This is a genomic window from Agromyces kandeliae (assembly GCF_009674665.1).
Taxonomy (GTDB): domain Bacteria; phylum Actinomycetota; class Actinomycetes; order Actinomycetales; family Microbacteriaceae; genus Agromyces; species Agromyces kandeliae.
In genome coordinates, this window is record NZ_WKJD01000012.1 from 225,204 (window position 1) to 338,194 (window position 112,991).

The window sequence follows — 112,991 nt, forward strand, 5'->3', positions numbered from 1 at the left end:
CGTGAAGCTGCTCATCCACGCCCTGCACAAGAACGAGCTGCCGTTCATCAACGGCGGCGAGCCGATCACGGTGATCCCCGAGATCCCGATCTGGCTGTCACTGCTGTTCATCGCGGGCACGATCGCCGTGGCGACCGTCGCGAGCCTCGTCAAGACTCGCCGCGTCCGCGCGTCCGACCTTCCACCCGCCCCTTGATTCGCCGTCGCGACAGGCGCACAGTGGAACCAGCGAGGGAGGTTCCCATGCGAGGCGCAGAATTCCGTCCGGACGTCGTGCCGATCCTCTCACCGGGCCGGCACCGCTCACCGCGTCGCGGCGCATGCTTCATGGAGTTCGCGTCCTTCCTCGCCGGCGAACCCTGGAGCGACCATCCCGCGTGCACGCACGGCACCCTCGCGCACCTCGCCCGGCTGGTCAACGACCGGACGAGCGAGGCCGGCCGCGCACGCCTCGCCGCGCTCATCCCGTCGGTCGTCGGCCTGACGAGCGACGACCCGATGCTCGACGTGCTCCTCGCCGTGCGGGCGGCGCATGCGGCCCTTCCGGTCGCCGCCGAGGAACGCCAGCGGTCGCAGGCGGTCGGTCTCCGCGCAGCGATGGTCGCGCTCGCCGGCCGCGACGACGACGTCTCCGCGGCGGCCCGAGAACTCGCGGAGTCGGCCCTGCGCTCCGCCCCGGGCGCCGACGCGTGGGCCATGCGGTTCATCGACGAGGTCGGTCGGGGCCGCCCGCGCACGTCGGTGAAGCAGTGCCGGCATGTCATCACCGGGGCGGTCGACGGAATCGCGACGGCCGCCGTCGGGGATCGCGACGATCGGCTCGTCGCGCTGCTCGCCGCGGCGGTGTCGGACACCGAACGCTTCGTCGGCGGGCGCGCCGAGCCGACGGACGACGTCCGCGAGCCGGCCGCAGCGCACGTCGCAACCTAGTCGCCTCGGCGCTCGATCGGTTGCGCACCGCGATGGGACCCGTCACGATGGACGGGACCGGCCACTGGAGACGCGATGACCGACTCGACCGAGCACGCCTCGCCTCAGCCGGTCGAGCCCGTGTCGGGTCGTGCGGTCCCTCCGGGCCCGACGGCGGAGCCGGCGCGGCGGTTCGCCTCGCTCGGCGTCCGACCGGTCAGCCCGGTCCGCACGGGCTTCGCGGTCACGATCGGGGTGGTCCTGGCGGTCGGCCTGTCGGTCGCGCTCGCGTCGATGTCCTCGGTCCTGATGTCGATCACCCTCGCCCTGTTCCTCGCATTGGGCATGGATCCCGCCGTCCGCGCGCTGGCGCGCCGCGGTCTCTCGCGGGCGTGGGCCATCACGATCGTCGCCGTCGGGTTCCTCGTGCTGGTCGTCCTGGCCGTCCTGGTCGTGGTGCCCACCGTGATCGGGCAGGTCGTCGAGCTCGTCGAGTCCGCTCCGGCAGCCATCGCCGCCATCCAGGACAGCGCCTGGTTCCGATCGCTCGACGAGCGCACCGTCATCGACCTGGCCCGCGCACTCGAGGCCGCATGGGACTCGCTGCTGAGCGTGTCCACGTTCGTGGCCATCGCCGGCGGCGTCGCCCAGGCCGGAGCCGGCGTGATCGGCGCGATCTCGAACAGCGTCATCGTGGTCGTGCTCACCCTCTACTTCGTCGCAGCGCTGCCCGCGATGAAGCACGCCGCGGCCGAACTGCTCCCGGCGTACCGGCGGGCGCGGTTCACGACCCTCACGGACGAGATCACCGCGTCCGTCGGCGGCGTGGTCTCCGGCGGCATCCTGCTCGCCGCGATCAACGCGGCCGTCGTCCTGGCCCTGCAACTCGCCGTCGGGTCGCCGATCGCCGTGCTGCTCGCGATCGGCGCGTTCTTGCTCACCCTCGTCCCCCTCATCGGATCCCTGCTCTTCCTGGTCGTCGGCACCATCGCGGCACTGTTCATCAGCCCGACCGCCGCGCTCGTGTTCGGGATCGGCTACCTCCTCTACATCCAGTTCGAGGCGTACTGGGTCACCCCCCGCGTGATGGGACGCGCGGTCGCCGTCCCCGGCGTCCTCGTCATCATCGGCGCGATGGTCGGCGCGACCCTGTTCGGGCTCCTCGGCGCACTGGTCGCGATCCCGGTCACCGCATCCATCCTGATCGTGCTCCGCCGCGTCGTGATCCCCGCACAGAACGTCCGGGTCGCACCCGAGGAGGGCGATCCGGACGACGGACGCGCATGACGACCGAGACCGGAACGATGACGGCCGAGGCGCCCGATGACCGCTGATCCCGGCGGGCCGCGCCGACTCGTGACCGGGACCGACGTCGGCCGGGTCGCGGCCGTGGGCCGCTACGAGCTCCGGATGCTCGCACTGGCAGCGCCGTTCGTCGGACGCACGGCCGACCGCTTCCGGGCGCACCGCTCGATCCAGCCGACGTCGATGGTCCTGCTCGTCCTCTCGGCGGTGAGCCTCGCCTTCGCGCGGCCAACCGCGAGCGAACCGGAATGCAGCGTGCACGCCCCGCCTCGTGGCTCCCGGACGGCGCGGCCCGCCCGTGCCATGATCCCCGCATGGCGAAGCCGCGGAGCGAGCTGAAGAGCACCGGGTACGAGATCTTCGTCGGTGCGCTGTCGGTGCTCTCGATCGTCAACCTCGTCCTCATGTACGCGCTCGTCGACGACGCGGCGCTCGACACCGTGCTCGCCGTCATGAACGCGGTCTTCAGTGCCGTCTTCCTCGTCGACTTCGCCTATCGGCTCGCGACCGCCCCCCAGCGCGTGGCCTACTTCTTCCGCCACTACGGGTGGGCGGACCTCCTGGCGAGCCTGCCGTTCGCCCAGCTCAAGATCCTGCGCCTGTTCCGGATCATCCGGGTCGTCCGCCTGTTCCGAGAACTCGGGGCGCGCAGGATCTGGCGGACCCTCGTGAGGGACCGGGCCGGCAGCGCCCTGTACGCGCTGCTCCTGATGGGCGTGCTGGTGCTGCAGTTCGGGAGCCTGACGATGCTCTCCCTGGAGCAGCACGCTCCGGGCGCGAACATCACGACGGCGTCGGATGCGCTCTGGTACACGGTCGTCACCATCTCGACCGTCGGGTACGGCGACGAGTACCCGGTCACGAATGCGGGCCGGTTCGCGGGAGCCATCATGATCGTGGTCGGCGTCGGCATCTTCGGCACGTTCACCGGCTACCTCGCGAACCTCTTCCTCTCACCGCGGAGGGGCGACCGCGACGAGGCCGGCGCCGAGGAACCGCCGGCGGCCTGAGGGCGTCCCCGCTGCCTCGCGGTGAGGCGACGGGCACCGATCGGGCGACCTGCGCCCCCGGACGGAGAGCCGGGAGCGCGTCCTCGAGTCCCCCCGGACTCTCGACACCCCCGACCCACCGGAGAATGGCGGCGGCGGATCCGTCCCCAGACCGTCCGCCTCGCCGCTTCGAGTCTGATCGACACGTTGCAGGACGCCGAATCCTCGGCCGAGGCTTGACTCAGGGCGCAGAAGGTGGGATGGTGCCGTCGCCGTCCTCGGTCCCGCCGTTCAGGCCCGGGAACTGCCGACGATGCCGCGGCAGCTTCGTGGGCACCGACTCCCCCGCGGTCGAGTCGATCGGCGTGTGCGTGTCGTACCACCGGTGGTAGACCTCGACGAGCGGCGCCGAGGTGAGGCCGTGCAGGGTGATGCTGAGTGCCACGGTGACGACCACCGTGGTGAGCACCGTCTCGCCCTCCGGCACCCCGCTCTCGGCCGCGAGCAGGGCGAACACCAGCGAGGCGAGGCCGCGCGGTCCGAACCATCCGATGAAGGCCACCGTCGGGCGCCTCGCGCCGCTGCCCGCGAGCGCGATCGCGACCGGCACCATCCGCACGACGGTGAGGCTGAGCACCGCGTAGACGACGACCTGCCAGGTCACGTACGGCAGGGCGAGCGTGAGCGCGAGCGCCCCGAACGCGATCCAGGTCACCGCCGCGAGCAGGTCGCCCGCGGCCTCGGAGAGCACGGTGACCTTCGATCGGCTGGGCCCCGCGAGCCGGCCGAACGCGATGCCGCCGACGAACGCCGCGATGAATCCGCTGCCGCCGAGGTCCTGGGCGATGGCGTAGGCGAGCAGTGCGACGGCGAGCGGCAGGATCTGACGCCATTCGCGTGCGATCCAGCCACGGCGATCGGCCGCCCGGAAGAGCAGGCCGCCCGGAACGCCGGCGGCGAGGCCGGCCGTCAGTCCCCAGCCGATCTGGGCGGCCATGCTGCCGGCCACCATGCCCGTGACCCCGGCCTCGAACTCGGCGTTCGCGATCGAGAGCGCCACGAGGAAGAGCGGGACGGCCAGTCCGTCGTTGAGCCCGCTCTCGACGTCGAGCGCCTGGCGCACGCGCGCGGGCACGCGCCGGTCCGCGACCACCTTCTGGCCGAGCGCCGCGTCGGTCGGGGCGAGCATGATCGCGAGGAGGAATGCGGACGCCAGCGCCATGCTGGGGAACACGAGCGCCGCGATCCCGGTCCCGGCGAGGATCGTCAGCGGCAGGCCGACGAGCAGCAGCCGGCTGGGCCATCCGAGCTGGTGGCGCAGCACGCGGAGGTCGATGCGCGTCGCGTCGCTGAACAGCAGCAGCACGAGGGCGATCTCGGCGATGCGCTCGGCGACGACCGACTCGAGCGACACGTCGAGGATGCCCGGCGAGATCGCGCTCAGCCCGAAGCCGACGACCATGAGGAAGAGCGCCGGCGTGACGCCACGGCGGTCCAGCGGGCCCGACAGTGCGCTCCAGAGGATGATGACCGCCATCACCACCGTCACCGCCAGCATGCCGACCCCGTCCCCGATCGCCCACGCGACCGCCCGAGGCGGCCCACGGACATCGTACGGATGCCGCGGCGGCGCCCACCAGCCGCCGCGCCCGATCGCCCACGCCGCGGTGACACCCCCAACGGGGGACTTCCGGCCACCGCTCCGCCCTCATTAGCGTGAGCTCACCTCGCCGAGCTTCGCGGCGAGGCGCGGCATTCTCCGGGGGGGATGGCGGCACACGACGCGGGCGGGGTTCGGCCGGGGAGGTCGGGCCCCGCTCGTCATGCGGGACCCCAGTCGGGTCGGTTCAGGATGCCGCGACCGCGGCCAGCGCGTCGAGCCCGCCCGCTCGGTAGCTCTCCCAGTCGCGGCTGCCGCCGCCGGGCGCGGTGCGGCCACGCCACTGCTCGGCGAGCGACGCGGCCAGCGCGACGATCGTCGACCCCGGGGCATCCGCCGGGCAGGCTCGGAGCAGCTCGCCGAGCGCGGCGGTGCGACCCTCGTGGAACTTCCCGGCGGGGTGCGACCGCCCGTCCTTGGCGAGCGCGCACGACGTGGCATCCCCCATCGCGGAGGCCCATGCCTCGGCGGCCCGGGCACGCAGCTCGCGGACGTCCTCGCGAACGAGGACGGGCCGAACGGGAGGAAGTTCCCGCGCCGGGGCGGCGTGTCGGGGGGTGACACGCCGGCCCGCGGTCGGGAACTCCTCCCGTTCGGCCCGTGGGGCTCGGCGGAACCGGCTCAGCGGCCATCGGCTCAGCGGCATCGGCTCAGGGTCGGCTCGGCGGAACGCCCGCGGCTCAGCGGCCGAAGAGCTTCGCGAAGAAGCCGGTCGACGGCTCGTCCTCGTGGCCCGCGCAGCGCTGGGTGCGCGGCACGCCGCGCATGACCTGGTCGACGTGCTGGCCGCATCCGGCCCAGGTGGTCTTGCCGCACTTGCGGCAGGTGACGGCTCGGCACATGGTGGTTCTCCTCGGAGGGTGGGGGACCCGGTCGCGGTCGGCGACCGGGTCCGGGTCGGGGTCGGGTGGTGGGGCGGATGCCGCGGCTCAGCGGGCGCCGTGGTCGCCGTCGCACCAGCGGTCGGCCGGGACGACGTCCTTCACCGAGTCGATGTGCTGGCCGCAGCCCGACCAGGTGGTCTTGCCGCAGGAACAGGTGACGGGGCTGCACATGGTGGTCTCCTCAGGTTCGAATGTGCGTGGGTGGTCTGGTGGACGGGCCGCGTCAGGCGGCGACCGCGGTCTCGCGGGTCTCGGCGTGGGCGCGGGCGGACTCGCCGGCCTGCCACGTGAGGTACCCGCCGTCGAGGTTCACGGCGTCCCGGCCGAGCTGTGCGAGCAGGCGCACCGCGGTGTGGCCGCGCTGGCCGACCTTGCAGTGCACGACGAGGCGCCCGGCGGGCAGTTCGTCGACGCGCGACCGGATCTCGTCGAGCGGGAGGTTGATCGAGCCCGGGATCGCCCCGGCCGCGACCTCGCCCGGCGTGCGGACGTCGACGAGCACGGCGCCCGCCTCCATCGCTGCATCGAGCTCGTGCCACTGGATCGACGGGGTGAGCCCCTCGGCGGCGTTCAGCGCGACGTAGCCGAGCATGTTCACCGGGTCCTTCGCGGACGAGAACTGCGGCGCATACGCCAGCTCGAGGTCAGCGAGGTCGGAGGCGGTGAGGCCGCCGGACATCGCGGTCGCGATGACGTCGATGCGCTTGTCGACCCCGTCGCCGCCGATGCCCTGTGCGCCGAGGATCTCGTCGGTCTCGGCGTCGACGACCAGCTTCAGCGCCATCTGCTCGGCGCCGGGGTAGTACCCGGTGTGCGAGGCGGGGTGGGTGTGGATGACGCGCACCTCGCGCCCGACGCGGCGGAGCAGCTTCTCGGGCCATCCGGTCGTGGCGATCGTGAGGCCCATGAGCCCGACGACCGCGGTGCCGAGGGCGTCGCGCACCCGGATGTCGCGGCCCGCGATCGCGTCGGCGGCGAGCCGTCCGTGGCGGTTGGCCAGGCCCGCGAGGGCGACGAGTCGCTGCTCGCCGCTGATCGCGTCGACCTTCTCGACGGCGTCGCCGATCGCCCAGATGTGCGGGTCGCTCGTGCGCAGGTCGTCGCCGACGCGGATGCCTCCGCGCTCGCCGACCTCGAGCCCGGCCGCGGCGGCCAGCCTCGTGTCGGGGCGGACGCCGATCGAGCCGAGCACGAACTCGGCCGGCACGGTCGTGCCGTCGCTGAGCTGTGCGGTGGTGGCATGGAGCTCGGTCACCTGGGTGCCGAGGCGCACGTCGACGCCGGCGTCGCGGAGGCGGTCGGCGACCGGCGCGGCCATCTCGGGGTCGAGCGGCGGGAGGACCTGGTCGCCCAGCTCGACGAGCGTGACGTCGAGGCCGCGGTGCACCAGGTTCTCGACCATCTCGAGGCCGATGAAGCCGGCGCCGATGACGAGCGCAGTACGCGGGGCGACCTCGAGCTCGGACATGGCGCGGTCGACGTCGTCGATGTCGCGGAGGGTGAGCATGCGGTCGCCGCCCGGCATGGGCGGGCGCACCGGGGTCGCGCCGGGCGAGAGCACGAGGGCGTCGTACGCCTCGATGGCCTCCTCCCCCGTGACGAGGTCGCGCACGAGCACGGTCTTCGCGTCGCGGTCGATGGCGACGGCCTCGGTGCGCACGCGCACGTCGAGGCCGAACCGGCTGCCGAGCGAGGCGGGGGTCTGCAGGAGGAGGCTGGAGCGCTCCTCGATGACGCCGCCGAGGTAGTACGGCAGGCCGCAGTTGGCGAACGAGACGTGGCCGCCGCGCTCGAGCACGATGATGTCGGCGTGCTCGTCGAGGCGACGGAGGCGGGTGGCTGCGGACATTCCGCCCGCGACGCCGCCGATGATGAGGTACCGCTTCGAGGTCATGGCACGAGCGTAACAATACCCCTGGGGTATTGTCAAAATACCCTTCAGGTATCGCTCAGGCAGGTCGGCGGACGCCCGCGCGGACGACGACGGGCCCCCGCCGAGATCGGCGAGGGCCCGTCGAGGACCGGTCGGAGGGGGTCGGTCAGTCACCGGCGCCGTCTGGCCCGGGGCGATCGCCGGCCTGCGAGCCCGCGTCGTCCGCCTGGGAGCCCGCGTCCTCCGGCTGGGAGCCGGGATCGTCGGCTGCATCGCCCGCGCCCTCCGGCGCGGCGCCGTCGGACGCCTCCTCGCCGGTGCCGATCCCGGAGCCCGCGTTCTCCTCGGCGGTCTCGAGGCCGAACTCGGCGTTCTCGTCGGCGTGCTCCACCGCGATCTCGAGGCCCGAACCGGCCTGCTCCTCGGCGTGCTCGAGCCCGGCGCCGTCGACGCCCGCGTCCTCGGCCTCCGTCGCACCATCGAGCCCGGCCGAGTCGCCCGCGCGATCGATGCCGTGCTCCGTGCCGGCCATCTCGTCGAACACGACCTGCGCGGGCTCGGGCAGCATGCCGACGGCCCCGGCCGCTCCGGCACCTGTCGCGCCGACGGCCACCGCGGCGACCGCGCCCATCGAGATCTTCGCCGCGAGCCCCAGGCCCGCGAACCACTCCATCACCACTCGTCTCCTCGCCGACGGCGCGCGCGCAGGTGCGGGCGCCGCCACGCCCGGGTCTGCATCGGGGACGAACTCGACCTCGGACCGATGGCCGAGGTCGAGTCGGGAGGCCACCGCGGCGCTCGGCCGCGGCGGCCTCCCGGATGACGATGCCCGGAAGCCGGCGATCGCATCGGCGAGGGGGGAGAGCTCGTCACGGCCGCGGGGGGAACGGCCGTGCAGCAGCGCCTCTGCGTCGTGGTCGGTGATCCGGTGCCTCGTCATCTCACTCCCTGCCATCGCCGAATGCCCGTGCAGGGGTACGGCCGGTCGCGATCTTCTTCCGCATCGATTCCAGGGCCCGCCGCTGGAGCGCCTTCACGGCACCCGGGCGCTTGCCCAGCACGACCGCGACCTGGTCGACGGTGAGGTCGCCCAGGATCCGGAGCACCATGACGTCGCGCTGGTCCGGTACGAGCGCGTCGATGAGCTCGCGGGCGGATCGATCGCCCAACCGGCCGAGAGCCTCGTCCTCGGCGCTCGGGGCCCGCCGCGAGTCCAGCTCCTGCTGCCACTCCTCGTGCTCTCCGCGACGCCGGCGACGGCGCAGCTCGTCGGTGAGCCGGCGGTACGCGATCGTGAACACGAAGGCGCGGAAGTCGGCCTCGCCGCCCCGGAACGCGCCCAGCCGGTCGAACACCGCGAGGAACACCTCGCTCGTGAGGTCGTCGGGCTCGCGCGAGCCGCGCGCCCTGAGGAAGGCGGCCACGGCCGGCGCGTACTCGTTCCAGAGCTCGGAGTTCGCCCAGCGGGCCCCCGCCTGCGCGGCGAGGAGGACGGCCTGGAACGGCTCCGCGCCGATCGACGGCCGAGCGCGCGATACACGCTCGGCTCGCATCGGGGGGTGCGCGAGTGCGCCGTCGGGGTCGGCCACCCGCCGAGCATAGGGCACCCCGCACGGGGGACGACAGTCCCCGTTTCCACAGCCCTCAGCGCCGGCGCCGCGACCCCGTCCGGCGCATCGTCCACGCGAGGTAGCCGCCCAGCGACCCGATCACGCCGAGCCCCGTGCCGAGCATCACGCCCTCCCACGAACGCCACCGCCGCTCGCTCGCGACCAGGCTGCCGACGCCGGTGATGAACGCGGCGCTGATCATCCCGGCGACCAGGCGGTTGCCGATGCGCTCGGCCCGGCCGACCAACGGCTCGAGCTCGGCGGCCCGCAGGTGGACCTGGATCCCGCCCTCATCGGCGTGCTCGAGCAGTCGACGCAGGGTCCCCGGCATGTCGAGCGCGAGCTCGCCGAGGTCGGCGGTCGCCCGCGCGATGCGCTTGGCGAGCACGGTCGCGCTGAGCCGTTCGCGCGCCAGCCTCTGCGCGTACGGACGCAGCGTCTCGCCCAGGCGGAACTCCGGATCGAGCCGAAGTGCGAGGCCCTCGATGACGAGGAGCGCCTTGAACAGGAGCGCCATCTCCCGCGGCAGCCGCAGCCGGTGCCGGCGCAGGATGCCGAACAGCTCGGCGATCATGCGCGCGAACGGCGTCTCGCGGAGCGAGTCGAGCCGGTATCGCGAGAGGAAGTCGGCGAGGTCGTCCTGCAGCAGTTCGCGATCCGCCCCTGCGGAGGTCGGCGACAGGTCGATGAGAGCCGAGGCGAGCCGCTCGGGGTCGCCGCGCACCAGCGCGACGAAGAGTGCGCCCAACTGGTCGCGCAGCGACTCGTCGATCTCGCCCACCATGCCGAAGTCGATGAGGGCGATCGTGCCGTCGGGCTGGACGAACAGGTTGCCCGGATGCGGGTCGGCGTGGAAGAACCGGTCCTCGAACGTCATCTTGAGGACGATCTCGGCGCCGCGACGGGCCACCCGCTTGCGATCGACGCCGGCCGCGTCGAGCGCGGCCGCATCGCCGACGTTGAGTCCCGTCATGCGCTCGAGGGTCAGCACGCGCGAGGTCGTGTAGTCCCAGAAGACGCGCGGGATCGCGACATCCGCCTCGAACTCGAAGTCCTCGGCGAAGCGCTCGGCGTTGCGCCCCTCCTGCAGGTAGTCGAGTTCGGCGAGCAGGGTCTGCGCGAACTCCTCCGCGAGCCCGCGGGCGTCGTGGTCGCGCGCGAGGTTCCACGTCCGGCTCGCCCGGTCGGCGAGGTTGCGCATGATCTCGAGGTCCTGCTGCACCTGCGCGACGGCGCCCGGGCGACGGACCTTCACGACGACCTCCGTGCCGTCGTCGAGCACCGCCGCGTGCGCCTGTCCGATCGAGGCGGATGCCAGCGGCTCGTCCTCGAACTCCGCGAACAGCTCGTCGGCGTCGGCGCCGAGTTCGCTGCGGATCACGGCGCGGACCTGCTCGACCGGGACGGGCGGAGCGGCGTCCTGCAGCTTCGCGAGCTCGTCCGAGTAGGCGGGCGGCACGAGGTCGGAGCGCGTGGAGAGGAGCTGCCCGAACTTGATGAAGGTCGGTCCCAGCTCCTCGAGGGCGAGGCGGAGGTGCTCCGGTCCGATCGCGGCCAGCGCGTCCGCGGTTCCGTCGTCCGGCGCGCCGCGCCGGAACGGGACGCGTCGGCCCGCGCCGACCAGACCGGCGAGGAAACCGAAGCTGTGACGGCGCAGCACCGCCGCGATCTCGCGGTACCGCGCCCGGTGCCGCGCGTCGGTCGACCCGCTGCTCAGAACTTCGACCCCAGCGCCTTCGCCTTGATCGCCTCGAACTCGCCGTCGCTGATGACGCCCTGGTCACGCAGCGCCTGCGCCTTGGCGATCTCCTCGGACGGGCTCGCGAACGAGATCTGGCGGTACTCCTCGGCCGTGTGCGTCTCGTACTCGACCTGCTTCCTCGCCGAGCGCTCGGCCATTCCGCGGCCGCGCGCGATGAGGTAGACGAGACCCGTGAGCCACGGCAGGAACACCAGGAAGACGATCCAGACCGCCTTGAGCCAGCCGTTCAGCGACTGGTCGCGGAAGATGTCGATCACGATGTAGATGAGCGCCATCAGGTACGCGACGTAGGCGAAGATCCAGAAGACGAACCAGAACCACTGCCACAGATCCACGGGGAGTTCCTTTCGACGGCTGCGCTGACGAGTCACACGGTACTCGTGAGCAACCCGGACGGGCGGCCTTTGGTCCCGGTGCTGCGTGTCGCACCCGCCGCCGCCGTCGGGCGTCCCGGGCCCTCAGGCGACGCGGATCGCGCCCATCATCCCGAGGTCCTCGTGATCGAGGATGTGGCAGTGGTACACCGTTCGACCCGTGATGCCCTCGAACGCGATGCGTACGACCACCCGGCCGCCGGCCGGCACCGGCACGACGTCGCGCCGGTCCACCTCCGAGACCGGCGCACCGTCGACCTCGACCAGCTGCATCGGCCAGACGTGCAGGTGGAACGGATGGTCCATGGTGCTGGTGTTCTCGATCGTCCACTCCTCGATCGCCCCTGCCCGGGGTTCGAGGTCCGTCCGTCCCTCGGCGAACGTCCGTCCGTCGATCGTGAACGCCATGCCCTGGCCCATGCCGCCGCCCATGCCTCCCATCGCGAGGGTGAGGGTCCGGCGTCCGGTCACCTCCTCGTCGCGGAGGTCGCGAGGTGCGGCGGATGCCGCGCGCAGTGGTGCGACGGATGCCGCGGCATCCCCCTGGACGACGAACCGCGCCAGGTCGGCACCGGTCGTCGCGCTCCGCGGCGCGCCCATCGCGCCCATGCTGCCGCGATCGAACGGCAGGGTCTGCAGCACGGCCTCGCCCGCCGCCGCGTCCACGAGGACGTCGGCGCGATTGCCCGGCAGCAGGACGATCTCGTCGACGTCGCGAGGCTCGGCGAAGCGACCGGCATCGATGCCGAGCAGCCGCATCCGCTGCCCGTCGAGGCGCAGCCGGAGGTACCGCGACGTGCAGGCGTTCACGATCCGCCACCGCTCGCGCTCCCCCGGCGCCGCGGCCATCGTCGGCAGGAGCAGTCCGTTCACGAGCACGAGGTCGCCCTCGCGACCGAGCATCCGCTCGAACCTGGTCGCGGTCGCGACGTCGCCGCTCGCGTCGAACGAGATGTCGGCGATCACGAGCACCCGCTCGCGGTCGACCTCGAGCGGATCCGGCTCCTCGACGATGATCGCGCCGTACAGGCCCGCGAACAGCTGCTCGGCGGTCGTGCCGTGGTGGTGCGGGTGGTACCAGAACACCCCCGGCGGGTGGTCGTCGCCGAGCTCGTAGGCGTAGTCGAAGGTGCCGCCGGCCGGGATCATGACGAAGACGTTGTCCGAGTTCCCCTCCGGGGAGACCTCCAGGCCGTGCGTGTGCAGGTTGGTCGTCGCGCCGAGCTCGTTCCGGAACCGGAGGGAGATCCGGTCGCCGGCGCGGACCCGCAGCGTGGGTCCGGGTATCCCGCCCTCGAACCCGAGGACGCGCACCTGCCGCCCGTCGATCGACACGGTCGTCGCGGCCGCGGCGAGCTCGAGGTCGAGCCGGCCGCCGGAGCTCGAGCGCACCTCCGGTTCGCGGAACGTCTCCCCCGCGGAGCCGTCGGCCGGGGACCCGGACGCGTCCGTCCCGTCGGTCGCCCCGGGTGCGACCGGGTCCGTCCCGGTGACCTGCGATGCGGTCCACCAGGCGAGTCCGCTCGCGCCGACCGCGATGGCGCCGACGGCGGCCGCGCCGATCGCGAGGACGCTGCGGCGGCTGGGTCCGGGAGTGGGCTCGCTCAATCGCCGAGGGCCGCGAAGAGCTCGTAGACCATGAACGCCGGCCAGAAGAGGCCTTGGAAGATCGCCCAGACGTACTCCCAGAACGCGTCGGCCTGCTGCCAGAAGTACACCCATGCCCCGAAGATCCCGAGACCGTAGATCGCGCCGCCTCCGGCGAGACCCGCGTTCGACCCGTTGCTCATCCCGCACCTCCCGACTCCGAGGCTAGGCGGCGGCCCGGATGACCCGTGGGTCGAACGACCCGCGCGGGCCGCGGGCCGCCGGGGAGGCTCGAAGCGGGGCCGGATCCCGGACCCGCGCGCCGGAGGACGGCGCGACATCCGCAACGAAGCTGGAGCAGCCATGCCACGCACGTACGTCGTCACCGGATCCGCGAGCGGCATCGGCCGTGCGACCGCCGACCTCCTGACCGAACGCGGCCACCGCGTCATCGGGGTCGACCTGCGCGACGCCGACGTGAACGTCGACCTGACGACCGCGCAGGGCCGGACCGACCTCGTCACCGGCGTCGCCGACGCCGCCGACGGGCGCATCGACGCGATCATCGCCAACGCCGGCCTCGCCACCCCGATCGCGAAGGCCGCCGCGGTCAACTACTTCGGCACGATCGCGACGCTCGAGGGCCTTCGGCCGCTGCTCGCGGGGTCGGACGCCCCCCGTGCGGTCGCGACCGCCTCGATGGCGTCCCTGTATCCGCCGGACGACGCCCTGCTCGACGCGTTCCTCGCGGGCGACGAGCCGGCGGCGCTCGCTCGGGCTGCGGAGCTCGAGGCGGGTGCGCCCGAGGAGGCGAACCTGATCTACGGCACGAGCAAGCGCGCGCTCGCGCGGTGGATCCGGCGCAACGCGGCCGGGCCGGACTGGGCGGGCGCCGGCATCCCGCTGAACGCGATCGCGCCCGGCGTCGTCGTCACGCCCATGACCGAGGCGTACACGAGCACCGAGGAGGCCCGGGCGTCGATCCTCGAGATGGTGCCCATGCCGCTGAACGGCATCTTCCAGCCGCGCGACGTGGCGTACCTGCTCGCGTGGCTCACCGGCGAGGAGAACGCGCACCTGTGCGGCCAGGTCGTGTTCATCGACGGAGGCTCCGACGCGGTGATCCGCGGCGACTCGACCTGGTGAGCGTCACCGGTCGGGCTGCGGGGGGCGGCCAGGATGCTCCGGCCCGTCGGGGCCCGACGGGCCCTCCCGGTCGTCGGGACGGTCCGCGTCCCACTTCGTGCCCTCGAGGTCGCCCCGCAGCGTGCCGGTGATCTCGTCGACGGCGGCGCCGACCGTCGGCGCGAACCGGTCCGGCGTGAAGCGGTCCGCGAGCCCGTACCGGCGCAGCACGTCGACGACCGGGTCCTTCATCTCGGCGATGACGAGGCGGATGCCGCGGTTCGCGAGCCAGTCGTCGAGCTCGACGAACTCGTCCACCGCGGTCGTGTCGATGTCGGTGATGGGCTCCGCGGCGAGGATCACGGTGCGGACGTCCGCCCCGGCCGCCTCGACGCGCGAGCGCACGAAGTCGTCGAACAGGCCGCCGTTGGCGAAGAACAACGGCGCGTCGAACCGCACGATCACGACGCCCGGGATCCGCTCGCCCTCGGGGTTGCGCGACAGGTCGTGGTAACCGCGGAGTCCGGTGACCCTGCCGAGCTCGGCCCGGTACGGTCGCCATGAGTGGTACACGAACGCCAGCAGCGACAGCCCGATCGTGACGGCGATGCCCTCGATGACGCCGAACACGAACACCCCGACGAACGCGGCCGCCGAGAGCGCGGCATCCACCCGGTCCATGCCGACCAGCCGGACGAAGCCGCGCACGTCGATGAGTCGCGCCGCCGCCGTCACCACGACCGCCGCGAGCGTCGCCGACGGCAGGAACTCCGTGACGCCCGGCGCGAGGACGATGAACAGGACCAGGAGCACCGCGCCCACGACGCCCGTGAGCTGGGACTTCGAGCCCGCCTGCTCGGCGACGGGCGTCCGCGACGACGACGCCGAGATCGGGAAGCCGCCGAACAGGCCCGAGGCCACGTTGGCCGAGCCGATCGCCGCCATCTCGGCGCTCCCGCTCACCGTCTCACCGCGGCGCGCTGCGAGCGAACGCGAGAACACCGCCGTGTCGGTGAAGGCGACGAGGGCGATGCCCGCAGCGGGGAGCGCGAGGCCGGCGACATCCGCCCATTCGAGCCCGCCGAGCGCGGGAGCGGGCAGGCCGGCCGGCAGCGCGCCCACCACGGGCAGCCGTTCCCCGAGACCGAGGATCCAGGTGAGGAGCGTCGCCGCGACGACCGCGACGAGCACGCCCGGCACGGGCGACCGGAGCAGCGTCAGGCCGACGATCACCACGAGCGAGCCGAGCCCGAACGCGACCGCGATCGGATCGGCCTCGCCGCCGACGAGGGCCGACCAGATCGCGACGACCTCGGCGACGGGCGAGTCCCCGTCGACCGAGAAGCCGAGCAGCGCCGGGACCTGCGAGATGAGCACGAGCAGGGCGATCGCGTTCAGGTACCCGACGCGGATCGGCTTGGAGAGCAGGTCGGTGACGAAGCCGAGACGCAGCACGCCGCCGAGGAGCAGGATCGCGCCGACCATGATCGCGAGCAACCCGGCGAGCGCGACCGCCCGCTCGTCGTCGCCGACCGCGAGCGGCAGGATCGCCGCCGCGATGATCGGCGCGAGCGCCGAGTCCGGCCCGAGGACGAGGATGCGGCTCGGCCCGAAGAGGGCGTAGGCGAGGAGCGGCACGATCGTCGCGTAGAGGCCGGTCTCGGGCGGCAGCCCGGCGACGCGCGCATACCCCATGCCGGCCGGGATGAGCAGGGCCGTGACGACGATCCCCGCGCGAAGGTCGGGCACGAGCCAGTCGCGGCGGTAGTGACGCGCGACCTCGACGCCGGGCGGCACCCAGCGCGGCATCCGTCGCCGCCCCTGCTCGTCGCTCGCTGCCATTCGGCCCCCGTTCCGATACTGGCGGATGCCCCGGCGGCGCGTCAGGCGTTCGCCGACGTGTCGGCCGACCGCCACACCGGTCGATGCGGCAATCGGTTCTCGCGGTACAGGCGGTACGCGAACGGCGCCCACACGACCAGCGCCGAGCCGAGCCCGACGAGCGCGCCGCCGATCGTGTCGCTCAACCAGTGCGCGCCGAGGTACATGCGGCTGAGCATCATGAGCACGGTCCACGCGATGCCCGCGACCCACACCCACGTGCGCATGAAGATCAGTCCGAGCGCGGTCGCGATGAGCGCCGCCGCCGAGCTGTGCCCCGACGGGAAGGAGCCGAAGTCGGGGTGGACGAGGATGTCCTCGGGGCGGACCCGGCCGACCAGCACCTTCACGAGCCGCGTCACGCCCGCGCTCGCCAGCGCGGCGAGGCCGAAGTAGAGCGCCGCCCACGGCCGGCGCCAGACGAGCAGGCCGGCCACGATGAGGATCGGGAAGACGACGTTCGAGAGCGCGCCGCCGCCGAGCACGTCGAGCACGAGGGCGCCGGAGGTGACGGCCGGGGTGCGGGCGGCGGAGAGCCCGGTCATCAGGTCGACCTCGAAGCCGAAGGGCCGGCGCTCGGAGTACACGATCACGGTGCCGACGAGCGCGACGGCGATCAGGGCGATGATCCCCGCCGCGAGCCACGGGCGGCGGCTGACCCGGAGCGGCGCCGGAGCGTGGGCGCGACGTCCCGTGGGCGCAGTCCCTGGGGGCGACGCGTCCGGACCGGTGCCGGTGCCGTCAGCTCCGCTCATCGCGCCCCCATGCCTCCGGTCGCCGGTCGGACTCCTCGATCTGCTCGGCCGTGCCCACGCGGACCGTGCGCCAGGTGTCGACGGCGATCACGAGGCCGAGGACGACGAGCGAGAGGAAGATCGAGCCGAGCGCGTCGGTCGCCCAGTGGTACCCGAGGTAGATCCGGCACGCCGCCGTGAGGAGCACCACGGCCGCGGCCGCGACGAACGCCAACGCCGTCACGACGGGCCGACGGTGCCGCGAGAACACGAGGTAGGTTCCGATGAAGAGGAAGTCGGCGACGCCCATGACATGCCCGGAGGGGAACGAGGAGGTCGGGTCGTAGCCGAAGAGCATCTCGTCGGCGGGCGGCCGGTCGCGCGCGATGAGCGGTGCGAGCAGCTGCACGACGATCACGCCGAGGATCATCCCGCCCGCGAGGAGCAGCGGCCGCCATGCGTGCTTCGCGAACACGCCCCAGGCCACCGTCGTGACGAGGATGATGATCGGCATCGCGACGGGGCCGAACCCCACGGCGAGCACGATCATGAACGTCGTCAGCCATGCGGTGCGTCCCGAGTCGAACCACGCCTCGATCGGCGCGTCGATGTAGGAGAGGTCGTCGGACTCGAGGATCGAGTCGAGCACCACGAAGAAGCCGACGAGCCCCACGGCCACGAGCGCCGCGGCCACGACGTACAGGTTGCGGCGCGCCCTGGCCGACAGGTACCGCTCCTCGACGATGAACCGCTCGTGGAACCGCTGCCATCGGCCGCGGTCGTCGCGCTGCGATCGGGCGTCCCCCGACCCCGTGCTCGTCGGCGCGCCCTCCCGCGCTTCGCCGTCCTGCGTGCCGGCCCCGGGTTCGGCCACGGCGTACCTCCTCTCGGCCTCCGCGCCGGCGGAGGTTCCCACAGTATGCCGCGAGCCGCCGCGACGGCTCAGGGGGTTGCGCCCCCGCCGACTACGTGTCCCGCTCGACCGGGCCGATGTCCTCGCGGTGGTCGTCCACCCCGCCCGGCGGGAAGTCGTGCCGATCCGGCTTCCGGCTCAGCGCGAGCACGCTCACCGTGAATCCGCCCCACACGAGCACGATCGCGAGGACGAGGAAGAAGATCGCGGTCCCGGTCATGAGCGGCCACCCTCCGTCGACGTGGCGGCATCGACGCGCTGCGTCGGCTCGGGCAACGGCGGCCACGGCCGGAACGCGTCAGGACTGCGTCGCCATCGGATGCCGGTCAGCACGAGCGCCGCCACGACGAAGAACGCGACCGTGCCCCACCCCATGAGGGCGAGGTACCAGTCCGGGTATCCGGCGTAGCCCTCCACGACGAGCGAGACGATGCGCTGGATGAGCATGTAGCCGAGGATGATCGGGGCGAGCACGCCCGCCAGCAGCGTCCACACCCCGCCGACCCGGAAGGTCGAGACCGCGTTCAGGTGGTAGCGGAGCTCGGGGCCCTTGCGGAGCACCCAGAACGCGAAGATCCCGGCGAGCACCGCGGAGAGGACGATCCCGATGTTGTTCGCCCAGTTGTCGACCGTGTCGAGCGCGATGAGTCCCGTCGTCGTCGAGAAGAGGAGCACCGAGAGGACCATCGAGACGACGCCGACCCGCGTGGCCGCCTGGCGGGGCGTGAGCCCGAACTTCTCCTGGAACCCCGCCGACACGACCTGGAGCACCGAGAGCAGCGACGTGAACCCCGCCATCGCGAGCGAGCCGAAGAAGAGGATGCCGAAGATCGGCCCGCCCGGCATCTGCGAGACGATCGCGGGGAAGGTGATGAACGAGAGCCCGACGCCCGTGAGGCCCTCGAGCTCGGCGACGTCGACCCCCTGCTCGAACGCGAAGAAGCCGAGCGTTGCGAACACCCCGATGCCGGCGAGGATCTCGAACGACGAGTTGGCGAACGCGACCACGAGGCCGGGCGTCGTCAGGTTCGAGCGGCGCCGACGGTACGACGCGTAGGTGATCATGATGCCGAATGCGATCGAGAGCGAGAAGAAGATCTGGCTGTACGCGGCGATCCAGACGTTCGGGTCGGCCAGGGCCGAGAAGTCGGGCGTGAACAGCGCGTTGAGCCCGTCGCCGGCGCCGTCCAGGAACAGCGACCGCACCACGAGCGCGGCGAAGGCCACGACCAGCAGCGGCAGGAAGATCACGTTGATGCGCTGGACGCCGCGCGCGACGCCGAACGCCAGGACCACGATCGCGGCGACCCAGATGATCACGAGCGGGATGAGGACCGCGGGCACGAAGGTGAACGAGAAGCCCGGGTCGCCGACCTGCAGGTAGTCGCCGACCAGGAACCCGGCCGTGTCGTCGCCCCAGCGGAGGTCGAACGAGAACACGAAGTAGCTCGCCGCCCACGCGATCACGACCGTGTAGTACAGCGCGATCACGAAGCAGATCATCACCTGGAACCAGCCGAGGCTCTCGAGCCACTTCAGGCGTCCGCCGCCGAGTCGTCGGAACGCGGTCGGCGCCGCACCGCGGAAGCGGTGCCCGAGCGCGTAGTCGAGGAACAGGATCGGGATGCCCGCGGTGACGAGCGCCACGAGGTACGGGATGAGGAACGCACCGCCGCCGTTCTCGTAGGCCACCCCCGGGAACCGCCAGATGTTGCCGAGCCCGACGGCCGATCCGATCGCCGAGAGGATGAAGCCGACCTGGCCCGTCCACATCTCGCGCGGCTGCGCCGCCCCGTGCTCGCCTGCGGTTGCCGACATTCGCGCCTCCCCTGGCCGTCGCCGCGTGGCCGCCGCATCCTCGCGCGCAGCCGAACCCTTGCACGCTACCAAGGCGGGGGCGGATGCCGCAGCCCCTCGCCGGCCGAGCTCACTCCGTGTCGGCGGCCACCAACCGGCCGGACGCGACGGCGCGCGCGAACGCGTCGTAGTCGCGCTCGTTCTGGTCCGCGTAGTCGGCGGCGAACGCGGCGATCGCGACGTCGAAGCGGTCGGACCCGCCGAGGTACGCCGCGATCGCGACCCGGTCGCCCGCGCGGGCGTGGGCCCGGGCCAACGTGGCACCGCACATCTGCGCGTACAGGAGGCCCGCCTTCGGCGTCATGAGCTCGACGTCCGCCGCGCCCTTGCCGTCGGCGAGCTGACGGAGGTAGAAGTCCCGTCGCACCCCGTCGATGCCCGTGACGCGCTGCCACCCCAGGAAGAGGTCGCTCGCGGCCTGCATCAGGCGCTGGCCCCGCACCACTCGCTCGCCGTGGTTCTCGTACGGACTCGGCGGCAGGAAGCGCTCGAGCACCGACGGCTGCGCCTCCTTCGCCTGCAGCATGAGCGGGTCGCGGTCGTCGCGACCGCGCATCAGGATGACCCAGGCCCGCGTGCCGACGCTGCCGACGCCGACGACCTTGCGCGCCATGTGCACGTAGTCGAACTCGGCGATGGGGTGGCGCTCGAGCGGCAGGGTCGTCCGGTAGTCCTGCAGCAGGCTCCGCATGATGCGCTCCTCGTCGGCGCGCGACATCTCGTCCGCCACGAGCTCCTCGATCGGCACGATGAGCGGCGGATCGGCGGCGATGCGCATCACGCCGCCCTCGCTCCGGACGAGCTTGGTGAACGCACGGACGCTGTCCCGGCGACGCGCCTTGGCGAGCGTCGCCTCGCTCCGCTTCAGCTGCTTCCGGCCGATCCGGCTCGCCGCTCGCTCGCGCTCGAACCACTCGCGCAGCGCAGCGGCGTCGAGGTGGTCGTACCACGCGTCCAGCACGCGGGCCTTCGCCGCCAGGCGCATCTGCTCGCGATAGGCCGCCACGCAGGTCAGGACGATCCGCCGCCGGTCGTGGTCGTCGAAGCCGCGGTAGCGTGCCGCGATCTCGAAGCTCGCCGCGAGGCGCTTGACGTCCCATTCCCACGGGCCCGGCAGCGTCTCGTCGAAGTCGTTCACGTCGAAGACCTGGTCCCGTTCGGGCGACGAGAACAGCCCGAAGTTCGACAGGTGGGCGTCGCCGCAGATCTGCGCGACGATCCCCGAGGCCGGAGTGCCCGAGAGGTCGGACGCCATGATGAGCGCCGCCCCGCGGTAGAAGGTGAACGGCGACACGAGCATGCGCGCGTAGCGGATGGGCACGAGCTCCGGGACGCGCGTCGTCGCCTGTTCCTCGAGCAGCGACACCGGGTCGGGCCGGTCCGCGGGCGGCGACCAGCCGGCGTGCGATCGGCGCGGGGCGTTCACGCGGGCTGCGCGCCCCGCTGCGGCGCGCCCCGCGAAGTCGTGTCGCGGCGCCGGGTCGGGGATGCCGGACGAGGCGGGCCGCGGCGCGGCCTCCGATGCGGTGGGGCGGGCGTCGAACGCGGGTGCGGTCATGGTCGTTCCTCGATCTCCTCGGGCACCTTCGCGTTCCGTCCGCCGCGCGATGGCGGCGCGCGCCCCTCGACCTCGTCGGGGATGCCGCGCGAGAGCAGCAGGGCCAGCAGCGCGATGGCGATCAGCCCGACGAACGCCACCTGGAGCGCCTGCAGCTGCGCGTCGCCGTACACGCGCGTCAGCTCGGCGGCGTCGTCGTCGGACAGGCCGGCGTCGGTGCCGATCTCGGCGACGGTCGACGCGGGCACGAGTTCGACGCCGTCGTCCGTGGCCTCGGCGACGGCGGTGCGCACGTCGCCGGGCAGGTCGCTCGAGGCGACCCCGCCCGCGAACGACGTCGCGAGCGCGCTGATCAGCATCGAGCCGATGAGCGCCGTCCCGAGCGACGAGCCGAGGTTCTGGAACACGCCCTGCATGCCGCCGACCTCGCTCGACTTCTCCGGGCCGACGCTCGACATGTTCACGTTGCCGAGCTGCGACGCCAGGAGGCCGAGTGCGGCACCCGCGATGAACATCCCGACGCTGAACGCCACCTGCCTGAGCTCCTGGTCGACCGACGCCAGCAGCAGCAGTCCGGCCGCCGCGAGCACGACCTGCCCGACGACGACGATGCGCTTGGGCGACCAGCGGGTGGACAGGCGCGTGCCCGCGAAGGAGAACAGGATCAGCGAGATCGACAGCGGGAAGATGCGCAACCCGGTCTGCAGCGCGTCGAGCCCGAGCGTCATCTGCAGGTACACGGGGACCATGAAGAACAGGCCGGCGGTCACGGCGTACTGCGCGCCGAGCGACGACAGCCCGCTCCGCAGGCGGGCGATGCGCAGGAGCGAGACGTCGAGGAACGGCTCCCGGCCCGAGTCGATGAGACGGCGCTGGCGCAGTGCGAACCAGGCGAGCAGCCCGACGCCGACCATGATCAGCCAGGCCGTGAGCGAGACCCCGAGCGGGGCGATCTCGACGCCGCCGATCTCCGGCGACTGCAGCGGGATGATCCAGCCCCAGGTCTTGCTCTGCAGCATCCCGAGCACGACGGCGATGAGCCCGGCGGAGGAGAGCAGCACGCTGAGCACGTCGATGCGGAGCCGCACCGGCTCGTGCCGGTCCGCGATCCGCCGCGCGAAGAGCACCACGACCGCCATGACGACGACCTCGCCGATGAAGACGTACCGCCACGAGGCGTAAGTCGTCAGGAATCCGCCGATGAGCGGTCCGGCGGCGACGGCCGCGCCCGATGCGGCGCCGATCATCGCGTACGCCGTCACGCGCCGTCGCCCCTCGTAGTTGTCCGCGATGAGCGCCGCGATCGCCGGGATGACGAGCACCGCGCCGACGCCCTCGACGACCGACCAGCCCGTGAAGAGGACGGCGATGTTCGGGCTCAGCGCGGTCGTGAGCGATCCGAGCGCGTAGATGATCGCGCCGATCACGAACGCGCGCAGCCGCCCCCACAGGTCGCCGAGCTTCGCGCCCACGAGCATGAGCGCGGCCATCGTCAGCGTGTAGAAGGTGATCGCGGCCTGCATCGCGGAGACGGTCGTGTCGAGGTCCTCGACGACCTGGGAGATCGACACGTTCATGACCGTGCTGTCGAGGACCATCACGAACTGCGCGGCGGAGAGCGCCGCGACGACGACCCACGAGGTCGGGGCCGGTGCACCCTCCGACGTCGCGCCCGCCGAAGCCGCAGTCGAGGCCGGAGGCTCAGGCTGCGCTTCGGAAGGGCTCATGGTGGTATCCCTCTCGGTCGAGGATGGCGATGGTGGACTCCGGAACCTCGGTGAAGAGCCCCGGCAGGTCGTTGAGCGGCTCGGACACGACGACGTGGGCGTGCTCGCCGAACTGGCTCAGCCGCTCGGCATCCGGGTACATGCTTCGGATGGTCGGGATGTCGGCCGAGTGGAAGAGCGTGCGCGACCGGCCCTGCGTGGAGTAGCGCAGCGCCCAGATCGTCGCGCCGTCGGCGACCGCGACCGTGCCCTGCATCGGGAACATGACGCCGTGGTCGCGGCCGACGCGTTCGACGAGGTCGACGGTGGCGCGCAGTGCCGCCACCGGATCGTCGGCGAGCCCGTTCGTGATCGCCAGGTGGAACAGCACCTCGGAGTCCGTGGTGCCCATCACGTGCGGGTACAGGGAGGGGTCGACGGCGAAGGTGAGCTCCCGCTTCACCTCCGCGAACTCCGAGAGGGACCCGTTGTGCATGAACAGCCAGTTCTCCCACTTGAACGGATGGCAGTTGGTGCGCTGGATCGGCGGCCCGGCCGCCGCGCGCACGTGGCTGAAGAACAGCGGGCTCTCGACGGCTCGCGCGAGCTCCCGGACGTTGTCGTCGTTCCACGCCGGCTCGATGCTGTGGAACGCCGCCGGGATGCTCCCCGCGACGGACCCGATCGGATACCACCCGATGCCGAAGCCGTCGCCGTTCACCGTCTCCGCGCCGAGCGGGGAGTCGAGCGACTGCGCGACGAGCGAGTGCGTGGCATCGAGCAGGACCGTCGAGGTCCTGAGCGGCTCACCCGAGTACGCCAGCCATCGGCACATGCGAACGCCTCCCCCCTGCCGGAGCCCGCTGCCCGTCGGCGCCATTCTGGACCCGCGATCGTCCCGCCGCAGGGTCCAAGGTCTCATCCCTCGGCGTCGGCCGGGAGGGGGCAGGGCGCGGCATCCGTCATGCGCTGCGTCGCCTGCTCGAGGGACCATGGCAGCTCGACGAGCGGCCGGTCGCGCCCCTCGGCGGGCGACGCCTTGGAGGCGATCGAGGCGAGCGCGAACGCCGCCTCGCGGACGAGCGTCTCGCCGCCGGTCGAGTTGTTCAGCGCGAGCACGACCGTGAGGCCGGTCTCGGGATCCGTGAACATCGCGGAGAGCGCTCCGATGGACTCGCCGGCGACCCCGCGCAGCGGCCCGAACTGCTGCGCGCCGATGCCCTGCGCCTGCCAGCCGGGCGCGTCGCCGCCGAACGGCGTGAGCGTCCAGACGTCGCGCGCGGTCGCCTCCTGGAACATCGCGCCGGTCGCGAACGACTCGCTGATGGCCTTCGCGTCCGTGAGCGTCGTGCGCGCGCCGGAGGCGGTGCCGCCGATCGAGCTGGATCGCTTCGAGACGTCGACGATCGCGTCGCACGCCGGCTTGCCGTCGGCGTACGTCGCCGCGTAGCCGCCGAGTGCGTCGGCGTACGACGTGTCGGAGGCCGCGGGGAGGTCGGTCCCCTCGAGCTCCAGCGGGTCGAGCACGTACTGCTCCGCGAGGTCCGACCAGGACCGTCCGGTGCGTTCCTCGAGCGCCGCGGTGAGGAGCAGGATGCCGGTGCGGGACTCGACCCAGGTCGTCCCCGGGTCACCCTTCCGACCGGCCGCGAGCCCGCTCGCGAGCAGCTCGTTCGCGGGCCAGATCCGCTCGGGGTTCTTGACGAAGTGCGCGCGGAGCGGCCCGTAGTAGTCGGCGATGCCCGAGCGATTGCGGCAGAGCTGCTCCAGGGTGATGCCCTCGAGGCCGGGGATGCCGTTCACCATCTCGGACACCCGGTCGTCGAGTTCGACGACGCCCGCGTCCACGAGTCGCAGCATCACCGCGCAGGTCAGCTCGCCCGTCCCGTCGGCGAGTTGGAACCGCGTCGCCGACGTCACCCGATCGGCACCGTCCGTGAGGTCGACCGTGCCCGTTCCCACGGTCCAGCTGCCCGCCCAGGGCGCCCAGACCCCGGCGACCGCACCGCTCGACCCGCTCAACCTGACGGCCTCGGCGAGGGTCGCGTCGAGCTGCTCGACCACCTCTGGCGCGAAGGCGCCCTCGACCTGGTCGAAGTCGGCAGCCGGTCGGTCGGGCGAGGTGCACGCGGCGAACATCGCGACGACGACGGCAGACGCCATCGTCGCTGCGACCAACCGACGCAACCGCCCTGTCCGTGCAGCCACCGTGCCCCCCGCCGTGTGTCCGCTGCGATTGTAACCCGATCGGCGCGGCCGACCGCACCCGGCTCCGCCGCGACCCCGGGGTGGCTGCCGCGCTCCCGGGGGCCGTGTCCCCCGATCGGAGGACCGCCCGATCCAATCCGGTCCCCACGGCGCGTCGAACCCCTACCAGCACGGCGCCCGCCGCGCGACGACAAGGAGGCATCGCCATGAAGAACTCACCCAACCGCATCGCCGCGACCGTGTTCGGCGCGGTCTACGTCCTCGTCGGCCTGCTCGGCTTCGCCGTGACGGGCGGAGTGGACTTCATCGCCACCGAGGGCGGCCTGCTCCTCGGCGTGTTCGCCGTGAACCCGCTCCACAACATCGCCCACCTCGCGATCGGCGCCGCGCTCCTCATCGCGGGCCTGTCGAACGTCGCCGCAGCGAAGACCGTCAACACGATCATCGGCGCGGCCTACCTGCTGCTCGGCGTGGTCGGCTTCTTCATCGCCGGCACGCCGGCCAACATCCTCGCGCTCAACACGCCCGACCACTTCCTGCACCTGGCCAGCGCGATCGTGCTGCTCGGCGTGGGACTCGGCGCCGAGCGCACCGCACGCGTGGCGACGGCCTAGGGAGCCCGCCATGCACGCACCGGCGACGATGACCCGGGCCTGGCCGATGCTCGCCGGACTCGGCGGCGGCCTGGTCCTCACGGCACTCGCCGCCGGTGCGGGGGGAGCACCGCAGGTCGCCCTGGCCGGGCTCGGCGTCGCCGCGCTCGGCTGGGGCGTCCTGTCCCTCCGCGCGAGCCGCCCGCTCGCCCCGCGAGCGGTGCTCGCGACATCGGTCGCGGCGCTCCTCACGGCGGGAACCGCCGTCGCATCAGGTGCGCTGGCGGATGTCCCCGGCCTCCCGCTCGCGGCGGCCGGCGTGTTCCTCGCCGTCGTGGCGCTGTCGGTCGCCCGCGCCGCGCGCGGTCGGCGTGCCGATCACCGTGGGCCGGACGCATCCGCACGCAGGTCGCCCGCGACGCGGACCGCGACCGGGTCGGAGGCCCGCCGCTCGCTCGTCGGCCTCGCGATCGGGGCCGTGCTGGTCTCGGCGCTCGCGACGCCGGCCCTCGCCGCCACCGAAGCCGGTCGCTCCGCCGTGCCGCACGGAGAGCACGGCACGCGTTCCGGCGACGCGCCCTCGGATCGGGCGCACCACCACTGACCTCCCAGACCGCGGCCGGGGGCGCGTGGCGATGACGCCCCCGGTCGCACCTTCGTCCGCGACACGAGAACCGGGCGCCCGCCCGACGCGCCGGATCAGCCGTGCGCGGCGGACTCCGCGGCGAACAGGTTGAGCACGAGCACGCCGGCCACGATGAGCCCGATCCCGACGAGCTTCGGCACCGAGATCGACTCGCCGAGGAACAGGACGCCGATCGCGACGATCGCAGCGGTGCCGACGCCCGACCAGATCGCGTAGACGATGCCGATCTCCAGCTCGCGGACCGTGAGCGCGAGCATCCAGAACGAGAACCCGTACCCTGCGAGCACGACGACGGTCCACCACAGCCGGGTGAAGCCCGCCGTGAACCCGATCAGGCTCGTCGCGGCGACCTCGGCCGCGATCGCCAGTGCGAGGAACACCCATGCCATGAGGGCGAGTCTCCCAGATCGGCGGGCGCGTTCGGGACGGCGCTCAGGCGGGCGGCTCGCCGGCCGACCCGAGCTCGCGGGTCGCGCCCGACATGAACCGCTCGACGTCGCGGTCGACGATGATGTCGCGCGGCACGAGCGGACGCGCGAGGTAGAGCCCGTCGAGGCTCGTCAGTCGCGAGAGGGCGACGTAGGTCTGTCCGGGGCTGAAGACGCGCGAGCCGAGGTCGACGATCGCGGCGTCGTAGCTCGCGCCCTGCGACTTGTGGATGGTGACCGCCCACGCCAGGCGGAGCGGGAACTGCGTGAACTCGGCCACGATCTCGCGCTCGAGCTTCTTGGCGACCGGGTCCCACGAGTACCGGTACTTCTCCCACGTCGCCGGCTCGACCTCGTGCTCCTCGCCGTCGATCTCGACGCGCACCTCGCGCTCGAGCGACGTGACCGTGCCGATCGTGCCGTTCACCCAGCGCGGAGCCTCGCCCCAGCCCGCGGTGTCGTTGCGCAGGAACATGACCTGCGCGCCGACCTTGAGCTCCAGCCGCTCGTCGGCGGGATACCCGCGGCCGCCGAACTCGCCGTTCACGTCGGCCTCGTTCGCGATCGAGTGCCCGGGGAGCCGGTGGAGCGCCGCCCGGTTGATCCGGTTCACGGTCTCGTTCGTCGTCGCGAGCGTGATCGCGCCCTGCTCGGGAAGCGGCCGCCGCGCGCCCGTGTCGTTCAGGACCTCGGCGATCTCGGCCGTGACCATCCCGTGGCGGACCGCGTTCAGCATGTGCTTGAAGGCGTCGTCGTGCTGCCGGTGGATCTCGCCGAGCTCGTAGATGCGCAGGTCGGCCTCATCCCAGACCTTGGCGTCGAAGAACCACATCGAGCGGTACGTGTCGGCGAAGTACCGGCGCTCGTCGCCCGACCCCGGCACCGGTGCGAGTTGGTAGGGGTCGCCGAACAGCACGACCTGCACTCCCCCGAACGGCTCGTGCGGGCGCTGGCGCGCCTGCCGGAGCGAGCGGTCCATCGCGTCCATCAGGTCGGCGTTGACCATCGAGACCTCGTCGATCACGAGCGTGTCCATGGCGTTCAGGATCTTGCGGACCGCGTCGTTCTGGTCGATGTCGTGGTCGGCGACCACGCCGATCGGCAGGCGGAACAGCGAGTGGATGGTCTGGCCGCCGACGTTGAGCGCCGCGACCCCCGTTGGCGCGCAGATGACGATCTGCTTCGAGGTGTTCCAGTTCAGGTGGTTCAGCAGCGTCGACTTGCCCGTGCCCGCCCGACCGGTGACGAACACGTGCTCGCGCGTGTGCTCGATCGCCCGGAACACCGCCTGCTGCTCGGCGGTCAGGGTCACGTGCTGCAACGGTCGGCCTTCGGTCTCGCTGGGTTCGACGGGGTTCTGGTGCGCCGCTGCGCGCTCCCGGGTCGTGGGGCGGATGCCGCGGGCGGGCGTCTTCACTGTAGACCGAGCTCGTCGCCCCGAGGCCCCGGCCGGGGCATCCGTCGACCCGTCACGCGACGTTGTGGAGAAACAGGTCCGTCACACGGCCCTGTCTAGACTTGCCGGGTGGGGAGCTCGGGCCGACGTGAGGGACGCCTGTCGCCGGTCGCGATCGTCGGGTGGACAGGCCTCGCCGTCATGCTCGTCGCCGGGTTCCTCGCCGCCCTCGGCGGGCTGAACCAGAGCCTCTACGGCGCGCCCGCCTTCGTCGAACGCTACCTCGACGCCATCGCGCGCGACGACATCGTGAACGCCGCCGCGACGCCGGGCGTCCGGCTCGATGAGGGCGACCTGGCCGGCGCGGGGCTCCCCGCCGACATCTCCACCGCGATGCTGCGCTCGAACGTCGTGGAGTCCGGTCCCGAGGACGTCCGCGTCGTCTCCGACGAGGCCCATGACGACGGGCGGCACACGGTGACCGTGAGCTATCGGCTCGACGCGTCGATCGTGCAGACGGCGTTCGTCGTGAGCCCGATCGAACCGCTCTACGGCCTGCTGCACCGCTGGGAGTTCGCGACGAGCCCGCTCGCGGTGATCGAGGTCACGGCGGCCCAGAGCCCGCTGTTCACGGTCGGGTCGCTGACGCTCGACGCACGCGCTGCGAAGACGGGCGACGATCTCGCCGCGTTCACGCAGACCACGCAGTACCTCGCGATCGCTCCCGCCGTGTACGAGTTCGGATACCAGTCGACGCTCCTCGAGGCCGCCCCGGTCCAGGTCATCGCCGAGCCGGGGGCGAGGGCCGCCGTCACGGTCGACTCCCTCCCCACGGCGGCGTTCCTGGAACGCGTCCAGGTCAAGGTCGACGAGTACCTCGTGGACCAGTGCGCGAGCCAGCCCGTGCTCCAGCCGGCCGGATGCCCGTTCGGCGTCGTGATCGACGACCGCGTGGTGGGCGATCCCGTGTGGAGCATCGTCGAGTCCCCGGCCGTCACGCTCGTGCCGAGCGAGTCGAGGTTCGAGATGCCGCCCACCCCGGGGCTCGCGCACATCTCGGTCGACGTGCAGTCGCTGTTCGACGGCGCGTTCTCGACGCTCGAACAGGACGAGTCCTTCACGCTCGCGCTCGAGGCGACCGTGCGGCCCGACGGGTCGATCTCGATCCAGTTGCGCTGATCCGCTCAGTCCGCTCAGCGCGACCGGACGAGCTCAGCGCACCCCGTCGCGCTCGGCGAGGGCCGCGAGCCTCGCGTTGTACTCCTCGAGCTCGGCATCGCCCGTGCGGTCGGCGTGCCGGTCGCGACGCTTCGACTCCTTCGCGTCGGTGCGCGACCACTGCACGGCCACGGTGATGGCGAGCGCCACCGTCGGGATCTCGCCGATCGACCAGGCGATGCCGCCTCCCAGCTGCTGGTCGGCGAGCGCATCGGTGCCCCACCCCATCGCGCCGTACCAGTCGGCGAGCAGCAGCCCCGTGCCCATCATGATCGCCAGGCCGAAGAACGCGTGGAACGCCATCGTGCCGAGCAGCAGGAGCAGCCGGAACGCGTACGGAAGGCGGTACGGCACCGGGTCGATCCCGATGAGCGACTGGACGAAGAGGTACCCGGTGATGAGGAAGTGGGTGATCATCCACTCGTGCCCGATGTGGTCCTCCATCGACCACCGGAACAGCGGCGAGTAGTAGAAGACCCAGAGCGAGCCCGCGAAGAGCACCGCCGCGACGATGGGGTTCGCGATGATCGACGCGAACCTCGAGTGCACGGCGAGCAGGATCCACTCGCGCCCACCCCGGCTGCCGTCCTTCCGCGGGCGGATGGCTCGAGCCGCGAGCGTCACCGGCGCGCCGGGCACCAGCAGCACCGGCACCGCCATCGTCAGCATCATGTGCCCGAGCATGTGGGCGGAGAAGAGGTAGTTCTCGTACGCCGCGACGCCGCCGCTCGTGACCCACGCGAGGAGCAGCAGGCCCGCGACCCAGAGCACGGTGCGGTAGATCGGCCAGCGGTCGCCGCGACGTCGCAGCCGGAGCACGCCCGCGACGTAGAAGAAGATGCCGAACCCGCACGCGATGAGCCAGAGCAGGTCGGGGCTCCACTGGGTGAAGTAGGCCGTCGCGTCGGGAGCGGGAGGCAGGGGCTCGCCCGTGAGGATCTCGGCAGGCGTTCGCGCGAGCCCACCCGAGACGTCCTCGTCGATGGGCGTCGCCGTCCGGGCGAGTGCTGCGGCCACGCCCGAGGCGATGCCCATGAAGGCGAGCTCGATGACGACGAGCAGCCAGAAGGTCCGGTTCGCGGATCCGCCGGCTGCGCCGCGATCGGTGCGCGCGGCGTCGGCCCGCAGCATCCGGTCGATCAGCACGCGCCGCTGCGTGGCGCCGAACAGGCCGAGGGCCACGAGCGCGGCCACCTTCATCACGACCAGCACGCCGTACTGCGTGGCGAGCTGGTCCCAGGTCCCGATCCGGAGGGCGGCGCTCGCGTAGCCGGACACGGCGACGACGATGAACGCGATGAGCGCGACCGTCGAGTAGCGCGTGAGCACGACCCCGAGCCGATCGCCGTCGAGCGCGGGCTTCAGCAGCACGATCGTGAGGAGTCCGCCGAGCCAGGCCGCCGCGAAGGCGAGGTGCAGCCCGAGCGCCGTGACCGCCTCGTCGTGGCCGGACGCACCGGCCGCGTGGCCCTGCTGCGCCATGGGCACGAGGGCGACGACCGCCAGCACGGCGACGAAGACGAGCGCGGTGTGGTTCCGCACGGCGAAGCACAGCACGGTGACCGCGGCCGCGATCAGGGTCGTCGCGAGCCACGCCTGGCCGAGCTCGATCGACGTCACGAACTGGCCGAGCTGCTGGCCGAAGCGGTCCCCGAGCGAGAACTCCGCGCCCGTCACGAGCATGAAGGTCAGCACGCCGGTCGCGGCGCTCGCGACGGTGAGCACGGCGGCGGATGCCGCGGCCACGTCGAGCGCGAGGTCGAACTCGCGTCGCTTCGGGCTCAACGCCCAGACGGCCAGCACGAGTGCGCCGATCATCCCCGCGGCGCCGAGGTTCACGAGCAGCTTCGCGACGGGGACGCCCCACCGCGCGATCGGGCCCGGGTCCTGGATCGGGTACGGCTCCGCGCCGCCGCCGTAGACGAGCGCGGCGGTCATCGCGGCGAGCGCGACGGCGACGAGGGCGGCTGGGCCCAGCACGCGGGCGGAACGGATCACCGTACGAGCCTAGGCGAGCCGGCTGGGAGCGATCGCCCCGGGCACGACGAAGGGGCGCCCGGGAGTACCGGGCGCCCCTTCGGGAGTCGCGGAATGCGTCTGAGGACGCGCGCGGGTTACTTCGCGGCGGCCTTGAGCTTGGAGCCCGCGGTCACCTTGACCGAGTTGCCGGCGGCGATCTGGATGGTCTCGCCGGTCTGCGGGTTGCGGCCCGTGCGGGCGGCGCGGTGGGTGCGCTCGACGGCGAGCCAGCCCGGGATGGACACCTTGGTGCCCGAGCCGACCGACTCGGCGAGGGTGTCGAAGAAGCCGTTGAGCACGGCGTCGACGGCCGTCTGGCTCTGGCCCGTCGACGCGGCGATCTTGGCAACGAGCTCCGACTTGTTGAGCGACTTGTCAGCCATTGAATGTCCTCCTCGGACCTTCGCTGTTGGTACAGCTGTCGTGTGGAAACACGGAGAACGGATCGCATCGATCGCCCCCGTAGCCGTTCAGGCCGCCTCGAATGTAGCAGAGTCCCGCGGAAACACGCGGATTTCCGGTCCGTTCGGGCAGGTTCGCCGGGGGCTTGACGGATGCCGTGTCATCCGTCGGGCCCGGCCGCCGGAGCACTGCGCGGGAACGACGAGAGGGGCGCCCCGGAGACCGGGACGCCCCTCTCGGGAAGCGGGTGGAGTTACCAGCTCGACTTCGTGATGCCGGGCAGCTCACCGCGGTGAGCCATGTCACGGAAGCGGACGCGCGAGACGCCGAACTTCGTGAGCACGCCACGGGGGCGGCCGTCGATGGCATCGCGCGAGCGCACGCGCACCGGCGAGGCGTTGCGGGGCAGCTTCTGCAGGCCGATGCGGGCGGCCTCACGGGCCTCGTCGGTCGCGTTCGCGTCGACGAGCGTCTTCTTCAGCTCGGCACGCTTCGCGGCGTAGCGGTCGACGACCACCTTGCGCTGCTCGTTGCGCGCGATCTTGCTCTTCTTGGCCATGTCTTAGCGCTCCTCTCGGAAGTCGACGTGCTTGCGCACCACGGGGTCGTACTTCTTGAGCACGAGACGGTCAGGGTTGTTGCGACGGTTCTTGCGGGTCACGTAGGTGTACCCGGTGCCGGCCGTCGAACGGAGCTTGATGATCGGACGGATGTCCTGCTGCTTCGCCATTAGAGCTTCACCCCACGAGCCTGGATGTCCTTGATGACGGCCTCGATGCCACGGGCGTCGATCACCTTGATGCCCTTGGCAGACACGTTCAGGGTGACGTTACGACGCAGCGACGGCACGTAGTAGGTCTTCTTCTGCACGTTCGGGTCGAAGCGGCGCTTCGTCCGGCGGTGCGAGTGCGAGATGTTGTGGCCGAAGCCGGGGACGGCTCCGGTCACCTGGCACACTGCTGCCATTGGTCTTTCCTCCAATACCGAGGGGCCGGACGGCCCCTCCCAAGGTCTCTTGTCTGCAGGCGAGCCCCTCCGCTCGCGCGGTAGATACAGGTGGTTCGTCCACGGTCTGAGCGGTGGAAGCGCCCAGCCAAAGGGAAAGCCTAGCAGATCAGGGCATCGAGCCCGAACCCGCCGACGGCCACGCCGCCGTCGCGTCGCCCGGCGAGTCCGCGCCGTCGACGCGCGTCGGCCCGTCCCTCGTCGGCTCGCCGCGGTCGACCCAACGACGCGACAGCAGCGCAGCGAGCAGGAAGCACAGCGCGCCGAGCAGGGTCCCGAGGTTCGCCCAGAGGAGGTTCAGGAGCGTCCCCGTCTCCGGGATCACGTAGGCGCCGATCGCGGAGAGCCCGAAGAACACCGAGCCGAGCATGCCCAGCCACGTGCCGTGCCAGGTGCGCGCGTCCGTGTCCCACAGCTCGCCTCGGTGCGTCGTCGCGACCATCGCGAACGCGCTCGCGGCGAGGAACGCGAGCGAACCCCACGCGTCCGGCTTCCAGCCCGCCCCCACGTAGTCGGGCGCCGCGATCGCGGCCAGCAGGGCCAGCGTGGTGCTCAGGTTGAACAGCAGCGTACCGACGAACTGCACCGCGGCCGCCCACCAGTCCCACCAGTCGGCCCGGTTGGTCACGCGTCGGCGCGGCAGGTGCCGGCCGCTCAGGCTCAACTGGACGAACGCGGCCAGCGTGAAGAACACGGAGCCGACCACGAACGTGATGTTCACTCCGACCGACCCGAGCCATTCCGCGTAGAACGGGAAGGCCGCGACGAGGAAGCACAGCGACCCGATCGCGAAGCCCCACGCCTCGCGACGCAGCCGACGCACCCTGCCGACCCTGCGCGCCGCCATCCCGTTCCCGCTCCCGTCCGCTCAGTGGTGGAATGCCTGGACGAGGCCCTCGTGCGGCATCGGCGCGTCGAGGCCGTCGAGGAACTCCGTCTCCTCGCGGATGTCGCGCAACAGGTCCTCGGCGAGGTCGTGGCTGAGGCCGTTGCGGCAGACGATGCGCATGACGGTCTGGTCGGACTGGCCGCCGGAGAGCGGGTAGGCCGGCACGAGCCATCCCTTGATCCGCAGCCGTTCGGCGAGGTGGTACAGCGTCCACTTGTCGGTGTGCCCGGGCGTCTGCCGCCATGCGAAGACCGGGATGTCGGTGCCGTCGGTCAGCAGTTCGTACGCATCGAGCTTGCCGATCTCGCCCGAGAGGAACACGGCGACGTCCTGCGACGCCTGCTGGATCGCGGTGTACCCGAGCCGGCCGAGCCGCAGGAACCGGTAGTACTGCAGGAGCACCTGCGCTCCGGGGCGGGAGAAGTTGATGGCGAACGTCGGCATCGACCCCCCGAGGTAGCTCACCCGGAACACGAGGTCCTCGGGCAGCGCGGCGGTGTTCCGCCAGACGACCCAGCCGACGCCGGGGTAGACCAGTCCGTACTTGTGGCCGGACGTGTTGATGGACTGCACCCGCTCGACGCGGAAGTCCCACTCGAGGTCGGGCTGAAGGAACGGCGCGACCATCGCACCGGAGGCGCCGTCGACGTGGATCGGGATGTCCAGGCCGGTCGCCGCCTGGATCTCGTCGAGCTTCGCGGCGACCTTCGTCACGGGCTCGTATGAGCCCGTGTAGGTGACGCCCATGATCACGACGACGCCGATCGTGTTCTCGTCGACCACGTCCTCGAGCCCGGTGCCGTCCATGAGCGGGTGCTCGTCGCTCGTGTCGATGAAGCGCATCTCGATGTCGAAGAAGTTGCAGAACTTCTCCCAGCAGACCTGCACCGCGCTCGACATGATGAGGTTCGGCGTCTCGGTCGACTTCCCCGCCGCGCGGCGGGCGTGCTGCCAGCGGCGCTTCAGCGCGAGCCCGCCCAGCATGCACGCCTCCGACGAGCCGATGGTCGACGTGCCGATCGCGTCGTCGGGGTCGGGCGCATTCCAGAGGCCGGCGAGGATCCGCCAGCAGTACTCCTCGATCGCCGCCGTGGCCGGGTACTCGTCCTTGTCGATCATGTTCTTGTCGAAGGCGTCGTGGTACAGCCGATCGCCGTGCTCGTCCATCCACGTCGTCACGAACGTCGCGAGGTTCAGGCGCGCGTTGCCGTCGAGCATCGACTCGTCGTGGATGATGCGGTACGCGGTCTCCGGCAGCATCGGCAGCTCCGGGATCCGCGTGTGCCGCGCGGTCGTCGCCTCCCCCGCCCGCGTGAACGTCGGCTCGAGCTCGTCGTCGTGGCGCATGGTTCCCCCTCCATCGCGTCGGCCGTCGGCGGCCGCACCGATGCGGACGATAGTCCCCGCCGATCGGCGTCTCAAGGGCCGAAAGCACGACGAAGCGGATGCCTCGGGCACGACGTGCGCCCGCGGCATCCGCTTCTCGGCTCATCGCGCCGTCACGGCGCGACCCGACCTCAGGAGGTCAGGGAGTCGACGTACTCCTGGTTGTCGGCGATCCACTGCTCCACGACGGGGCCGTAGTCGTCGGTGTCGTTCTCGTTGAACATGGCGTTCTCGAGGGAGTACAGCAGCTCGCTGTCCATCGAGAAGTCCTGCAGCCAGCCCGCGAGGGTCGGGTGGGTCTCCTCGAGGCTCGCGCTGCCGAACGAGTGGATGCCCTCGGCGTCGCCCAGCGTGCCCTCGGGGTCCTCGAGGTCCTTGAGCGGGAACGCGTCGTAGGCCCAGTGCGGACGCCACAGCGTGACGGCGATGTTCTCACCGGCGTCGGTCGCCGCGGTCAGCTCGGCGAGCATCGCGGGCGTCGAGGACGTGAGGTAGTCGATGCCGTCGAGGCCGTAGGTCGGGATGACGCTGTCGGTCGTGACGCGGTTCAGGCCCGAGCCCGGCTCGATGCCGACGAGGCGGTTGTCGAACGCGTCGGCGTTGGCGGCGAGGTCGGCGAGCGAGTCGACGGGGGCGTCCTCGTTCACGGCGATCGTGAGCTTGGCGTCCTCGTTCCAGGCGCCGAGGTCGACGATGTCGTCGCCGTACTGCTCGATGTAGTCCGCGTGCGTGACGGGCAGCCACGTGTCGAGCGTGACGTCGTAGTCGCCGTCGCTGAGACCCTGGAAGACCGGGGCGGCGTCGGCGTACTCGAGCTCGACGTCGTAGCCCTGCTCCTCGAGCACGGTCTTCCAGAGCTCGCTCGCGGCGATGCCCTCGTCCCAGCCGTTGAACACGGCGATGGTGAGGTCCTTCTGGTCGCCGTTGTCGAGGGTCTCGGCCTCGGCGCTCGCGGCGCAGCCGGACAGGGCGAGCGCGGCGGCACCGCCGAGGGCGATGGTGGAGATCAGGTGACGCTTGGTCATGTGGAGGGTGTTCCTTTCCTCCCGTGTGCTGTGGCACGGGTGTCGGGGATGGTTCCGCGCGGGTCCGCGCGGGGGTCCTGGAGGCGGCGGATGCCGCGTCCGGGGGCATGCCGGACGCCGCCGTGCCGCAGGGCGGCCGTGCGGTGACCGGATGGTCTGGTTACGTGGTGGACGCGAGCTCGGGGTCGCGCTCGGCCGGCTCGGCCGGCCCGTCGGTGCGACGAGCCGGTGCGGCATCCGCTCGCTTCGTGCGCCGGGGACGTCGATCGCCGGAGCCGAACGCTCCGGTGATCCGGTCGAGCACGATCGCGAGGATCACGACCGACAGTCCCGCCTCGAAGCCGAGGCCAACGTCGATGCGCGTCAGCGACTGCACGACGTCGCCGCCGAGCCCGCCCGCGCCGACCATGCCGGCGATGACGACCATCGAGAGCGAGAGCATGATCACCTGGTTGACGCCGGCCATGATGCTCGGCATCGCGAGCGGCAGTTGGATCTGCCGGAGGATGCGCCAGGGCGACGAGCCGAACGCCTGGCCCGCCTCGACGACCTCGCGGTCGACGCCGCGGATGCCGAGCTCGGTGAGCCGCACGCCGGGGGCCATCGCGAACACGATGGTCGCGACGATGCCCGGCACGACGCCGACCCGGAACAGGATCAGCGCGGGGATCAGGTACACGAACGCCGGCATCGTCTGCATGAAGTCGAGGATCGGGCGGATGACGCGGCTCGCCACGTCGTTCCGGGCGGCCAGGATCCCGAGCGGGATCGCGACGACCACCGCGATCGCGCTGGACACGAGCACGAGCGCGAGGGTGTCCATCGCGTTCTCCCACTGGTCCACGCCGACGATCACGACGAGGCCGGCCACGGTGCCCACCGCGAGCTTCCAGCCCTTGGCGAACCAGGCGAGCGCGGCGATCACGACGATCACGGCCCAGAACGGCGGCGTCGAGAGGACGAGGTCGACGAGGTCGTAGAACCCCGCGAAGATCGCGCGGATCACGTCGAACAGGCCGTCGAGGACGTCGGTGAGGACGTCGATGGCGCCCTCGGCGATCTCGCCGAGCGGAAGGCGGAACTCGTTCATGCGCGGCTCCCTTCGATCGGGGCGACGGCATCCGTCGCGAGCGCCTCCTCGAGGCCCGGCGCGGGGTCGGCCCCGACCTCCTCCGTCGAGCGCAGCGTCTCGGTGATCACGTCGACGGGCACCGTGGCGGGCGCGGTGATCGCGGGCAGCTCGCCGGTGGTGGCCGGGACGTTGCCGAGCGCGGCGAGGAGGGTGACGCGCGGCACGGCGCCGAGCAGGCGGTGCCGGTCGTCCACGACCGCGAGCGGCAGCTCGTGCTCGACCGCGCTGCCGAGCAGCTCGGAGAGGGGCACGTCGTCGGCGACGGTCGCGATGTCGTCGCGGATGGCCGCGTCGAGCGTGCGCTCGCCGCGCTGGACGAGCCGGAGCACCTCGCGGTCGTGCGCGACGCCGAGCAGGCGCCGGCCCGGCGCGACCACGAACACGGTCGAGGTCTGCAGGTCGCGCATGGTCCGGAGCGCGGCACGCGGTCCGGCCGACGAGGACACGATCGCGCGCGGCGCCTCCATGACGTTGCCGGCGGTGAGCACGCGCGCCCGGTCGACGTCCTGCACGAACTGCGCGACGTAGTCGTCGGCCGGGTCCGTGAGGATCTCCTCGGCCGTGCCGAGCTGCACGATGCGGCCGTCGCGCATCACGGCGATCCGGTCGCCGAGGAACATCGCCTCGTTCAGGTCGTGCGTGATGAAGACGATGGTCTTGCCGAGCTCCTGCTGGAGCTCGACGAGCTGCTCCTGCATCTCGCGGCGGATGAGCGGGTCGAGCGCCGAGAAGGCCTCGTCCATGAGCAGGATGTCGGTGTCGGCGGCGAGGGCGCGGGCGAGCCCGACGCGCTGCTGCATGCCGCCCGAGAGCTCGGACGGCATCTTGTCGCCCCATCCGGCGAGGCCGACGCGGTCGAGGATCCGCGAGGCGCGCTCGCGACGCTCGTCGGCGCCCACGCCCTGGATCTCGAGGCCGTAGGCCGCGTTGTCGAGCACCGTGCGGTGCGGCAGCAGGGCGAAGTGCTGGAAGACCATCGAGACGTGGTCGCGGCGGATGGCACGCAGGCGCTTCGGGGAGACGCCGGTGATCCGCTCCCCCATGACCTCCACCGATCCGGCGGTCGGCTCGAGGAGGCCGTTGAGCATGCGGATGAGCGTCGACTTGCCGGAGCCGGAGAGGCCCATGACGACGAAGATCTCGCCGCGGCGGACGTCGAACTCGGCGTCGACGACGGCCGCGGTACCGAGGTGGGCGATGTCGTCCCGGGTCGCGCCGTCGGCGAGGCGCTGGAGCGCTTCGCCGGGCTTGCGGCCGAAGAACCTGGTGAGTCCGCGGACCTCGAGGGCGGGCGGGGCGTGGCGGGCCGCGGCCGCGGTCACGGCCGCATCGGCGTCGGGGATGGGGTGGGGAGTCGTGCCGGGCGGCGCGGCGACCTCGTGGGTCGCGACGCCGTCCTTCTCGGGGGCGGATGATTCGAGCATGTGTGCAGGCGCTCCGAAGCGCGCTCGTCGCGCCGGCCATGGTGCGCTGCGGCCGGCGGGCAGGAGCGTGCTCAGGGTCACGGCCGGGTTCCGCGCGATCCGGGAGACGGGCTCGAGCCGCGGTGGTGCTGTGCACCGGGCGAGCACCGAGTCCAGCGCGCCCGGCCATAGGAGCCGGACACCACGCAGGGAACCGTACGACCCCGGTGGGCACTCGGAGGAATGCCTGGCGACCGGGGGCGCGGACTGGGTGTGTGGTCCACGTGGACCGTCGTCAACCGTATCCACGTCACGGGTCGGTTCCCAAATCGAGCGAGGCGATTCCGCGCTGACCTGCGATTTCCGATCTCGGCCGGGTGCACTGCGGGTCAGCCGGGCGACGGGACCTCGGTCCCGAGGAATACCCCAGGGGTATTGCTAGCATCGAACTGCGGCCGGATCCCCCGAGCCGCGGAACCCGGACCCCCATCGGCCCGTCCCGGAAAGGCGCACACCATGCCCACCCGCAGGAGCACGCTCATCAGCACCGTCGCCGCGATCGCCCTCGCGGGCTCGATCCTGTCGCTCGCGGCCTGCACGCCATCGCCGACCGGCGCCACGTCCGAACCGACCGCGGCCACGTCGGCCGAGCCGACGACCCCTGCCCCCGAGGCATCCGCCGGGCCGGCTCAGGAGGACGCCTTCGACACGGCAGCCGCGCTCCGCTACCTGATCGAGGAGGAGAAGCTGGCGCACGACGTCTACGTGGTGCTCGGCGACCTCTGGGGCGCGCAGGTCTTCACCAACATCACCGCGAGCGAGACGACACACCAGGACCTCGTCGCACCGCTGCTCGCGGCGCGCGGCATCGAGGACCCGCGCTCGGGAGAGGTCGGCGTCTTCACGGATCCGGACCTGCAGGCGCTCTACGACGAACTCGTCGCGCGCGGGTCGACCAGCCTCGACGAGGCGATCCAGGTCGGCATCGCGATCGAGGAGAAGGACCTCGCCGACCTCGGGGCGGTGATCGACGCCGAGGACGAGGCCGACGTGACCAGCGTGCTCGAGCGGCTCTACGCCGGCTCGGAGAACCACCTCGCCTCGTTCGAGCGCCTCGCCTGAGTGCGCGGCCGCGGCCGGCTCAGGCGCGCGCGCCCTCCACGGCCTGCCGCGAGCACTCCGCGCAGAGCCCGAACACGTCGACGACGTGCGCCGGCGCCGTGAAGCCCTGCTCCGCCGCGACGCGCTGCGCCCACGTCTCGACCTCGTCTGCCGCGATCTCGACGGTCAGGCCGCAGTTCCGGCAGATGAGGTGGTGGTGGTGGCCGGTGCTGCACGCGCGGTAGATCGCCTCGCCCTCGGGCGACTGCAGGCAGTCGGCGTCGCCGCTCGCCGCGAGGTCGCCGAGCGCCCGGTACACGGTCGCGAGCCCGATGGGCGAGCCGCTCGCATGCAACGCGGAGTGCAGGGCCTGCGCGCTGATGAAGCCCTCGGTGCCGTCGAGCGCATCGCGCACCGCCTCGCGCTGCCAGGTGTTCCGTTTCATGCGATCCGTGCGTCCTCCGCGGTCTCCACCGGTATCGGAGCCCGCCTCGAGGGTAGTCGCCGCAGCTGTGAGCCGCCGAGCGCGACGAGGAAGAACGCCGTCGCCGCGAGCGCGATCGCCGGCCCGGCGGCGACCGCCAGTGCGCGCGAGGCGAGCACCCCGATCACGCCGGACGCCGCGCCGATGACGGGGGCCGCGAGCAGCACGCCGCGATAGGTCGACACGACGGCGCGTGCGGCCGCCGCGGGCGCCGCGATGAGCGCGATCGCGAGGATCGCGCCGACGGCCGGCAACGAGCTGACGACGGATGCCGCGGTGAGCCCGAGCACGAGCAGCTCGACCGGCCACTCCCGGAACCCGGCGGCCCGGAAGCCGCCCGGGTCGAACGTCGAGAAGGCGATGCGCGGACCGAAGGCCGTCACCAGTGCGACCGCGCCGACGAGCACCGCGGCCGCGAGGGCGATGTCGGCGTCGCCGACCGTCAGGATCGAGCCGACGAGGAGCGTCTCGGGGCGGACCGGGATCCCCGGGATGAGGGCCTGCAGGAGCGCACCGGCCGCGAAGCCCCCCGTGAGCACGATGCCCGCGGCGACCTGCGCCCCCTGGTGCCTGACTCGCGCGATCGCGACCACGATCGCGACGATCGCGACGGAGGCCACGGCGGCACCGAACGGAACGCTGAGCCCGAGCGCCGCCGCGGCGACGGCCCCCGGGTAGGTGGCGTGCGTGAGCGCCTGGGCGAAGAACGTGCGCCGTCGGAGCACGACGAGCGCGCCGACGAAGCCCGCGCCGGCGCCGATGACGACGGCGGCGAGGAGCGCGCGCTCGAAGTAGCCCATCAGCGCTCCCCCGCCGCTCCGGCTCGGGCACGCGGGCGCGACGCGGCGGGCGCCGCCGGCGAGCGGGGCATCCGGTCTCGGACGAGCCGGTACCCCAGCATCAACGCGTACACCACGACGAAGACGGCGACGACCGTGCTGCCGGCGGGGAGGTCGATGCCTGCGCCGACCGACGCGCCGAATCCGACGGCGAGTCCGAGCCAGGCGCTGACGGCGCCGACCGCCGCCGCGATCGGGAAGAGCCGCCACAGGTGCACGGTCGCGAGTCGGGCGGATGCGCCGGGGACGATGAGCAGCGCGAGCACGAGGAGGGTTCCCACCGTGCTGGCCCCGGCGACGACGACGAGCGCGATCGACGCGTTGAGGACCAGGTCGAGCGCGAGCCCGCGGTCCCCCGCGGCGCGACTGCCGTGTGGATCGAACGCCCGGAAGACCTGCTGCTTCAGGGTCGCCCCGACGGCGACGGCTGCCGCGAGCGACACGACGACGAGCGGCGCGACGTCCTCGGGCGCGATCGTCAGCACGCGGCCGAACAGCAGCGCCTCGAGTTCGCCCGCGTAGTCGTCGCTCCGCGAGACCACGATCACGCCGACGCTGAACGTGGCCGTGAGCACGACGGCGACCGCGGCGTCGGAGGTCACCCCCGCACGGACGAAGAGCGTGAGCAGGACCGCGCCGATGAGCGCCGCGATCGCGGCGCCGGGCACGAGCCCGGCGCTGCCGCCGACGGCGAGGCCGATGGCGAGCCCCGGGAAGACCGCGTGGGTGAGCCCGTCGCTGATGAACTCGAGCCCACGCAGGTTGACGAGCACCCCGACGATGCCGGCCACGATCGAGAGCACGAGCAGCACGAGCAGCGCGCGGCCCATGAACGGCAGCGCGAACGCACCGAAGAGCACGTCGCCCAGGCTCATCGCGAACCACTCCCCCGGTCGCATGCCCGAGTCTGCATCAATGACCCTCGTGCCCCGGGACGACCACGGTGTGCTCGTCGATCTCGACGCCGACGCCCTCGAAGCACTCCTGCACGTTCTCGAGGGTCAGCACGTCGTCGACCGGGCCGCATCCGACCTGGCCGCCGTTCAGCAGGAGCACGGTGTCGCAGACCTGCCGGGCGAGTTCGAGGTCGTGCGTCGACACGACGATGGCGACCCCGCGTCGCTTCAGGGTCCGGATGGTCTCGATGAGCGCATCGCGGTTCGCCTGGTCGAGGCCGTTGAACGGCTCGTCCAGGAGCAGGAGCACGGGCTCGGATGCCAGTGCGCGCGCCAGCATCCCACGCTGGCGCTGGCCTCCCGAGAGCTCGCCGAATCGCAGGCGGGCGCGGTCCGCGAGCCCCACCGTCTCCAGGGCGCGGCGCACGACCTCCCGGTCGCGACGGCCGGGCCAGCGCAGCAGGCCGAGCCGCCGATAGCGTCCCTGCATCACGACCTGCTCGAGGCTGATCGGGAAGTCGGGGTCGAGGTCCGAGGACTGCGGCAGGAAGCCGACCATGCCGTCGGGAGCATGTTCGGAACCGCCGACGCGCATGCTGCCTCCGACGAGCGGGACGAGGCCGAGGATGCCCCGGAGGAGCGTCGACTTCCCCGCGCCGTTCGGCCCGATGACCGCGACGGCCTCGCCGGGCGCGACCGACAGGCGCAAGCCTGCGACGCCGGCCCCTCCGGGGTGCCGGAACGCGGCGTCCCGGAGGACGAGGACGGGTCCCGACTCGCTCATGCGGTCATCCTCCCAGCACCGACGGCGACGGGGAAGGCGTCACGCCCCACGACTCGAGGATCAGGCGCACGTTGTGCAGCTGGCTGCCGAGGTACGTCTCGCCCTCGGTCCCCGGCTGTCCGAGCGAATCGCCGTAGAGCGCGTCCTCGCCGGAGTAGACCACGACCCCCGCCTCGTCGGCGATCGTCTCGGCCGCCTTGGGCGAGATCGACGCCTCGGAGAAGACCGCCTGCACGCCGGTCTCCGCGATCCGCTCGACCAGCGCGTCGATCTCGGCGGCGCTCGGCTCGGCGTTGTCGTCGAAGCCCGGGATCACGCTGCCGACGAAGGTGATGTCGTACGCGTGGAGGAAGTAGGTGAACGCGTCGTGGTTCGTCACGAGGAGTCGCTCCTCGACGGGCACGGTCGCGACGTTCTCGTCGATCCACGCGTCGAGCGCCTGGAGTCTGGCGGTGTAGTCGTCGGCGTTGGTCCCGACGGCGTCGGCGTCGATGCCGGGGACGTCGGCGAGTCCGTCGGCGATGTTCGCCACCATCCGCTCCGCGAGCACGGGGTCCGTCCAGACGTGCGGGTTCCCGCCACCGTCGTCGTGGCCGTCGTCCTCGGCTTCGTGGTCATGGTCGTGGTCGTCCTCGGTGGCCTCGAGCCGGATGCCCGTGCTGGCGTCGACGAGGACGCCGTCGAACCCCGACGCCTCGACCGCATCGTCGATCCACGACTCGAGCCCGGCGCCGTTCACGACGAGCGCGTCGGCCGATCCGAGCGCGAGCAGCTGTGCCGCGGACGGGTCGAACGAGTGCGCGCTCTGCCCGGGCTCGAGCAGGCCGGTCACCTCGGCGGCCTCCCCCGCGACCTCGCGTGCGAAGTCCGCGACCTGCGTGGTCGTCGCGACCACCTGCACGCCGTCCGATTCCGACGCGCCCGGCGTCGCGCACCCCGCGAGCACCGTGACGGCTGCCGCCCCGAGGGCGAGTGCGGACCAGCGGGTTCGACGAGGGAGATCGATCGGCATGCATCGAGCGTAGGCGTTATTGATAATGATTGTCAAAACCATCTGTCCGGCATGCGCGTGTTCGCGTGACGTTCTGTGCACGGGGGCTGTCGCTCGTCGGTCGTCCGTGCGAGAGTGTCAGCCGTGGAAACCGCCACGAGACCCATCACCCTGCACCCGTTCACCCCTTCCGACGCCGAGCGCCTGCTCGAGGGCCATGTCGACCCGGTCGACGGCTGGGAGGGCGGCTACTCGTTCACCGACGAACCCGAGCTTCTCGCCGACTACGTCCGCGCAACGCAGCGCGACGGCGACCCGGCGCCCTACGGCCCCTATCTCGTCCGGCGCCTCGGCGCCGACGGGGAGGCCGGCGCCGCCGTCGGCGGCGTCAACCTCTTCGGCCCTCCGGACGAACGCGGCGCGGTCGAGTTCGCGTTCGGACTCGTGCCCGCCGCCCGCGGTACCGGACTCTCCCCGTACGTCGTCGACGCCGCACTCGACGTGCTCCGCGAGGCGGGCGCACTCATCGCCCGCGCCGAATGCGAGATCGCGAACCTCCCCGCCCGACGCGTGCTCGAGCAGGCCGGCCTGGGCGAGGTGGGTCGGTCCGACGGCGTCGTCGCCTTCGAGATCCGCCTCTGAGACGGCGCGGCGCGGGCCGTCGGCACGACGCGCCCGCTACTCGAGCAGGAGCGCCGGTTCCTCGATGATCGACGCCACGTCCGCGAGGAAGCGGCTGGCGACGTCGCCGTCGACGACCCGGTGATCGAACGACCCGCCGATCGTCGTCACGAACCGGGGCCGGACCTCGCCGTCGACCACCCACGGCTTCTGCCGGATGGTGCCCAGTGCGACGATCGCCACCTCGCCGGTGTTGAGGATCGGCGTGCCGGTGTCCATGCCGAAGACGCCGATGTTGGTGATCGTGATCGTGCCGCCCTGCATCTCCGCGGGCTGCGTCTTGCCCTCGCGCGCGGTCAGCGTGAGCTGCTCGAGCGCGGTGGCGAGCTCGACCATCGTCATGGCCTGCGCCTCCTTGACGTTCGGGACGATCAGCCCGCGAGGGGTCGCCGCCGCGACGCCGAGGTTCACGTAGTGCTTGACGATGATCTCGTCATCGGTCCACTGCGCGTTGACGGTCGGATTCCGGCGTGCGGCCCAGATCATCGCCTTCGCCATGATGAGCAGCGGCGACACCCTGACCCCGGCGAAATCGGGGGACGCCTTCAGCCGCTTGACGTACTCCATGGTTCGCGTCGCGTCCACGTCGACGAAGACCGATACATGCGGCGCGGAGTATGCACTCTGCACCATCGTCTGCGCGATCGCCTTCCGCACGCCCTTCACGGGGATGCGCGTCTCCCGGTCGGCCGGGAGCTCCGGCGTCTGGATGTTGCGGAACACGCTCGCCTGGCTGGCCTCGCGGATGACGTCGTCGCGCGTGATGTCGCCGATCGGACCGGTGGGCGCCACGCGCGACAGGTCGACGCCGAGGTCCTTCGCGAGCTTGCGGATGGGGGGCTTCGCGATCACCGGAACCCCGTCGTCGTGCCGCTCCGCCGGACGGACCGGCTCGGCCGGCGCGGACGCCGGCGCCGCGGGACGCGCTGACGGCGCCGGCGCGGAGACGACGGGCGGCGCGGGCGGGGGAGCGAGGTGCTCGTGCGCGCCGCCCGGCGCCGGATGCCGGCGGCGACGGCTCTGGCTCGGCCCGGTGCTGCCGTGGCCGACGAGCACGGCGCCGCCGGCATCCGGCGATTCCGAGGTGCTCGGCGCGGGTGCGGCGGGAGCCGCCACGGGTGCCTCGGCCGGTGCGGGTGCGCCGTCGGGCGATGACATGCCGTCGGCGGCATCCGTCTGGATGACCAGGATCGGCGTCCCCACGTCGACCGTCCGGCCCTCCTCGACGAGCAGCTCCGTCACCGTGCCCTCGAAGGCGCTCGGGAGTTCGACGAGCGACTTCGCCGTCTCGATCTCGACGAAGACCTGGTCGAGCGAGATGCGCTCGCCGGGCGCGACGCGCCACTGCACGATCTCGGCCTCGGTCAGGCCCTCGCCCACGTCGGGAAGCGGGAATCGGATCTCGCTCATCGTGCTCCTCAGGTTCGAACGTGCGGGGTCGTGGTGCGACCCCCGGGTCAGTAGGACAGCGACCGGTCGACGGCCTCGAGCACCCGGTCGGCGCTCGGCAGGTACTCGGTCTCGAGCGCGGCAGGCGGGAACGGTGTGTCGAAGCTTGAGACCCGCAGCACCGGCGCCTCGAGCGAGTAGAATGCCCGCTCGGCGACCGTCGCGGCGATCTCGGACCCGACGCTCACGAACCCGTACGCCTCCTGCGCGACCACGAGGCGCCCGGTGCGCTGCACCGAGTCGACGATCGGGCCGAAGTCGATGGGGGAGAGCGAGCGCAGGTCCACGACCTCGAGGCTCCGGCCCTCTTCGGCGGCGATGTCGGCCGCCTGCAGCAGCGTCGCGATCATTGCGCCATGCCCGACGAGGGTGACGTCGTCGCCGCGTCGGACGACCCGGCTCGCGTGCAGGGGCAGCCCGGCGTGGTCGTGGTCGACCGGACCCTTCGGCCAGTAGCGGCTCTTGGGCTCGAAGAAGAGGACCGGGTCGTTCGACGCGATCGCCTCCTGGATCATCCAGTACGCGTCGTGCGGCGACGACGGACTCACCACGCGAAGGCCCGGCGTGTGCGCGAAGTACGCCTCCGGGCTCTCCTGGTGGTGCTCGATCGAGCCGATGTGGCCGCCGTAGGGCACGCGGATGACGACCGGCATCGGCATTCCGCCGTCGTGGCGGAGGTTCATGCGCGCCAGCTGGGTGGTGATCTGGTCGAACGCGGGGAAGATGAACCCGTCGAACTGGATCTCGAGCACCGGGCGGTAGCCGCGCATGGCCATGCCGATCGCGGTGCCCACGATGCCCGACTCGGCCAGCGGGCTGTCGAGCACCCGGCGTTCCCCGAACTCGGCCACGAGGCCCTCGGTCACGCGGAACACCCCGCCGAGCGGCCCGATGTCCTCGCCCATGAGCAGGACCTTCGGGTCGTTGCGCATCGCCTCCCGGAGTCCGGCATTGATGGCCTTCGCCATCGACAGCGTGTGCACGCCCCGGAGTTCGGGCGCCTCGGCCGACGTGTCGGCGATCGTCTCGACCGTCATGCCTGGTCTCCTTCGAACGAGTTCTCGTACTCCTCGAGCCATGCGGCCTGCGCCTCCATCAGGGGGTGGGCCTCGGCGTAGACGTGGGCGAAGATGTCGCTGCGCGGGGGAGCGGTGACGTCGAGCGCGCGCGTCCTGACGCCGGCCGCGACGTCCGCCGCCTCCTCGTCGACGCGGTCGAAGTACTCGGCCGACGCTCCGCGGCCCTCGAGCCACGTGCGGAAGCGCGTGATCGGATCGCGTGCGGTCCAGTACGCGACCTCGTCATCGGTCCGGTACTTCGTCGGGTCGTCGGCGGTGGTGTGCGCGCCCATGCGGTAGGTCACCGCCTCGATGAACGACGGTCCCTCGCCCGCGCGGGCCTCCTCGAGCGCGCGGCGGGTCACGGCGTAGCTCGCGAGCACGTCGTTGCCGTCGACCCGGATGCCCGGCATGCCGAAGCCGCCGCCGCGCAGGGAGAGCGGGCTGCGCGACTGACGCGAGACCGGGACCGAGATCGCCCACTGGTTGTTCTGCACGAAGAACACCTGGGGGGTGGCGTAGCTCGATGCGAACACGAGCGCCTCGCTCGCGTCGCCCTGCGACGTCGAACCGTCGCCGTAGTAGACGAGCACCGCGGCATCCGACTCGGGGTCGCCCGTCGCGGTCGCACCGTCGAACTGCAGGCCCATCGCGTAGCCGGTCGCGTGCAGCGTCTGCGAGGCCAGCACGAGCGTGTAGAGGTGGAAGTTGCCGTTCTCCTCGGGCGTCCAGCCGCCGAGGGTGGCGCCGCGGAAAAGCTTCAGGATGGCGACCGGGTCGAGGCCGCGGATCATGCCGACGATGTGCTCGCGGTACGACGGGAAGATGTGGTCCTGCGGGCGCGCGGCGCGCGCGGAGCCGACCTGGGCGGCCTCCTGGCCGTGGCTGGGGACCCACAGCGCGAGCTGGCCCTGGCGCTGGAGGTTCGCGCCCATGACGTCGACCCGACGCGAGATCACCATGTCGCGGTAGAACTGCTCGAGCGCGGCATCGGGCAGCGCCTCGACCAGCGGCAGGTACTCCTCCGCCTCGGGCGACGGACGAAGTTCGCCCTCGGGCGTCAGGAGCTGGACCGTCGGAGCGGTGAAGTCGCGTGAGGGGGCTGCCACCGTTCCACGGTACCCGCTCGATGTGGGGCCCTTCTTGTGGAGGTCAGACAAGCTCCCCGAGAAGCCTTAGGAGTACGTCCACAGACTCGCGCTCGCCGACCGACACCCGGATGCCGTCGCCGGGGAACGCCCGCGCGACGATCCCGCCGTCGAACAGCGCCTCGGCGACCTCCATCGTGCGATCGCCCGTGGGCAGCCACACGAAATTGCCCTGCGCCACCGGGATCTCCCAGCCCTGCGCGATGAGCGCGTCGCGCAGGGCGTCGCGGCGCTCGGCGAGCGCGTCGACTCGGCCCAGCAGCTCCTCCTCGTTGGCCGGCTCGAGCGCGGCGAGCGCACCCGCCGTGGCGACGGCGGTCACGCCGAGGGGGATCGCCGTCGCACGAGCGGCGTCGAGGATCGGCACCGGGCCGATCGCGTAGCCGACGCGCACGCCGGCGAGCCCGTACGCCTTGGAGAAGGTCCGGAGCACGACGAGGTTGGGGTAGCGCCCGATGAGCGAACTGCCGTCGACGGATGCCTCGTCCCGCACGAACTCCGCGTACGCCTCGTCGAGCAGCACGAGCCGGTCGGCCGGAACGCGCGCCATGAAGCGCTCGAACTCGTCCGCGGTGACCGGGACCCCCGTCGGGTTGTTGGGGGAGCACACGATCACCACGCGCGTGCGGTCGGTCACCGCGTCCGCCATCGCATCGAGGTCGTGTCCGTGGTCGGGGCGGTTCGGGACCTGCACGCTCGTCGCGCCGGCGACGGTGACCAGCCCGGGGTACGCCTCGAACGAGCGCCACGAGTAGACGACCTCGTCGCCCGGGCCCGCCGCGGCGAGCACGAACTGCGCGATCAGCGACACCGATCCGGCACCGACGAGCACCTCGTCGACGCTCACGCCGTAGCGCTCGGCCAGCCGCTCGCGGAGCGTCAGCGCGGTGGCGTCCGGATACCGGTGGACCTCCGTCGCGGCGGCTGCGATCGCGGACGCGACGGCCTCGACGGGCGGCCAGGGGTTCTCGTTGCTCGACAGCTTGAAGCCGTCCGCCGGGGCCGGCCGGCCCTGACGATACGGGGGAAGCGCGGCGATCTCCGGGCGCAGGCGCACCTGCGGGGGCGTGGGCTCCGATGCGGTCACGGCATCCACCGTACCCCTTCGCTCGCGGGCCCCCCGCTGCCATAGTTGGGGGATGCGCTTCCTCCTGAAGGTCATCGTCGTCGCGTTCGCACTCTGGCTCACGACCCTCATCGTCTCCGGCGTGAGCGTCGTCCCCTATGAGGACACGGAGTTCGCGACCGTGCTCACCTACCTGCTGATCGCCGCCATCTTCGGCATCGTCAACGCGACGATCGGCACGTTCGTGCGCATCGTCGGGTTCCCGCTCTACGTGCTGACGCTGGGGCTCATCTCGTTCATCGTCAACGGGCTGCTCCTGCTGCTCGTCGACTGGATCAGCAGCCTGATGGGCTTCGGACTCGTGGTCGACGGATTCTGGTGGGGCGTGCTCGGTGCGCTCGTGCTCGGCCTCATCAGCTGGCTGATCGGACTGGTCGTCCGGCCGACCGACTGAGCTCGGCCGATCGAGCTCGGTCGCCCGTCGGGCGGATGCCCCCATCCGGCCGTTCACTCCCGCACCCGCTCGCTGCGCCAGTACGTGACGGCGGCGGGCGCGCCCCCCTCGGTGAACTCCGTCAGCAGTTCGCGGAACTCCGCGAGCCTCGGGTCGTCGTCGCGATCGATCAGGCGGGCGGTCTCGCGGTAGCGCTCCATCGCGTGCGCGGGGACCGCATCGCCCGGCCCGGGATCGAGCGTGCCGAGACTGCGCCCCACCTCGATCCGACCGCCGGCCGCGACGCCCGATCCCGCCGTGGCCGGCACGAGGTCCTCGCGGTGCGTCACCGACAGCAGTGGCGTGTCGCCGGTCGCCACCTGGGCGACCGGGCCGCCGAAGCTGACCGCGGCCGCGACGGCGAGGTCGGGGTCGGCGGCCGCATTCGCCGCCACCATGCCGCCGGCAGAATGGCCGACCACGATCACGGGGTCGCCGCTCCGCACCCCGGCCTCGGCCATCGACGCGCGGAGCGTCCGTTCGGACGCCGCAGCTTCCGACGGCAGGCCGACGAGCTCCTCCACGACGGATGCCCCGGCGACCGCGTGCACGTTCGCGGTCATGTCGTACGGCTCCGTCGCCGGCGTCGTCGAGAAGTCGGCGGTGCCCGCCGAGTAGACGATCCAGCGGGGTCCGTCGGCGGAGTCGTAGCGCTCGATCCGGACCTGGGGCCCACCCGTCGCGGAGGGAGGGATCCGATCGGCGAGATCGGCGATGCCCTGCACCGGGGAGGGCGCTCCGCCGGCGCCGCTCAGTGGCCCCGGCGCGGGCACCGGGTCGGTGACCGCCGTCTCGCGGAGGCTGCGCGAGCCCGTCATGAGGCCCACGACACCCGCCGCGGCCAGGACGACTCCCGCGTTTTCCGGGGCGTCGAGCACGGAGCCGATGGCGAACACTCCCTGCGCGCGGAAGAGGCCCGCCAGGAACTCGTCCGCCTGATCGGCGGCGGCGCGGACGAGCCCGACGAACGCCGGATCGGACAGGACCGGCAGGCCGTGCTCCGCGAGGACGGCCTGGACGGCCTCGTCGTAGCCGTCCGGATCCGCGATGTGGGCGAGGATGCTGCCCGCCGCGATCGGCCCCAGCGCGATCGCGGCGGCGGAGGCGGCCGGGAGCACCGTGGCCGACACGGCGACGCCGAGCAGCCCGGCGGCCACCCGGCGCCCGGCCTCGGCGAGGCCCGCGACCAGGCCCTCCGCCATCACGTACCGTGTCGCGCTCAGCCCCAGCGATGTCGAGAGCACGGATGCCGCCCGGCACGCCGAGCCGAAACCGGCATGTGCGGTGTCGAGGTCGATCGCAGCGCTCCACGCACGGTCGGCGGGATCGGGTCCCGCGACCGTCTCCGCCTCCACACGCAACGCGGCGGCCCGGGCGGCCCACCCGTCGACCAGGTGCGCCACGGCGGACAGGCGCACGGCCTCGGCGATGAGCGACTCCGTCTCGACCGAGTGCGGCCCGCCGCTGCGGACCTCGAGTCCGCTCACCAGACTCCGCCCGCGCCGGACACCGGACGATCCGGTGTCGTGATCGAACGGGCTGCGGCGTCGGCCTCGCGCGCCCGCTCGCGCTCGACCACGAGCCGATCCTCGGCATCGAGCAGCGAGCGTTCGGCGCCGGCGAGCGCGAAGCGGAGTTCGCGAGCACGATCGGCGTAGAGGTCGGCCGCGTCGTCGTGCCATCCGTCGAGTCGTTCGAGCACGAGCCCCGGCCGGACCTGCTCGACCTCGACGCGAAGCCGTCGCAGGGCGATGAGCGCTCGGTCGATCGCCCCGAGTCGGAGCTCGGCCGCGGCGGGGGAGAGGGACATCGGCGGGATCACCCCGCGATACTCGCCCTCGCCCGGGACCCGCGGGTGCGCGAACCCCGATCGCGTGCGCTGCTCGATCGGAGCCCGGCTGGGGAGGACGACACGACCGCATCCGGCGTCGCGGCACGACCGGACCGGACCCCGGCGGGCCGAACGCACGGAAGTGCCTCAGTCGAGGCGCACCTGCTCCAACGCGGACGACGCGACCGTCCCGAACGGTCCCGACGGCCCGGCGCGGTCGACGACCGCCGAAGCGATGACGAGCGCCCACCCGCGGGCCCGGGCCCAGGTCGCCTCGTCGACACCGCGTCGCTCCTCGAGCTCGGCTCGGAAGCGCCGCCGAGCGCTCGGACCGAAGGTCAGCCACGCCGTCGCCAGGTCGGTCGCCGGGTCGCCGGCCGTGACGTCGCCGAAGTCGACGACGGCGACGAGCGCGCCGGATGGTGCGAGCAGGAGGTTGTGCGGGTGCAGGTCGCCGTGCAGCCACACGGGCGGTCCCGACCATCCGGATGCCGCGAGCGCGCGGTCCCACACGGGCACCAGCCCCGCGGCACCGGGGATCCGTCCCCTCGCCAGTCGTGACCGCACGTCGTCGTCGCGGTGCGCGAGCGGGACGCCGCGCCAGGCGTTGCGAGGCGCGTCCGCCGGTGCCGGGGTCGCGCCGAGCTCGGCGACGAACGAGGCGAGGGCGTTCACGGCGACGTCGCGCGTGGCGACGTCGAATGCGAGCCCGCTCGCCCCGCGGAACCACGGCACGATGCTCCACGGGGCGTCGTAGCCGAGCTCGGGCGCCGGGCGCCCGTTCCGCACCGGCGCGGGCACCGCGACCGGCAGGCGTGGGGCGAGCTCGGGGAGCCAGCGCTGCTCGTGCACCATGAGGTCGAGCGCCTCGCGCCGCCGAGGCATCCGGATCGCGAGGTCGTCACCGAGCCGGAACATCGCGTTGTCCCAGCCGTTCGCGACGAACCGCACCTCGTCGGCGAGGTCGGGATGCTGGGCGTCGACGAGCCGCGCGGCGAGCGCCTCGTCGACATCGAAGTCGGGCGGCGGGGCATCCGTCACGGGGCGCCTCCCTTCGATGCAGCGCAACCGCAGGGTGCCGGCGCGGCGTCGGCGCGATACCCGCACCCGATCCCGCTCTGTTCCAACCCCCGGATTCGGTCCAGAATAGGGTTCCATGACGCCTGCGGAGCCCGCCGGGGAATCCGCGCAGCGCTTCCGAGTCTCGTTCGTATGCACCGGCAACATCTGCCGGTCCCCGATGGCGGAGGTCGTGCTGCGCGCCCTCGCCGAACGCGCCGGCATCTCCGATCGGCTCGACATCGTGTCCGCGGCGACCGGTGACTGGCACGTGGGCGAGCAGGCGGACCATCGCACGCTCGAGGCGCTGGAGCGCGCCGGGTACGACGGCAGCCGTCATCGGGCCCGCCAGTTCGACCCCGAGGACTTCCCGGCGCTCGACCTCGTGGTCGCGTTCGACCGCGGCCAGTCGCGGGTGCTCCGGAACTGGGCGCGCACCCCGGTCGACGCGCACAAGGTGCGCCTGCTGCTCGAGTTCGATCCGGAGCTGGCCCCGCTGCAGGACGTTCCCGACCCCTACTACAGCGACGATGCGACCTTCGACCGGGTTCTTGGGATGATAGAGCGGTCGACTCAGGCGCTCTTCCGGCAACTCGCGCCGGCTCTCAGACAAGGAAACCGATGACTTCGCTGCCTCCCCAGCCGCTCAGCCCGCTCGACGGGCGCTACCGCGCCGCCGTCGGCGAACTCGGCGAGCACCTGTCCGAGGCCGGCCTGAACCGGGCGCGCGTGCACGTCGAGATCGAGTGGCTGATCGCGCAGACCGATCGCGGCTTCTTCGGCACGAGCCCGCTGGCGGATGACGCGAAGCGGGCGCTCCGCGCGGTCGTCGCCGACTTCGGCCAGGCCGACATCGACGAGCTCGCTCGCGTCGAGGCGACGACGCGGCACGACGTCAAGGCCGTGGAGTACTTCGTCCGGGGCAAGCTCGACGAGCTCGGCCTCTCGAACCTCGCGGAGCTCACGCACTTCGCGTGCACCAGCGAGGACATCAACAACCTCTCCTATGCGCTCACCGTGCGCGACGCCGTCGCGCAGGTGTGGCTGCCGAAGTACCGCGCGGTCATCGCCAAGCTGATCGGGCTGGCCGAGGAGCACCGCGACGCCGCGATGCTCTCGCGCACGCACGGGCAGCCCGCGACCCCCACGACCATGGGCAAGGAGCTCGCGGTCGTCGCGTACCGTCTCGATCGCATCCTCCGCCAGGTCGAGACGACCGAGTACCTCGGCAAGTTCTCCGGCGCGACCGGCACGTTCTCGGCGCACGTCGTCGCCGCGCCCGGCGTCGACTGGCCCACGGTCTCGCGCGAGTTCGTCGAGTCGCTCGGGCTCACCTGGAACCCGCTCACCACGCAGATCGAGTCGCACGACTGGCAGGCCGAGCTCTACGGCCGCATCTCGCACGCGAACCGCGTGCTGCACAACCTCGCGACCGACATCTGGACCTACATCTCGCTCGGCTACTTCCGCCAGATCCCCGCCGCCGGCGCGACGGGCTCGTCGACGATGCCGCACAAGGTCAACCCGATCCGCTTCGAGAACGCCGAGGCGAACCTCGAGCTCTCGAGCGCGATCCTCGACTCGCTCGCCGCAACGCTCGTCACGAGCCGCCTGCAGCGCGACCTCACCGATTCGAGCTCGCAGCGCAACATCGGCGTCGGGGTCGGCCACTCGGTGCTCGCCCTCGACAACATCCTCCGCGGCCTCGGTGAGATCGACCTCGACCGCGCGCTGCTGCTCGCGGACCTCGACGGCAACTGGGAGGTGCTCGGCGAGGCGATCCAGACCGTGATCCGCGCCGAGGTGGCCGCGGGCCGGTCGTCGATCGCCGACCCGTACGCCCTGCTCAAGGAGCTCACTCGCGGCAAGCGCGTCGGCGCGCCGGAGCTCGCCGCGTTCGTCGGCGGCCTCGACATCTCCGACGACGCGAAGGGGCGCCTGCTCGCGCTGACGCCCGCCACCTACACGGGCATCGCCGACGACCTCGTCGACCGCCTGCGGGGCTAGGCGCGCCCGCGCCCGCGCTCCGGCCGCTCACGCCCGCTTCACGTTCACGGACGATCTCTGGGGTGGAGCGCCGCTTCAAACGGCACTCCACCCCAGAAATCGCACTCTAACCGTGCACGGGCGCGGCGCTCAGTGCGCCGAGTCGCCGCCCTGCCGGCGCTCGGGGTCGCCGCCTGCGCCGTCGCCGTGCTCGCTCGAGTTGGGCTTGACCGCCATCGAGAGCAGCGCGAGCACCATCAGCACGATGATGAAGACGCCGCCGAGCGTGATGAGCGTGAGCGTCCAGTCGCGCGTGCCGAAGAGCACGATGACGGCGGTGAAGACGGCGGCGATCGCGGCGCCGCCGACGTACTCGACCGGGCGCAGCACGTCTCGCCGGCTCGGCCGGTAGCCGCCGTCGGGGGAGTTGGTCACGATCGCTCCGATCCGGATGCCGCGTCGCCGGAGCCGCTCGGCTCGGTCGCGGCCCACTTCAACGACAACCCGCCGATCACGAGCAGCACGCCTGCCACGACGAGGTAGGCGCCGAAGAGGCCCACCGCGGTGACGGGATCGAGCGGGAGGAGGACGAAGGCGAGGGCCAGCGCGGCGGTGAGCCCGCCGACGGCCAGCCAGTCGCGCGCCGCGGCGACGCGGCCGCGCGCACGGATCCCGGCGAAGAGCTCGAGGATCCCGGTGACGGCAGCCCAGACCGCCACCGTGAAGGTGAACGTGGCGACACCGGCAGAGGGGGTTCCGGCCAGCTGGACGGCGACGAGGCCCGCGGCGGCCGTGATCACGCCGTTCGCCACGAAGGTCAGGCGAGCCGTGCGGTCGGCCACGAGTCGACCCGAGAGCGCGCCCACAACGACGCCCGCGACGAGCGCCCACCAGCCGAAGACCGTGAGGCCGAGCGCGGCAGAGTGGTCCTGCGAGAACGTGATGACCACCGATGGGATGATGGCGAGCGCCCCGCGGGTCACCGGGAGCAGCCAGGCGCCTGCGCGCTCGGGCGCGGCATCGCGGGCATCGGCCACGGCGACCTCTTTCGACTGGGGAACCGTTCAATCCTACGCGGGACGTCGCCCGGAGGATGCTGGGCGCCGAACGCCCGATGGCGGATGCCGCGACGCGAGCCGCGGCATCCGTCACCCCCTCAGCCGGTCACCGACCGGCCGACGGCGTCAGAGGGACTTCAGGATGTCCTCGACCCGCTCCTTCGCATCGCCGAAGAGCATCTGGGCGTTGTCGCGGAAGAACAGCGGGTTCTGCACCCCGGCGTAGCCGGTCGACATCGAGCGCTTGAACACGATGACGTTGTCGGCCTCCCAGACGCGCAGCACCGGCATGCCCGCGATGGGGCTGCCCGGATCCTCGGCCGCGGCCGGGTTCACCGTGTCGTTCGCGCCGATGACGAGCACGACCGAGGTCGCCGCCAGGTCGTCGTTGATCTCGTCCATCTCCTCGACGATGTCGTACGGCACCTTCGCCTCGGCGAGCAGCACGTTCATGTGCCCGGGCAGTCGGCCGGCGACGGGGTGGATGCCGAAGCGCACGTCGATGCCGCGCTCGCGCAGCTTCGCCGTCAGCTCCGCGACCGGGTACTGGGCCTGCGCGACCGCCATGCCGTAGCCCGGCGTGATGATCACGCTGCTCGCGCCCTTCAGCATCTCCGCGGCGTCCACCGCCTGGATCTCGCTGTACTCCCCGAGGTCGGCGTCGGCCTTGGCGGGTGCCTCGATGCCGAAGCCACCGGCGATCACCGAGATGAACGAGCGGTTCATCGCCTTGCACATGATGTACGACAGGTAGGCACCCGACGAGCCCACGAGCGCGCCGGTCACGATGAGCAGGTCGTTGTTCAGGAGGAAGCCCGCCGCGGCCGCCGCCCAGCCCGAGTAGCTGTTGAGCATCGAGATCACGACGGGCATGTCGCCGCCCCCGATCGACGCGACGAGGTGCCAGCCGAGTGCGAACGCGAGCGCCGTCACGAGCACCAGCAGCCAGAGCTGCGAGTCCATCACGTACCAGACGGTCAGGCCCAGGAACACGACGATCGCGCCCAGGTTGAGCGCGTTCTTGCCCGGCAGCACGAGCGGTGCCGACTTCATGCGCGCCGAGAGCTTCAGGAACGCGACGATCGAGCCCGTGAAGGTCACGCCGCCGATGAAGATGCCGATGAAGACCTCGGCGTGGTGGATGTCGGCCAGCGAGCCCTCCAGTGCGGGCGGGTCGAGGTGGCCGTTCCATCCGACGATCACGGCCGCCAGGCCGACGAAGCTGTGCAGCAGCGCGATCAGCTCGGGCATGCCCGTCATCTCGACGATGCGAGCACGCCACAGGCCGATGGATCCGCCGATGAGCACCGTGACGACGAGCAGGCCGAGGCCGAGCATGGTGCCTGGCCGGTCCCACGCGCCCTGGAAGGTCACCCAGATCGTGGCGACCAGGGCGATGGTCATGCCGGCGATGCCGTATCCGACACCGGCCCGGGCGGTCTCATGGCGGCTCAGCCCGGCGAGGCTGAGGATGAAGAGCAGGGCCGCGACGATGTACGCGGCACCGGCGATCGATTCGGGGGTCAGGGACTCAGGCAACAGGGGGCTCCTCGATGACGTCTTCGGTCGGTCCGCGGCTCAGCTGCTCGCCCGGTCGCCCTTGGCGAACATGGAGAGCATTCGCCGAGTCACCGCGAACCCGCCGAAGACGTTGATGCTGGCGATCAGGATGGCGATCGACGCCAGGACCTGCACCGCGACGACCTCGCTGGTGACCTGCACGATCGCGCCGACGATGATGATGCCCGAGATCGCATTGGTCACGCTCATGAGCGGCGTGTGCAGCGCGTGGGCGACCTTGCTGATCACGTAGAAGCCCGCCACGACCGCGAGCACGAACACCGTGATGTGCTGCGGGAGCGGCTGCGGTGCGAAGGCGTTGAGCAGGAACAGGCCCGCGATCCCGACGCCGATCAGTGCGGCGCGACCGGCGGCGGTGAGCTGCCGCTTCGGCTTCGGGCCTGCGGCGGATGCCGCGGCATCCGCCGCACTCGGCGTCGCGGCCGCCGGGGCGGCCGACACCTGCACCGGCGGCGGCGGCCACGTCGTCTCGCCGTCGCGCACGACCGTCACCGCGCGCTGGACGACGTCGTCGAAGTCGATGACGAGCTCGCCGTCCTTGCCGGGCGTCAGGAGCTTGACGAGGTTCACGAGGTTCGTGCCGTACAGCTGCGAGGCCTGCGCGGGCAACCGCGAGGCGAGGTCGGTGTAGCCGAGGATCGTCACGCCGTTCGGCGTCACGATCCGCTCGCCCGCGACCGAGCCCTCGACGTTGCCGCCCTGGCCGGCGGCCATGTCGACGATGACGCTGCCGGGCTTCATGCTCGCGACGTCCGCCGCCGTGATCAGGCGCGGCGCGGGCCGACCCGGGATCAGCGCCGTCGTGATGACGATGTCGACGTCGCGCGCCTGCTCGGAGTAGATCTCGGCGGCACGCCGGTCGTAGGCCTCGCTCGTCGCCTTCGCATATCCGTCGGTGGACTGCTCCACCTCGACCTCGACCTTCAGGTACTCGCCGCCGATCGACTTGACCTGGTCGGCGACCTCGGGTCGCGGATCGGTCGCGCGCACGATGGCGCCGAGGCTGGATGCCGCCCCGATCGCCGCGAGCCCGGCGACGCCCGCACCGGCGACCAGCACCTTCGCGGGCGGCACCTTGCCCGCCGCCGTCACCTGCCCCGTGAAGAAGCGGCCGAACTCGTGCGCGGCCTCGACGACCGCGCGGTAGCCGGCGATGTTCGCCATCGAGCTCAGCACGTCCATCGACTGGGCGCGCGAGATGCGCGGCACCGCGTCGAGCGCGAGTGCCGTGACGCCTCGTTCGGCGAGCGCCTCGACGAGATCGGGTCGCAGCGCCGGGCTCAGCAGGCCGATGAGCGTGGTGCCGGGGGAGAGCGCGGCGATCTCGTCGGGGGCCGGCTGGTTCACCTTGAGGACGATGTCGCTCGCGAACGCGGCCTCGCGCGTGACGAGTCCGGCGCCCGCCGCGACGTACGCGTCGTCCGGGAACGACGAGCGCTCGCCTGCTCCCGCTTCGACGACGACCTCGTAGCCCAGGCCGACCAACTGCTTCACGGTCGCCGGCGTGGCGGCGACCCGGGTCTCCGAGCCCTGCTCGGTGACGACGCCGATGCGCGTCATGCGTACTCCCTCTCATCGCCCGACCGCAGGTCGGTGCGATGCGGCACCTCGTGGACGGGTCCGTGCGAGCACGTCGTCCGGTGGGGGCCGGAGCGGCGACGGTGCTGCACGCGATCACTTTAGGTCCCCGCATGGCGCCGACTCCATGTTTCGCGCCCGATGACAGGGAAAGACCGCGCATTCTTTCGCGAATCGGAAAGAGCCGGTGCGAGCCGACCGCCTCAGGCGAACTCGGCGCGGAAGAGGTGCATCGCCCCCGGCACGCCCTTGAGCTCCGCGGGCCCGACGTCGCGGAAGCTGATGCCCTCCTCGTCGCCGGCATCGGCGACCGCCTGGGTGACGAGGACCTCGCCCGGTCGTGCGTAGTCGGCGATGCGCGAGGCGAGGTTCACCGTCTGCCCGAAGTAGTCGCCCTGCTGGTACAGCACGGGTCCGGTGTGGAGGCCGACGTGGGCCGGCGGCAACCCGGCCGTCGTCAGCTCGTCCACCATCTCGAGGCCGGCCCGCACCGCGGGACCGGGGTCCCGGAAGTGGAACATCACGCCGTCGCCCAGCCACTTGATGGGCTTGCCTCCGTGGCGCACGGAGCCGCGCTGCACGAGCCGTGCGAGCGTCGCGGCCAGGTCGGCGGCGGCCTCGTCGCCGCGCTCCTGCGTGAGCCGCGTGTACCCGGTGATGTCGAAGAAGCAGATCGCCGGCGGCCGTTCGAGGTGGCTGTGGATGCCGGCCTTGGCCATGAGCACCTCGAACCCCTCGATGATGTTGGACGTCCACGCGCGCGCCTGCTGCGCGTGGTAGAGGCCGAGCATCGCCCGTTCCGCGAGGGGGGCGCTCCGATCGGCGAACTCGGGATCGGCGATCTCATCCGCCGAGAGGCCCGCGGCGATGGCCGGCTCGATGACCTCGGAGTTCCACCACGCCCCTTCGGCCTCCGCCATGCGTCGCGTGCTGTCACCCTGGACGCGGAGCAGTCGCTCGACGGCCGCCGGCCGGAACCCTTCGGCGACCTGCAGTTCGAGGAACGGCACGACGGCCATCTCGTCCTCGCGCATCGGGTCGTCGGGTGACGGCAGCGGCGATCCGATGGCCTCTCGGATCGTGGTGAGGAGTTCGAGCGGCACGCCGGTGCGCTCGCTGACCTGCTGGAACGTCTCGCCCGTGAGCGGTGCGAACCGCTCGTACGCCTCCGCGTCGAAGAACCCGAGCGAGAGCGCGCCGTGCTCGAGCGCCGTGGCGAGCCGCTCGAGGGGGACGGCGGCCTCCTCGAGCGAACGCGCCATCAGCATCCGGCGCACGTCGCCCGCCGAGAAGCGATCGCCCGCCTCAGGCGCGACGATGCCGAGGCGCACCAGGCGGTCGACGTACGGTACGTCGACGCCGGCGCGTTCGGCCGCCTCTCCGCGTGAGAAGCCGCTCACGCCGGCCAGCCTACTCGCGTCGCGCGACCCGCTGTTCGGATTTCGCGCAACGCGTTCTACTATCGACCGAGTGCCCGCGTGCATCCGGCTCGGGCAGCGACGAGACGGAGGACCGACGTGGACGCAGCCAAGCCCACCGCGGCGGCCGGATCGCAGACGCTGAGCCGGGGCATCCGCGTGCTCGAGGTGCTCGCCGACGCCGACCGCAACCTGACGATCGACGAGGTCGCCGCGGCCCTGGGCGTGCACCGGTCGGTCGCCTACCGGCTCGTGCGGACCCTGGAGGAGCACACCCTCGTCACCCGCGACGCTGCCGGCCGGCTCGCGCTCGGCACCGGGCTCGCGGCCCTCGCCGCAGGCGTGGCTCGCGACCTGCAGCAGGTCGCGCTGCCCGAGCTCACCGAGGTCGCGAACGAGCTCGGCATGACCTGCCTCATCGCGGTGCTCGCCGACAACGAGGAGGCCGTCACGCTGCTGAGCGCCGCGCCGCGGCAGACCATGACGGTGGTCTCGTACCGCCCGGGCCACCGGCATCCGATCACGCGCGGCGGACCGGGCAAGGCGATCCTGCTCGCGATGCCCGAGAGCGCCTGGCCGGTCGACGTGCCCGAGGACCTGCGGGCCGAGATCACCGAGAGCCGCGCCCGCGGCTACGCGCTGAGCCATGACGAGGTCGTGCCGTCGCTGCGATCGGTCGCCGTTCCGCTCACGCTGCCGGGGCAGCCGCCCGCGGCCATCGCGGTCATCCACGTGTCGATGCCGCGGCCCGAGGGCGAGATCGCCGATCGGCTCGCCGCCGCGGCGCGCGCGGTGTCCCGCAGCTACGGGGCCTGAGCGCGCCGCGGGCGGTCGCGGTCCGTCAGCGGGTCCGCGACCGACTGACGGTCAGCGGCTGACCAGGTCGCGTTCGACGGTCGCGTCGGCCGAGGCATCCGCCACCGCCCGCTGCGGCAGCAGGTGCTGCTCGAAGAACGCCGCGAGCTCGTCGGTCGCCGTCAGGGGCAGGACGTGCGCGACGTACTGGTCGGGGCGCACCACGACGACGGCGCCCTCGCGTGAGATGCCCCGCTCGTCGAAGATGTCGGTGGGGCACCACGTGCTCGGCCCGGCCGCGAACACCTTCTCCCAGTCCATGAGCGCGAACGGCCCGGTCCTCGGTCGGAACACCTCCGGCGCGGCCATGATCTCGACGTCCTCGTGCGGCTGCTGGTAGACCACCTTGACGTCGAACACGGCGTCGACGTCGACGCCGTCCGGCGTGTGCCGCGCCAACGGGGCGTCGGGCGACGACATCCACTCGGCCCAGTCGGTGAGAGCGGATGCCTCGCCGGCGGCGGGCGCGTCGGCGAACGCGTAGATCCGCCACCGTCCGTCGGCCCTCGCGTGGTGGCCCAGGTGCACGACGTTCCCGTCGCATACGAGCGACACCGGCGACGACTTGAAGCGCATGCCGATCGGGAACCCGGTGGCGAGCGCCTGGTGCTCCGCGTCGCCGGTGATCATCGACGGGCCGTAGTGCGTCATGAACCCCGACGGGAACTCGGCGGTGCCGAGGTAGTGCTTCGCCAGTTCCTGCGGGTCCGAGATCTCCTCCGGCTTGCGCGCCATGAGCGAGGACCATTCGCGGTCGAAGTCGATCAGCTGCTGCGCGACCGGCTGCCGCTCCGACGAGTAGGTCGCGAGCAGGTCGGCGGGTGCCAGGCCGGTGACGACCGAGCCAAGCTTCCACCCCAGGTTGAACCCGTCCTGCATCGAGACGTTCATGCCCTGCCCGGCCTTCGCGCTGTGCGTGTGGCACGCGTCACCGGTGAGGAACACCCGCGGAGCGACATCCGCCCCCTCGTCGCGGTCGTCGAAGTGATCGGTGACCCGGTGACCGACCTCGTACACGCTGGACCAGGCGACGTTGCGCACGTCGAGCGTGTACGGGTTCAGGATGTCGTTCGCCTTGGCGATGATCGTCTCGATCGGCGTCTTGCGCACCTCGTGGTGGTCGTCGTCGGCCACCTCGCCGAGGTCGATGTACATGCGGCAGAGGTACCCGCCCTCGCGTGGGATGTGCAGGATGTTGCCCGCTGCGGAGTTGATCGCGCACTTCGTGCGCCAGTCGGGGAAGTCGGTGTTCACGACCACGTCCATGACGCCCCACGCGTGCGCCGAGATGCCTCCGATGTGCTTGCGGCCGATCGCCTCGCGGACTCCGCTGCGGGCGCCGTCGCTGCCCACGACGTACTTGGCGCGCACGGTGCGCTCCTCGCCCTCGCGCTCGCCGGCGGTGTAGCGCACGCGCACTTCTACGGGGTACTCGCCCGCGGCGTCGGAGCCCTCGTCGTGCACGGTGAGCCCGGTGAACTCGATGCCGTAGTCGGGCACGATCCGCCCCGGCCCGTTGGCGGCGGCTTCGGCGAAGTAGTCGAGCACGCGCGCCTGGTTGACGATGAGGTGCGGGAATTCGCTGATCTTGTATCCGTAGTCCTCGGTGCGGGAGGTGCGGATGATCTTCTCCGGTTCGGCCGGGTCGGGGCCCCAGAAGTTCATGTAGCCGATGTTGTAGGCCTCGGCGATGATGCGTTCGGCGAACCCGAACGCCTGGAACGTCTCGACGCTGCGCGGCTGGATGCCGTCGGCCTGGCCGAGCACGAGTCGCCCGTCACGGCGTTCGATGACGCGGGTGACGACATCGGGGTACTGCGAGAGCTGCGCGCCGAGCAGCATGCCGGCCGGGCCCGAGCCGACGACGAGGACGTCGACCTCGTCCGGCAGGTCCTCGGGGCGGTCGATGCCGACGCCGGCAGCGGGCTTCACCCGGGGATCGCCGGACACGTATCCGTGGTGGTGGAACTGCACGTGTGCTCCTCACGTCGTCGTGATGCGATGTCGTTGCGTTCGATAATAGAATGTGGCTTTCGATTATCGCGCGTGGATATGGTAGGCCGTGATCCGCCCGGACACAAGCGGGCCGGTTCGCCGCGGGCTCTGGATGCTCCGGGGCGCGTGCGTTAGCGTCGCGTCATGTCGCTCGCCGAATCCTCCCGCCGGCCGTCCGGCCTCGCCGATGACGCGTTCTGGTCCGATGTCGACCGCCACCTCGTCCGGTACGGCGGCGGCTTCACCCCCGAGGTCATCGTCCGCGCCGAGGGGAGCTGGGTCGAGACCGAGGGCGGGCGGCGCCTGCTCGACTTCACGTCGGGGCAGATGAGCTCCATCCTCGGCCACGCGCACCCCGACATCGTGGCGACCGTGAGCCGGCAGGTGGCCACCCTCGACCACCTGTTCAGCGGCATGCTCTCGCGCCCGGTCGTCGACCTCGCCCGTCGACTCGCCGACTCCCTGCCCGAACCGCTCGAGAAGGTGCTCCTGCTCACCACCGGCGCAGAGTCGAACGAGGCGGCGATCCGGATGGCGAAGCTCGTCACCGGCCGGCACGAGATCGTCTCCTTCGCCGGATCGTGGCACGGCATGACGGCGGCCGCCGCGGGTGCCACCTACAGCTCGGGCCGCAAGGGCTACGGGCCGACGGCGCCCGGCAACTTCGCCATCCCCACCCCCAACGCCTACCGCCCGGACTTCACGACGCCCGACGGCGCGTTCGACTGGAGGAAGCAGCTCGACCACGCCTTCGCCCTCGTCGACGCCCAGTCGGTCGGCAGCCTCGCGGCCTGCATCGTCGAGCCCGTCCTGAGCTCGGGCGGCATCATCGAGCCGCCGCTCGGGTACCTCGCGGCCCTGCAGCAGAAGTGCCGTGAACGCGGGATGCTGCTGATCCTCGACGAGGCGCAGACGGGCATGTGCCGGACGGGCACGTGGTACGCGTTCGAGCGCGACGGCGTCGTGCCCGACATCCTCACGCTGTCGAAGACGCTCGGCGCCGGGCTGCCCCTCGCGGCCGTCGTCACGAGCGCCGAGATCGAGGCCGAGGCGGCCGAGCGCGGGTTCCTCTTCTTCACGACGCACGTGTCCGACCCGCTCGTCGCAGCCGTCGGCAACACCGTGCTCGACGTACTCGAACGCGATCGGATGGACGATCGCGCGAGCGCGCTCGGCGACCGGCTCCGGACCGGACTCCTGGAGCTGCAGGATCGCCACCGGGTCATCGGCGACGTGCGCGGGCGAGGGCTGCTGCAGGGCGTCGAGCTCGTGCTCGACCGCGAGACGAAGGAGGGATCGGACGAGCTCGGCGCCGGCGTCACTCGCAGGTGCCTCGAACTCGGCCTGCACATGAACGTCGTGCAGCTGCGTGGCATGGGCGGGACGTTCCGCATCGCACCGCCGCTCACCTCGAGCGAGGCGGAGATCGACCTCGGCGTCGAGATCCTCGACCGAGCGATCGGCGAGGTCTCGCGGGAGCTGCTCGGCTGAGCGGGCGGCGGAGACGGGGCCGGTGGACGTGAGCGGGTCGGACGAGACCGACGTCGTCGTCGTCGGCGCCGGCCTCGCGGGCCTGCGCTGCGCGGCCCGCGTCGCCGCATCCGGCCTCGGCGTCGCCGTGCTCGAGGCGGCCGACGAGGTCGGCGGCCGTCAACGGACCGACGAGGTCGACGGGTTCCGCCTCGACCGCGGCTTCCAGGTCCTGAACCCCGCCTACCCGGCGGTGCGTCGCTGGGTGGACGTCGACGCCCTCGACCTGCGGAGGTTCCCGGTCGGCGTCGAGGTGCGGCGAGCGGCCGGGGCGGATGTCGCGGTGCTCGCGCACCCGCTCAGGCATCCCGCCGCACTCCCGGCCACCCTCCGAAGCGGCCTGCTGGCGCCCCGCGACCTCGCCGCGCTGGTGCGGTGGCTCGCGCCGGCGATGGTGCGGCCGCGCTCGGTGATCGCCGGACCAGACGGGCCGCTCGCCGAGGCCTGGGACCGTGTCGGCCTCCGCGGCCCGCTTCGCACCGAGGTCCTCGAGCCGTTCCTCGCCGGCGTCCTCGCCGACGACCGCGGCGAGACCTCCGACACGTTCGCGCGCCTGCTCGTGCGCATGTTCGCACTCGGCCGACCCGGGCTGCCGGCCGCGGGCATCGGCGCGCTCCCGACGCAGCTCGCAACGGCGGCGCGCGTCGCGGGAGCCGAGGTGCGCACGGGGACGGTCGTCGAGCGGATCGGACGGCGCGGGCCGGCGGGCCGGGTGCACGTCGACCTCGCCGACGGCTCGCGTGTCGCGGCATCCGCGGTCGTCGTCGCCGTCGGCCCAGAGGCCGTCGCGAGCCTCGTCGACGTGCCGGCTCCGCAGACGCGCGGCCTGCAGACCTGGTGGTTCGCGGCCACGGAGCCGCCCACGGCGTCCGCCATGCTCGCCGTCGACGGGCGCCGAGGCGGCCCGATCGTGAACGCGGTCGTGCTCTCGCACACCGTCCCCGCCTCGGCACCCAGCGGGATGCACCTCGTCGCGGCGACGAACCTGCTCCCGCGGGCCGCACGCACCGACCCCGCTGCGGCACCCGCGGAGGCGGACGTGCGCCGCCACCTCGGCGAGATCTGGGCGACGGATGCCTCCGCCTGGCGCCTGCTCCGCCGCGACGACCTGCACGACGCCCTCCCCGCCCAACTCCCCCCGCTCCGCACGCGGCGCCCCGCACGGCTGGGCGACGGGCTCTACGTCGCCGGCGACCACCGCGACACCGCATCGATCCAGGGCGCGCTCGTCTCCGGCGACCGCATCGGTCGCGCCGTGGTCCGCGACCTGCTCGGCCCGATCGGCGATACGCCATCGTGAGCGAGCTCGCGTCGTGCCGAGCGCTGCCTGCGGGGTCGATGCCTGTTCACCGCCCGTGTCTGGCCGCGTGGCGCGAACGCGCGTAGCGTCGGGCGCATGGGCAAGCTCATCGAGAACCTGGCGGAATCGGTCCCCTCGTGGGGCGCACGCGTGGCGTACGGCGAGAAGACCACGGTCGACGGACAGGAGGCGGTGCCGGTCGCATTCGTCGGCTTCGGCTTCGGCGCGGGCGAGGGCTCCGGCGACATGCCGGAGGGCGGCAAGGCCGTGGCCGGGCACGGCGAGGGCAGCGGGGGCGGGGGCGGCGGGTTCTCCGTTCCGATCGGTGCCTACATCAACGGCCCGGACGGCCTGCGCTTCCGGCCGAACACGATCGCCCTCGCGGTCGCCGCGGTGCCGCTCGTCTCGGCGATCGGCGGGGCACTGGCGTTGATCGTCGGGGCTGCGCGCTTCCGCGGCGTCCGCTGACGCGCGCGGCCCGTCGGGGACGGGCCGCGCGCAGTGGGGGCAGCCCGGCTACACCTGCACCATGTCGGCGAACCGCGAGAAGTGGCCGTGGAACGCCACGGTCACGGTGCGGGTCGGTCCGTTGCGGTGCTTGGCGACGATGAGGTCGGCTTCGCCCGCGCGCGGGCTGTCGCGCTCGTACGCCGACTCGCGGTGGAGCAGGATGACCATGTCGGCGTCCTGCTCGATCGATCCCGATTCGCGCAGGTCGGAGAGGGCCGGCATCTTGTCGGCGCGCTGCTCCGGACCACGGTTCAGCTGCGACAGTGCGAGCACCGGCACCTGGAGCTCCTTCGCGAGCAGCTTCAGCGCACGCGAGAACTCGGAGACCTCTTGCTGCCTGCTCTCGACGCGCTTGCCGCTCGTCATGAGCTGCAGGTAGTCGATGACGACCATCTTCAGGCCGACGCGCTGCTTCAGGCGGCGGCACTTGGCGCGGATCTCGACGAGCGTCATGTTGGGGGAGTCGTCGATGTAGAGCGGGGCGTCGTTGATGCGGCCGCGGGTCGACGCGATCGTGGTCCAGTCGCGCGTGTCGACGGTGCCCTTGCGCATGTTCTGCAAGGGCACGGATGCCTCGGCGGAGAGCAGGCGCATCGCGATCTCGCTTCGCCCCATCTCGAGCGAGAAGAAGATCGTGGGCAGGTCGTGCGTGATCGCCGCGGACCGCGCGAAGTCGAGCGCGAGCGTCGACTTTCCCATCGCGGGACGCGCGGCGACGATGATCATCTGACCGGGGTGGAAGCCGTTCGTGAGGTCGTCGAGGTCGGCGAAGCCGGTCGGCACGCCGGTCATCTTGCCGTCGGTGTGCTTGGCCGCCTCGATCTCGTCGATCGCGGTGCCGATCGCGTCGGTCAGCGGGACGTAGTCCTCGCTCTCGACCGAGCCCGTGACCGAGTAGATCTCGGCCTGGGCGTTGTTCACGAGCTCGACGACCTCGCCCTCGCCCGCGTAGCCCATCTGCACGATGCGCGTGCCGGCCTCGACGAGGCGGCGCAGCAGCGCGCGCTCGGCGACGATCGAGGCGTAGTACCCGGCGTTCGCCGCCGTCGGCACGAGGCTCGTGAGCGTGTGCAGGTACTCGACGCCGCCGGCCCGCTGCAGTTCGCCGTTCTTCGTGAGCTCATCGGTGACCGCGATGACGTCGGTGGGCTCGCCGTGCGAGTACAGGGCGAGGATGGCGTTGAAGACCACCTCGTGCTTCGGGACGTAGAAGTCGATGCCGCGGAGCGTCTCGATGACGTCGGCGACCGCGTCCTTCGAGAGCATCATGCCGCCGAGCGCGCTCTGCTCCGCGAGGAGATCGTGCGGAGGCGTCCGCTCGCCGCGACGGGTCTCGGCCTCGTCGACCGGTTCCGCGATCCCGAGATGCGCGATCGACAATTCCTACCTCCGCTCGCCCGCCGGGCATGTGCCATCGCCCCGCGACCAGTCTCGCCGGACCCCCCGACACCTCGTCGAACGGCTCTGGCGGGGCCCGTTCACGGCGTCATTCCGAAGGAGACTGACTCACCATAAGGAAGGGGTTCCCACAGCACAAGCCGCCCTGTGGATAACTCTGTGGAGGACGTGGGCGAAACGCCGTGGAACATGTGCACAGGTCCTGTGGACAACTGTGGAAATCTTGTGAATGACACGGCGTGAATTCGCTTCTGACCTGGGTATTCTCGAATCCACACCTGTGGGGGGAAAATTCTTCCGTTTTCCCTCCGCCGCATTCGCCCTCCTGTGTACAAACCTGAGGACAGCACCCCGAAATGCGGACTTGCGGCGGCCCGACCGACGGGTGTAATACAGCCGCGAACGGCGTGCAGCACGACGACGCGGCGGGGGCCTCAGCCCACCGCCGCGTCGTGCGTTGCGTCGGAAGCGACTACTTCGCCGCGACCACCTGGAGGGTGACCGTCGCGGTGACTTCGTCGCGCAGCTTGACGGTGACCTCGTGGTCGCCGACCGACTTCACCGGTGCGGTGAACTCCACCTTGCGCTTGTCGATCTCGCCGAGGCCGGCGTCGGCGACGGCCGACGCGACATCCGCCGGCTTGACCGAGCCGAACAGGCGGCCGCCGAGGCCGGCCTTGACGGCCAGCTTGACCTTCGCCGACTCGAGCTTGGCCTTGAGGGCCTGCGCGTCCTCGAGGGAGTGCAGCTCGCGCGCGGCGCGCGCGGCCTTGATCTGGTCGACCTGCTTCTGGCCGCCACGGGTCCACGGGGTCGCGAAGCCCTGGGGGACGAGGTAGTTGCGGGCGTACCCGTTCTTGACCTCGACCACGTCGCCGGCCTCGCCGAGACCGGAGACCTCGTGCGTGAGGATGATCTTTGCCATTTCCGTGCTCCTTAGCGGCCGGAGCCCGAGTAGGGCAGGAGCGCCATCTCGCGCGCGTTCTTCACTGCGCGGGCGATGAGGCGCTGCTCCTGCACGGAGACACCGGTGATGCGACGGGCGCGGATCTTGCCGCGCTCCGAGATGAACTTCCGAAGGGTCGCGACATCCTTGTAGTCGATGACGCCGACCTTGACGGACTTCGCGGGGGCGGCGTTCTTCGCGCCCTTGCCGCCGCGAGGCTTGCGGCGGTCGCCGCTGCTCTTTCCAGCCATGGTTCTTTCCTAATCGTGTGTGAGTTCCTGGTGCGAGCGGATGCCACGTGGCATCCGTCGCCGGCCTGACGGCCTAGAAGGGCGTCTCGTCGCCGTAGTTGGTGCCCGGGGTGTTCCAGACGTCGCCGCCGCCCGAGGAGGACTGCGCGGGTGCGCTGGGCGCCCACGCGTCGTCGGAGGACTGCTGGCCGCCCCCGAAGGAGCCGCCTCCGCCGACGCCGCGGTTGGACTGGGCGCGCGTCACGGACGCGGTGGCGTAGCGCAGGCTCGGGCCGATCTCGTCGATCTCGAGCTCGATGCTGGTGCGCTTCTCGCCTTCCTTCGTCTCGTAGGAGCGCTGCTTGAGACGTCCGGAAGCGATGACCCGGGTTCCCTTGGTGAGCGACCCCGCGACGTGCTCGGCGAATTCACGCCAGCAGCTCGCACGCAGGAAGAGGGCCTCGCCGTCCTTCCACTCGTTCGCCTGACGGTCGAACGTGCGGGGCGTCGACGCGATCGTGAAGTTCGCGACAGCCAGTCCGCTCTGCGTGTAGCGCAGCTCGGGGTCGGCGGTGAGGTTGCCCACCACGGTGATGACGGTCTCGCCGGCCATGGGGACTAGGCGTCCTTCTTGGCGGTGGCCTTCGCGGCGGCGGCGGCCTTCTTCGCGGCCTTCGCCTCCTCGGCCTTCTTCACGGCGGCGACCTGGGCGATCGCCTCCTCGGCGCGGAGCACCTTCGTGCGCATGACGGCCTCGCTGAGGTTCAGCTGGCGGTCGAGCTCGTTGGTGGTCGCGGACTCGGCCGTGAAGTCGACGACGGCGTAGATGCCCTCGGACTTCTTGTCGATCTCGTAGGCCAGGCGACGCTTGCCCCAGATGTCGACGTTGTCGACGGTGCCGCCATCCTTGCGGATGACGTTGAGGAACTTGTCGAGGCTCGGAGCAACGGTGCGCTCGTCGATCGACGGATCGAGGATGACCATCAGCTCGTACTGGTGCATGACAGACCCACCTCCTTCGGACTCAGCGGTCGCAGACGTTCTGCGACAGGAGGGTGTACATGCGTCGTACCGCGGAGGCCCGGACTCGGGCACGCAGACAACCTGTCAAGTGTAACGGATGCCTCGGACCCGCGCACATCGGCCCGGCGCCCGCGCACCCTGACCCGCCCCGGTCAGGCCTCGCCGCGGGCGGCCCACCAGGCGAGCAGGCGCTCGCGCGCGGCATCCGGCCCGATCGGGCCCTCGTCGAGGCGCACCTCGAGCAGGTGCCGGTACGCCTCGCCGACGACCGGACCCGGGCGGATGCCGAGGATCTCCATGATCTGCTGTCCGTCGAGCTCGGGACGCACGGCCGCGAGCTCCTCCTCCTCGGCGAGCCGGGCGACGCGTTCCTCGAGGTCGTCGTACGCGAACCCGAGGCGGTCGGCCTTGCGGCGGTTGCGGGTCGTGACATCCGCCCGCGTGAGGATGTGGAGGCGCTCGAGCTGGTCGCCCGCGTCGCGCACGTACCGCCGCACGGCAGAGTCGGACCACGCGCCATCCGTGTACCCGAAGAAGCGCAGGTGCAGCTCGATGAGCCGCGACACCGCCTTGATCGTGTCGTTGTCGAAGCGCAGCGCGCGCAGGCGCTTGCGCGCGAGCTTCGCGCCGACCATGTCGTGGTGGTGGAACGACACGGCGCCGCCCGACTCGAGCCGCCGCGTCGCGGGCTTGCCGATGTCGTGCAGCAGCGCCGCGAGGCGCACCACCAGGTCGGGGGAGTCGAGCACGCCCCGCGAGACCTCGTAGTCGACGGCCTGGTCGAGCACGGTCAGGCTGTGCTCGTAGACGTCCTTGTGGTGGTGGTGCTCGTCGATCTCGAGGCGGAGCGCCGGGACCTCGGGCAGCACGCGCGCCGCGATCCCGCTGTCGACGAGCAGGCGGATGCCCCGGCTCGCAGCGCCCGTGCACAGCAGCTTCGACAGCTCGTCGCGCACCCGCTCGGCGGAGATCCGGTCGATCTCGGGCGCGAGCGCCCCCATCGCGGCGAGCGTGCCCGGCTCGACCTCGAAGCCGAGCTGGGCCGCGAAGCGCGCGGCGCGCATCATCCGCAGCGGGTCGTCGCCGAACGAGACCTCGGGTGCGGAGGGCGTGCGAAGCACCCGCGCGATGAGGTCCTCCACCCCGCCCGACGGGTCGACCAGCGTGCGCTCGGGCAGGCGGAGCGCGAGTGCGTTGACGGTGAAGTCGCGGCGCACGAGATCGTCCTCGAGCGACGTGCCGAACACGACCTCCGGCTTGCGCGAGGACCCGTCGTAGGCGTCGGCCCGGTAGGTCGTGATCTCGACCGTGTGGCCGTGGACGATCGCGCCGATCGTGCCGAACGCGCGTCCGATGTCCCAGTGCGCCTCGGCGACGGGCTTGACCACGGCGAGGATCTCGTCGGGCGTGGCATCCGTCGTGAAGTCGAGGTCGTTCGTCGCTCGGCCGAGGAACGCGTCGCGGACGGGCCCGCCGACGAGGGCGAGCTCGAATCCGGCCGCCCGGAAGGCGTCGGCGAGCGTGGCGACCGTCGGCGAGGCCGCCAGACCCGCGAGCCGGTCGAGGGCCTCCGCGACACTCTGCATTGCTCCATGTTAGGCAGGGCGCCCGCGGCACGGCGCGCGCGGCGGGCGGCGCAGCCCGGCGACGCCCCACGACCTCCCGGGAGCGGTCCCCGTAGAATCGCCTCCATGCCGGCCGAGTCGACCCCTCCTCGACGCCTGCGCCGACTCCTCGCCCTCCTGTCCGCCGGGGCCGCGACCGCGGCCCTCGGGATCGCCGGCGCGGTCGCGCCGATCGACGGCCCGACCGGCCCGTCGGCCGCCCGCGCGGCCGAGCCCGTCGACGGAGTCCGCGTGAGCGTCGCCCCCGCCGACGGCACGTCCGTGGCCGCCGGCGCCCCGTTCGACGTGGTCGTCGAGATCGTGAACGGCGGAGACGGCGCCATCGCGGCGGGGACGCTCTCGATCGGCGTCGCCGCATCGGGCCTCGACGACACCGCCGACCTCGACGCATGGACGAGCGACGGCGGCCTGCCGGCATCCGCCCGCACCGTCGCAGAGCGCGCCACCGCCGCCCTTCCCGTGGGCGCGGTCACGACCCTGGAGTTCACGATCCCCGGCGAGGCGACCGGCGCCGCAGACCCGGCGATCGGGCTCGCCGCATCGCTCGAGTCGGGCGGGGCGGATGTCGCGGGCGCCACCACGGCCGTCGCGAACACGCTCGTGACCGACGACGATCGCCCCGCGCTCTCGCTCGTCTCCCCCCTCACGGTCCCGGCGGGCGAGGGCGGCATCCTCCCCGCGGATCGCCTGGCGTCGTGGACCGGCCCGACCGGGCTGCTCACCCGCCAACTCGAGGCCGTCTCCGGCGCCGGGGTCGCGGTGGGCATCGACCCGCGCATCCCGGTGTCGATCCGCGCCCTCGGCTCCGCGGCACCGGAGTCGGCCGTGGCCTGGCTCGAGGCGCTCGCCGAGATGCCCAACGAGGTCTTCCCGCTCGCCTACGCCGACGCCGACCTCGCCGCGCAGTCGCAGGCCGGGCTCGACGCCCCGCTCGAGCCGATCGGCTTCGCCGACGTCGTCGACCCCGCCGACTTCTCCGAACCCCAGGGCCCAGCGGGCGCGACGACGGCGCCCGGCGAGGCGCCGACCGATGCCGAGCTGTTCGACTGGGACTTCACGCGGACCGACCTCGCCTGGCCGGCCGACGACACCGTGGCATCCGGCGACCTCGACCGCTTCGCGGCCGGAGGGCTGACGACCGCGATCCTGGCACCCGGGAACGTCGAGCCGATCGGTGGGTCGGCGAATGCGGGCGCGACCATCGACGGTCGCGGTGCGGTCGTCGCCGACGAGCGGCTGCAGGGCCCGCTCCGCCGCGCCGCGGCGGCCCAGACCGACGCCGAGTGGCGCAGCGCCGCGTCGAGCCTGCTCGCCGAACTGGCGCTCGGGCCCGGCGACGCAGCGACGACCCTCGTCGGCACGTTCGCCCGGTCCGCCGGAGCCGACGCGGACCGCGTCGGCGAGACGCTCGCCGTGCTCGACGGATCCAGCTGGTCGCGCCCCGCGACGCTCGCCGAGGCCGTCGGGGCGCCGCCGGTCGCGCGCACGCTCGTGTCGCTGCCCGAGGACACGCAGCGCCTCGGGAACGTCGATCGCCTCCTCGGCGCGGAGCTCGCCGTCGAGGAGTTCTCGGACGTGCTCGACGATCCGACGCTGCTCACCGCGCCGACGCGGCGCGACCTGCTCGCGCTCCTGGCGGTCGGATGGCTCGACGTGCCGACCGAATGGACCGAGGCCGTCGGCCGATGGCTGATCGACCAGCGCGCGGTCACGGACTCGGTCTCCACCGTCCCCACGAGCAGCGTCCTCGTGGTCGCCAGCGAGACCGGCATCCCCGTCACGGTCGAGAACGACCTCCCGTACCCGGTGAACGTGGTCGTCACGGTCGACCCGTCCAACGGCCGGCTGCTCGTCGAGGACACGGTCGAGGCGACCGTCGAGGGCGAGAGCCGTCGGACGGTCCAGGTCCCCGTCGCGGCCGGGGTCGGCAGCGGCGAGGTCACCCTCGAGGTCTCGCTCGCGTCGCCCGGCGGCACGCCGCTCGGCTCGATCGTCCGGATCCCGGCGAACGTGCACGCCGACTGGGAGGGCGTCGGTGCGACCGTGCTCGCCGTGCTCGCGGTGGTCGTCTTCGGCGCCGGCATCCTGCGCACGATCCTGCGTCGCCGCCGCCAGCGCGCGGCTGCGGCGACCGCGGCGACCGCGGCGGCCGAGGCCGAGACCGAACCCGAGCCGGAGCCGGAGACCGAGGCCGAGGCCGAGGCCGCACCCGAGCCCGCCCGACCGGAGGACCCCTCGCATGGCTGACGACCGCATCGCCCGGGCGAGCCTGTTCCTCGCGTCGGGCACGATCGTCTCGCGCATCCTCGGGTTCCTGAAGGCGATCGTCCTCGCCGCGACCATCGGCGTCGTGGGCTCGGCGAGCGCCGACGCGTTCGCCGTGGCGAACGGACTGCCGAACACGGTCTACGTGATCGTCGCGGGCGGCGTGCTCTCCGCCGTGCTCGTGCCGCAGATCGTGCGCGCGGCCGCCCACGCCGACGGCGGCAGCGCCTACATCAACAAGCTCGTCACGCTGGCGCTCGTCGTGATCGGCGCGGCGACGGTGGTCGCGACCGCGCTCGCGCCGGTGCTGGCCTGGCTCTACGGCGGCGGGTTCGCGCCGGACACCCTCGCGCTCGCCACCGCGTTCGCGTTCTGGTGCCTGCCCCAGATCTTCTTCTACGGGCTCTACACGCTGCTCGGGGAGGTGCTGAACGCACGCCGCAGCTTCGGACCGTTCACGTGGGTTCCGGTCCTGAACAACGTCGTCGCGCTCATCGGCCTCGTGGCGTTCGGCCTGCTGTTCGGCTTCGATCCGGCAGGCACCCGGTCCGCCGCCGACTGGACGCCGGGCATGATCGCGCTGCTCGCCGGCTCGGCGACGCTCGGCATCGCGGCGCAGGCGCTCGTGCTGTTCTGGTTCTGGCGTCGGATCGGCCTGCACTACCGGCCCGACTTCCACTGGCGCGGCGTCGGCCTGCGCTCCGCCGGCCGCATGGCGGGATGGACGTTCGGGATGCTGCTGCTGACGACGTTCGCCGGCATCGTCCAGACGCGGGTCGTGAGCACGGCATCCGAGCAGGGGGCGTCGGTCGCCGCGATCGAGAACGCCTGGCTGATCTTCATGCTGCCGCACTCGGTGATCACGGTCTCGATCGCGACCGCCTACTTCACGCGCATGAGCGAGCACGCACGCGACGGCGAACTCGACCGGGTGCGCTCCGACCTCTCGGGCGCCGTGCGCGCCGTCGGCCTCATCCTCATGCTCGCCTCGGCCGTGCTCGTCGTGGTCGCCTACCCGTTCGCCGCGGTCTTCCAGCCGGGGAACTTCGCCAACGCGTCCGCGCTCGGCAACGTGATCATCGCGTTCGCCGTCGGGCTCGTCGGCTTCAGCATCCTCTTCGTCGTGCAGCGGACGTTCTACGCGCTCGGCGACACCCGGACGCCCTTCATGTTCACCCTGGTCCAGGTGGTCGTCTTCACGGCGGCGGCGCTGTCGTGCCTGCTCCTGCCCGTGGAGTGGATCGCCGTCGGCGTGGCCCTGTCGACGACGGTGGCGGGCACCATCCAGCTCGGTCTGGCCGTCCTCCTGCTGCGGCCGAAGCTCGCGCGACTCGACGCGACGCGCGTGCTCACGAGCCTCGCGCGGGACTTCGCCGCGGTGATCGTCCCGGTGGTCGCCGGCGCGGCGATCGTCTGGGCCTTCGGCGGGTTCGCCGAGGGCGGGTTCGCGATCGCCGACCGCTGGGGTGCGATCCTCGTCATGGCGATCACGGGAACGGCGATGGCCCTGCTCTACGGCGGCATCCTCTGGCTGCTGCGCTCTCCCGAACTGCGCGGCTTCGCCGAGCCCGTGGTGGCACGGCTCCGGCGCCGATGACGACGGATGACGCGGGGCGCGAGCCCGCGACATCCGCTCGGCCGCTGCCCAGCCTGTGACCCGCCCGTGAGCGCCATCGGGCCCGGAATAGGCGCCGCCTAGACTGTGTTCACCATGTCGTGGCATCCGGAACGTAGGATGCCGCTGGCATCGCACGGAACGACAGGAGCGGGTTTGCGCGACATCATCATCATCGGGTCTGGACCGGCAGGATTCACCGCCGCCATCTACGCGGCCCGCGCAGAGCTGAAGCCGCTGCTCATCGCCAGTTCCGTCGAGATCGGCGGCGAGCTCATGAACACCACCGAGGTCGAGAACTTCCCGGGCTTCCCCGAGGGGATCATGGGGCCCGACCTCATGGGCAAGATGCAGGCCCAGGCGGAGCGCTTCGGAACCGAGGTCGTCTACGACGACGTCGTCGAGCTCGACGTCGAGGGTCCGGTCAAGCGCGTGAAGCTCGGCAACGGGGGTGGGCACGAGGCGAAGTCGCTGATCTTCGCGACGGGCTCGGCCTACCGCAAGCTCGGCCTGCCCGAGGAGGAGCGCCTCTCGGGCCACGGCCTCTCGTGGTGCGCCACGTGCGACGGATTCTTCTTCCGCGAGAAGACGATCGCGGTCGTGGGCGGCGGCGACTCGGCGATGGAGGAGGCGACCTTCCTCACGCGCTTCGCCGACAAGGTCTACGTGATCCACCGCCGCGACCAGCTCAAGGCCTCGAAGATCATGCAGCAGCGCGCGTTCGACAACCCGAAGATCGAGTTCGTCTGGAACGCCGAGGTGTCCGCGATCCACGGTGACACCGCCGTGACCGGTGTCACCCTGCGCGACACCGTCTCGGGCGATGTGAGCGCACTCGACCTCGACGGCCTGTTCGTCGCGATCGGCAACGACCCGCGCACGCACCTCGTGCACGGCAAGCTCGACCTGACCGCCGAGGGAACGATCGCCGTCGACGGCCGTTCGTCCCGGACCTCCGTGCCCGGCGTGTTCGCCGCGGGCGACGTGATCGACCCGACGTACCGCCAGGCGGTCACCGCGGCAGGGTCCGGCACGGTCGCCGCGTTGGACGCCGAGCACTACCTCGCGGCCCTCGAGGACACGGACGGCGAGCCGGCCGCAGCCTCCGCGGAGGCGGCCGAGGTCGACGAGCTCGTCGCGGTCGACCTCGCGGACGCCACTCGCTGACCCACCCTCCGGGGGCGGATGCCGGCATCGACATATGCCCGAGCGCCGCCCCGGACCATCGCATCCACCAAAGGAGATATCCAATGACTGCACGTGCAGTGTCCGAGGCCACCTTCGACCAGGAGGTGCTGCAGAACGACAAGGCCGTCCTCGTCGACTTCTGGGCCGAGTGGTGCGGTCCGTGTCGCGCGGTGAGCCCGATCCTCGACCAGATCGCGACGGAGCACTCCGACAAGCTCGACATCGTCAAGCTCAACGTCGACGAGAACCCCGGTCTCGCCATGAAGTACCAGATCACGGCCATCCCGGCGATGAAGGTCTTCAAGGGCGGCGAGGTCGTCCGCACGGTGATCGGCGCGAAGCCGAAGCCCATCCTCGAGCAGGACCTCGCCGAGTTCATCGGCTGATCCGGGCACGGAGCCTCACGAAGGGCTGCAACCGCGTATGGCGGTTGCGGCCCTTCGTCGTCGCGGCTGGTCCGCCGGGCGTCACGCAGCGGCATCCGGTCCGGGCTGCTCCGTCCGGCTGGCTAGCATGGAATGCCTGAGCAGAACGGAATCAGCAGTGACCTCTGACGGAGTGCCCCAGCGGGCCGGCAACAACCTCGATCCGTGGTACGCGAACTACGCCGACCGAGCCGCCGGCTTCGCCGCCTCCGAGGTGCGGGCGCTGTTCGCCGTCGCCTCGCGTCCCGAGGTCGTCTCGCTCGCAGGCGGCATGCCGTACGTGTCCGCCCTCCCGCAGGAACTCATCACCGCCGCATTCGAGCGGACCATGCGCGAACAGGGACCGGTGGCGCTGCAGTACGGCTCGGGCCAGGGCATCCCTGCGCTCCGCGAGCACATCCTCGAGGTCATGTCGCTCGAGGGCATCCGCGCATCGGTCGACAACGTCGTGACCTCGACCGGATCGCAGCAGGCGCTCGACTTCGTGGCCAAGCTCTTCCTCGACCCGGGCGACGTCGTGCTCGCGGAGGCGCCGTCCTACGTCGGCGCGATGGGCGTCTTCCGGTCCTACCAGGCTTCGGTCGTCCACGTGGCGATGGACGACGAGGGCCTCATCCCCGAGGCGCTGCGCGAGACGATCGCGCACCTCCGCGGGCAGGGTCGGCGCATCAAGTTCCTCTACACGATCCCGAACTTCCACAACCCCGCCGGCGTCACCCTCTCCGCCGCACGTCGTCCCGAGATCCTCGAGATCTGCCGTGCGAACGAGATCCTGGTGCTCGAGGACAACCCGTACGGGCTCCTGCACTTCGACGAGCCCGCACCCGATGCCCTGCGATCGATGGACCCCGAGGGCGTCATCTACCTGGGATCGTTCTCGAAGACGCTCGCGCCGGGATTCCGCGTCGGCTGGGCGCTCGCCCCCCACGCCATCCGCGAGAAGCTCATCCTCGCCGCCGAGTCGGCGATCCTGTCGCCGTCCTCCTTCAGCCAGCTCGTCGTGTCCGAGTACCTCTCGCAGGCCGACTGGCGCGGGCAGATCGACGCGTTCCGTGGTGTCTACCGCGAACGGAAGGACGCGATGATCGAGGCGCTGGGGGAGTACCTGCCCCAGCTCTCGTGGACGAACCCCAACGGCGGGTTCTACGTCTGGGTGACGCTGCCCGACGTGCTCGACTCGAAGCAGATGCTGCCGCGTGCGGTCCGCGAACTCGTCGCCTACACGCCCGGCACCGCGTTCTTCGCCGACGGGCGCGGGCGGCACGCGATGCGACTCTCGTTCTGCTACCCGACGCCCGATGCCATCCGCCTGGGCATCCGACGACTCGCGACCGTCGTCAACGGCGAGCTGGACCTGCTCGACACCTTCGCCGGGACCGGTACGCTCCAGGTCCCCGATCGACCCGGCATCGAACTTGCACCGCCCACCGACCTGAAGTAGTGGAGAACCCCTGATCATGAGCGATTCCACCGGGCTTTCCGTCGTCGTGCTCGCCGGGGGCATCTCGCACGAACGCGATGTCTCGCTCCGCTCCGGGCGGCGCGTCGCCGACGCCCTCGCCGAGGCCGGACACCGTGTCGAACTCCGCGATCCCGATGCCGGACTGCTGCCGTACCTCGCCGAGCATCGGCCCGACGTGGTGTTCCCGGCGCTGCACGGCTCGAGCGGCGAGGACGGCACCCTGCTCGAACTGCTGGCTGCGCTGCGCATCCCCACCGTCGGCTCCACCGGCTCGGCCGCACGCCGGGCATGGTCGAAGCCGGTCGCGAGCTCGCTCATCGCGGCCGCCGGCGGTGCGGTGCCGGAGTCGATCGTGCTCTCGCACGAGGCGTTCCGCGAACTCGGTGCGGCGAGCGTGCTCGAGGTGGTGCGCGATGCGCTCCCGGGAGACCTCGTGGTGAAGCCCGGCTCGGGCGGGTCCGCACAGGGCGTCACCATCGTCGAGGCGCCGGCCGATCTCCCTCGCGCGATGGTCGACGCGTTCACGTACGCCGACGTCGCGGTCGTGGAGCGTCGCGTCCTCGGTACCGAGCTCGCCATCGCGGTCGTCGAGACGGATGGCGCGCCGCGCGCGCTCACGGCGGTCGAGATCGTCCCGTCGGCCGGGGTCTACTCGTTCCAGGCGCGCTACAACGCAGGGGAGACCACCTTCTTCTCGCCGTGTCGGCTGTCCGAGGAGGCGGTCGAGCGGGCCACCGCTGCGGCGCTGGCCGCGCATCGCGCGCTCGGACTCCGGGATCTCTCTCGCGTCGACCTCATCGTCGACGACGAGGGCACGCCATGGTTCCTCGAGGCGAACGTGCTCCCCGGTCTCACCGAGACCTCGCTCGTCCCGCTCGCGATCGAGGCGTCCGACACGGATGCCGCGACCGTCTACGACGGACTGGTTCGAACCGCCGCGCGCCGCGGAGCCTGAAGCCCGCCCTCGGGTCGATCAGAGCCCGTCGAGGTTCTCGCCGAGCTCCGACAGGATGCGACGCAGATCCTGGACTGTGGCGAAATCGATGTTGATCTGGCCTTTTCGGGCGCCGAGCGAGATCTTGACGCGCGTGTCGAGTCGATCGCCGAGTCGTGTCGACAGGTCGTCGAGGAACTCCTGCCGCTTCCCGGCGGCGGGCTTCACGCGTGCCGCCTTCGGTGCCGACGCGACGATCGCCTCGGCGGCGCGCACCGAGAGGTCCTCGTTGATGATCTTGTCCGCGAGGCGCTGCATGGCGTCGGGATCGCCCGCAGCGAGGATCGCCCTGGCGTGGCCTGCCGTCAGCACGCCCGCGGCCACGCGGATCTGAACGGGCTCGGGAAGCTTCAGCAGCCTGAGCGTGTTCGAGATCTGCGGGCGCGATCGACCGATCCTCGACGCGAGCTCCTCCTGGGTGATGCCGAAGTCGGCGAGCAGTTGCTGGTAGGCGGATGCCTCCTCGAGCGGGTTGAGCTGCGAACGATGGAGGTTCTCGAGGAGCGCGTCGCGAAGCATCGCCTCGTTCGCCGTCTCCTTGACCACGGCCGGAATCGAGTCGAGCCCGGCGGCCTTGGTCGCGCGAAGGCGACGCTCTCCCATGACGAGCTCGTACTTACCGGGCTCGTCGGGGTGCGGCCGGACGACGATCGGCTGGAGGACGCCGAACTCCCGGACCGAGTGCACGAGCTCCTCGAGGTCCTCGGGGTCGAACACCGATCTCGGCTGTTGCGCGTTCGGAACGATGTCATCGGGGTTCAGCCGGGCGAGGTGCGCTCCGGGCACCGTGACGAGATTGGCCTCGACCGCGTTCTCGACCGCGGCCACCGCGGTCGTGGGGGCTTCGCTTTCGGGGAAGAAGACATCGACGGGACGCGTGACCCTGGGCGGTGCGTCCTCGGTGGTCGGGATGAGTGCGCCGATCCCGCGGCCGAGACCAGTGCGCTTGGTCGCCATCAGTGGGACTCCTTCTGTTCGGACGCGTCCTGCGCCCCGCGCCACGCGATCTCCGCCGCGGCCTCACGGTAGGAGAGGGAACCGGTCGACCCGAAGTCGTAGCTGATCACGCTCTGGCCGTAGCTCGGTGCCTCGGAGACCCGGACCGAGCGAGGGATGATCGTGTCGAGGGTCTGGGTGGGGAAGTGGTCGCGAACCTCCTGCGCCACCTGCTGGGCGAGGTTCGTGCGCGAGTCGTACATCGTCAGGAGGATCGTCGTCAGGCGAAGCTCGGGATTCAGGTGACGCTCGATGAGCTCGATATTGCTCAGCAGCTGGGACAGGCCCTCGAGCGCGTAGTACTCGCACTGGATCGGAATCAGCACCTCCCGCGCGGCGACGAAGGCGTTGATCGTGAGCAGTCCGAGCGAGGGCGGGCAGTCGATGAACACGTAGTCGTACGGGCGCTCCATGGCCGCGAGGTGGGCATCGAGCGCTCGACGGAGCCGCTGCTCGCGCGCGACCAGGGAGACCAGCTCGATCTCGGCCCCGGCGAGGTGGATCGTGGCCGGCACGCAGTCGAGGTTCGCGTGCTCGGTCGAGGGCTGCACGACGTCGGCGATCGGGAGGTCGGACACGAGCACCTCGTAGACGCTCTGCAGTTCGGATCGGTGGTCGACGCCGAGCGCGGTCGACGCGTTGCCCTGCGGGTCGAGGTCGACCACGAGGACATGCGCTCCCGCACGCGCGAGCGCGGCAGCCAGATTCACGGCGGACGTCGTCTTCCCGACGCCGCCCTTCTGGTTCGAGATCGTGAAGATCCGCGTGGTGCCGGGAATGGGCAGCACGGCCTGGTCGAGCGCGAGTCGGCGCCGGGTCTCGTCGGCAAGCTGATCGGCCAGGGGGGTTCCTCCGTATGATTCCGATGTTTCACGTGAAACCGACCCCTGGGGGCCGGCGACGACGGCGTGACTCGTCGTGGCGGCGTATGGGTGGTGGGACGGAGCTCCGCGATCGGTGTCCACGGCTCCGAGATCCGCCGGCGGCGCCTCGTCACCCGCCCCGACAGCATACGGCTCCGCCGGCCCGGATGCCGCCTCGAGCGTCCCCTCGGGCGCCGCCTCGGGCGCATCGACGTCGCTCTGTGGACGGCTCTCGTCCGCTGTACTCGCTTCGGGCTGCCGATGGGACTCCGGGGTCCGCGCGAGCCGCGCCTCCGGTACCGACGCTGGGGGAGCACTCGGCTCACCGGGAGACCCGTGCGGGGGAGCGACCTGCGGTCGAGTCTGGAGGCTCGAGACCGTCTCGGCGGTCGCGTCGCCGACGATCTCGCGGATGATGTCCTCGAGCAGCTTGTCCGGGTCGCCGTGGGGAAGCGGATGACTCGATGGACCCGCCGCCGGCGCAGACTCCTCGGAGAGCGCGGCGGCGGTTGCGGCATCCCAGTCGTACCGCCCGGTCGCCTGGGGAACGCTCGCGCCTCCGCCATCGGGAGCCTGAGCGCCCGTCCGTGGCGTCCGCTCGCGATCCGGGTTCCCCGTTCCCGCAGAGGAGCGAGCGGCGGCGGCGTCCGATCCGGAGACCGCATCCTTCTGCGAGGTCTCGGTGCCGGCGGGCGTCCCGGCCTGGCCTCGCCAGGCCTCCGCCGGCGGCGCCCATCGTTGGTCGGGGTCGTCATCGGTTCCCGAATCCGGCGGCACGGACTGGTCGTGGAACGCGACCGAGGGAGTTTCCGGCGAGCCCGACTGGGCCGGCGGTCCGGGACGGACGTCCTCAGCGGCGGGGCGGAGCAGCGAGTCGAAGTCAGGACGGCCCGCCTCCGCCGCAGCTTCAGCGCGGCGCTCCGCTTCGTACGCCTCGATCCGCGTGAGCTCCGGCTCCCTCGGTTCCGGCGTCGGCGAGACGGCGTCGGACTGCGGCTTCCTGCGCTGGAACCAGCCGCGCCCACCGTTCGCCATGCCGCACTCCTGCCCCTCCGAGATCGCTCGCCGTGCCCCGCGATCACTCCGAGACCCAAGCCTAATCGCCGCCACGGATACGAAAGCGGCGTCGCCGCCGTGGAACGGTGAACTTGTTCCACGCACCCGTGGGTGACGTCCGGTCAGGTGCGTTTCACGTGAAACGCACCAACGGACGTCCGTGCTGGATGATGCTCCGAAGCGACCCGACGATCCCCGGCTCGACGGCCGATCCGGGCGCACCCCGCTGTGGGCTGGGTCGGTCACGGCGGACGGGGAGCGATCGGGTCGCCTCGCCGAAGGGCCGGTCCGAGACTGCACGCCGGGAAGGCTCCCCGGCACCGACCGTTCGCCACGCTCGGCGCTACTCCCTGCCGCGTAGGACGCACCAGATCGACCTGCTCACCCTGCCGTTGCCCTCGACCGGCGAGACGGCAATCCAGCATCTGCATCGGATGCCCCCGCCCACCCGGATCGCCACCGGATCCGGTCGGCAGGTCGGCGGTTCACCGTCGAGAATCGAAAGCCCATCGCGTGACCGGTGCGGCCGCGGCTCGATGGCCGTCCCTCGTCGACTGCCGACCGTCCCTCAGTCCGCATGCTCCGGCGCACTACGCCGTTCCACGTGAAACGGTGGCGCCCGACATGGTGTGTCCGAACCGGGGTGGAAATCCGACCTGCGCGTCCGTCCACCTGCGGGCGCACCTCGATGTGCGGGCGATCCGAGGCGAGTGCCTATCCCTGGTCGGGCCGCCGCGTCTCGCCGCGCGCGGCACGCCGGGCACGCGGCCTCGCACGCCGACGCCCGTCGCCACGAGTCGCCGGTCCGCCGAGGTCGACCGATCAGCGGACAGACCGCGCCGTCGAGAATGCGATCGTGCCCACCCTGTGACCCGATCTCCACTGTCGTGTCGAGTGCCCGGCCACCGCAACGGCCGACGGAGTCCAGCCACGCCGGCGGCGGGCCGTCGGCAGGCTGCGGCAGGGGAGTGGGCGGCCCTCTCCACTGTCCGTTTGTTCGAAGTCATCGGTTCCGGCGACATGTCGGGGGCCGTGATGAGCGGGGGCGTCCAGGACTCCTGCGACTGGTGCTTCGGCGCGTTGACTCGGCGGGCACGCGACGAGGTCGCGCGGCTGGGGCCGGCAGCCGAGGATGCCCGGGCATGTTCGAACTGCCCGGAGGCCGGTCGGTATCGCCCTTCCTCCTGACGGTCGGATCGGTCCCGAGAACGCGTGGCGGGCACGCGACGATGTCGCGGGCGTGGATCCTCGACCCGCGATCGTCCACGCGCCGAGTGCAGTGCCTCGCGGCCCGGGCGCCGTCGAAGATCGGGGGTTCCACACGCGACTGGGGGTCACGCGGTCGGACGCTCTCCAGACCCCCGGCCCATCGGAACACGGTCGACGTGGAGCCGCGAGGTCGCCGCCATTCGAACGTCGACCGTCCTCGCCGGCTCGCGGAGCCCTCTCCGCGCGATTCGGCACACGCACCGTTCCACGTGAAACATCAGGTGGCGTGGGCACCGCCGATCGCAGGTCACACCAGGCCCTCACTGCGGACACCGCACCGAGGGGACGATGATCGAGTACTTCAGAAGCGACGTCCGGTCCATGCCAAGCACGGCCGGACAAGGCGAGCGCGGTCGCTGGCTCGCCCCACGGGGCCCGACTCGACGACTGTCCCGCGCAGCCTCCGCGCTCGATTGGAGCTCAGCCTGAGCGCCGGGACGCGGCTCACTGGCGAGGGGTGCCCGGTCGAGTGACTCCCGGTCGAATCCCGTCGCGATATTCGGGTCGCGAACGGTACCGACCACCTCTCCGGGTCCGCCTCCACGCCCGTTTCGCCGAGGTCACCACCTCGAACGCCGAGGGACCTGAACGTCACTGAAGCGGAGCGCCGACAGCAACTGTTCCTGCAGCCGCAGCTCCTGCTGCGGTGGCTGCGAGTCGGCGAGCAGAATCAGGCTGGGCGTCCGACCCCGCCGCGTCCTGCGGACGTCCGGTTGGTCGACACCTCATCGACGCACTCCTCGCCAGCGTCCGGCAGGAAGGTCCCGATTCGGATGCCGATCGCGCGGCGTCGCGATCCGACCGGGCGCAGAACAGCTGCGCGGCGACAGCCATGCGGCTCGGGTCGGCGCGAGCCTGGGGCGGCCCCGCGTTTCACGTGAAACATGAGCTCGGCGGCAGCGGATCAGCCCGCGCTGCCGTAGTCCGCGGTCACGGATCCTCGCGCCGGATCGAGGGAGACCTCGCCGCCGTACGGCAGGATCCACTGCGGTCGGGTGTGTCCGAACGGCGGGCCGACGCACACCACCGCATCCGGGTTGTAGCGCTCGATCATCTCGACCACCGCGTCGCGCTGGGCCGCTCGATAGGCGACGCGGTCCTCCGAAGACGGCATCACCTCGAGGGAACTGGCAGGCGGGCGGGCGGCGACCACGCCGGCGAGCGACTCCAGCAGACCACGCTCACCCATGGCGCGGAGCACTCGCGCCACCCAGTCGGCCGGCGGCAGGAGTTCACTGGTCTCGAGCAGCAGGATCGCACCCTCCAGCACCGTCGGTGCGAAGGGGAAGCGGTCGGCGATGAGCAGTTGGTCGATCACCTCGAGACATCCGCCCCACGTCCTTCCAGTCACCACACCGGTGCCGCCGGCCCAGGTCCATGGTTCGGTGCGCTCGCGCACACCGAACTCGGACAGCGATCGCGGTTCGGTCCAGGGCGCGCCGAAGTCCTCGGACTCGCCGGGCTCGACGACGTCGATCACCCCGCCGTCCAGCAACGCGGCGCGCAGCGACCGGGCGTGCACGTCGTCGACCCGCGGGCCGGAGCCGAGGTGGACCTGCGTGCTGCCGCCGTAGAAGCTCGCGACCCCGTTCGTCCACAGCCAGTGATGGAGGTTCGTGTTGTCGCTGTAGCCGACGAACGGCTTCGGGTCGTGACGGACCGCGGCGGGTTCGAGGTGAGGAATCACGAGGATCTGATCATCGCCACCGATCGTGGCCAGGATGGCCCGGATCGACGGATCGGAGAACGCCGACATCAGGTCCGCTGCCCGGTCGGACGGACTGGCGTCCGGCCTGCGCGTCGTCGGGTACTCCACCGGCACGAGTCCGGTCAGGTCCACGAGCCTCCGCATCGCCTGCTCGTGGATCGCCGGGAAGTGCGCTGGCGCGGCCCAGGCGGGGGAGAGCACGGCGACGCGATCGCCTGCTCGTGCCTTGGGCGGCTGGGTCAGGTGGTGCGCACGCATATCGCGATCATCTCGCACTCCGCGACGAGGAGACATACGGGGCTGAGACGGATCGGAGCCGCAGCGGGAACTTCTTCGACCCACTGCGCCCGACGCACCGGACTGCCGTCAGTCCGACGGAACGCGCGCCCGGAACACCCGGGTCACGTCGTCGACGACACCCTCGCCGAGGACGACCACCTCGACGTCGCTCAACCGATACTTGCGGATCGCCTTCTCCGCTGCGCCGATCTCACCGTCCACTCCGCTGCCCTTCATGAGGACGAGCTCACCCCCGGGTCGAAGCAGGGGAGCCGTGATCGGGATCAGCGTCCGGAGCGCACTGACGGCGCGGGCCGTGACCTGGTCGAGTCGACCCTTGAGCTTGACGTCCTCGGCTCGAGCCCGCACCACGTCGACGTTGTCGAGTCCGAGCTCGGCGACCTGACGATCGAGCCAGGCCACCCGACGTTCCATCGGCTCGATGAGGGTCAGGTGCACGTCGGGGCGGGCGATCGCCAGCACTAGTCCCGGGAGACCGGCGCCGGACCCCACGTCCCCGACACGACCCGGACGAAGGAGGGGAGCGACCAGGCCCGAGTTGACCACATGACGCGTCCAGAGCCGCGGCAGCTCGAGTGGGCCGATCAGTCCGAGCTCCTCGCCGTGCTCGCCCAAGCTCTCGGTGAAGGCGCGCGCGACATCGAGGCGGTCACCGAACACCACTGCCGCGGACGAGGGCTCGGCTTCGAGGCCGGGCTGTCGGTCGGGGGACTGGTCAGTCATGTTTCACGTGAAACGGACGTCGGCGGTCAGCCGACTCGCGTGATGACGGTGTGACGCTCCGCACCCTCGCCACGGGACTCTGAGTGAAGGCCCCGCTCCGCGACGAGGTCGTGCACGAGCTTCCGCTCGTACGACGACATCGGCGGGAGCGCCGCCTCGGACGCACCGGCCTCGAGCCGCTCCGCCGCGCGGGCGACCAGTCGACCGAGTTCGTCGCGGCGCGCATCGCGCGATCCGCCGACATCGAGGATGAGCCGCGAGAACGCACCGGTCTTGGTCTGCACCGCCAGCCGGGTCAGCTCCTGGAGCGCGGTCACCGTCTCGGGCCGGGAGAGCACCGCGAGGTCGGCCGGCTCGGAGGCGTGCACGGAGACATAGGCGCGACCGTTGCGCGCGTCGATGTCGATGTCGCCGTCGAGGTCGCAGATGTCGAGGAGTTCCTCGATGTAGTCGGCGGCGATATCGCCCTCCTCCTCGAGTTGCTCGAGGGATCGGGTCGCGGCGTCGTGCTGGACGTCCGTCATCGAGGTCACTTCCTGTTCTGCTTCTTCGCGCGGTTCTTGCCCATGGGCTGCTGGCGCTGCGTCGTGGTCGGCTTCTGCGGCTCTGCCTCGTCGGCGTCCGACTTGGTCTCGACGACGAGCTTGCCCTTGCGGGCGAGGCGTGCCTCGCGGGCCTTCGCCGCGTCGCTGCCGGGCGTGGGCATGTTGCGGATGACGATGAACTGCTGTCCCATCGTCCAGAAGTTCGAGACGAGCCAGTAGAACATGACGCCGAGCGGGAACGCCACGCCCGAGAACGCGAAGACCAGCGGGAGCAGGTAGAGGAGGATCCGCTGCTGGCGGAACATCGGGCTCGCCTTGGTCTCGGGCGACATGTTCTTCGAGACGATCTGGAGCTGCGTGATGAACTGCGAGGCGGTCATCAGGATGATCATGGTGACGGCCACGAACATGGTCGAGGCGCTGAACGGGTCGCCCGCCATCATCGCGTTCCACTCGCCGATGAAGGTCGAGTTCAGCGGAGCGCCGAGGAAGGTCGCGTTCGAGAAGGACTCGGCGAGCGTCGGGGTCAGAACGCCGACGCCTCCGCGATCCGCGTGGATCGACGCGTCGTTCAGAACGGAGAACAGGCCGAAGAAGATCGGCATCTGGAGCAGGAGCGGCAGGCACGACGAGAGCGGGTTCGTGCCCGTGCGCTTGTAGAGCTCCATGGTCTCGCGCGACATCGCCTCGCGAGAGAACTGGTCCTTCTTGCCCTTGTACTTGTCCTGGATCTTCTTCAACTGAGGTGCGACCTCGAGCATCCGCCGCTGGCTCTTGATCTGCCGGACGAAGATCGGGATGAGGGCCGCGCGCACCACGACGACGAGGCCGACGATCGCGAGGACCCAGGTGATGCCCGCGTTGGGGTCCATCCCGAGGAACGTCCAGAGCGAGTGGAACGCGACGAGGATCAGCTCGATGGCCCATTTGATGGGCCAGAGCAGAGTGCCGAAGATGTCCATGGGGGTGGGTCAGTCCTTCCGGGACGTGATGGGGGAGCGTTCGGGTGCGGCGCTGCGCGACGAGGCGGATGCCACGGTGTGGGCGTTCGGGGTGTGGTCGTGGTGTCCGGCGTGCGGATCCGGTGATGCGGCCGGCGCAGACGCGCCGATGCGCCGGCGTCCGCTGCGGTCCGCGTGGCGACCTCTCGGGCCAGGGGAACCGGCCCAGTCGGCCGGGATCACGATTCCGACTCGCGTGACGTGGAATCGGCGGACCCGAGGCAGGGGCACGTCATCGATGCCGCCGGCCGACCAGGGGTTGCACCGGACGATGCGCCAGGCGGTGAGCACCGACCCGAGGACCAGGCCGCGGTGCTGCACCGCGCCGAGGCCGTAGGCCGAGCAGGAGGGGTAGTACCGGCAGACATCGCCGTAGAGCGGTGAGATCACTGCCCGGTAGGCGCGGATGAGCAGCACGCCCGCATTGCGGGGCAGGAGCCAGACGAACCAGGCGAGGTTCTTCACGTCAGAGGTCTTCCGCTGAGGCGACGGTCGGCGCCGAGCCCACCGTCGACGAGGATGTCGCCACGCGGGGAGCCGCTTCGACCGGGCGCCGCCGAGCGCCGCGTGATGCCAGCGCGGCACCGAGCTCGTCCCGGAGTTCGGCGTAATCGGCGTCGGAGGAGGCCGGGAGCGCACGTACGACGACGTCGACGGCGGTCGCCCCGCCGTCGACGAACTCGCGGCCGGCCGCCTTCAGCCGCCGACGAACGAGGTTCCGGCGGACGGCGGTGCCGACCTTCTTGGACACGATGAAGCCGAAGCGCGCGTCGGAGCCCGCCTCCCGCGAGCGGATGTAGCTCACGGTGTGGGCACCGGCGACCTTCGCACCACGGCGCACGATGAACCGGTAGTCATCGGCGCTCGTGATGCGGTTGGCTTTGGCGAGCACCGAGGAACTTACGCGGAGAGCTCGGTGCGACCCTTGGAGCGGCGGGCCGAGAGGATCGCGCGGCCGGCACGCGTGCGCATGCGAGCGCGGAAGCCGTGCTTCTTGGCGCGACGACGGTTGTTGGGCTGGAACGTACGCTTGCTCATCTTCTTCTCCGGCTGGGAAATTCCGCGCACGGACGCGTCACAGGTGCGCCGGCGGGGAGAACTCGGTGCCCGAAAGGGCTGCGGTCAACTGATTAAAACTACGGCTTGCGGATGCCGCGGTCAAACCGAGCGCACAGCTGAACCGACATTCTGCACCGATCCACAGGTTCACCGGGGGACCGACACGCCGGGAGTGTCCGGGATCCCCCAGCGGGCATTTGTCGCAGCAGGCCCGATTCGCTAGCGTGTGACACCAGTTATCCCCAGCCTGTACGGCGGAATCCCGCGGTTCTCGCAAGTCTGCTCACAGGTGGTGGAGAACGTTGTGAACAGACGCCTTCGGGCCGCTCCACCGAATCGCTCGGGGGAGCGACGAGCGGCCGCCGAACGGTGCGACAGATTGCGGGGAGCGATGACGGAACAGCCCATCAGCGAGACGTGGGCGACGGTCCTCGAACGACTCTCCGACGACGCGGCGATCACTCCGATGCTGCAGGGCTTCCTGAACCTGGTCGAGCCGAAGGGCATCGCGGCGGGCACGTTCTACCTCGAGGTTCCGAACGACTTCACCGCGAGCATGCTGAACCAGCGCATGCGGGTCTCGCTCCTCTCGGCGATGAGCGCGATCGAGGCCCCGTCGCCGGTCACCTCCTTCTACGTCGTCGTGAACCCCGAACTCGAGGAGCTTCGCCCAGCCGAACCCGCCGCGAACGGACCGATGGGGGGCCCGGCATCCGTCGGCACCGGACCCGGGATGGGCGGCGCGGGCATGGCCGCCCAGGCGATGGGGCTCGACGAACCCCAGGTGGGCCCGCAGCCCATCTTCGACAGCGGCAGCGGCAGCATCGACCGACCTCGCGACGCGCGGCTGAATCCGAAGTACTCGTTCGACAGCTTCGTCATCGGCCAGTCCAACCGGTTCGCGCACGCCGCGGCCGTGGCCGTGGCCGAGGCGCCGGCGAAGGCGTACAACCCGCTGTTCATCTACGGCGACTCGGGCCTGGGCAAGACGCACCTCCTGCACGCCATCGGCCACTACGCGATGAGCCTGTATCCCGGCATCCGCGTTCGCTACGTGAGTTCCGAGGAGTTCACGAACGACTTCATCAACTCGATCGCGAACAATCGCGGCTCGCTCTTCCAGCAGCGCTACCGCAACATCGACATCCTGCTGATCGACGACATCCAGTTCCTCCAGGGCAAGGCGGAGACGCAAGAGGCGTTCTTCCACACCTTCAACACGCTGCACGACCACAACAAGCAGGTCGTGATCACGAGCGACGTGCCGCCGAAGCACCTGACCGGCTTCGAGGACCGCATGCGCAGCCGATTCGAGTGGGGCCTCATCACCGACGTCCAGGCGCCGGACCTCGAGACCCGCATCGCGATCCTCCGCAAGAAGGCGCAGAACGAGCACCTCCAGGTGCCCGACGACATCCTCGAGTACATGGCGTCGAAGGTGTCGAGCAACATCCGCGAGCTCGAGGGCACGCTCATCCGGGTGACCGCCTTCGCGAGCCTGAACCGCACGCCGGTCGACATGCCGCTCGTGCAGACGGTCCTGAAGGACCTGATCACGGATGACACGGACAACGTCGTCGCGCCGGTCGACATCATCACGGCGACCGCGGACTACTTCAAGCTCACGGTCGACGACCTCTACGGGTCGAGCCGATCGCAGGCGGTCGCGACCGCGCGTCAGATCGCGATGTACCTGTGCCGTGAGCTGACCAGCCTCAGCCTGCCGAAGATCGGCCAGCTCTTCGGCAATCGCGACCACACGACCGTCATGTACGCCAACAAGAAGATCTCGGAGCTCATGAAGGAGCGCCGTTCGATCTACAACCAGGTGACCGAACTCACCGCCCGCATCAAGCAGACCGCCCGCTACCGCTGAGTCGCGACGACGGATGCCGCGCTCGCGCGGTCCCTCGGCGCGCCCTCGACACGGTGCTCGGGTGCCGGTCATCGCGATTCCGCACAGGTGTGGAAAATCTGTGGATTGTTAACGAGCAACCGCGCCACGACTGTTGAGACGCCGACCGGGCCTGTGCACAACTCCGAACACCGGTCGTCGACGACGGATGCCGCTCACGTCGGTTTCCACACACCGTGCACAGAGCCGGGGGCCTCGCATCGGCGCCATCACGCGGATCTCCGAACGCCATCCACAGTTTCCACACCGGTTAACACCGTTAAGAGATACCTGGATTAACACACGGCGTTCGGCAACCTGGGATCGGGCGGGTCGGACGAGCCCCGGCCGCGCATCGGGGCAGGGGAAATCCCCGCCCCGGAAACAGGCGTCCGGATAGCATGGGAGCCATCCAGCACCTCCACGACGGGAGAACCGTGAAGTTCCAGGTCAATCGCGACGTCTTCAGTGAGGCCGTGTCGTTCGCCGTCAAGCTGCTGCCGCAGCGCACGACCCTTCCGATCCTCTCCGGCGTGCTGATCCAGGCGGAGGGCGACGGACTCGTCCTCTCGTCCTTTGACTACGAGGTCTCCTCGAGGACCGAGATCCAGGCCGACGTCGACGAGCCGGGCACCGTGCTCGTGTCCGGCCGGCTCCTCGCCGAGATCGCGGGCCGCCTCCCGAACGCGCCCGTGCGCGTGTCGACCGAGGAATCGCGGATCTCCGTGACGTGCGGGTCCGCGAGCTTCACGCTGCTGTCGATGCCCGTCGAGGAGTACCCGTCGATTCCCGAGATCGGCGAGCAGACCGGCGTCGTGCCCGCCGAGGAGTTCGCATCGGCCGTCGCGCAGGTCGCGGTCGCGGCATCCCGCGACGACGTCACCCCCGTCATCACCGGCGTGCAGCTCGAGGTTCGCGAGACGAACCTGAGTCTGGTCGCCACCGACCGCTACCGGGTCGCGATCCGCGAGATCGACTGGGACGGCGGCGGCGTGGCCGGCGACACCGAGGCGACGACGGCCCTGGTCCCCGCGCGCACGCTGCAGGAGGTCGGCAAGACGTTCGGCCACTCGGGCACCATCTCGGTCGCGATCACGAGTCGCGACGACCGCGAGCTCATCGCGTTCTCGGCCGATCGGAAGACGGTCACCAGCCTGCTCATCAAGGGCAACTTCCCGCCCGTGCGCCGGCTGTTCCCCGAGACGGTCGACAACTACGCGGTGATGAACACCGCCGAGCTCATCGAGGCGACCCGTCGCGTGGCGCTGGTGCTCGAGCGCGAGGCCGCGCTCCGCTACTCGTTCACGGCAGACGGACTCACGCTCGAGGCCATCGGCAGCGAGCAGGCCCAGGCGTCCGAGTCCATCGATGCGATCCTCACCGGCGACGACACGGTCGTCTCCCTGAAGCCGCAGTTCCTCCTCGACGGCCTGCAGGCCGTGCCCAGCGAGTTCGTGCGCATCTCCTTCACCAAGACCGAGAACCCCAACAAGCCGGGGCCCGTGCTCATCACGAGCCAGACGTCGCGCGAACAGGCGGGCGCCGACAGCTACCGCTACCTGCTGCAGCCGAACCTGCTGCTGCGATAGCCCGGCACCCCGCGCCGCGATGTCGGCGCGGGCGGGTACCGTGGGGGTTCGCAGGAAGGGAGCCGCACCGTGCACGTCGCGAGGCTCTCGCTCACCGATTTCCGCAACTACCGATCGGCCGAGTTGTCGTTCGAGCGGGGCGCGACGGTCATCGTGGGCCGCAACGGCCAGGGCAAGACCAACCTCGTCGAGGCGATCGGCTACCTCGCGACGCTCGGCTCGCATCGCGTCTCGAGCGACCAGGCGCTGATCCGGTCCGGCGCGGACGCCGCGATCATCCGCGCGCTGCTCTCGGCGGAAGGTCGCGAGGTCCTGCTCGAATTGCAGCTCAACCGGCAGGGAGCGAACCGAGCGCAGGTCAACCGGGGAGCGGCCAAGCCTCGCGACCTGCCCCGATATGCGCACACGGTGCTCTTCGCGCCGGAGGACCTCGCGATCGTGCGGGGCGAGCCGTCGGTTCGCCGTCGGATGCTCGACGGGCTGCTCGTCCAGCGCATCCCGCGCCTCGCCGGCGTCATGGCCGACTACGACCGCGTGCTCAAGCAGCGCAACTCGCTCCTGAAGAGCGCCCGCGCGCGTGGTCTCGCCGCGTCGCAGCTGACGACCCTCGACATCTGGGATGAACGGCTCGTCGAGCTCGGTGCCGAACTCGTCGATCGCCGCGCGGAGCTCGTGGCCGAGCTCCGCGAACCCCTCGCGGCCGCGTACCGCTCGATCGTCGACGACGACCACCGTCCGGAACTGCAGTCGGTCCTCTCGATCGATGGAGCCGACCCCGACGACGAGCCGACGGATGCCGCGTCCGCGACCGGAGGGGACGTCTCCGACCCCGAGACATCCGGCCGGGCGCCGACGACCGAACGCTTCGCGTCCGCGCTCCGGTCACTCCGTCGCCGGGAGCTCGAGCGGGGCGTCACCCTTGCCGGCCCGCACCGCGACGACGTGCGGCTGCTGCTGAACGACCTGCCCGCGAAGGGCTACGCCAGCCACGGCGAGTCATGGTCGTTCGCGCTCGCGCTTCGGCTCGCGTCGGCCGAGCTGCTCCGCCGCGACTCGACGACCGGCGACCCCGTGCTCCTGCTCGACGACGTGTTCGCCGAACTCGACCGCATGCGGAGGGAGCGGCTCGCCGCCGCGGTCGGCGACTTCGAGCAGGTGCTCATCACCGCGGCCGTCCTCGAAGACGTGCCGGAGCCGCTCGCGGGCCGCGTCATCCGGATCGCGGCCGGCGCGGTCGTCGACGAGCTCGCACCGCTCCGCGACGCCGAGTCGTCCGAGGCGCACATGCCGTCGGAGGCATCCGGTGTCTGAGGCCGCACGCACGTACCAGCACTTCCGCGAGATCTTCGGCGGCGAGCCGAGGGGCCGACCCGGGCGCGCACGTGTGCGCACGCGCGAGGTGGAGGGGAGCGAGCCGTTCACCCCGGGCCGCGACCCGAAGCCGCTCGGTGCCGCGATCGACGCACTCACGGCCCAGCTCGGGTGGACCGGCGCACTCTCGCAGCAGGAACTGCTGTCCGCGTGGCCCGAGATCGCCGGAGAGGACATCGCCCGGCACTCCGAGCCCATCGCGATCGAGGGCGGCGTGCTCCAGGTCCGATGCGAGTCCACGGCGTGGGCGACGCAGCTCCGGATGATGCGCGAGGAGCTCATCCGGGCGATCCTCGAACGCCATCCCCGCGCGGGCGTCGACACCATCCGTTTCCAAGGCCCGGATGCCCCCACCTGGAAAAGGGGTCCCAGATCGGTTCCAGGGCGCGGTCCGCGCGACACCTACGGCTGAGAAGGCAAAATCGGTCACTTCACCTCTCTCGAGGCCGCAGATCGGCGCGGAGCGCTTCGGGCGACCACCGGAGTTGATAGGATCGAGAGTCGCCAGAACGACGGTTTGGAGCCCGATTCACCCATGACAGCGGAACCGACGAAGGCCCAGGGTGCGCCTGAATACGGCGCCGACGCGATCCAGGTTCTCGAGGGCCTCGAAGCGGTTCGGAAGCGCCCCGGCATGTACATCGGCTCGACCGGGCCACGCGGACTCCACCACCTCGTCTACGAGATCGTCGACAACTCGGTCGACGAGGCGCTCGCCGGCTACGCCGACGACATCGACGTGACGATCCTGCCCGACGGCGGGGTCAGGGTCGTCGACAACGGTCGCGGCATCCCCGTCGACATGCACAAGACCGAGGGGCGCTCCACGGTCGAGGTCGTGCTCACGGTGCTCCACGCCGGCGGCAAGTTCGGCGGCGGCGGGTACGCGGTGTCGGGCGGCCTGCACGGGGTCGGCTCATCCGTCGTGAACGCGCTGTCGAGTCGGCTCGAGGTGGAGGTCAAGCGGCAGAGCCACGTCTGGCGCCAGTCGTTCTCCGTCGGCGTTCCGGTCGCACCGCTCTCGCAGGACGAGGCGATCCCCGAGTCCGAGACGGGGACCACGATCACGTTCTGGCCGAGCGCCGACATCTTCGAGACGGTCGAGTTCGACTACGAGACGCTCCGCACCCGGTTCCAGCAGATGGCGTTCCTCAACAAGGGCCTCCGCATCACGCTGACCGACATGCGCGCCGGTCACGTCGAGATCGACCCGGAGGACACCCCGACGACGGGTGCCATCACGATCCCGGTGCAGCGCACCGACACGTTCCTCTACGAGCGCGGGCTCGTCGACTACGTCGAGTACCTCAACAGGTCGAAGAAGGTGGAGCTCGTCAACGACGAGATCATCTCGTTCGAGGCGGAGGACACCGACCGCCACATCGCCCTCGAGGTGGCCATGCAGTGGACGACCGCGTACACGGAGTCGGTCCACACCTACGCGAACACGATCAACACCCACGAGGGCGGCACGCACGAGGAGGGGTTCCGTGCCGCGCTGACGAGCCTCGTCAACCGGTATGCGCGAGAGAAGGGCATCCTCAAGGAGAAGGACGACAACCTCTCGGGCGACGACGTGCGCGAGGGCCTCACCGCGGTGATCTCGGTCAAGCTGTCCGAGCCGCAGTTCGAGGGCCAGACCAAGACCAAGCTCGGCAACACCGAGGCGAAGTCGTTCGTGCAGCGCGTCGTCGGAGAGCAGCTCGGCGACTGGTTCGACCGCAACCCGAACCAGGCCCGCGACGTCATCCGCAAGGCGCAGCAGGCCGCCACCGCCCGCATCGCGGCGCGCAAGGCCCGCGAGGCGACCCGACGGAAGGGCTTCCTCGAGTCCAGCGGCATGCCCGGCAAGCTCAGCGACTGCACGAGCAAGGACCCGACCGTGTCGGAGATCTTCCTCGTCGAGGGCGACTCGGCCGGCGGATCGGCGAAGACCGGGCGGAACCCCGAGACCCAGGCCATCCTGCCCCTGCGCGGGAAGATCCTGAACGTCGAGAAGGCGCGCCTCGACCGCGCGCTCGGCAACGCCGAGATCCAAGCGATGATCACGGCCTTCGGCACGGGCATCGGTGAGGACTTCAACCCCGACAAGGCCAGGTACCACAAGATCGTCCTGATGGCCGACGCCGACGTCGACGGACAGCACATCACGACGCTGCTGCTCACCCTCCTCTTCCGGTACATGCGACCGCTGATCGAGATGGGCTACGTCTACCTCGCGCAGCCGCCGCTGTACCGCATCAAGTGGTCGAACGCCGACCACGACTACGTGTACTCCGATCGCGAGCGCGACGCGATCATCGTCGACGGCCAGGCCGCCGGCCGCCGGCTCCCCAAGGAGAACGGCGTGCAGCGCTACAAGGGCCTCGGCGAGATGAACCACCAGGAGCTGTGGGACACGACGATGAACCCCGAGACCCGCACCCTGCTGCAGGTCACGATGGACGACGCCGCGGCGGCCGACGAGATCTTCTCGACGCTCATGGGCGACGACGTCGAGTCGCGCCGTGCATTCATCCAGAAGAACGCGAAGGACGTGCGTTTCCTTGACATCTGACATCATCGAGCCCGGCGTTCCCGACGACGGCGGCTTCGGCGTCCACGGTCGCATCGACCAGGTCGACCTGCACCTCGAGATGCAGCGCTCGTACCTCGACTACGCGATGAGCGTGATCATCGGCCGTGCGCTGCCCGACGTCCGCGATGGGCTCAAGCCCGTGCACCGCCGCGTCATCTACACGATGTACGACGGCGGCTACCGCCCGGATCGCGCGTTCTCGAAGTGCACGCGCGTGATCGGCGACGTGATGGGCCAGTTCCACCCGCACGGCGACAGTGCCGTCTACGACTCGCTCGTCCGGCTCGTCCAGCCGTGGTCGATGCGCTACCCGCTCGCGCTCGGCCAGGGCAACTTCGGCTCCCCTGGCAACGACGGGGCCGCTGCGCACCGGTACACCGAGACGAAGATGTCGCCGCTCGCCATGGAGATGGTGCGCGACATCGAGGAAGAGACCGTCGACTTCCAGGACAACTACGACGGCCGCACGCAGGAGCCGACGGTCCTGCCCAGCCGGTTCCCGAACCTGCTCGTCAACGGTTCGGTGGGCATCGCGGTCGGCATGGCGACCAACATCCCGCCCCACAACCTGCGCGAGGTCGCCGACGGCGCCCTGTGGGCGCTCGAGCACCCGGATGCCACGCGCGAGGAGCTCCAGGACGCGCTCATCCAGCGCATCAAGGGCCCCGACTTCCCGACCGCAGCGCAGATCCTCGGAGTGAAGGGCATCCACGACGCCTACCGCACCGGCCGCGGATCGATCACGATGCGCGCGGTCGTCAACGTCGAGGAGATCCAGGGCCGCACCTGCCTCGTCGTCACCGAGCTCCCCTACCAGGTGAACCCCGACAACCTCGCGATCAAGATCGCCGACCTGGTGAAGGACGGCAAGCTCGCCGGCATCGCCGACATCCGCGACGAGTCGTCGGGACGCACGGGCCAGCGTCTCGTGATCGTGCTGAAGCGCGACGCCGTCGCCAAGGTCGTGCTGAACAACCTGTACAAGCACACGCAGCTGCAGGACAACTTCGGCGCGAACATGCTCGCGATCGTCGACGGCGTGCCGCGCACGCTCTCGATCGACGGGTTCATCTCGCACTGGGTCGACCACCAGGTCGACGTGATCGTGCGCCGCACGGCGTTCCGCCTCCGCAAGGCCGAGGAGCGGATGCACATCCTGCGCGGCTACCTCAAGGCGCTCGACGCGCTGGACGAGGTCATCGCGCTCATCCGTCGCTCGGCGACCGCGGAAGACGCGCGCGACGGACTGACGAAGCTGCTCGACATCGACGAGCTCCAGGCCCGCGCCATCCTCGAACTCCAGCTTCGTCGTCTCGCCGCGCTGGAGCGCCAGAAGATCATGGACGAGGCCGCCGAGCTCGAGCGCCAGATCGCCGACTACCGCGACATCCTCGCGACCCCGCTGCGACAGCGCACCATCATCGCCGACGAGCTCCGCGAGATCGTGGACAAGTTCGGAGACGAGCGCCGCACCCACATCGTCCCCGGGTTCGACGGCGACATGTCGGTCGAGGACCTGATCCCCGAGGAGGAGATGGTCGTCACCGTCACGCGCGGCGGGTACATCAAGCGCACGCGCAGCGACAACTACCGTTCGCAGCACCGCGGCGGCAAGGGCGTGAAGGGCGCGCAGCTGCGCGCCGACGACGTCGTCGACCACTTCTTCGTCACCACGACGCACCACTGGCTCCTGTTCTTCACGAACATGGGCCGCGTGTACCGGGCCAAGGCGTACGAGATCCAGGAGGCCGGCCGCGACGCGAAGGGACAGCACGTCGCGAACCTCCTCGAGCTGCAGCCCGACGAGGAGATCGCGCAGATCCTCGACATCCGCGACTACTCGGTCGCGACCTACCTCGTGCTGGCCACGCGCGACGGCCTGGTCAAGAAGACCGAGCTCACGGCCTACGACACCAACCGCTCCCGCGGCGTCATCGCGATCAACCTGCGCGAGGGCGACGAGCTCGTCTCGGCGATGCTCGTCGACGAGCACGACGAGATCCTCCTCGTCTCGAGGAAGGGCATGTCGCTCCGCTTCGAGGCGACGGATGACGCGCTCCGCCCCATGGGGCGCTCGACCTCGGGCGTGAAGGGCATGAGCTTCCGCTCGGGCGACGAGCTGCTCGCGGCATCCGTCGTGCCCCACTCGAACGGCGACGACGTGGCCGATGCGCCGGCGGATGACTCCGGGCAGAAGCAGAGCGCGGCGAACACGTACGTCTTCGTCGTGACCGAGGGCGGGTACGCCAAGCGAACGCGGATCGAGGAGTACCGCAAGCAGCAGCGCGGCGGGCTCGGCATCAAGGTGGCAAAGCTGAGCGACGATCGCGGCGACCTCGCGGGCGCGCTGACGGTCGCACGCGAGGACGAGGTCCTCGTGGTTCTTGCCAGCGGCAAGGTGGTACGCTCTGACGTCGCCGAGGTCCCCGCCAAGGGCAGGGACACGATGGGCGTCGTGTTCGCGAAGTTCGTCGCGGACGATCGCATCATCGCGATCGCGAAGAATTCCGAGCGGAACCTGGTGGAAGAGGCCGCGGAGTCCGAAGCGGCGGAGACCGCGGGAGAGGAGTGAGCGTCATGAGCAGTGTCGCCGAGAAACTTGCCGGCAAGTCCAACCGGAAGCCCCCGGCCAAGCAGGTGCGCCTGCGCCTGGTGTACATCGACTTCTGGTCGGCGGTGAAGCTGTCCTTCCTCGTGGCGGTGTGCCTCTCCGTGGTGAACATCGTCGCGACGTTCCTCGTCTTCACGATCGTCCAGTCGACCGGACTGTTCGAGAACCTGAACAGCCTGGTCCAGGACGTGGCCGGCGCGGGCACCGACCTGCGCTCGATCCTGTCGGTCGGGAACGTCATGGGCTTCGCCGTCGTGGCATCGCTCCTGAACCTCGTCGTGACGACCGCGCTCGGCGCCGTCGTGGCCGTGCTGTACAACCTCAGCGTCAAGATCACGGGCGGCATCCTCGTCGGATTCACCAACAACTGACGCCGTCCTCGGCTCGATTTCACGATCCCGAACCCTTCGGGTAGTCTTTCCTTCGGCCGAAATTCGGGGATATAGCTCAGGCGGTTAGAGCGCTTCGCTGATAACGAAGAGGTCCGAGGTTCAAGTCCTCGTATCCCCACTCCGATAACTCCACACCCGGATGCCCCAGGGCATCCGCCACGGGGCCTTAGCTCAGTTGGTAGAGCGCCTGCTTTGCAAGCAGGATGTCAGGAGTTCGAATCTCCTAGGCTCCACAGTCCCATCGCCTCACGCCGCGCCGGCTCCCTGCACCAGACTGGGGGAGTGGCAGCCCGTCCAGATCATCGGATCGACGAGATCGCATCGCGCCTCCGGGGCTCCGGCAGCGTCTTCGCCGAGGACGAGGCGGCGATCCTCGTCGCGGCGGCCGCGGATGACGCCGAGCTCGAGCAGCTCGTGCGCCGCCGAACCGCAGGCGAGCCGATCGAGCCGCTCGTCGGGTGGGTTCGCTTCGGATCGATCCGACTGGCCGTCGGCCCCGGCGTCTTCGTCCCGCGGCAGCGGAGCCTTCGCCTCGCGCGACTCGCGGTGCGGCGCGTCCGTGCGGCGCGTGCACCGGTGATGCTCGAGGCCTACTGCGGCGTGGCGCCGATCGCCGCCGCGGTCGCGGCATCCGCACCCGCTGCCGAGGTGCACGCGGCCGATCTCGACCCGGCCGCCCTGGCGTTCGCCCGGGCGAACCTGCCGGAGCCCGCTCACGTCCACCTCGCCGATGCGCTCGACGGGCTTCCACCGCGGCTTCGAGGGAGGCTGACGACGATCGCGGCGGTGCCGCCGTACGTGCCCGAGGCGGAACTCGCCCTCATGCCGCGCGAGGCGCGTGACCACGAGCCGGCTACTGCGCTCGTGGGCGGCGGTGCCGACGGGCTCGGCCACGTGCGTCGGCTGGTCCGCGACGCCCGCCCGTGGCTGGCGACGGGTGGGCACCTGCTCCTCGAACTGCACGCCGCGCAGCTGCCGGTGGCGGCGGGCGAGGGACGCGCCGTCGGCTGGCTGACGAGGCTGCACCCGCCGACCGCATCGCGGACGGGAGTGCTCGAGCTCATCGCCGGGTAATACAGTGGCGGGATGGACATCCGCATCGCCGCGTACGGGGTCATCATCCGGGACGGCGAGATCCTGCTCTCCCACTGGAACGAGCACGGCCGGTCCGCGTGGACGCTGCCGGGCGGCGGGATCGAGGGCGCCGAGCATCCGCTGGAGGCGGCCACCCGCGAGATCCGCGAGGAGACCGGCTACGACGCCGAGATCGACCGGCTGCTCGGCATCGACACCATGGTCGTGCCGGCGGCGAAGCGCCACCACGGTTCGGCGCCGTTGTACGCGATGCGGATCGTGTACCGCGCGCACGTCGTGGGCGGACGATTGGCGAACGAGATCGGGGGATCGAGCGACGAGGCGCGTTGGTTCCCGTTGGGTGAGGTCGCCTCGCTCACCAGGGTGAGCCTGCTCGACATCGCGCTGCGCATGAACGCGGAGGAGCCGGCGGACGGCGCGCCGTCGCGGGCCTGAGGGACGCCGGCGCCGGAGACGGGCGACGGTCCCGCCCGGCGAGCGGACGGGACCGTCGTGATCGGTCCGGATGCGGCGTTCATGGTGATCAGAGCGTCCGGGCCACGAGCGCGAGGGCGCTGAAGTTCTCCTCGCGGAGTCGGTCGGCCTCGCGCTGGAGTCCGGCCGTGCGCGCGAGGACGTCGGCGCGAGCCAGCTCGTTGCGTGCACGACGGGCCTCGGCGGCGCGGCTCCAGGCGAGCAGCGCGAGACCGGCTCGGCGGGCGAGCCGCTCCTGCAGGCGGCCGCTTCCGGCCGCCACCTGTTGCGCGGTCGAACGCGGTGCGGTGAGTGTGGTGTTCACGGTGTGTTCCTTCATCGGATGGGACGGTGACGCGCGCGGGTGCGACGCGCCGGGAGGTGACGGGTGCGGGCTCCCGGGACGCAGGCCGCGGCATCCGTCGCCCGGTGGCGGGCGTCGCGACGCGATGGCACGAGTGGCGGGAGAGGCTCGGCGATCTGCACGCGTCCGGACGGGACGCGGATCCTTCGGATCGATGCCGGGGGACGGACGTCGCCCGCGATGCGGGCGTGCCTCGTCAGGCGGTGGACCTGCGGTGAGCGGTCAGCGCGGGAACGCGCGTGCTAGCAGGCCGCGAACGGAGCGCCGAGGAAGGCGACCGCGCGGACGGGCGACTGGATTCGCTGCATCATCATGGGGTCTCGCCTCCTCTCCTGGGCCGTGGTGGCCGACCGTGGTGGTCGAACCGAGTCACGACCATAGCGCCGTTCGCTCCTCACACGCAAGGGGATTCCGGGAATCCGTCCGAAATCATCGTGAGCACTGAGCGGGCTGGGTGGTCGCAGACGGCGACGGCCCCCGGTCCACGAGTGGACGGGGGCCGTCGGGAAACCGTGGGGTCAGATGACGGGCGACGGTGCGGCACCCGAGTCGGATGCCGTGGCCGGCTCCTCGTCGGCGACCCAGAGCTCGTCATCGGCACGGAACGTCTGCCAGACCGCGTACGCGACGCCGGCCGCCGCGATGACGCCGGCACCGATCGCGAGGTACGTGCCCACGCCCGGGCCCTGCTTGCGCTTCACCTCGGCCGCGGCACGCGGCGAGACGCGCTCGAGCGCCCGGCGGACGCGCGTGTCGTTGGCGATGTCGCCGATCGACAGCAACGAGCCGAGCGCGCTGCCGAGCGACCGCTCGACCTGGTCGCCCGCGGTCCGTGCATAGCTCCGCGCCTGGTCGAAGCCCGGCCGGACATAGCTCTGGTAGCCCGTGCGCACCCGCGGAACGACCTCCTCCTGCGTGAGCAGGTTGATCTGGCGGCTCGCCTCCCGGGCGACCTTGCTCGCGTGATCCAGCACGTCCTGCTGGTTCCCCCACAGATCCTCTGCACTGCTGCGCAGCCGCTTGAGTTCCTTCCGGCGCTTGCGTGACAGGCTCATCTCGACCTCCATCGTTGTGCAGCGAACTCCTCCATCCTGCCACCGAACCGGCCGGATGTGGGGCGGAAAGGGCGGGGGTTGCCAGCCTCGTGCCGAATCGTGCATGAGAGAATCGTCGGTATGCCGAATCCCACCGCAGTCGCGACGATCACCACCAACCACGGCGACATCAAGGTCGACCTCTACGGGAACCACGCACCGAAGACGGTGAAGAACTTCGTCGGCCTCGCGACCGGCGAGATCGAGTGGACCCACCCGGCGACGGGCCAGACCACCACCGACCCCCTGTACGACGGCGTGGTGTTCCACCGCATCATCCCCGGCTTCATGATCCAGGGCGGCGACCCGCTCGGTCAGGGCATCGGCGGACCGGGCTACCGTTTCGACGACGAGATCCACCCCGAGCTCGACTTCACGGAGCCCTACGTCCTCGCCATGGCCAACGCCGGCATCCAGGGTGGGAAGGGCACCAACGGGTCGCAGTTCTTCATCACGGTCGGCCCGACCACGTGGCTGCAGGGCAAGCACACGATCTTCGGCAAGGTGACGGATGCCGCGAGCCAGGCGGTCGTCGAGAAGCTCGCCTCGGTTCCGACCGACGGCCGGGACCGACCGCTCGACGACGTCGTGATCGAGAAGATCACCGTCGAGCAGGCCTGAGTCCGACCCCGGTGAGCGACCCGGCGCCCGAGCGCGCGAGCACCTGCTATCGGCACCCCGACCGGCAGAGCTTCGTGCTGTGCCAGCGCTGCGGTCGCACCATCTGCGGGGAGTGCCAGACCCCCGCACCGGTCGGCGTCATCTGCCCCGAATGCATGCGCGAGCAGCGCGCGTCGGCACCGCGGACGAAGCCCGCAGTGCTGACGCGCGCCCGCTCGGCCGCTGGTCGCGGCGCACCGGTGGTGACGTATTCCATCATCGGCATCACCTTCGCGGTCTACCTCCTGCAGCTCATCCCCGGGCTCGCGATCACCGACCGCCTCCTCTACGCCGGTGTCTACTCGCTGCCGTTCAACTTCGAGCCGTGGCGCATGATCACGTCGATGCTGGTGCACTCGACGGCACTGATCTTCCACGTCGCGCTCAACATGTACACGCTCTGGATCTTCGGCCAGCTGCTCGAGAACGTGCTCGGGCGCTGGCGGTTCCTCTCGCTCTACCTCATCTCCGGCCTGGGCGGGTCGGTCGCCGTGCTCTGGCTCTCCGACCCCCGGACCGGCGTCGTCGGCGCGTCGGGTGCGATCTTCGGCCTCATGGGCGCCTTCCTCGTGATCCAACGCAGGCTCGGCGGCAACGCCACGCAACTGCTGATCCTCGTCGGCATCAACCTCGTGATCGGGTTCGTCCCGGGCTTCAACATCGCCTGGCAGGCGCACCTGGGCGGTCTCGTCGTGGGCGCGCTCGTCGGCCTGATCTACGTCGAGACCCGCAAGCGCGACCAACGCACACTGCAGGTGGTCCTGCTCGCGGCGCTCGTCCTGGTGCTGCTGATCCTCAGCCTGAGGTACTTCTTCTTCCCGGTCTTCTGAGCCTGCCGCGCATCCGCGGTCGTCGACTCGGGCGGCTGCTGTGAGCGACGGCCCACGGTTATCCACAACGCTGTCCACAGTTGGGGAGAGTTACACCGGTGTGATTCCACACGATGTCCGGAATTCCGGGCTTTCCACCTCTCCACAGGGTGTGGACGGTGTGGAGAAACCTGTGGAAGGTGTGGATAACACTGTGCAGAGATGGGGAAAGCGGGGCGGATGCCGCAGCATCCGCCCCGCTTCGAGGTCATTCGAGCCGGCGTCAGCGCCAGCGAGTGGTCATGAGGAAGCCGATGAAGGCGATGCCGAATCCGACGAGGATGTTCCACGAACCGAGCGCGGCCACCGGCAGCGCACCCTGGCTCACGTAGAAGAGGATGATCCAGACCAGGCCGAGCAGCATGAAGCCGAACATGACGGGCTTGAACCAGACGGGATTCGGCGCGTCCTCGCCGCTCGGCTGCTCCGCGCGCGCGGGCTTCGAAGAATTGGTGCGTGCCATGCCGGAGATTCTACTGCACCCGCTTCGGGCCTCCGATCCGAGGAGCGTCGGCAGGTCCGCCCGACGAGATCGCGGCGGCCGTCGCGGAATGGGGCGATGAGCGTGGACCCGGCCTTGTGGCGTATCCTGCCGGGACCGGTCTGGTTTCGCGTCATCCTCGTGCTGGCCATCCTCGCCGGCGTGATCTTCGTCCTCTCCACCCGGGTCTTCCCCTGGGTGGATGGGATCGTGAACCCAATCGACGTCACGGTGGAGCAATGACCCGGATCCTCGTCATCGACAACTACGACAGCTTCGTGTACACCCTCAACGGGTACCTGCAGGAGCTCGGCGCCGAGACCGAGGTCGTCCGCAACGACGACATCGCGGTCGACGACGTCGCCGACCGCATCGCGGAGTACGACGCGGTGCTCATCTCTCCCGGCCCGGGGAAGCCCGCCGATGCGGGCGTCTCGATCCCCGTCGTCGAGGCCGCGCTCGCCTCGGGTCAGCCGATCCTCGGGGTGTGCCTCGGCCACCAGGCGATCGCCGAGGCCTTCGGCGCCGTCGTGACCAACGCCGAGGAGCTCATGCACGGCAAGACGTCGAAGGTCGTGCACGACGACAGCCCCTTCTACGAGGGCGTCCCGCAGCACTTCACCGCGACGCGGTACCACTCCCTCGCGGTCGTGGACGGCACCGTGCCCGACGACCTCGTCGTCACCAGCCGCACCGACGGCGGGGTCATCATGGGGCTCCGGCACGCGACCGCACCGATCCTCGGCGTGCAGTTCCACCCGGAGTCCGTGCTCACCGAGGGCGGCTACCGGATGCTCGGCAACTGGCTGGCGATCGCAGGACTGCCTGAGGCGCGCGAGCGCGCGCAGTCGCTCAACCCGCTCGTGCGCGCGAGCTGAACGCTCAACCCGCGCAGTACACGAGCTCGACCGCCGACTTCTGCGGCACGTCACCCGGAGCGGGCGACTGCCGGATGATCGGCGACCCCGGCTGCGACGCGCAGCTGCCGTCGGGCACGGGCGTCGGCGTCAGCTGCAGGGACGACGTTCCGAGGTACGAGGACGCCGCCTGGAGCGATTGCCCGGTCAGGTCGGGCAGCGTCACGTTGCCCGACGAGATCGTGAAGTTCACGGTGCTGCCCTGATCCACCGACGACCCGCCCTCCGGGTCGGTCGAGATGACGATCCCGGCGCCCACGGTGGGGGAGTTCTGCCGCGTCTCGGATCCGGGCGCGAGTCCCGCATCGGTGATCGTGGTCTTCGCCTGGTCGAGCTGCATGTTGACGACGTCGGGAACCGAGACCGCCTCGCGACCGGTGGACACGAACACGCTGACCGGCGTCCCGGTGTCGACGATCTCGCCGGCGGCCGGTTCCGTCTCGATCACCTGCCCGGCGGGCACGGTGTCGCTCACGCGATCCATCCGGGTGGGCGGCAGGGTGAGCGCCTGCAGTTCGTTCGCCGCCTCCTCCCACGTCGATCCGCTCAGCTGGGGGACCTCGCGTGCGTTGGACGGCAGCGTATCGCTCGGCTGGAGGTTGAACGCCCAGTACATGACGGCGACGACGATGACGACGACGGCGATGATGCCGGACCAGATCCAGATCGCCGGCGGACGACGCTGCGTTCGCGTCATGGTGTCGTCCTCGGTGAGTTGGCGGAGCGCCAGTTCGGACGTGGACAACGAACCCGTGGGCGTCCCGAAGAACAGCGCCGTCTCGTCGGTCTTCTTCGGGACGGGGATCCGACCGGATGCCGCGGCCTCGACGTCGGCGCGGAACTCGGCAGCGGTCTGGTACCGGGTCGTGCGGTCCTTCGCGAGGGCGTGCATCACCACCGCGTCGAGGGCGGGCGAGACCTTCGGGTTGATCACGCTCGGCTTGACCGGCCGCTCGCTGACGTGCTGGTAGGCCACCGCGACCGGGGTGTCGCCTCGGAACGGCGGGCGACCCGTCAGCAGCTCGAACAGGACCACGCCAGTGCTGTACAGGTCGGTGCGCGCATCGACGGTCTCGCCCTTCGCCTGCTCCGGCGAGAAGTAGGACGCGGTGCCGAGGATCGCCGTGGTCTGCGCGACGGTCGTCGCCGAGTCGGACACGGCCCGCGCGATCCCGAAGTCCATGACCTTCACCTGGCCGCCGGTCGTGATCATGATGTTGCCCGGCTTGATGTCGCGGTGCACGACACCGGCGCGATGCGAGTACTCGAGCGCCGTCAGCACCCCGTCGATCACCCGGGCGGCGGCCGCCGGATCGAGCGGACCGTCGTGGATGATGTCCTTCAGCAGGCGGCCCTCGACGTACTCCATCACGATGAAGGGCAGCTGCACCTCGTGGCCGGACGAGTCGAGCACGGTCTCCTCGCCGGCGTCGAAGACGCGGACGATCGTCGGGTGCGCCATCCTCGCCGCCGACTGGGCCTCCTGGCGGAACCGCATGCGGAACGCCGGATCGGTGGCGAGCTGCGGCTTGAGGAGCTTGATGGCCACCTGACGGCCGAGTCGGCTGTCGGTGCCCACGTGGACGTCGGACATGCCACCGCGCCCGATGAGCGCACCCACGCGGTACCGACCCGCGAGCATGCGATCTTCATCGTTCACGGTGTCTCCGTTCGTGTAGGGCTCGTTCCGGGAGGCTAGGGCTGGATGGTCACGGGGGCGGCGGGAGAGAACGGCGAGTCGAGCTGGCCGCAGAAGTACCGGTACGTGACCTCGAAGTCCTGGCTGCCGGCCTGCACGTTGACGTTCGTCGTCCCGGCACCCACCGGGCTCGGCGCGGTCGCGTCGTTCGTGACCGCCACCTCGTAGCCGCTGAGCTGCTGACCGGAGGGACAGGATGCCGCGGGCCAGCTCACCTGGACGATCCCGCCGGATGCGACGTCCGCCGGGTTCACCGTGGGCGCGTTCGCGGGCGCGGTGGGCGTCTCGGGCGTGCCCAGGTAGGTGACCGTGATGGTGGTGCCGATCTCGACGGGACCACTCGGGTTGACGTCGGAGACGGTGTTCGCCTGGTCGGGGGTCGTGGCCGGCGCGCCCTCCTGGGTGTTCACGGGGAAACCGAGGCCCTCGAGCTCCGCACGGACGTCGTCGACGCTCCGGCCGATGTAGGCGGAACGGTCGATCTGCACCGTCGTCGGGGCGGCGGTGGTGGTCTCGGGCGGCGGCGCACTCGAGGAGGTCGGCGGTGCGGACGACGACGACGGCGGACCGCTCGACGTCGACGCCGCCGGGCGGTTGCCGCTGTTCAGCGCGAGCGCGATCAGCGTGCCGATGAGCACGAGCGCGAGCAGGATGATGAGTACGATGAGCGGCCACGTCCACGGGCTGCGCTTGCGCTCGGCGGGCGGCTCCTCCTCGCCGTCGGGCACGCCTGCACCGGCGGCCAGCACGGTCGTCGCGGCGGTATTCGCACCGGCCTGGGGCATGAGCATGGTGGCTGCCGTCATGCCGGCCGCGGCGCCGAGGATCGCCGGAACGGCCGCGGCCGCCGCCTGGACGTCGCCGCGGCGCAGGGCGGTGGCTGCTCGCGCGAGGTGCGCCGCCGTCTGCGGGCGGTCGGCGGGGTTCTTCGCGATGCACGAGTAGACGAGGTTCCGAACGGGCTCGGAGACCGTGACGGGCAGGTCGGGCGGGGTCTCGTTGATCTGCGCCATCGCGATCGCGACCTGCGACTCGCCCGTGAACGGACGGCGACCCGCGAGGCACTCGTAGGCGACGATGCCGAGCGAGTAGATGTCGGTCGTGGGCGACGCCGGGTGTCCCGACGCCTGCTCGGGGGAGAGGTACTGCACGGTTCCCATGACCTGGCCGGTCGCGGTGAGCGGGACCTGGTCGGCGATCCGCGCGATGCCGAAGTCGGTGATCTTCACGCGGCCGTCGGGCGTGATGAGGAGGTTGCCCGGCTTGATGTCGCGGTGCACGAGGCCCGCCGCATGCGCGGCCTGCAGGGCCGCCGCGGTCTGGGCGACGATGTCGAGGACCTTGTCGGTCGAGAGCACGTGCTCGCGCTCGAGGATCGTGGAGAGCGCCTCGCCGGGCACGAGCTCCATCACGAGGTAGGCGCTGCCCTCCTCCTCGCCGTAGTCGAAGACGTTGGCGATGCCCTCGTGGTTCACGAGCGCGGCGTGACGCGCCTCGGCACGGAAGCGCTCGAGGAAGCCGGGGTCGCCGAGGTATTCGTCCTTGAGGATCTTCAGCGCCACCTGACGGCCGATGACCAGGTCGGTGGCCTGCCACACCTCGCCCATGCCGCCGATGGCGATCCGGGACTGCAGCTCGTACCGTCCACCGAAGGTGAGCCCAGCACTCGGTCTCATTTGTTCAGCACCGCCTCTAGTACCTGTTTCGCCAATGGCGCGGCAATCAGATTGCCGAACCCCTCCTGACCAAGCCCTCCGCCGTCTTCCACGAGCACCGTGATCGCATACTGAGGGTCGTCGGCGGGGGCAAAACCCGTGAACCACAAGGTGTAGGGATCGTCCTCGCCGTTCTCTGCTGTACCCGTCTTACCGGCCACGCTGACGCCGTCTATTCTTGCATTACTCGCAGCACCGTTCTCGACGCCGTTGACCATCATCTCGGTCATCGTCCGGGCCGTCGACTCGCTGATCGCACGGCCGAACTGCGTGGCGTCGAACTCCTCGATCGGGCGGAAGTCGGGCGCCGTGATCGACTCGACGAGGTCGGGATCCATCACGATCCCGCCGTTCGCGATCGCGGCGGAGACCATCGCCATCTGCATCGGGGTCGCCCGGACGTCGCCCTGGCCGAAGCCGCTCAGCGCGGTCTGCGGCGCGTCGGGGTTCGCCGGGTACGTGCTCGTCTCGGTGGGGTTCGGGATCGTGAAGTTCGAGTTGAAGCCGAACTTCTCCGCCTGCGCGCGGATCGCGTCGTCGCCGAGTTCCAGCGCGAGCTCGGCGAACGGGATGTTGCACGACAGCCGCAGGGCGGTCGCGAGCGTGACCTCGGAGCCGCTGCCGCACGTGCCTCCGCTCGAGTTGCGCACGACCGAACTCGTCTCGGGCAGCGTGAACTCGGCGGGGTTCGGGAACGTGCTGTCCGGCGTGTACTGGCCGGACTCGAGAGCTGCGGCGGTCATGACGAGCTTGAACACCGACCCGGGAGGGTTCATGTCGCCGCCGGTGGCACGGTTGAAGAGCGGGTCGCCCGGATCCTCCACGAGGTTCTGGTACGTCTGCTCGACCTCCTCGCCGTTGTGCACGGCGAGGCTGTTGGGATCGTAGGTGGGCTTCGTGACCATCGCGATGACGCGTCCGCTGCTCGGCTGCGTCACGATGATCGCGCCCGTGTAGTCGCCGAGCGCGTCCCACGCGGCCTGCTGGGCGACCGGGTCGATCGTCACCTCCACCGAGGCCCCCATCGGGTCCTGACCGGAGATGAGGCGGTTCAGCGAGTCGAAGAACTGCGACTCGGACGTGCCGCTGAGTTCCGCGTTCAGCGAGCCCTCGAGACCCGTCGCCTCGCCGTTCACCGGGATGAACCCAGTGACGGGCGCGTAGAGCGGGCCGTTCGCGTAGACCCGCTGGAACTTGTAGTCGTCGTCGGACGGCTCGGAGAACGCGATCGGATCGCCGCCGACGAGGATCGGCCCCCGCTCGACGGAGTAGCTCTGGTAGAGGGTCCGCGCGTTGCGCGGGTCGGCGGCGAGGTTGTCGGCCTGCACGTACTGGATCACCGTCGAGGCGACGAAGAGCGTGAGGAACATGAGGAGGGAGACGATCGTCACCCGCTTGAGTTCGCGGTTCATCCGTCGATCACCAGCCTCGGGTGGTTCCGGACCGTGTCGGAGAGCCGCAGCAGCAGCGCGACGATGATCCAGTTCGCGACGAGCGAGGAACCACCGGCCGCGAGGAAGGGCGTCGTGAGCCCGGTGAGGGGGATGACCCGGGTGACGCCGCCGACGACGATGAAGACCTGGAGGGCCACGACGAACGAGAGGCCGACGCCGAGGAGCTTGCCGAAGTCGTCCTGTCCGGCGAAGCCGATGCGGAAGCCCCTGGCGACGAAGAGGACGTAGAGGGCGAGGATGGCGAAGAGGCCGGCGAGGCCGAGTTCCTCGCCGAGGCTCGCGATGATGTAGTCGGACTGGGGCACCGGCGTGAGGTCGGGGCGGCCCTGACCCAGGCCCGTCCCGATGAGACCGCCGTTCGCGAGGCCGAACAGGCCCTGGACGAGCTGGAACGAGCCGCCCTGCGCGTCGTACACGGCGGGGTCGAATGCGTTGAGCCAGTTCTGGAAGCGTCCGTTGACGTAGTCGAGCGTCTGGCTGGCGATGATGGCGCCGGCGAGGAACAGGCTGAGGCCGAGGACGACCCACGAGAGCCGGCTGGTGGCGACGTAGAGCATGACGAGGAACAGGCCGAAGTACAGCAGGGCGGTGCCGAGGTCGCGCTGGAAGACGATGACCGCCATCGACAGCGCCCACACCACGAGCAGCGGCCCGAGGTCGCGTCCGCGCGGGAATCGCATGCCGAGGAAGGTGCGACCCACCATCGACAGCGAGTCTCGGTTGCGGACCAGGTAGCCCGCGAAGAACACGGCGAGGGCGATCTTCGCGATCTCACCGGGCTGGAACGTGACGAGGTCGCCGATGCCGACCCAGACGCGGGCCCCTCCGCGGGTCTGTCCGAGACCGGGTACCAGCGGCAGCAGCAGGAGGACGATCGCGATGAGTCCGGAGAGGTAGGTGTAGCGGAACAGCGTGCGGTGGTTCCGGATCAGCAGGATCGTCGCGAGCGCGGCGACGATCGCGATGACGCTCCAGACGATTTGCCGGACCGCTGCGCTGTCCCACCCAGCGTCGCCGTAGGCGATGTCGATGCGGTAGATCATCGCGATGCCCAGCCCGTTCAGCACCGTCGCCACGGGGAGGAGGAACGGGTCGGCGTCGCGTGCGACGAAGCGCATGGCGATGTGCAGCCCGAACACGAGTGCGGACAGGCCCGCGCCGAGCAGGACGAGCTGCGTGTCGATCCTCCCGAGCGCGCCGAGCTGGACGAGCACGATGGCACCCGCGTTGATCACGCAGGCGACGATGAGCAGCCCGAGTTCGAGGTTCCGCAGCTTCTGGGGCATGCGGATGCGACGCACGCTCCCCGTCGCGGGGGCGCGCTCGGCTGCGCGGGCCGCGGAACGGTCAGTCAACGGACTCCTCCAATCGGTCCACGATGCGCATGGCCTCCTCGAGCGTCCCAGCGGTGATCGTCTGCTCGACGCGCTGCTGGTCGTACGCCTTCAGGTCGGCGATGTCGACGGGCGTCTCGGAGTGGAGGCGATGGAGCGAGATCGGGCCGAGGTCCTGCTGGATGCCCTGGTAGATCGCGACGCGGCCGTTGTACTCGCCGACGTAGTACCTGGTCTGGGTCCACTGGTACCCGAGGGCGGTCACGGTGACGATCGCGCCGACGAGCAATGCGATCCACACGCCCCACATGATGCGCCGCCGGCGGCGTCGGCGCTCGTCCTCCTCGATGAGCTCGTCGAAGAACTCCTCCGAGTCGGGCTCGAAGTGCGTCTCCTGCACGGGGTGCGGGCGGAAGGGCGTGAGGCGGATGCCGGGTCGACGCGCCGGCTCGGGAGCGGTGCCGAACGCGAGCGGAGCGGCGGCCGAGCCGACGATCAGCGGGGGCGTGTCGGGCGCGGGCGGGTCGCCGATGTCGACGACGACCACCGTCACGTTGTCGGGGGCGCCGCCGTCGAGCGAGGCCTTGACGAGTCGGTCCGCGACCTGCTTCGCACCGGCGTCCGCCGCGAGCATCTCGTGGATGTCGTCGAACGAGACGACGCCCGAGAGTCCGTCCGAGCACAGCATCCACCGGTCGCCCGGGTGGGTGTCGATGACCATCGTGTCGATCTCGGGGGATGCCTCGACATCGCCCAGGACGCGCATGAGCACCGACCGCCGGGGGTGGACCATGGCCTCCTCGGCCGTGATGCGCCCGGCGTCGACGAGTCGCTGGACGAACGTGTGGTCGGTCGACACCTGGCTGAGTTCGCCTGAGCGGAAGAGGTAGACGCGCGAATCGCCGATGTGCGCGATGACGACGCGGTCCTGCTGGACGAGCATCGCACTCGTCGTGGTGCCCATGCCGGTGAGCTCGGAGTGCTCGGCGACCGTCTCCTCGAGGTTCCGGTTCGCCGAGAGGAGGGCCGACTCGAGGGCCGCGGCGGCGTCCGCCGACGAGTCGTAGTCGGCGTCGGCGTCGGCGATGCGACGGGTCGCGATCGCGCTCGCGACGTCACCGCCCGCGTGCCCGCCCATGCCGTCGGCGACGAGGAAGAGCCGGCGTCCGGCGTAGCCGGAGTCCTGGTTGCTCGCGCGGACCCGACCGACGTGCGAGACCGCCGCGCTCGCCTTGACGCTGGCCATCGGCTACCGCCGCAGCTCGAATGTCGTGGCTCCGACCTTGACGGTGGCTCCCAGCGGGATGGGCGTGGGCACGGTGACTCGGGAGCCGTTGAGGAACGTGCCGTTGGTGGAGTCGAGGTCCTGGATCATCCAGCGGCCGTTCCACAGCATCAGGCGGGCGTGGTGCGTCGAGGTGTAGTCGTCGCGGATGATGATCGCGGAGTCGCTCGAGCGGCCGATCGTGATCTCGTCGCGGCCGAGCGGGAACTCGGCGCCCGACTTCGCCCCGGACGTGATGACGAGGCGCGAGGCGTTCTCGGAGGTGGCGTCGCCCCCG

General features: G+C 71.1%; 111 protein-coding genes and 2 tRNA genes (2 of these 113 cut by a window edge). 39 read left to right on the forward strand and 74 right to left on the reverse strand.

Annotation, left to right across the window (positions count from 1 at the left end; genetic code table 11):
* The 5 genes from GJR97_RS08150 to GJR97_RS08170 all read left to right on the forward strand — a co-directional run.
* Nucleotides 1–196 carry the final stretch of a TerC family protein gene (locus GJR97_RS08150; protein WP_324613286.1) on the forward strand. 794 nt of this gene lie to the left of the window's left edge, so the window shows 196 of its 990 coding nt (coding positions 795–990); its start codon lies beyond the left edge, outside the window; its stop codon occupies nt 194–196.
* Nucleotides 197–243: 47 nt separating this feature from the next.
* Nucleotides 244–930: a hypothetical protein gene (locus GJR97_RS08155; protein ID WP_154345984.1), complete on the forward strand. Its 687-nt coding sequence runs from the start codon at nt 244–246 to the stop codon at nt 928–930.
* Between the two features lie 75 nt (nt 931–1,005).
* Nucleotides 1,006–2,196 carry an AI-2E family transporter gene (locus GJR97_RS08160; protein ID WP_154345985.1) on the forward strand — a complete coding sequence of 397 codons (1,191 nt, stop codon included), beginning with the start codon at nt 1,006–1,008 and terminating at the stop codon, nt 2,194–2,196.
* 36 nt (nt 2,197–2,232) lie between these two features.
* The gene (locus GJR97_RS08165; protein ID WP_154345986.1) at nt 2,233–2,553 is read left to right on the forward strand and encodes a hypothetical protein; all 321 of its coding nucleotides are present in this window, start codon (nt 2,233–2,235) and stop codon (nt 2,551–2,553) included.
* Nucleotides 2,529–3,224 (forward strand): ion transporter, encoded by a 696-nt coding sequence (locus tag GJR97_RS08170; RefSeq protein WP_154345987.1) that lies wholly within the window; start codon nt 2,529–2,531, stop codon nt 3,222–3,224. The genes GJR97_RS08165 and GJR97_RS08170 overlap by 25 nt, the downstream gene beginning before the upstream one ends.
* 220 nt (nt 3,225–3,444) lie before the next feature.
* Here the strand turns inward: GJR97_RS08170 and GJR97_RS08175 are convergent, their stop codons facing one another.
* From GJR97_RS08175 to GJR97_RS08220, 11 genes are all read right to left on the reverse strand, one after another.
* A complete protein-coding gene (locus GJR97_RS08175) occupies nt 3,445–4,761 on the reverse strand; it encodes a cation:proton antiporter (RefSeq protein ID WP_154345988.1) in 1,317 nt (438 codons plus the stop codon).
* A 289-nt stretch (nt 4,762–5,050) separates the two neighbouring features.
* Entirely contained in the window at nt 5,051–5,311 is a 261-nt protein-coding gene (locus GJR97_RS08180) for a hypothetical protein (protein WP_154345989.1), read from the reverse strand.
* A 232-nt stretch (nt 5,312–5,543) separates the two neighbouring features.
* Entirely contained in the window at nt 5,544–5,705 is a 162-nt protein-coding gene (locus tag GJR97_RS08185; RefSeq protein ID WP_154345990.1) for a hypothetical protein, read from the reverse strand.
* A gap of 87 nt (nt 5,706–5,792) precedes the next feature.
* The gene (locus tag GJR97_RS18510; RefSeq protein WP_267873410.1) at nt 5,793–5,918 is read right to left on the reverse strand and encodes a hypothetical protein; all 126 of its coding nucleotides are present in this window, start codon (nt 5,916–5,918) and stop codon (nt 5,793–5,795) included.
* Between the two features lie 52 nt (nt 5,919–5,970).
* Nucleotides 5,971–7,641, reverse strand: coding sequence for an FAD-dependent oxidoreductase (locus tag GJR97_RS08190; protein WP_154345991.1), 1,671 nt, complete (start codon nt 7,639–7,641; stop codon nt 5,971–5,973).
* A gap of 145 nt (nt 7,642–7,786) precedes the next feature.
* Nucleotides 7,787–8,560: a hypothetical protein gene (locus tag GJR97_RS08195; RefSeq protein ID WP_154345992.1), complete on the reverse strand. Its 774-nt coding sequence runs from the start codon at nt 8,558–8,560 to the stop codon at nt 7,787–7,789.
* 1 nt (nt 8,561) lies between these two features.
* Nucleotides 8,562–9,209 (reverse strand): RNA polymerase sigma factor, encoded by a 648-nt coding sequence (locus tag GJR97_RS08200; protein ID WP_154345993.1) that lies wholly within the window; start codon nt 9,207–9,209, stop codon nt 8,562–8,564.
* 55 nt (nt 9,210–9,264) lie between these two features.
* Entirely contained in the window at nt 9,265–10,890 is a 1,626-nt protein-coding gene (locus GJR97_RS08205; RefSeq protein WP_324613289.1) for an ABC1 kinase family protein, read from the reverse strand.
* 53 nt (nt 10,891–10,943) lie between these two features.
* Nucleotides 10,944–11,327, reverse strand: a complete 384-nt coding sequence (locus GJR97_RS08210; RefSeq protein ID WP_324613290.1) for a PLDc N-terminal domain-containing protein — start codon at nt 11,325–11,327, stop codon at nt 10,944–10,946.
* A gap of 123 nt (nt 11,328–11,450) precedes the next feature.
* Nucleotides 11,451–12,974 carry a multicopper oxidase family protein gene (locus GJR97_RS08215; RefSeq protein ID WP_195760658.1) on the reverse strand — a complete coding sequence of 508 codons (1,524 nt, stop codon included), beginning with the start codon at nt 12,972–12,974 and terminating at the stop codon, nt 11,451–11,453.
* Nucleotides 12,971–13,156 (reverse strand): hypothetical protein, encoded by a 186-nt coding sequence (locus tag GJR97_RS08220; RefSeq protein WP_154345996.1) that lies wholly within the window; start codon nt 13,154–13,156, stop codon nt 12,971–12,973. The genes GJR97_RS08215 and GJR97_RS08220 overlap by 4 nt, the downstream gene beginning before the upstream one ends.
* A 160-nt stretch (nt 13,157–13,316) precedes the next feature.
* Between GJR97_RS08220 and GJR97_RS08225 the strand changes: the two genes are divergently transcribed.
* Complete coding sequence (locus GJR97_RS08225) at nt 13,317–14,099, forward strand: SDR family oxidoreductase (protein WP_154345997.1); 783 nt, start codon at nt 13,317–13,319, stop codon at nt 14,097–14,099.
* Between the two features lie 3 nt (nt 14,100–14,102).
* Here the strand turns inward: GJR97_RS08225 and GJR97_RS08230 are convergent, their stop codons facing one another.
* The 9 genes from GJR97_RS08230 to GJR97_RS08270 form a co-directional block, all read right to left on the reverse strand.
* Entirely contained in the window at nt 14,103–15,920 is a 1,818-nt protein-coding gene (locus tag GJR97_RS08230) for a SulP family inorganic anion transporter (protein ID WP_229276113.1), read from the reverse strand.
* A gap of 41 nt (nt 15,921–15,961) precedes the next feature.
* Complete coding sequence (locus GJR97_RS08235; protein WP_154345998.1) at nt 15,962–16,714, reverse strand: phosphatase PAP2 family protein; 753 nt, start codon at nt 16,712–16,714, stop codon at nt 15,962–15,964.
* A complete protein-coding gene (locus GJR97_RS08240) occupies nt 16,701–17,567 on the reverse strand; it encodes a phosphatase PAP2 family protein (RefSeq protein ID WP_324613291.1) in 867 nt (288 codons plus the stop codon). Before GJR97_RS08240 ends, GJR97_RS08235 begins: the two co-directional genes overlap by 14 nt.
* A gap of 91 nt (nt 17,568–17,658) precedes the next feature.
* Nucleotides 17,659–17,826 carry a methionine/alanine import family NSS transporter small subunit gene (locus GJR97_RS08245; RefSeq protein WP_154346000.1) on the reverse strand — a complete coding sequence of 56 codons (168 nt, stop codon included), beginning with the start codon at nt 17,824–17,826 and terminating at the stop codon, nt 17,659–17,661.
* Nucleotides 17,823–19,424: a sodium-dependent transporter gene (locus tag GJR97_RS08250; protein ID WP_154346001.1), complete on the reverse strand. Its 1,602-nt coding sequence runs from the start codon at nt 19,422–19,424 to the stop codon at nt 17,823–17,825. Before GJR97_RS08250 ends, GJR97_RS08245 begins: the two co-directional genes overlap by 4 nt.
* A 109-nt stretch (nt 19,425–19,533) precedes the next feature.
* On the reverse strand, nt 19,534–21,021 hold the full coding sequence (locus tag GJR97_RS08255; protein ID WP_154346002.1) for a DUF2252 domain-containing protein: 1,488 nt from the start codon (nt 21,019–21,021) through the stop codon (nt 19,534–19,536).
* Nucleotides 21,018–22,748, reverse strand: a complete 1,731-nt coding sequence (locus GJR97_RS08260) for an MFS transporter (RefSeq protein WP_154346003.1) — start codon at nt 22,746–22,748, stop codon at nt 21,018–21,020. The genes GJR97_RS08255 and GJR97_RS08260 overlap by 4 nt, the downstream gene beginning before the upstream one ends.
* Nucleotides 22,723–23,562, reverse strand: a complete 840-nt coding sequence (locus GJR97_RS08265; protein ID WP_154346004.1) for a class II glutamine amidotransferase — start codon at nt 23,560–23,562, stop codon at nt 22,723–22,725. The genes GJR97_RS08260 and GJR97_RS08265 overlap by 26 nt, the downstream gene beginning before the upstream one ends.
* Before the next feature lie 83 nt (nt 23,563–23,645).
* Nucleotides 23,646–24,890, reverse strand: a complete 1,245-nt coding sequence (locus GJR97_RS08270; protein WP_154346005.1) for a serine hydrolase domain-containing protein — start codon at nt 24,888–24,890, stop codon at nt 23,646–23,648.
* A 251-nt stretch (nt 24,891–25,141) separates the two neighbouring features.
* Here GJR97_RS08270 and GJR97_RS08275 point away from each other — a divergent pair, with 251 nt between their 5' ends.
* A complete protein-coding gene (locus tag GJR97_RS08275; protein ID WP_154346006.1) occupies nt 25,142–25,549 on the forward strand; it encodes a DUF4383 domain-containing protein in 408 nt (135 codons plus the stop codon).
* 10 nt (nt 25,550–25,559) lie between these two features.
* A complete protein-coding gene (locus tag GJR97_RS08280) occupies nt 25,560–26,132 on the forward strand; it encodes a hypothetical protein (protein WP_154346007.1) in 573 nt (190 codons plus the stop codon).
* A gap of 95 nt (nt 26,133–26,227) precedes the next feature.
* Here GJR97_RS08280 and GJR97_RS08285 read toward each other — a convergent pair whose 3' ends face one another.
* On the reverse strand, nt 26,228–26,563 hold the full coding sequence (locus GJR97_RS08285; RefSeq protein WP_154346008.1) for a DMT family transporter: 336 nt from the start codon (nt 26,561–26,563) through the stop codon (nt 26,228–26,230).
* Nucleotides 26,564–26,606: 43 nt separating this feature from the next.
* Entirely contained in the window at nt 26,607–27,923 is a 1,317-nt protein-coding gene (locus GJR97_RS08290; protein ID WP_154346230.1) for an ATP-dependent DNA helicase, read from the reverse strand.
* A gap of 204 nt (nt 27,924–28,127) precedes the next feature.
* Between GJR97_RS08290 and GJR97_RS08295 the strand changes: the two genes are divergently transcribed.
* Complete coding sequence (locus GJR97_RS08295) at nt 28,128–29,177, forward strand: hypothetical protein (protein ID WP_154346009.1); 1,050 nt, start codon at nt 28,128–28,130, stop codon at nt 29,175–29,177.
* 33 nt (nt 29,178–29,210) lie between these two features.
* Here the strand turns inward: GJR97_RS08295 and GJR97_RS08300 are convergent, their stop codons facing one another.
* The 10 genes from GJR97_RS08300 to GJR97_RS08345 all read right to left on the reverse strand — a co-directional run bounded on the left by GJR97_RS08300 (nt 29,211) and on the right by GJR97_RS08345 (nt 38,498).
* Nucleotides 29,211–31,154 (reverse strand): cytochrome c oxidase assembly protein, encoded by a 1,944-nt coding sequence (locus GJR97_RS08300; RefSeq protein ID WP_154346231.1) that lies wholly within the window; start codon nt 31,152–31,154, stop codon nt 29,211–29,213.
* 176 nt (nt 31,155–31,330) lie between these two features.
* A complete protein-coding gene (locus GJR97_RS08305; protein WP_129233735.1) occupies nt 31,331–31,618 on the reverse strand; it encodes an HU family DNA-binding protein in 288 nt (95 codons plus the stop codon).
* Between the two features lie 272 nt (nt 31,619–31,890).
* The gene (rpsN, locus tag GJR97_RS08310) at nt 31,891–32,196 is read right to left on the reverse strand and encodes a 30S ribosomal protein S14 (protein ID WP_154346010.1); all 306 of its coding nucleotides are present in this window, start codon (nt 32,194–32,196) and stop codon (nt 31,891–31,893) included.
* Nucleotides 32,197–32,199: 3 nt separating this feature from the next.
* On the reverse strand, nt 32,200–32,367 hold the full coding sequence (rpmG, locus tag GJR97_RS08315; RefSeq protein WP_021760158.1) for a 50S ribosomal protein L33: 168 nt from the start codon (nt 32,365–32,367) through the stop codon (nt 32,200–32,202).
* Complete coding sequence (gene rpmB / locus GJR97_RS08320) at nt 32,367–32,603, reverse strand: 50S ribosomal protein L28 (protein ID WP_056727420.1); 237 nt, start codon at nt 32,601–32,603, stop codon at nt 32,367–32,369. The genes rpmG and rpmB overlap by 1 nt, the downstream gene beginning before the upstream one ends.
* Nucleotides 32,604–32,751: 148 nt before the next feature.
* Nucleotides 32,752–33,465 (reverse strand): hypothetical protein, encoded by a 714-nt coding sequence (locus GJR97_RS08325; RefSeq protein ID WP_324613292.1) that lies wholly within the window; start codon nt 33,463–33,465, stop codon nt 32,752–32,754.
* A gap of 45 nt (nt 33,466–33,510) precedes the next feature.
* Nucleotides 33,511–34,878, reverse strand: coding sequence for a glutamate decarboxylase (locus GJR97_RS08330; protein WP_154346011.1), 1,368 nt, complete (start codon nt 34,876–34,878; stop codon nt 33,511–33,513).
* A 170-nt stretch (nt 34,879–35,048) separates the two neighbouring features.
* Nucleotides 35,049–35,942 carry a glycine betaine ABC transporter substrate-binding protein gene (locus tag GJR97_RS08335; RefSeq protein ID WP_154346012.1) on the reverse strand — a complete coding sequence of 298 codons (894 nt, stop codon included), beginning with the start codon at nt 35,940–35,942 and terminating at the stop codon, nt 35,049–35,051.
* A 160-nt stretch (nt 35,943–36,102) separates the two neighbouring features.
* Nucleotides 36,103–37,032 (reverse strand): ABC transporter permease, encoded by a 930-nt coding sequence (locus tag GJR97_RS08340; RefSeq protein ID WP_154346013.1) that lies wholly within the window; start codon nt 37,030–37,032, stop codon nt 36,103–36,105.
* Nucleotides 37,029–38,498, reverse strand: coding sequence for a quaternary amine ABC transporter ATP-binding protein (locus GJR97_RS08345; protein WP_154346014.1), 1,470 nt, complete (start codon nt 38,496–38,498; stop codon nt 37,029–37,031). Before GJR97_RS08345 ends, GJR97_RS08340 begins: the two co-directional genes overlap by 4 nt.
* A 495-nt stretch (nt 38,499–38,993) precedes the next feature.
* On the opposite strand from GJR97_RS08345, the gene GJR97_RS08350 reads away from it, so the two are divergent.
* Nucleotides 38,994–39,599 (forward strand): DUF2202 domain-containing protein, encoded by a 606-nt coding sequence (locus GJR97_RS08350; RefSeq protein ID WP_154346015.1) that lies wholly within the window; start codon nt 38,994–38,996, stop codon nt 39,597–39,599.
* A 19-nt stretch (nt 39,600–39,618) separates the two neighbouring features.
* Here GJR97_RS08350 and GJR97_RS08355 read toward each other — a convergent pair whose 3' ends face one another.
* The 5 genes from GJR97_RS08355 to GJR97_RS08375 are packed head-to-tail and all read right to left on the reverse strand — an operon-like array spanning nt 39,619 to nt 43,593.
* The gene (locus tag GJR97_RS08355) at nt 39,619–40,023 is read right to left on the reverse strand and encodes a Fur family transcriptional regulator (RefSeq protein WP_154346016.1); all 405 of its coding nucleotides are present in this window, start codon (nt 40,021–40,023) and stop codon (nt 39,619–39,621) included.
* Nucleotides 40,020–40,862 (reverse strand): metal ABC transporter permease, encoded by an 843-nt coding sequence (locus GJR97_RS08360; protein ID WP_154346017.1) that lies wholly within the window; start codon nt 40,860–40,862, stop codon nt 40,020–40,022. Before GJR97_RS08360 ends, GJR97_RS08355 begins: the two co-directional genes overlap by 4 nt.
* Complete coding sequence (locus tag GJR97_RS08365) at nt 40,862–41,800, reverse strand: metal ABC transporter permease (protein ID WP_154346018.1); 939 nt, start codon at nt 41,798–41,800, stop codon at nt 40,862–40,864. Before GJR97_RS08365 ends, GJR97_RS08360 begins: the two co-directional genes overlap by 1 nt.
* 13 nt (nt 41,801–41,813) lie before the next feature.
* A complete protein-coding gene (locus GJR97_RS08370; RefSeq protein ID WP_154346019.1) occupies nt 41,814–42,581 on the reverse strand; it encodes a metal ABC transporter ATP-binding protein in 768 nt (255 codons plus the stop codon).
* A 4-nt stretch (nt 42,582–42,585) separates the two neighbouring features.
* On the reverse strand, nt 42,586–43,593 hold the full coding sequence (locus GJR97_RS08375) for a metal ABC transporter substrate-binding protein (RefSeq protein ID WP_154346020.1): 1,008 nt from the start codon (nt 43,591–43,593) through the stop codon (nt 42,586–42,588).
* Nucleotides 43,594–43,716: 123 nt separating this feature from the next.
* Here GJR97_RS08375 and GJR97_RS08380 point away from each other — a divergent pair, with 123 nt between their 5' ends.
* On the forward strand, nt 43,717–44,214 hold the full coding sequence (locus GJR97_RS08380; protein ID WP_154346021.1) for a GNAT family N-acetyltransferase: 498 nt from the start codon (nt 43,717–43,719) through the stop codon (nt 44,212–44,214).
* Between the two features lie 36 nt (nt 44,215–44,250).
* On the opposite strand, the gene GJR97_RS08385 is transcribed toward GJR97_RS08380, so the two are convergent.
* The 4 genes from GJR97_RS08385 to GJR97_RS08400 all read right to left on the reverse strand — a co-directional run bounded on the left by GJR97_RS08385 (nt 44,251) and on the right by GJR97_RS08400 (nt 48,995).
* Nucleotides 44,251–45,663, reverse strand: a complete 1,413-nt coding sequence (locus tag GJR97_RS08385; protein ID WP_154346022.1) for a dihydrolipoamide acetyltransferase family protein — start codon at nt 45,661–45,663, stop codon at nt 44,251–44,253.
* Nucleotides 45,664–45,710: 47 nt separating this feature from the next.
* Nucleotides 45,711–46,670 (reverse strand): alpha-ketoacid dehydrogenase subunit beta, encoded by a 960-nt coding sequence (locus tag GJR97_RS08390; protein ID WP_407643588.1) that lies wholly within the window; start codon nt 46,668–46,670, stop codon nt 45,711–45,713.
* Between the two features lie 65 nt (nt 46,671–46,735).
* Complete coding sequence (locus tag GJR97_RS08395; protein WP_324613293.1) at nt 46,736–47,869, reverse strand: thiamine pyrophosphate-dependent dehydrogenase E1 component subunit alpha; 1,134 nt, start codon at nt 47,867–47,869, stop codon at nt 46,736–46,738.
* 43 nt (nt 47,870–47,912) lie between these two features.
* Nucleotides 47,913–48,995 (reverse strand): histidinol-phosphate transaminase, encoded by a 1,083-nt coding sequence (locus GJR97_RS08400; RefSeq protein WP_324613294.1) that lies wholly within the window; start codon nt 48,993–48,995, stop codon nt 47,913–47,915.
* Nucleotides 48,996–49,047: 52 nt separating this feature from the next.
* Here GJR97_RS08400 and GJR97_RS08405 point away from each other — a divergent pair, with 52 nt between their 5' ends.
* The gene (locus GJR97_RS08405) at nt 49,048–49,428 is read left to right on the forward strand and encodes a phage holin family protein (protein WP_154346026.1); all 381 of its coding nucleotides are present in this window, start codon (nt 49,048–49,050) and stop codon (nt 49,426–49,428) included.
* Between the two features lie 53 nt (nt 49,429–49,481).
* On the opposite strand, the gene GJR97_RS08410 is transcribed toward GJR97_RS08405, so the two are convergent.
* From GJR97_RS08410 to GJR97_RS08420, 3 genes are all read right to left on the reverse strand, one after another.
* On the reverse strand, nt 49,482–50,954 hold the full coding sequence (locus tag GJR97_RS08410) for an alpha/beta fold hydrolase (protein WP_154346027.1): 1,473 nt from the start codon (nt 50,952–50,954) through the stop codon (nt 49,482–49,484).
* Nucleotides 50,951–51,277: a hypothetical protein gene (locus tag GJR97_RS08415; protein ID WP_154346028.1), complete on the reverse strand. Its 327-nt coding sequence runs from the start codon at nt 51,275–51,277 to the stop codon at nt 50,951–50,953. Before GJR97_RS08415 ends, GJR97_RS08410 begins: the two co-directional genes overlap by 4 nt.
* A 168-nt stretch (nt 51,278–51,445) precedes the next feature.
* Nucleotides 51,446–52,339, reverse strand: coding sequence for an aminoglycoside phosphotransferase family protein (locus tag GJR97_RS08420; RefSeq protein WP_195760643.1), 894 nt, complete (start codon nt 52,337–52,339; stop codon nt 51,446–51,448).
* A gap of 115 nt (nt 52,340–52,454) precedes the next feature.
* Between GJR97_RS08420 and GJR97_RS08425 the strand changes: the two genes are divergently transcribed.
* Complete coding sequence (locus tag GJR97_RS08425; protein WP_154346030.1) at nt 52,455–52,982, forward strand: low molecular weight protein-tyrosine-phosphatase; 528 nt, start codon at nt 52,455–52,457, stop codon at nt 52,980–52,982.
* Nucleotides 52,979–54,364 (forward strand): adenylosuccinate lyase, encoded by a 1,386-nt coding sequence (gene purB / locus GJR97_RS08430; protein ID WP_154346032.1) that lies wholly within the window; start codon nt 52,979–52,981, stop codon nt 54,362–54,364. Before GJR97_RS08425 ends, purB begins: the two co-directional genes overlap by 4 nt.
* A gap of 129 nt (nt 54,365–54,493) precedes the next feature.
* Here the strand turns inward: purB and GJR97_RS17860 are convergent, their stop codons facing one another.
* The 5 genes from GJR97_RS17860 to GJR97_RS18730 all read right to left on the reverse strand — a co-directional run bounded on the left by GJR97_RS17860 (nt 54,494) and on the right by GJR97_RS18730 (nt 59,960).
* Nucleotides 54,494–54,778 (reverse strand): hypothetical protein, encoded by a 285-nt coding sequence (locus GJR97_RS17860; RefSeq protein WP_195760644.1) that lies wholly within the window; start codon nt 54,776–54,778, stop codon nt 54,494–54,496.
* Nucleotides 54,775–55,380 (reverse strand): DUF308 domain-containing protein, encoded by a 606-nt coding sequence (locus GJR97_RS08440; RefSeq protein ID WP_154346033.1) that lies wholly within the window; start codon nt 55,378–55,380, stop codon nt 54,775–54,777. The genes GJR97_RS17860 and GJR97_RS08440 overlap by 4 nt, the downstream gene beginning before the upstream one ends.
* 147 nt (nt 55,381–55,527) lie before the next feature.
* Entirely contained in the window at nt 55,528–56,940 is a 1,413-nt protein-coding gene (gene pntB / locus GJR97_RS08445) for a Re/Si-specific NAD(P)(+) transhydrogenase subunit beta (protein WP_229276115.1), read from the reverse strand.
* A gap of 39 nt (nt 56,941–56,979) precedes the next feature.
* Complete coding sequence (locus GJR97_RS08450; protein ID WP_154346034.1) at nt 56,980–58,542, reverse strand: Re/Si-specific NAD(P)(+) transhydrogenase subunit alpha; 1,563 nt, start codon at nt 58,540–58,542, stop codon at nt 56,980–56,982.
* 221 nt (nt 58,543–58,763) lie between these two features.
* The gene (locus tag GJR97_RS18730; protein ID WP_154346036.1) at nt 58,764–59,960 is read right to left on the reverse strand and encodes an adenylate/guanylate cyclase domain-containing protein; all 1,197 of its coding nucleotides are present in this window, start codon (nt 59,958–59,960) and stop codon (nt 58,764–58,766) included.
* 117 nt (nt 59,961–60,077) lie between these two features.
* Between GJR97_RS18730 and GJR97_RS08460 the strand changes: the two genes are divergently transcribed.
* A complete protein-coding gene (locus GJR97_RS08460) occupies nt 60,078–60,794 on the forward strand; it encodes an IclR family transcriptional regulator (RefSeq protein WP_324613295.1) in 717 nt (238 codons plus the stop codon).
* A 51-nt stretch (nt 60,795–60,845) separates the two neighbouring features.
* On the opposite strand, the gene GJR97_RS08465 is transcribed toward GJR97_RS08460, so the two are convergent.
* Nucleotides 60,846–62,807, reverse strand: coding sequence for an FAD-dependent monooxygenase (locus GJR97_RS08465; protein WP_324613296.1), 1,962 nt, complete (start codon nt 62,805–62,807; stop codon nt 60,846–60,848).
* A 165-nt stretch (nt 62,808–62,972) separates the two neighbouring features.
* On the opposite strand from GJR97_RS08465, the gene GJR97_RS08470 reads away from it, so the two are divergent.
* From GJR97_RS08470 to GJR97_RS08480, 3 genes are all read left to right on the forward strand, one after another.
* The gene (locus GJR97_RS08470; RefSeq protein WP_154346037.1) at nt 62,973–64,319 is read left to right on the forward strand and encodes an aspartate aminotransferase family protein; all 1,347 of its coding nucleotides are present in this window, start codon (nt 62,973–62,975) and stop codon (nt 64,317–64,319) included.
* A 28-nt stretch (nt 64,320–64,347) separates the two neighbouring features.
* Nucleotides 64,348–65,658 carry an FAD-dependent oxidoreductase gene (locus tag GJR97_RS08475; protein ID WP_324613297.1) on the forward strand — a complete coding sequence of 437 codons (1,311 nt, stop codon included), beginning with the start codon at nt 64,348–64,350 and terminating at the stop codon, nt 65,656–65,658.
* Between the two features lie 96 nt (nt 65,659–65,754).
* Nucleotides 65,755–66,126, forward strand: coding sequence for a hypothetical protein (locus GJR97_RS08480; protein ID WP_154346038.1), 372 nt, complete (start codon nt 65,755–65,757; stop codon nt 66,124–66,126).
* A gap of 48 nt (nt 66,127–66,174) precedes the next feature.
* Here GJR97_RS08480 and dnaB read toward each other — a convergent pair whose 3' ends face one another.
* The 6 genes from dnaB to GJR97_RS08510 form a co-directional block, all read right to left on the reverse strand.
* On the reverse strand, nt 66,175–67,548 hold the full coding sequence (gene dnaB, locus GJR97_RS08485) for a replicative DNA helicase (protein ID WP_154346040.1): 1,374 nt from the start codon (nt 67,546–67,548) through the stop codon (nt 66,175–66,177).
* A gap of 490 nt (nt 67,549–68,038) precedes the next feature.
* Complete coding sequence (gene rplI / locus GJR97_RS08490) at nt 68,039–68,491, reverse strand: 50S ribosomal protein L9 (protein ID WP_154346041.1); 453 nt, start codon at nt 68,489–68,491, stop codon at nt 68,039–68,041.
* 11 nt (nt 68,492–68,502) lie between these two features.
* Nucleotides 68,503–68,763: a 30S ribosomal protein S18 gene (gene rpsR / locus GJR97_RS08495; protein WP_067947514.1), complete on the reverse strand. Its 261-nt coding sequence runs from the start codon at nt 68,761–68,763 to the stop codon at nt 68,503–68,505.
* Between the two features lie 73 nt (nt 68,764–68,836).
* The gene (locus GJR97_RS08500; protein WP_154346042.1) at nt 68,837–69,355 is read right to left on the reverse strand and encodes a single-stranded DNA-binding protein; all 519 of its coding nucleotides are present in this window, start codon (nt 69,353–69,355) and stop codon (nt 68,837–68,839) included.
* A 5-nt stretch (nt 69,356–69,360) separates the two neighbouring features.
* Nucleotides 69,361–69,744 carry a 30S ribosomal protein S6 gene (gene rpsF, locus GJR97_RS08505; protein WP_154346043.1) on the reverse strand — a complete coding sequence of 128 codons (384 nt, stop codon included), beginning with the start codon at nt 69,742–69,744 and terminating at the stop codon, nt 69,361–69,363.
* 173 nt (nt 69,745–69,917) lie between these two features.
* Nucleotides 69,918–71,351 (reverse strand): CCA tRNA nucleotidyltransferase, encoded by a 1,434-nt coding sequence (locus tag GJR97_RS08510; RefSeq protein WP_154346045.1) that lies wholly within the window; start codon nt 71,349–71,351, stop codon nt 69,918–69,920.
* A gap of 105 nt (nt 71,352–71,456) precedes the next feature.
* Here GJR97_RS08510 and GJR97_RS08515 point away from each other — a divergent pair, with 105 nt between their 5' ends.
* The 6 genes from GJR97_RS08515 (at nt 71,457) to GJR97_RS08540 (ending at nt 79,300) form a co-directional block, all read left to right on the forward strand.
* Nucleotides 71,457–73,637 (forward strand): DUF6049 family protein, encoded by a 2,181-nt coding sequence (locus GJR97_RS08515; RefSeq protein WP_154346046.1) that lies wholly within the window; start codon nt 71,457–71,459, stop codon nt 73,635–73,637.
* Nucleotides 73,630–75,252, forward strand: coding sequence for a murein biosynthesis integral membrane protein MurJ (gene murJ / locus GJR97_RS08520; RefSeq protein ID WP_154346047.1), 1,623 nt, complete (start codon nt 73,630–73,632; stop codon nt 75,250–75,252). Before GJR97_RS08515 ends, murJ begins: the two co-directional genes overlap by 8 nt.
* 174 nt (nt 75,253–75,426) lie before the next feature.
* Nucleotides 75,427–76,437 (forward strand): thioredoxin-disulfide reductase, encoded by a 1,011-nt coding sequence (gene trxB, locus GJR97_RS08525; protein WP_154346049.1) that lies wholly within the window; start codon nt 75,427–75,429, stop codon nt 76,435–76,437.
* Nucleotides 76,438–76,520: 83 nt separating this feature from the next.
* Nucleotides 76,521–76,844 carry a thioredoxin gene (gene trxA, locus GJR97_RS08530; RefSeq protein WP_129233079.1) on the forward strand — a complete coding sequence of 108 codons (324 nt, stop codon included), beginning with the start codon at nt 76,521–76,523 and terminating at the stop codon, nt 76,842–76,844.
* Nucleotides 76,845–77,001: 157 nt separating this feature from the next.
* Entirely contained in the window at nt 77,002–78,324 is a 1,323-nt protein-coding gene (locus tag GJR97_RS08535) for an aminotransferase-like domain-containing protein (RefSeq protein WP_324613299.1), read from the forward strand.
* 16 nt (nt 78,325–78,340) lie between these two features.
* On the forward strand, nt 78,341–79,300 hold the full coding sequence (locus GJR97_RS08540) for a D-alanine--D-alanine ligase family protein (RefSeq protein WP_154346052.1): 960 nt from the start codon (nt 78,341–78,343) through the stop codon (nt 79,298–79,300).
* Nucleotides 79,301–79,318: 18 nt separating this feature from the next.
* On the opposite strand, the gene GJR97_RS08545 is transcribed toward GJR97_RS08540, so the two are convergent.
* The 9 genes from GJR97_RS08545 to rpmH all read right to left on the reverse strand — a co-directional run bounded on the left by GJR97_RS08545 (nt 79,319) and on the right by rpmH (nt 88,838).
* Nucleotides 79,319–80,296 (reverse strand): ParB/RepB/Spo0J family partition protein, encoded by a 978-nt coding sequence (locus tag GJR97_RS08545; RefSeq protein WP_154346054.1) that lies wholly within the window; start codon nt 80,294–80,296, stop codon nt 79,319–79,321.
* Entirely contained in the window at nt 80,296–81,177 is an 882-nt protein-coding gene (locus GJR97_RS18195) for a ParA family protein (protein ID WP_324613351.1), read from the reverse strand. The genes GJR97_RS08545 and GJR97_RS18195 overlap by 1 nt, the downstream gene beginning before the upstream one ends.
* Before the next feature lie 3,250 nt (nt 81,178–84,427).
* Nucleotides 84,428–85,489, reverse strand: coding sequence for a S66 family peptidase (locus GJR97_RS08555; RefSeq protein ID WP_154346057.1), 1,062 nt, complete (start codon nt 85,487–85,489; stop codon nt 84,428–84,430).
* Nucleotides 85,490–85,597: 108 nt separating this feature from the next.
* Nucleotides 85,598–86,254 carry a 16S rRNA (guanine(527)-N(7))-methyltransferase RsmG gene (gene rsmG, locus GJR97_RS08560; protein ID WP_154346058.1) on the reverse strand — a complete coding sequence of 219 codons (657 nt, stop codon included), beginning with the start codon at nt 86,252–86,254 and terminating at the stop codon, nt 85,598–85,600.
* A 26-nt stretch (nt 86,255–86,280) separates the two neighbouring features.
* Nucleotides 86,281–86,778 (reverse strand): Jag family protein, encoded by a 498-nt coding sequence (locus GJR97_RS08565; protein WP_154346060.1) that lies wholly within the window; start codon nt 86,776–86,778, stop codon nt 86,281–86,283.
* Nucleotides 86,779–86,783: 5 nt separating this feature from the next.
* The gene (gene yidC / locus GJR97_RS08570) at nt 86,784–87,761 is read right to left on the reverse strand and encodes a membrane protein insertase YidC (protein WP_154346062.1); all 978 of its coding nucleotides are present in this window, start codon (nt 87,759–87,761) and stop codon (nt 86,784–86,786) included.
* 9 nt (nt 87,762–87,770) lie between these two features.
* Nucleotides 87,771–88,265 carry a membrane protein insertion efficiency factor YidD gene (gene yidD / locus GJR97_RS18890; protein WP_407643583.1) on the reverse strand — a complete coding sequence of 165 codons (495 nt, stop codon included), beginning with the start codon at nt 88,263–88,265 and terminating at the stop codon, nt 87,771–87,773.
* A 1-nt stretch (nt 88,266) separates the two neighbouring features.
* Nucleotides 88,267–88,692 carry a ribonuclease P protein component gene (gene rnpA, locus GJR97_RS08580; protein WP_324613300.1) on the reverse strand — a complete coding sequence of 142 codons (426 nt, stop codon included), beginning with the start codon at nt 88,690–88,692 and terminating at the stop codon, nt 88,267–88,269.
* 8 nt (nt 88,693–88,700) lie between these two features.
* On the reverse strand, nt 88,701–88,838 hold the full coding sequence (gene rpmH, locus GJR97_RS08585; RefSeq protein WP_064002918.1) for a 50S ribosomal protein L34: 138 nt from the start codon (nt 88,836–88,838) through the stop codon (nt 88,701–88,703).
* Nucleotides 88,839–89,325: 487 nt separating this feature from the next.
* On the opposite strand from rpmH, the gene dnaA reads away from it, so the two are divergent.
* The 11 genes from dnaA (at nt 89,326) to GJR97_RS08640 (ending at nt 100,824) form a co-directional block, all read left to right on the forward strand.
* Nucleotides 89,326–90,735, forward strand: a complete 1,410-nt coding sequence (gene dnaA, locus GJR97_RS08590) for a chromosomal replication initiator protein DnaA (protein WP_407643589.1) — start codon at nt 89,326–89,328, stop codon at nt 90,733–90,735.
* A gap of 455 nt (nt 90,736–91,190) precedes the next feature.
* A complete protein-coding gene (dnaN, locus tag GJR97_RS08595; RefSeq protein WP_324613352.1) occupies nt 91,191–92,342 on the forward strand; it encodes a DNA polymerase III subunit beta in 1,152 nt (383 codons plus the stop codon).
* A 69-nt stretch (nt 92,343–92,411) separates the two neighbouring features.
* Nucleotides 92,412–93,653: a DNA replication/repair protein RecF gene (recF, locus tag GJR97_RS08600; protein WP_324613301.1), complete on the forward strand. Its 1,242-nt coding sequence runs from the start codon at nt 92,412–92,414 to the stop codon at nt 93,651–93,653.
* Nucleotides 93,646–94,125, forward strand: coding sequence for a DUF721 domain-containing protein (locus tag GJR97_RS18205; protein ID WP_242492141.1), 480 nt, complete (start codon nt 93,646–93,648; stop codon nt 94,123–94,125). The genes recF and GJR97_RS18205 overlap by 8 nt, the downstream gene beginning before the upstream one ends.
* A gap of 123 nt (nt 94,126–94,248) precedes the next feature.
* Nucleotides 94,249–96,270, forward strand: a complete 2,022-nt coding sequence (gene gyrB / locus GJR97_RS08610) for a DNA topoisomerase (ATP-hydrolyzing) subunit B (protein WP_154346068.1) — start codon at nt 94,249–94,251, stop codon at nt 96,268–96,270.
* A gap of 79 nt (nt 96,271–96,349) precedes the next feature.
* A complete protein-coding gene (gene gyrA / locus GJR97_RS08615; RefSeq protein ID WP_407643590.1) occupies nt 96,350–98,863 on the forward strand; it encodes a DNA gyrase subunit A in 2,514 nt (837 codons plus the stop codon).
* 5 nt (nt 98,864–98,868) lie between these two features.
* Nucleotides 98,869–99,273 (forward strand): DUF3566 domain-containing protein, encoded by a 405-nt coding sequence (locus GJR97_RS08620; protein ID WP_129233062.1) that lies wholly within the window; start codon nt 98,869–98,871, stop codon nt 99,271–99,273.
* Nucleotides 99,274–99,338: 65 nt separating this feature from the next.
* A tRNA-Ile gene (locus tag GJR97_RS08625) sits at nt 99,339–99,412 on the forward strand.
* 42 nt (nt 99,413–99,454) lie between these two features.
* Nucleotides 99,455–99,527 (forward strand) — tRNA-Ala (locus GJR97_RS08630).
* Nucleotides 99,528–99,576: 49 nt separating this feature from the next.
* Nucleotides 99,577–100,368 carry a class I SAM-dependent methyltransferase gene (locus GJR97_RS08635; protein WP_154346071.1) on the forward strand — a complete coding sequence of 264 codons (792 nt, stop codon included), beginning with the start codon at nt 99,577–99,579 and terminating at the stop codon, nt 100,366–100,368.
* 12 nt (nt 100,369–100,380) lie between these two features.
* On the forward strand, nt 100,381–100,824 hold the full coding sequence (locus GJR97_RS08640; protein ID WP_154346073.1) for an NUDIX hydrolase: 444 nt from the start codon (nt 100,381–100,383) through the stop codon (nt 100,822–100,824).
* Between the two features lie 88 nt (nt 100,825–100,912).
* Here the strand turns inward: GJR97_RS08640 and GJR97_RS08645 are convergent, their stop codons facing one another.
* The gene (locus tag GJR97_RS08645; protein ID WP_154346074.1) at nt 100,913–101,167 is read right to left on the reverse strand and encodes a hypothetical protein; all 255 of its coding nucleotides are present in this window, start codon (nt 101,165–101,167) and stop codon (nt 100,913–100,915) included.
* Nucleotides 101,168–101,724: 557 nt separating this feature from the next.
* Nucleotides 101,725–102,261 carry a hypothetical protein gene (locus GJR97_RS08650; RefSeq protein ID WP_154346076.1) on the reverse strand — a complete coding sequence of 179 codons (537 nt, stop codon included), beginning with the start codon at nt 102,259–102,261 and terminating at the stop codon, nt 101,725–101,727.
* 120 nt (nt 102,262–102,381) lie between these two features.
* Here GJR97_RS08650 and GJR97_RS08655 point away from each other — a divergent pair, with 120 nt between their 5' ends.
* Together GJR97_RS08655 and GJR97_RS08660 are read left to right on the forward strand one after the other, a co-directional pair.
* A complete protein-coding gene (locus GJR97_RS08655; RefSeq protein WP_154346077.1) occupies nt 102,382–102,921 on the forward strand; it encodes a peptidylprolyl isomerase in 540 nt (179 codons plus the stop codon).
* Nucleotides 102,922–102,932: 11 nt separating this feature from the next.
* Nucleotides 102,933–103,790 (forward strand): rhomboid family intramembrane serine protease, encoded by an 858-nt coding sequence (locus tag GJR97_RS08660; protein ID WP_324613302.1) that lies wholly within the window; start codon nt 102,933–102,935, stop codon nt 103,788–103,790.
* Nucleotides 103,791–104,052: 262 nt separating this feature from the next.
* On the opposite strand, the gene GJR97_RS08665 is transcribed toward GJR97_RS08660, so the two are convergent.
* Nucleotides 104,053–104,292, reverse strand: coding sequence for a cell division protein CrgA (locus GJR97_RS08665; RefSeq protein ID WP_129234281.1), 240 nt, complete (start codon nt 104,290–104,292; stop codon nt 104,053–104,055).
* A gap of 96 nt (nt 104,293–104,388) precedes the next feature.
* Here GJR97_RS08665 and GJR97_RS17865 point away from each other — a divergent pair, with 96 nt between their 5' ends.
* A complete protein-coding gene (locus tag GJR97_RS17865; protein WP_195760645.1) occupies nt 104,389–104,553 on the forward strand; it encodes a hypothetical protein in 165 nt (54 codons plus the stop codon).
* Complete coding sequence (locus tag GJR97_RS08670; RefSeq protein WP_154346078.1) at nt 104,550–105,188, forward strand: anthranilate synthase component II; 639 nt, start codon at nt 104,550–104,552, stop codon at nt 105,186–105,188. The genes GJR97_RS17865 and GJR97_RS08670 overlap by 4 nt, the downstream gene beginning before the upstream one ends.
* A gap of 4 nt (nt 105,189–105,192) precedes the next feature.
* Here GJR97_RS08670 and pknB read toward each other — a convergent pair whose 3' ends face one another.
* The 6 genes from pknB to GJR97_RS08700 all read right to left on the reverse strand — a co-directional run.
* Complete coding sequence (gene pknB / locus GJR97_RS08675; protein ID WP_154346237.1) at nt 105,193–106,869, reverse strand: Stk1 family PASTA domain-containing Ser/Thr kinase; 1,677 nt, start codon at nt 106,867–106,869, stop codon at nt 105,193–105,195.
* A gap of 53 nt (nt 106,870–106,922) precedes the next feature.
* Complete coding sequence (locus GJR97_RS08680) at nt 106,923–108,602, reverse strand: serine/threonine-protein kinase (RefSeq protein ID WP_154346079.1); 1,680 nt, start codon at nt 108,600–108,602, stop codon at nt 106,923–106,925.
* Nucleotides 108,599–110,053, reverse strand: a complete 1,455-nt coding sequence (locus GJR97_RS08685) for a peptidoglycan D,D-transpeptidase FtsI family protein (protein ID WP_154346080.1) — start codon at nt 110,051–110,053, stop codon at nt 108,599–108,601. The genes GJR97_RS08680 and GJR97_RS08685 overlap by 4 nt, the downstream gene beginning before the upstream one ends.
* Nucleotides 110,050–111,381, reverse strand: coding sequence for an FtsW/RodA/SpoVE family cell cycle protein (locus tag GJR97_RS08690; protein ID WP_154346238.1), 1,332 nt, complete (start codon nt 111,379–111,381; stop codon nt 110,050–110,052). Before GJR97_RS08690 ends, GJR97_RS08685 begins: the two co-directional genes overlap by 4 nt.
* Before the next feature lie 61 nt (nt 111,382–111,442).
* Entirely contained in the window at nt 111,443–112,675 is a 1,233-nt protein-coding gene (locus tag GJR97_RS08695; protein ID WP_154346081.1) for a PP2C family protein-serine/threonine phosphatase, read from the reverse strand.
* A gap of 3 nt (nt 112,676–112,678) precedes the next feature.
* Nucleotides 112,679–112,991 carry the 3' portion of an FHA domain-containing protein FhaB/FipA gene (locus tag GJR97_RS08700; RefSeq protein WP_154346082.1) on the reverse strand. It continues 221 nt past the right edge of the window, so 313 of the gene's 534 nt are visible here — the last part of the coding sequence; its start codon lies off the right edge, out of view; its stop codon occupies nt 112,679–112,681.

Excerpts from the sequence above, each read along its gene's own strand:
- GJR97_RS08155 (WP_154345984.1), top strand. The coding sequence starts at position 244 with ATGCGAGGCGCAGAATTCCGTCCGGACGTCGTGCCGATCCTCTCACCG.
- GJR97_RS08160 (WP_154345985.1), top strand. The coding sequence starts at position 1,006 with ATGACCGACTCGACCGAGCACGCCTCGCCTCAGCCGGTCGAGCCCGTG.
- GJR97_RS08165 (WP_154345986.1), top strand. The coding sequence starts at position 2,233 with ATGACCGCTGATCCCGGCGGGCCGCGCCGACTCGTGACCGGGACCGAC.
- GJR97_RS08170 (WP_154345987.1), top strand. The coding sequence starts at position 2,529 with ATGGCGAAGCCGCGGAGCGAGCTGAAGAGCACCGGGTACGAGATCTTC.
- GJR97_RS08175 (WP_154345988.1), bottom strand. The coding sequence starts at position 4,761 with ATGCTGGCGGTGACGGTGGTGATGGCGGTCATCATCCTCTGGAGCGCA.
- GJR97_RS08180 (WP_154345989.1), bottom strand. The coding sequence starts at position 5,311 with ATGGGGGATGCCACGTCGTGCGCGCTCGCCAAGGACGGGCGGTCGCAC.
- GJR97_RS08185 (WP_154345990.1), bottom strand. The coding sequence starts at position 5,705 with ATGTGCCGAGCCGTCACCTGCCGCAAGTGCGGCAAGACCACCTGGGCC.
- GJR97_RS18510 (WP_267873410.1), bottom strand. The coding sequence starts at position 5,918 with ATGTGCAGCCCCGTCACCTGTTCCTGCGGCAAGACCACCTGGTCGGGC.
- GJR97_RS08190 (WP_154345991.1), bottom strand. The coding sequence starts at position 7,641 with ATGACCTCGAAGCGGTACCTCATCATCGGCGGCGTCGCGGGCGGAATG.
- GJR97_RS08195 (WP_154345992.1), bottom strand. The coding sequence starts at position 8,560 with ATGACGAGGCACCGGATCACCGACCACGACGCAGAGGCGCTGCTGCAC.
- GJR97_RS08220 (WP_154345996.1), bottom strand. The coding sequence starts at position 13,156 with ATGAGCAACGGGTCGAACGCGGGTCTCGCCGGAGGCGGCGCGATCTAC.
- GJR97_RS08225 (WP_154345997.1), top strand. The coding sequence starts at position 13,317 with ATGCCACGCACGTACGTCGTCACCGGATCCGCGAGCGGCATCGGCCGT.
- GJR97_RS08230 (WP_229276113.1), bottom strand. The coding sequence starts at position 15,920 with ATGGCAGCGAGCGACGAGCAGGGGCGGCGACGGATGCCGCGCTGGGTG.
- GJR97_RS08235 (WP_154345998.1), bottom strand. The coding sequence starts at position 16,714 with ATGAGCGGAGCTGACGGCACCGGCACCGGTCCGGACGCGTCGCCCCCA.
- GJR97_RS08245 (WP_154346000.1), bottom strand. The coding sequence starts at position 17,826 with ATGACCGGGACCGCGATCTTCTTCCTCGTCCTCGCGATCGTGCTCGTG.
- GJR97_RS08250 (WP_154346001.1), bottom strand. The coding sequence starts at position 19,424 with ATGTCGGCAACCGCAGGCGAGCACGGGGCGGCGCAGCCGCGCGAGATG.
- GJR97_RS08255 (WP_154346002.1), bottom strand. The coding sequence starts at position 21,021 with ATGACCGCACCCGCGTTCGACGCCCGCCCCACCGCATCGGAGGCCGCG.
- GJR97_RS08260 (WP_154346003.1), bottom strand. The coding sequence starts at position 22,748 with ATGAGCCCTTCCGAAGCGCAGCCTGAGCCTCCGGCCTCGACTGCGGCT.
- GJR97_RS08265 (WP_154346004.1), bottom strand. The coding sequence starts at position 23,562 with ATGTGCCGATGGCTGGCGTACTCGGGTGAGCCGCTCAGGACCTCGACG.
- GJR97_RS08270 (WP_154346005.1), bottom strand. The coding sequence starts at position 24,890 with ATGGCGTCTGCCGTCGTCGTCGCGATGTTCGCCGCGTGCACCTCGCCC.
- GJR97_RS08275 (WP_154346006.1), top strand. The coding sequence starts at position 25,142 with ATGAAGAACTCACCCAACCGCATCGCCGCGACCGTGTTCGGCGCGGTC.
- GJR97_RS08280 (WP_154346007.1), top strand. The coding sequence starts at position 25,560 with ATGCACGCACCGGCGACGATGACCCGGGCCTGGCCGATGCTCGCCGGA.
- GJR97_RS08285 (WP_154346008.1), bottom strand. The coding sequence starts at position 26,563 with ATGGCATGGGTGTTCCTCGCACTGGCGATCGCGGCCGAGGTCGCCGCG.
- GJR97_RS08300 (WP_154346231.1), bottom strand. The coding sequence starts at position 31,154 with ATGACCGCCGCGCTCGTCTACGGCGGCGGCGCGGAGCCGTACCCGATC.
- GJR97_RS08305 (WP_129233735.1), bottom strand. The coding sequence starts at position 31,618 with ATGGCTGACAAGTCGCTCAACAAGTCGGAGCTCGTTGCCAAGATCGCC.
- rpsN (WP_154346010.1), bottom strand. The coding sequence starts at position 32,196 with ATGGCCAAGAAGAGCAAGATCGCGCGCAACGAGCAGCGCAAGGTGGTC.
- rpmG (WP_021760158.1), bottom strand. The coding sequence starts at position 32,367 with ATGGCGAAGCAGCAGGACATCCGTCCGATCATCAAGCTCCGTTCGACG.
- rpmB (WP_056727420.1), bottom strand. The coding sequence starts at position 32,603 with ATGGCAGCAGTGTGCCAGGTGACCGGAGCCGTCCCCGGCTTCGGCCAC.
- GJR97_RS08330 (WP_154346011.1), bottom strand. The coding sequence starts at position 34,878 with ATGCGCCACGACGACGAGCTCGAGCCGACGTTCACGCGGGCGGGGGAG.
- GJR97_RS08335 (WP_154346012.1), bottom strand. The coding sequence starts at position 35,942 with ATGACCAAGCGTCACCTGATCTCCACCATCGCCCTCGGCGGTGCCGCC.
- GJR97_RS08340 (WP_154346013.1), bottom strand. The coding sequence starts at position 37,032 with ATGAACGAGTTCCGCCTTCCGCTCGGCGAGATCGCCGAGGGCGCCATC.
- GJR97_RS08345 (WP_154346014.1), bottom strand. The coding sequence starts at position 38,498 with ATGCTCGAATCATCCGCCCCCGAGAAGGACGGCGTCGCGACCCACGAG.
- GJR97_RS08350 (WP_154346015.1), top strand. The coding sequence starts at position 38,994 with ATGCCCACCCGCAGGAGCACGCTCATCAGCACCGTCGCCGCGATCGCC.
- GJR97_RS08355 (WP_154346016.1), bottom strand. The coding sequence starts at position 40,023 with ATGAAACGGAACACCTGGCAGCGCGAGGCGGTGCGCGATGCGCTCGAC.
- GJR97_RS08360 (WP_154346017.1), bottom strand. The coding sequence starts at position 40,862 with ATGGGCTACTTCGAGCGCGCGCTCCTCGCCGCCGTCGTCATCGGCGCC.
- GJR97_RS08365 (WP_154346018.1), bottom strand. The coding sequence starts at position 41,800 with ATGCGACCGGGGGAGTGGTTCGCGATGAGCCTGGGCGACGTGCTCTTC.
- GJR97_RS08370 (WP_154346019.1), bottom strand. The coding sequence starts at position 42,581 with ATGAGCGAGTCGGGACCCGTCCTCGTCCTCCGGGACGCCGCGTTCCGG.
- GJR97_RS08375 (WP_154346020.1), bottom strand. The coding sequence starts at position 43,593 with ATGCCGATCGATCTCCCTCGTCGAACCCGCTGGTCCGCACTCGCCCTC.
- GJR97_RS08385 (WP_154346022.1), bottom strand. The coding sequence starts at position 45,663 with ATGAGCGAGATCCGATTCCCGCTTCCCGACGTGGGCGAGGGCCTGACC.
- GJR97_RS08390 (WP_407643588.1), bottom strand. The coding sequence starts at position 46,670 with ATGGCGAAGGCCATCAATGCCGGACTCCGGGAGGCGATGCGCAACGAC.
- GJR97_RS08405 (WP_154346026.1), top strand. The coding sequence starts at position 49,048 with ATGCGCTTCCTCCTGAAGGTCATCGTCGTCGCGTTCGCACTCTGGCTC.
- GJR97_RS08415 (WP_154346028.1), bottom strand. The coding sequence starts at position 51,277 with ATGTCCCTCTCCCCCGCCGCGGCCGAGCTCCGACTCGGGGCGATCGAC.
- GJR97_RS08425 (WP_154346030.1), top strand. The coding sequence starts at position 52,455 with ATGACGCCTGCGGAGCCCGCCGGGGAATCCGCGCAGCGCTTCCGAGTC.
- purB (WP_154346032.1), top strand. The coding sequence starts at position 52,979 with ATGACTTCGCTGCCTCCCCAGCCGCTCAGCCCGCTCGACGGGCGCTAC.
- GJR97_RS08450 (WP_154346034.1), bottom strand. The coding sequence starts at position 58,542 with ATGACGCGCATCGGCGTCGTCACCGAGCAGGGCTCGGAGACCCGGGTC.
- GJR97_RS08470 (WP_154346037.1), top strand. The coding sequence starts at position 62,973 with ATGTCGCTCGCCGAATCCTCCCGCCGGCCGTCCGGCCTCGCCGATGAC.
- GJR97_RS08480 (WP_154346038.1), top strand. The coding sequence starts at position 65,755 with ATGGGCAAGCTCATCGAGAACCTGGCGGAATCGGTCCCCTCGTGGGGC.
- rplI (WP_154346041.1), bottom strand. The coding sequence starts at position 68,491 with ATGGCAAAGATCATCCTCACGCACGAGGTCTCCGGTCTCGGCGAGGCC.
- rpsR (WP_067947514.1), bottom strand. The coding sequence starts at position 68,763 with ATGGCTGGAAAGAGCAGCGGCGACCGCCGCAAGCCTCGCGGCGGCAAG.
- GJR97_RS08500 (WP_154346042.1), bottom strand. The coding sequence starts at position 69,355 with ATGGCCGGCGAGACCGTCATCACCGTGGTGGGCAACCTCACCGCCGAC.
- rpsF (WP_154346043.1), bottom strand. The coding sequence starts at position 69,744 with ATGCACCAGTACGAGCTGATGGTCATCCTCGATCCGTCGATCGACGAG.
- GJR97_RS08510 (WP_154346045.1), bottom strand. The coding sequence starts at position 71,351 with ATGCAGAGTGTCGCGGAGGCCCTCGACCGGCTCGCGGGTCTGGCGGCC.
- GJR97_RS08515 (WP_154346046.1), top strand. The coding sequence starts at position 71,457 with ATGCCGGCCGAGTCGACCCCTCCTCGACGCCTGCGCCGACTCCTCGCC.
- murJ (WP_154346047.1), top strand. The coding sequence starts at position 73,630 with ATGGCTGACGACCGCATCGCCCGGGCGAGCCTGTTCCTCGCGTCGGGC.
- trxA (WP_129233079.1), top strand. The coding sequence starts at position 76,521 with ATGACTGCACGTGCAGTGTCCGAGGCCACCTTCGACCAGGAGGTGCTG.
- GJR97_RS08540 (WP_154346052.1), top strand. The coding sequence starts at position 78,341 with ATGAGCGATTCCACCGGGCTTTCCGTCGTCGTGCTCGCCGGGGGCATC.
- GJR97_RS08545 (WP_154346054.1), bottom strand. The coding sequence starts at position 80,296 with ATGGCGACCAAGCGCACTGGTCTCGGCCGCGGGATCGGCGCACTCATC.
- GJR97_RS08555 (WP_154346057.1), bottom strand. The coding sequence starts at position 85,489 with ATGCGTGCGCACCACCTGACCCAGCCGCCCAAGGCACGAGCAGGCGAT.
- rsmG (WP_154346058.1), bottom strand. The coding sequence starts at position 86,254 with ATGACTGACCAGTCCCCCGACCGACAGCCCGGCCTCGAAGCCGAGCCC.
- GJR97_RS08565 (WP_154346060.1), bottom strand. The coding sequence starts at position 86,778 with ATGACGGACGTCCAGCACGACGCCGCGACCCGATCCCTCGAGCAACTC.
- yidC (WP_154346062.1), bottom strand. The coding sequence starts at position 87,761 with ATGGACATCTTCGGCACTCTGCTCTGGCCCATCAAATGGGCCATCGAG.
- rpmH (WP_064002918.1), bottom strand. The coding sequence starts at position 88,838 with ATGAGCAAGCGTACGTTCCAGCCCAACAACCGTCGTCGCGCCAAGAAG.
- dnaA (WP_407643589.1), top strand. The coding sequence starts at position 89,326 with ATGCTGCAGGGCTTCCTGAACCTGGTCGAGCCGAAGGGCATCGCGGCG.
- gyrB (WP_154346068.1), top strand. The coding sequence starts at position 94,249 with ATGACAGCGGAACCGACGAAGGCCCAGGGTGCGCCTGAATACGGCGCC.
- gyrA (WP_407643590.1), top strand. The coding sequence starts at position 96,350 with ATGCAGCGCTCGTACCTCGACTACGCGATGAGCGTGATCATCGGCCGT.
- GJR97_RS08620 (WP_129233062.1), top strand. The coding sequence starts at position 98,869 with ATGAGCAGTGTCGCCGAGAAACTTGCCGGCAAGTCCAACCGGAAGCCC.
- GJR97_RS08640 (WP_154346073.1), top strand. The coding sequence starts at position 100,381 with ATGGACATCCGCATCGCCGCGTACGGGGTCATCATCCGGGACGGCGAG.
- GJR97_RS08650 (WP_154346076.1), bottom strand. The coding sequence starts at position 102,261 with ATGAGCCTGTCACGCAAGCGCCGGAAGGAACTCAAGCGGCTGCGCAGC.
- GJR97_RS08655 (WP_154346077.1), top strand. The coding sequence starts at position 102,382 with ATGCCGAATCCCACCGCAGTCGCGACGATCACCACCAACCACGGCGAC.
- GJR97_RS08665 (WP_129234281.1), bottom strand. The coding sequence starts at position 104,292 with ATGGCACGCACCAATTCTTCGAAGCCCGCGCGCGCGGAGCAGCCGAGC.
- GJR97_RS17865 (WP_195760645.1), top strand. The coding sequence starts at position 104,389 with ATGAGCGTGGACCCGGCCTTGTGGCGTATCCTGCCGGGACCGGTCTGG.
- GJR97_RS08670 (WP_154346078.1), top strand. The coding sequence starts at position 104,550 with ATGACCCGGATCCTCGTCATCGACAACTACGACAGCTTCGTGTACACC.
- pknB (WP_154346237.1), bottom strand. The coding sequence starts at position 106,869 with ATGCTCGCGGGTCGGTACCGCGTGGGTGCGCTCATCGGGCGCGGTGGC.
- GJR97_RS08680 (WP_154346079.1), bottom strand. The coding sequence starts at position 108,602 with ATGAGACCGAGTGCTGGGCTCACCTTCGGTGGACGGTACGAGCTGCAG.
- GJR97_RS08685 (WP_154346080.1), bottom strand. The coding sequence starts at position 110,053 with ATGAACCGCGAACTCAAGCGGGTGACGATCGTCTCCCTCCTCATGTTC.
- GJR97_RS08690 (WP_154346238.1), bottom strand. The coding sequence starts at position 111,381 with ATGCCCCAGAAGCTGCGGAACCTCGAACTCGGGCTGCTCATCGTCGCC.
- GJR97_RS08695 (WP_154346081.1), bottom strand. The coding sequence starts at position 112,675 with ATGGCCAGCGTCAAGGCGAGCGCGGCGGTCTCGCACGTCGGTCGGGTC.